Raw genomic sequence first — 93,491 nt, 5'->3', positions numbered from 1 at the left:
GTCGCTCGGCCACCTCCGTAACGGGGTAGCCACGCTCGCTAACCTGCTTAACCGCTTCAGCCTTAAACTCGTCAGTGAAACGCTTGCTGGTCATAGATCCTCCGATCCTCAATAGACACTATCAGGTGTCTACGGAATCGGGGGCGTACCAAGGTAGTCTTTGAGTGTCGGCTTTTGATCCATGGCTGACATCAGTCAGCAGCATGTATTCGGGAGAATGGATCATGATGTTGCATCGTTGTTTGAGGGTATTTGGTGGCCTCCTGGCCGCATGGTTCGCGAGCCCCTTAGTGCTAGCGATCGAAGCGCATACCAAGCCATTGTTCGATGAACAGTTTGCAAGCAACGTTGCGATGATGCTGGCTGGCCGAGCAACGGGTAGTCACAACTTCTCCATTTCCGGCATCCATTTCGAACCCGTGACCCGCGAATGGGTGATCCAGATTGACGCCGAGGTCGATATCCAGACCGCGAAGCATTTCGTGGCTCGAGTAAACGAATCCACGTCTCTCGCGTGTCTTGAGGCCACTCCATCTGTGGGATGCGTTGCCAAAGAAGATATTCACCAACAGGTGACGACAGCCCGACAGAAAGTGGAGGAACTTGAGCTCGCCAAGAAGTATCCCGCGCCCGACTTGCAGCAGTTGACGGAGGTCGTCCTGCGATATCAAGTGAATGCTGATCGGCTCAGCAACAGAGCCGCGCCAAAGGCCCGTTACTTCGTGAGCATGCCGTCGCCGAGCACCGAAGGAGCGGTGGATCTTCCGCCGGAGAATCTTGCCAAACTTCGAAAGGACGATATCGAAGCCTTTCCAGGGAGCACTTGGACACAGGGCGCGTCGAACGGCTCCATGGCCATACGCTTTGCTGTGGGCCTTCCGATTCGTCGACCGGATGGTAACTATGACGTGACTTACAGCTACTACTGCGGGCCCCTCTGCGCAGGCTGGTACACGGCCGTGGTGGCGCACGACGCTTCTGGGTGGCGCGTGGTGTCTTCGGTCATGAATGCCATCTCCTGAAGGAGCTATCACGAGCAGTCGAGGAAGTGCCAATTGGGGCTGTCCGCTTCATTCTTCCAAACACGAAGCCCAAGCTCGGAGGCTGTCATGGACGGAACGGTTTCAGTGAACGAAGCTATTGACCGGCTGTCGTAGAAATCATCGGCGGCAGTAATGCCAAAGTCCGCTCAAACTTAGGGGCGGTTGCAGTGCTTCAATTCCAGAGCTCGCGGCGGCAGTGAAGGACAGGGACTGTGACGCGATGAACGTGTCCGATTTCGTCGAGAGAGTGGTCCCCAAGCAAGGCACCAGGCCGCATACCGGACAAAATCATGGCGTTCCTTGCGATCCGAAGATATTTACAGGGGTGAGTTGAATATGGTTTCAGACGTCGATATGGCCAAATCCATGCCAGGGCAAGCACTTGGTGGCGTGATGGTGGCTCAGGTCAGTCGGGTCGATGACCCTGAAGGGCTTGGCAGAGTGATCGTTCTGCTCCAGGGCGGCGACGGTCCGATGGAGTCCGGCTGGCTGCCAGTGATGAGTTTCTATGGTGGTCCGGATGGCGGGGCGTTCTTCCTGCCGAAAGAGGGCGATTCGGTGTTGGTCGGTTTTGCCGCCGGCGATGCAAGGCAGGCTTTCGTGCTGGGCTTCCTGTGGAACGGCGGTATCAAGCCGCCGATAGAAGATGCCGCGCGGCACCAGGAGGTTCGCGTGATCAAGACCCGTCAGGGCAAGCAACTGATCTTCGACGATAGCAAGGAAGGTCAGCTCACCTTGATCGATGAACATCAGAACAAGGTGCAGATCGACTCCGCAAAAAACCACATCGCGGTTGAGAGCAAGGGCGACGTCACCATCACCGCGGCCAACACGATGACCTTGAGAGCGAACAAGCTGATGCTTCAGAACAGCTCCGGTACCGTCAGGCTGGAATTGGGCGCAAACGGGCTGCAAGCGATCGGTGGGGCCAGCATGAAACTCAGCGCCGCCGTCATTGACCTCAACTAAGGGGCGAATATGGGAAAGCCAGCCGCAAAAATGGGTGACTCCATCGTCAACGCCGGTGACATCCATATTGTTTTGGTCCCGTCCCCGGGTGGCCCTGTACCCACGCCCCAGCCTTTTCCGTTCCATGGAAAGATCACGACTGGCGTGAGCATCAACGTGCGCATCAACGGCCGCCCGGCAGCCATGGTGGGATCGATGGCCCAGAACACGCCCCCGCATGTGCCCCATCCTGGCGCTTTCCAGGTGCCTCCCACGAACCAGGGCCGGGTGGTCGCGGGAAGCGCCACGGTGCGCATCAACGGACGCGGCGCGGCTCGTGCAGACGACTACTGCGAAACCTGCCACGACATTCCCTATGGCGGACCACAGGCGCCTGCGCCCGTGGTTTTGGTGGTGGGATTGGCGAATGTATTGATCGGATAGCTCGGCGCGTTTGAGTCGCATGCCCCGAGACTGCGTGGCCATGGGGTGGTTTCCTCGGAGGCATGGGAAGCAGTCATTGCCCTCTAGAACATTGATGTTGCGGGAGGCAATTCGGAGTGCCTGGTCGGCTCGGCTGGTCCTTGTGGCTGGTGAATGTCCAGGGCGGCCTTTTCACCATGAAGCGCCTTGCGGCCAACGCGGTATCGCTGAGGTGTGGGCGAGAAAGATTTTCAAGATCACGAGGGACGCGATGGTTGAGGTGGCGACAAGGCTTGGCATCAAGGAGTTGCGTGATTACTGGGCTGCCCAGTGCGTGCCGGGATCCGTGGGGTCGCTGCCGCAGGATGTCGTGAAGACGTTGTTGGCGGGCCTGCGTCTCAACGTGCTCGAAACCTTGCGCTATCTGCATCACGCGAAGCCGAGCTATGCGGAGTTCGAGGCGTGGGTGCTGGAGCGCAATGGCGGCGAACTGGAGGAAGCTTCGCTCGATCGTTTGCGTCGTGCGCTGGCGGGCGAGCGTGTCAGTGCCGAGGTGGGCCATCTCGACGATGTCGAAGGCTTGAGTGCGGACGATCTCGCGCATTGGGACGAGCATGGCTACGTCATTCTGCGCAATGCGATCAGCAAGGAAGCCGCGGAAGCCGCCGAGATGGCGATCTACGATTTCCTGGGAGTGGATCGCGACGACCCGTCATCCTGGTATCGCACGTCGCTGGGCCATTCCATCTGGGTGCCACTGTTGCGGCACCCGGCGCTCGCGGCCAATCGTTACGCGCCGCGCATCCACAAGGCCCACGCGCAGCTGTGGGGGCGTGAAGATCTTTGGGTGACCATCGACCAGGGCGGGTTCAACCCTCCGGAACGCGACGGCTGGCATTTTCCCGGGCCGCATTTGCATTGGGACAGCACGCTTGCCGAGCCGCACTGTCTTGAATTGCAGGGGATCGTCTATCTCGCCGATGTTGCCGAAGACCAGGGCGCGTTCAGTTGCGTACCGGGCTTCCATCGCACGCTGAAGCAATGGCTGCAAAGCGTTCCCGCGGGCGTGGGTGTGCACGATCATGCGAGGCGCACCTTGACGATGAAACCGATTGCCGCCAAACGCGGCGACATGATCATCTGGCATCACCTCCTGCCGCACGGAAGCAGCCCGAATCGCGCGAAGCATCCGCGCGTCGTGCAATACATGTCGTTGCGGCCCACGCGTTTTGCCTATACCGAGCAATGGAAGTCCTGAAGCGATAGAGGTCCGGTCAGGCGGGCGAAACCGAGAGCGAACGGGCAGCATAGCCAGCCCGACCAACATTCGTCCACCTCCGCGGGTCCTGCGTTTTCATCCGGATCTCTGGTCGTTGTGAAGGATCGTCAGCTGTCGCCACGGGTCGATCGTTGGGATGGCCTCTTCGTACGAGACCATGACCCTTCACGCGAGTGTCGAGACGTGCTCTTTGGGCGCGCGGCGAACCTGTCGCGTTGCGCCGTGGCACGCAAGGTCATTGCGGGCCGACACGCCTGTCGGCGCTTGGTTGGCGGGTTGCGTGGTAATCGCTGACAGGCGGAGCGAATGCCGTTTGCTACTTTCGGCGGGCTGCTGCAACACGACGGAGATGCGTTGCAGACGGCCTCGACAGCGATGTCGAGAATCGCGATACGCATGAGGCGCAACTCATGCGTACCGCTGACCATCACCAACTACCTCTGAGTTGACCATGGCTACTCGCGATCATACGGGACGCATTCGCCCGTCCATTCCCCTCGATGGCATCCTCACTTCCTGTTCCGGCAGCTCATGTGCCAAGGGCAGGGCGGCTCATGGCCGTGCGTGTCGGCGAACCCCGACAGCTACGGTCGGCGGCACTTAGATCCTGCACCTCGCGCCGAGAGGCTTGCCGGCAAGCCTGAAGTGAACATTTCCCGCATCCGTTGATCGTTTCCGTGGCGCATCGGCCGGTGTGCCGGTGCGCCACACCTAAGCGATCACTTACATCGGTACCCGGCACGCGCCGACACGGAAGCCTGTAGGGCTTGATCCGTCATTGAGCCGTGCCTGACAGGAAAGGAAGCCCTATGTGCCTTATAAAGCTCGATCCGCTGATGGACTTTGATGTCACGACGCTGCTACGCAGCCCAGGCGACGTGCTGTTGAACGATCACCTCAGGCCTCGCACGATGTCGCTCGCATGGCTGGCGCGTCGCACCGGCATTTCGGTGTCCACGCTACGGCAGATCACGCGGGGCGAGCGACGCATCAATGCCGAATTCGCGGTGCGCCTGGCCTGCGTGATGGACCCGACGGCGGCCTACTGGCTGGTGCTGCAGGCGCGCTACGACCTGGCGAAGGTCGGCGTGAATCGGTAGCACACGGGTGCTTGGACATGGGGCGTGGCGCATGGACTGCCGGGGTGCATGCGCGTCCGGCCGTGGTTGACGCACGGCGCAAAACGATTCGCTCGCCAAGTCTCGGGCGTTATACGCAAAAGCCCGTCCGCGGCGCGACTTGGAGTCGTCGCGCCGTGCATCTTCAATTGCCCAGTGATGGCGTGGGCCGATGGGCCAGCGCTTCCGACACCTCGTTGGCCGCGTCCACGAGCAGCCGGGTGGTGTTGGCCATGTTCATGGCGGAGCCGCGACGTTCGATGAAGGGGATGGTCATCGCACAGGTGGCGCGGCCGTGCTGCATGATCGGCGCGGAAATATCGGTGACGCCGTCGACTACCTGGCTGTGGATGGTGGCGAAGCCGGCGGCGCGGATCTCCTTGATCGCCTTGTCGATGGGCTTGCGGCTCAACTGCGGCTCGTGCGCGATCATCATGCTGAACCAGCGCTCGCGCGTCTCGTCGTCCTGCCAGGCCAACAGCACATGGCCCGAGGCGGAATGGGAAATAGGGCGGCGGTGGCCGACGCGAACCACGAGCCCGATCTCGCCCGGCGGATCGACTCGGGCGATCACCACGATCTGCTCCTGCGAAGGCACGACCAGGTGGCAGGATTGGTCGATGTCGTCCGCCAGCCTGTGCATGATGGGCAGGGCGGTTTCCACCATGCTCTTGACCGGCGGCTGCTCCATGCCGAGTCGGAAGAGTCGCGGCGTGAGCGAGTAGCGGCCCTCGCCATCGGGGCGGCTGATGTAGTCGCGCTCTTCCAACACCTGCAGCATGCGGAAGATTTCGCCGCGCGAACGGCCCACGCCTTCGGAGATCTCCGCGATGGTCAACGGGGCGACGGCGCGTGCCAGCAGTTCGAGGATGTCCAACCCTTTGTCCAGGGCGGGGGCACGATATTTGGGAGACTCTGCGGCCATGGGCGTCCGTGATGGTGGTGGCTCGTCGCTTGCAATGCGGCGGGCGAGGGATCAGGTTCCGTGTATCGCGATGCTGCGGTGCAACTTGTTATACCAGTAAATTATAAGTTCATATTTGCACATTCGCCGCGCCCGGTGCAGTAGGGGCCCGCATTCGCCACTCGTCGGAGGATGACATCTATGCACCCACCAGCCGCGTCGACAACGGCCAGTGGTCACTCAAGCGGCGCCACGCCGCTGTTCCCCCTCGCGTTGATCGTAAGTCTTTTCTTTCTGTGGGGTGTGGCCAACAACCTCAACGATGTGCTGGTGGCGCAGTTCAAGAAGGCCTTTACGCTGTCCGACTTCCAGGCGGCGCTGGTGCAAAGCGCCTTCTACCTCGGCTATTTCATCGTCGCGCTTCCTGCCGGGGCGTTTATGCGGCGATACGGCTACAAATCCGCGGTGCTGTTCGGCCTGTGCCTGTATGGCGTGGGCGCCTTGCTGTTCTGGCCGGCGGCGGCCTATGCCACGTATGCCATGTTTCTTGCGGCGCTCTTCGTCATCGCCTGCGGGCTCGCCTTCCTTGAAACATCGGCCAACCCCTATGTGACCTTGCTCGGGCCGGCATCGTCGGCGGCGTCGCGGCTGAACCTTGCGCAGGCCTTCAACCCGCTCGGATCGATCACGGGCGTGCTGATCGGCCAGCAGTTCATCTTCACCGGCGTGGAGCACACACCGCAGGAACTGGCCGCCATGGGCGCCGGCGCTCGGGATGCCTTCATGAAGAGTGAGGCGGCTGCGGTGCAGCTGCCTTACCTGGTTATCGGCCTTGGTGTGCTTGCGTGGGCCCTGGTGATCCTGGTGACGCGCTTTCCGTCGGTTGCGAACCGGGAAGAGGGCGAGCCCGCAGCACACGGTGTGCTGAAGCGCCTGTTGCGTGATGGGCGATTGCTCGGCGCCATTGCGGCGCAGTTCTTCTACGTGGGCGCGCAAGTCGCCGTGTTCAGCCACATGATCCGCTACACCCAGGCGACCGTGCCCGGCACGACGGCCAAGGAAGCGGCAGGTTTCGTGACGGCGGGGCTGGTCTGCTTCATGGCCGGCCGGTTTGCCGGCGCGGGGTTGATGAAGCATCTGAAGGCGTCGCGCGTGCTCGCGCTGTTCGCGCTGGCCAATGTGTTGCTGATGGCGGTGGCGGCATTCATGCCCGGGCGGCCGGGCATCTATGCGCTGGTGGCATCGAGCTTCTTCATGTCGGTGATGTATCCGACCATCTTCGCGCTGGGCGTGGAAGGCAAGGGCGATGACGAACGCAAGTTCGCCGCGGCCCTGCTGGTGATGGCCATCATCGGCGGCGCCGTGCTCACCGCGGCCATGGGCGTGGCGTCGGATCGCGTCGGTATCGCGCACTCGATGCTCGTGCCGGCCGTCTGCTTCATCGCGATCTTCCTGTTTGCGCAGCAGCACTGGCAGCGCGTCACCGCCGGGGTGACGGCATGACCTGGCAATGCCTCGCGTTGGATTTGCGCGACGATCCCATGCTGATCGCCGAATACGAACGCTGGCATCGCCGAGAGAACATCTGGCCGGAGATCGTGGCGTCAATTCGCCAGGCGGGCATTCTCGACATGCAGATTTTCCGCACGGGCACGCGACTGGTCATGCTGATGCGCGTGTCGCCGGATTTCGACGCCGACGCCAAGGCGGCCGCAGATGCGGCCAGCGAGCGCGTGCAGGCGTGGGAGGCGCTGATGTCCACCTACCAGCAGCCGTTGCCGTGGGCGGCGGCAGGGCAGAAGTGGGTGCCGATGCAGCGGATTTTTGATTTGGCGGAGTGTGTGGGCTGACGGGATGCGTGCGGAGCAGTTGTCTTTTGTAGGAGCGCACCCAGTGCGCGAAAAGCCTGCGAAGCGGTGTGATTGGGGTGCTGCGGTCGCGCACTGGGTGCGCTCCTACAGGGAGGGGCGGTAAGGCTTTCTCGAGCACCCGCCCCTCACCCAGCCCTCTCCCCGGATGGGGAGAGGGGGTGCGCGAGGCTGTGCCGCGTCGTTGCGTTGGTGGAAGTCGGGTAGGTGTATTGAATGTCGCGCCGCTGCTTTTGTAGGAGCGCACCCAGTGCGCGATAAGCCTGCGAAGCGGTGCGGTTGGAGTGTTGCGGTCGCGCACTGGGTGCGCTCCTACAGTCGAGGCGGTCAGGTTCTTGTCGCGAGCATCCATCCCTTCGCCCCGACTCTCTCCTGGCAGGTAGAGAGGAAGGAACATGGAGACGCTGACGGCGTGCCACGTGACTGTCCTTGTCTGTGGGAGCGCACCCAGTGCGCGATAAGCCTACGGAGCGGCGCGGTTGGAGTGCTGCGGTCGCGCACTGGGTGCGCTCCTACAGCGGTAGGGTGTTGTGTCGCGAGTATCCATCCATCTCCCCGGAGACGCGTGGCCCATTTGAGATTCTCGGTGCTGGTGCCGAACCGCGTGGCCGCTTTTCTGTAGGAGCGCACCCAGTGCGCGATAAGCCTACGGAGCGGTGCGATTGAAGTTCCGCGGTCGCGCACTGGGTGCGCTCCTACAAAAAAGGTAGGTGGTTCTTTCGCGAGCGGCCGCCCCTCACCCCAACCCTTTCTCCGGAGGGGACAGGGAGAAGGGCGGGCGGGATGTGCGATGGGTTGTTCCGCGGCTCAGGCGCCGCGCCAGATCACGTCGGGTGAGATACGTGTGGCGTCGCGTTGTCCGGTTAGCGCCATGGTGACGCTCAGTTCGCGGCGGACCAGTTCGATGGCTTGCGTCACGCCTTGTTGGCCATTTGCGCCGAGGCCGTAGAGAAAGGCCTTGCCGATCAGGCCTGCGCGGGCGCCCAGTGCCAGCGCCTTGAGCAGGTCCTGGCCGCTGGTGATGCCGCTGTCGAACAGCACTTCGGTGCGGCCTTCAACGGCGTCGACGATCGAGGGCAGGACGTCGATGGTGCCGGGTGCGCCGTCGAGCTGCCGTCCGCCGTGGTTGGAAACCACGATGGCATCGACACCATGCTGGACGGCAAGCCGCGCATCCTCCGGATCCAGGATGCCTTTCACGATCAGCTTGCCCGGCCATTCCTCGCGGATCCATGCGAGGTCGTCCCAGTTCAAGGTGGGGTCGAACTGGCTGGCGATCCATTGCGCCAGCGTGGTGAGACTGTCCGCGCCGCCGATGCGTCCCTCCAGGTTGCCGAACGAACGACTGGGCGCCTTGAGCACGTGCCATATCCAGCGCGGTTTGCTGGCGATGTCGAGCAGGTTGCGCAGCGTGACCTTGGGTGGCACGGACAGGCCGTTCTTGATCTCGCGATGCCGTTGTCCCTGCACGGTGAGGTCCGCGGTCAGCATCAAGGCCGAGCATTGCGCTGCACGCGCACGCCGGATCAGTTCGCGCGTGAAGCCGCGGTCGCGCATCACGTAGACCTGGAACCAGAACGGCGTATCGCAGGCGGCGCGCACCTGCTCGATCGAGCAGATGGACATCGTGCTGAGGCAGAACGGAATGCGCGCCTCGGCGGCGGCGCGTGCGCCATGGATTTCGCCGCTGCCGTGCTGCAGCCCGGTCAGTCCGGTCGGGGCGATGGCCAACGGCATGCTGACCGGTTCGCCCAGGATGGTGGTCGCCAGCGAGCGGTTGTCCACGTCCTGCATGACGCGCTGCCGAAGCTGCAGGCGATCGAGTGCGCGCCGGTTCTCGTGCAGCGTGGTTTCATCGTACGAGCCGCGGTCGGCGTACTCGAAGAACGCCCGAGGTACTCGCCGACGCGCCATGGCGCGCAGGTCGGCGATGTTGGTCACCGGCGTTTTCATGGTTCACCCCATCGCTGTCTTGGGAGCGTTCTTCCATACGATGCCATCGGGGAAGAGATGATCGCGCACCGAGGCCTCGTGCATGCGTGCGGAGAACCCCGGCGCATGGGGTGCCTGGTAGCGTCCGCGGGCGATCGTCACCGGTTCCACGAAATGTTCGTGCAGGTGGTCAACGAATTCGATCGCGCGATCCTCCTTCTTGCCGGTGATGGCCACGAAGTCGGCCATCGCCAGGTGCTGCACCAGTTCGCATAGTCCCACGCCGCCGGCATGCGGAAAAACGCGTACGCCGAAATGGGCGGCCAGCAGCAGGATGGCGAGGTTCTCGTTGACGCCGCCGACGCGCGCCGCATCGATCTGGATCAGGTCGACGGCCTGCGCCTGCAGCAGTTGCTTGAAGAGTACGCGGTTTTGCCCGTGTTCGCCGGTGGAGATGGGAATGGGCGCCACGCCGCGGCGGATGGCGGCGTGGCCGAGCACGTCGTCGGGGTTGGTCGGTTCTTCGACCCACGCAAGGCCGATGTCCTTCAACGGCTTGAGCCAGTCGATGGCCGTCTGGACGTCCCAGCGCTGGTTGGCGTCGACGGCGATGGCGACGTCCGGGCCCACCGCTTCGCGCGCAAGACGGCAACGGCGCAGGTCGTCCTCCATGCGCAGGCCGACCTTGAGCTTGATGGTGCGAAAGCCATCGGCCACGGCCTTGCGCGCGAGTCGTTGCATCTTCTCGTCGGAATAGCCCAGCCAGCCCGGCGAGGTGGTGTAGGCGGGATAGCCTTCGGCTTCCAGCTGCGCGATGCGCGCCTGCTTGTGCGGCTCGGCGTCGCGCAGCATCGCCAGCGCCTGCTCGGGCGTGAGCGCGTCGGTGATGTAGCGAAAGTCGACCTGTTCGACCAGTTGCTCGGGCGTCATGTCGGCAATGAAGCGCCACACGGGCTTGCTCGCCATGCGTGCGGCCAGGTCCCACGCGGCGTTGATGACGGCGCCGATCGCCATGTGCATCACGCCTTTTTCGGGGCCCAGCCAGCGCAGCTGCGAATCGCCGTTGAGCTGCCGCGCGAATGCGCCAAGGTTGCCGGCGATGTCGCTGACGCTGCGGCCGACCACCATAGGGCGCAGCGCGGCGAGTGCGGCGGTCTCGATCTCGTTGCCTCGGCCGATGGTGAACACGAGTCCGTAACCGGCCAGGCCGTCGGGTGCGTCGGTCTTCAGCACGACGTAGGCGGCGGAGTAGTCCGGATCCGGATTCATGGCGTCCGAGCCGTCATGCGCCAGCGACGTGGGAAAGCGCACGTCGTAGGTTTCGAGGGCGGTAATCTTCACCATCGTGACCGGCCTCCCGTGCCGGGAACGGAATAGGGGAAACGGCGCACGGCGCTCATGCGCGCGACGCGGAATGGGCGACCACGTCCTGTCGCTGTCGCCCAAGGCCTTCGATGCCCAGTTCGATCACGTCGCCGGGTTTGAGATAGGTCGGCGGATGCAGCCCCAGGCCGACGCCGGCGGGCGTTCCCGTGCTGATGACGTCGCCCGGCATCAGCGTCATGTAGCGGCTGATGTAGCTCACCAGGTGCGCCACGCCGAACACCATCGTGCGCGTGTTGCCGTTCTGGTAACGATGGCCGTTCACTTCCAGCCACAGGGAGAGGTTCTGCGGATTGGGAACTTCGTCCTTGGTGACCAGCCAGGGGCCGATCGGCCCGAACGTGTCGCAGCTCTTGCCCTTGACCCACTGGCCGCCGTGTTCGAGCTGGAATTCGCGCTCGGACACATCGTTGATGACCGCGTAGCCGGCGACGTAGTCGAGGGCGTCGTCGATGGAAACATCGCGGGTCACCTCGCCGATGATCACGCCCAGTTCCACTTCCCAGTCGGTCTTCACCGAGCCGCGCGGGATCACGATCGCGTCGTTGGCGCCGCCGATGGCCGTGGTGGCCTTCATGAAGAGCACGGGCTGCTCGGGTACCGGTGCATGGGTTTCCGCGGCGTGGTCGGCGTAGTTCATGCCCACGCAGAGCATCTTGCCGACATGGGCCACGGGCGTGCCGAAGCGGGGCGAGCCTTCGACCAGCGGCAGCGTGGAGGCATCGAGTGCCATCAGGCGGCGCAGGCCTTCGCGGCCGAGCACGTCGGCGGAGATGTCGTCGATGACGGCGGAGAGATCGCGGATCAGGCCGTGGCTGTCGATCAGGCCGGGCTTTTCCGCGCCGGGTGCTCCATAACGGCAGAGTTTCATGCGGGTACTTCCATCAGTTCGACCAGCCGCCATCCACGACGTGGATGGTGCCGGTGGTAAAGGACGATTCGTCGGAGGCGAGATAGAGCGCGAGTGCGGCGATTTCCTCGGGTTCACCGAGGCGGCCCATCGGCTGCCGGGAGGTAAAGCCGCGCCAGGCCGCTTCTTCATCGCCACCCAAGGCGCGCACGCGCTCGCCGAGCGACGGTGTTTTCACCGTGCCCGGGCAGATCGCGTTGCAGCGGATGCCTGCCGCCACGTAGTCGGCGGCGATGGCGCGTGTCAGTCCGATCACGGCCGCCTTGGTCGTGCCGTAGGCAAAACGGTTGGGCACGCCCTTGATGCTCGACGCGACCGAGGACATGTTGATGATGCTGCCCGAGCCCTGTTTCAGCATGCCGGGAAGCAGCGCGCGGCACAGGTGGAACATGCTGTCCACGTTGATGGCGAACGAGCGCCGCCAACTCGCATCGTCCGTATCGAGGATCGTGCCGGCGTGCACATAGCCCGCGCAATTGAACAGCACGTCGACGCGCTCGACGGATGCGGCCAGCGACTGGATCGCGCTCGCATCGGTGACATCGAGGAGCTGCGTGCGGATGCCCTGATGGCTGGAGGCGAGGGCGGCGAGACTGTCCTCGCTGATATCCGTCGCCAGTACCTGGGCACCCGCTTCGGCGAAGGCGAGGGCGGTGGCGCGACCGATGCCGGCGCCGGCCGCCGTCACCAGGGCGTGCTTGCCTGCGAGGCGCCCGCTCACGGTTCGCGTCCCATGGTGATTGAAGTCGAGCCCACGGAATGAGCGTTCATGCCGTTCTCCCTGATGCCGTCGTGCAGTCGTTGAGTGAGTAGGTCGCCACGGCGGTGGCGCCGAACACCGCGGCTTCGTGGCGTGGCGCAAAGCGGCGCACCAGTTGCTGCGCGAGCGCCTTCCACTGTTCGTACGATGCGTGCGTGGTGAGCACGGGCCAGTCGCTGCCCCACATCACGCGCCGGCCGCCAAAGCTTTCGAAGACGTGCGCGACGAAAGGCTCGATGGCGGCCGCATCGGCGCCCGTGCCGGTCAGCGTCAGCAGGCCGGACAGCTTGCAGGCGACGTCCGGCACCTGGGCGACGCGTGCGATCGCACTGGCCCATTCGGCGAATTCACGGTCGGCGATGTTTGGCTTGGCAGCGTGATCGACCACTGTGATCAGGCCCGGATGCCGGGTCAGTCGATGGGAGAGCGCACGCAGGTGGCGATTGTCCACCAGCGCATCGAAGACCAGCCCGTGATCGCGCAGGCAATCGAAGGCGCGATCGAGCGAGGGGCGGGCCAGCCATTCGATATCCGGGATGTCCTGCACCATCGGGCGAATGCCGCGCAGCAGGCCTTGTCCTTGTTCGACGAGGGCGGCGATGCGTTGCGTCGCATCGTCCGCCTCCATGTCCACCCAGCCGACGACACCGAGCACGTCATCGGTCTGTCGTGCCAGGTCGAACAGGAACAGCGTCTCGCGCTCATCCGGCGCGGCCTGTACGAGGATGCAGGCGTCGTGCGTCGCCGCCATGTCGGGCGGAAGAAACGCGCGCTGCAGCGTGGCCGGTGCATGCGCCAGCCAGCCGTATTGCAGTCGCGACGGATCCCAGTAGTGGCGGTGCGCGTCGATGATCATGGCGTGGGCGCCTCCGCATCGAGCAGTCCGGCCTCGACCAGCGCCGTCCAGGTGGCGGCGGGAACGGAGGTGCGGACGCGTTCGACGGCGCTGTCCACCTCGGCGGTGGAGCGCAGGCCGCACACGACGTTCGTCACCGCCGGATGCGCCATGGGGAACTGCAGTGCGGCCGCGCCCACGCTGGCGCCGGTGCGCGCGCATACGTCATAGAACCGTTGCGCGCGCGCCTTGATGGCGGGCGATGCCGGTGCGTAGTCGTAGGTGTCGCCGGGGCCCGCATCCGCGCCGAGCAGGCCGGAGTTGTAGGGGCCGGCGACCAGTACCTTCACGCCATCGGCCTGTGCCTTCGCCATCACCGACTTGCTGTGCGACTGTTCGAACAGCGTGTAGCGACCGGCCAGCATGATGGCGTCGAGCGGAAAGCGTCGCATCACTTCCAGGCATACGGCCTCTTCGTTGACGCCAAGGCCGATGCCACCGACGACGCCCTGGTCGCGCAATTCCGCCATGGCTGGCAGCGCCTCATCCAATGCCTGAGCAAGCACCTGGGGGTGGCGCGGGCCATGGGTGAGTTCGCCGATGTCGTGCAACAGCAGCAGGTCGATGCGTTCGGTGCGAAGCCGCCGGATGCTGCTTTCCAGGCTGCGAAGGATGCCGTCGCGCGTGTAATCGAAATACGCACGGCGCCCGTCCACCGCAAAACCGTCGGCGCGATCGTGGCGGCCGTGAGCCGTGTCGATGAGTCGGCCCACCTTCGTCGACAACGTATAGCTGGAGCGCTCGATGCCTTGGAGAGCGTCGCCGATGCGCGTTTCGCTCAGGCCATAGCCGTAATAAGGGGCGGTGTCGAAGTGCCGGATGCCTTCGCCCCACGCGTGCCCGATCGCCGCCAGCGCGGCGGCGTCATCCACGCCCGTGTACAGGTTGCCGGCGGGCGCCCCGCCGAAGGCGAGGGACGCGAGCCGGACATGGCCGGCATCAGGCTTCCCGGACTGCCCGTGGTCTTTGTGCTGAACCGGCATCAACGCTCCCTGACCCGCCTCACGCGAGGCGAATGAAGTGTGCAAGCGGGCCCGGCCGGCTGGGCCGGGGCGCCTCCACGGCATCCTACTACTTGTGCACATATAAAAACTAGGTTTATATATGATCGCATGGCGGGGCGGGAATCCTGACGCGCCGCACGCGATCCCGCGCATGGTTGCGATCCGTGGCCTTCTTGGGATCGCCTTGATTCCTTTATGTATCAGGCGGGCATGTCCAGCGGGGTGGGGTGATGATGCCGTTGTCGGATGGGGGCCATGAGGCCATGCAGACCGATCGAGCCACGGACCTCAGCGAGCCGATCCCGATCAGCCGTCTGGACGGCCGTGACTCGATGGCTTCGTCCTTTCTCGCGGCCGATGTGGGCGGCACGCATGCACGCATCGGGCTGGTAGTGCCCCATGCCGCCACCGGTCGGCCCGACCTCATTGCCTACCGGACCTATCGCTGTGCCGAGTACGGCTCGCTGGCCGGGATTCTTGGCGACTTCTGCCGCCACCATGCCGTCCATCCGGACGCGCTGGTGCTGGCCTGCGCGGGGTTCGTCGATCGCGGCGCCGTCGTCAACGAGAACCTGGCGTGGCCCATCACGCTGGAGCAACTGAAGGCGGATGCCGGGTTTGCCTCCATCGACGTGCTGAACGACTTCGAGGCGTTCGCGCACGCCGTGGGCCACTTTGGTCCGCGCGATGCGGTCTCCATCGTGGACGGCACCGCGGATCCAAAGGGTGCCGTCGTAGTCGTTGGCCCCGGAACCGGGCTGGGCGCGGCGCTGTGGCTGCCCGGTCGACCGGTTCGCGTACTGCATACCGAAGCCGGGCAGATGGAATTGGCCGCCCGTCCGGGCATCGAGCAGGCCATTCGCGCCGAACTGGGGCCGGTCGATGGCTACGTGTCCTACGAGCACGTATTGAGCGGCCCGGGGTTGCGCCGCCTCTATCGCGCCGTGGCCGCGGTGCGGTGCGCGCATGCATCGTTGGCGGATCCCAGCGAAATCACCGCCGCCGCGTTGGCGGGCACCGATGCCGTGGCGATGGAAACCGTCGACTACTTCTGTCGCTGGCTGGGCGCCTTCTGCGGAGACGTGGCCGTTGCCTTCAATGCGAGCGGCGGCGTTTGCCTCGCGGGCGGTTTCCTTGCGCGCCTTGCGAGCGTGCTGCGCGCCGGTCCATTCGCCGAGCGCTTCATGGACAAGGGTGTGATGCGTTCGTTCCTGGACAGCACGCCGGTATTCGTGGTCGAACACGGCCAATGGGGCGTGCTCGGCGCTGCGAATTGGAGGATGAGCCAGTGATGCCGTGCCCGGCGCGAGGACGCGATTCCCATCATGCGGAGTCATGTCGCAGGCCGGGCAAGGGCGGAGAATCAGCTTGACCGCGATGCGCGCCATCGCGGTGCTGTGCCTGCTGCTGTGGTGGCCGATGCCTGGCTGCGCGCAGGCGCGTATCGACCTCGATCACGACTGGCGATTCCGCACTGATGCGGCCGATGCAGGCGTCCGTGCGGGGTGGGCCGATGCGACGCCTCCGGATACGCGCGCGATCGACGTGCCGCACACCTGGAACATCGGCCGCGATGACGATTACGAAGGCGTCGCCTGGTACTTCAAGCGCTTCGTCATCCCCGCATCCTTGCTGTCGTCGCACATCGAGCTGCACTTCGGCGCCACGTTCTATCGCAGCCGCGTATGGGTAAACGGCGTGGAGGTCGGTGGACACGAGGGTGGACACACGGCATACGGCTTCGACGTGGGCCCACGACTCCATGCGGGTGAGAACCGGATTGCCGTGCGGTTGGACAACCGCCCCGGCATGGCGACCATCCCCGGCTATGCCATGCGCCAGGCTGCCAGCGGCAACGTGTGGTACGACTGGTGGCACTATGGCGGCATCGTCCGCGATGTGTGGCTGACCGCCCACGACCAAGCGCTGATCCGACGCCAGCGCATCGCGACCAGGCTCGGCGGCGGCGCGGCGGACATCGATACGCAGGTATTCGTCGAGAACGTCGACCGGAACGATGGCCGCTACCGCGTGACGGCCCGCATCATCGATCCCGATGGCAAGACGGTTGCCCAGGCGCAAGCCGACATCGATGCAAGGGCAGGGCAATCGGCATCGGTGGCGCTGCATGCGAACCTTCCACATCCGCAGCTCTGGAACATCGGTGATGGCCGTCTGTACCAATGGGTGACGGAGCTGCAAGCCGCCGACGGCACCGTGCTCGATTCGCGCAGCGACACGTTCGGCGTGCGTGACATCGCCATCCGTGACCGGCGCCTCTACGTCAACGGCAAGCCCGTGCGCCTGAGCGGGTTGACGCGCCACGAAGACTCGCCCTGGGAAGGGCTGGCCGAATCGGTAGGAACGATCCGCCGCGACTGGCTCGACATTGCCGCGCTGCATACGACGCTTACGCGGCCCGTGCACTATCCGCAGAACGATGCCGTGCTGGATTTCGCCGATCGTCACGGCATCCTGCTGGTGCCGGAAATTCCCGTCTGGCAGTTCAGCGAGGCGCAGTTGAAGAGCCCGAAACTGCTCGCGCTCGCGCAGGACATGATGCGCGAAATGATCGAGCAGGACGGCAACCACGCCAGCATCTTCGCGTGGAGCGTATGCAATGAAAGCGATGCCTCCACGCCTGGCGGTCGTGCCTATGTCGACGCGATGGCGTCGCTGATCCGCAGGATCGATCCGGGGCGTTACGTGACCTTCGCCGATGCCGACATCAGCATCAGGCCGTGGAAGGACGCTCCGGTGATGCATGACGTCGATTTCATCATGGCCAACGCCTACTTCGGCTCCTGGAGCGGCGGTGGTGGTGACGTGGAGGGTTGGCTCGATTTCATGGATCGCGCCTATCCGGACAAGATGGTGATCATCTCCGAGTTCGGCTATCCGGGCGTGTTTTCGCCTGATGCGGCGTCCGCGGACAAGGCGCGCAGCGAGAACCTCGTGCAGCAGATGGATGCCTTCCAGCGCCGCAGCTTCATCGGCGGCGTGATCTTCTGGACCTATCAGGACTACAAGTCGCATCGCAACCTGTGGCCCGGGCAGACCGAAGGTTATGTCGACCATGGCGTGGTGGACGAGAACCGCCAGCGTCGGCCGTCGTACTTCGTCTACGAAGCGCGCAACCGCCCCTTGTCGGTGACCACGCAATGGCGCGTCGACAAGGACGGCCTGCGGGGATTCCAGGCTACGGTATCCGGCTACGCGAGCACGCACCTGCCTTCGTATCCGATGCAGGGTTATGTCGCGCACTGGCGAGCGATGGATGACCGTGGCCACGAACTTGCCCATGGCGAAAAGCCGTTGGTCGACCTGGCGCAGCCTGTCCGTTTTGAAGGCGCCTGGCAGGCTGCAGGCAAGGACGCTGCCGTGCACCTGATGGTGGATGTGATATCGCCGGAAGGTGTACGGGCCGGCGGCGTGACCAGCGACTACCATCCCTTGAACATCGGGAGCGCCCACTTTCTTCCCGACGGGAACAAGCAGCCATGATCAAACCTGTCACCTGCGGTGTCCTGCTCGCCGGCTGGCTCGCCTGCGCTGCCGCACTGGCGCAATCGGCCACGGCACCCACGGCGGATACCTTGTCGCCCGCGGCGCAGAGCCTGGCCTGGCAGCAGGCCGCCGCTAAATTCGCGCCGCAGCGAAAGGCCATCCTTGATCGCGTGACGCAAGCCGCGGACCAGGGGCCGTTCCGCAGTGACTGGACCTCGCTGGAAAAGTATCGGTCCCCGGCGTGGTATGACGATGCCAAGTTCGGCATCTTCATCCATTGGGGCGTCTATTCGGTGCCAGCGTTCGGCAGCGAGTGGTACTCACGCAACATGTACCAGCAGGGCACCAAGGAGTTCGCCCATCACGTGGCGACTTACGGCCCGCAGTCGACGTTCGGCTACAAGGATTTCGTGCCGATGTTCAAGGCCGAGCATTTCGATCCGAAGGCCTGGGCACAGCTTTTCCACGAGGCAGGCGCGCGCTATGTCGTGCCCGTGGCCGAGCATCATGATGGCTTTGCGATGTACGACTCGGCGCTGTCGGACTGGACCGCGGTGAAGAAGGGGCCGAAGCGCGACGTGATCGGTGAGCTGGAGCGCGCCGTGCGAGGGCAGGGCATGCGCTTTGGCGTGTCCTCCCATCGCGCCGAGCACGACTGGTTCTTCGACGGCGGCCGTCGATTCGATTCGGACGTCAACGATCCGCGCAATGCCGAGCTGTATGGACCGGCCGTGGCCCATCTGGGTACGGGCGATGACCAGAACCTGGCGGAGGATTGGACCTATGTCTCGCAGGCGTGGCTGGATGACTGGCTCGCGCGTACCGCCGAGCTGACCGACAAATACCACCCGGATCTGATCTATTTCGACTGGTGGATAGGCCATCCCACCTTCCGCAACACGCTGCCGACCTTTCTCTCGTACTACTACAACGAAGGCGCCAAGCGCGACGGCGTGGTGGTGAACTACAAGCTGGGCGATTTCCCGGAGGGTGCCGGCACGCTGGACATCGAGCGCGGCCAGTTGCGCGGCATCCACGCCTCGCATTGGCAGACCGATACCTCGATCAGCAACGACTCGTGGGGCTACATCGAACACGATACGTACAAGTCGCCGACCTTCATCATTCACCTGCTGGCGGACGTGGTCAGCAAGAACGGCAACCTCATGCTCAACGTCGGACCGCGCGCGGACGGCACCATCCCGCAGGGCGCACAGGACACGCTGCGCAGCATCGGCGGCTGGCTGAAGGCGAACGGCGAGGCGATCTACGGCAGCAAGCCGTGGCGCACCTTCGGCGAAGGCCCGACCGAAGTGGCGGCCGGCACCTTCCAGGACACCAAGACCAAGCCGTATACCGCCGAGGATTTCCGCTTCACCACCCGCGGCGGCAAGCTATACGCCATCGAGCTGGGCTGGCCCGACAAGGGCGAGGCAACCATCCATTCGATCACGCCCGCCGACAAGGTGACGCGCGTCGACGCGGTGGCCGATGGCCGCTCCCTTTCCTTCACCCAGGACGCCGGTGGCTTGCACCTGCGTCTTCCTTCCCGACCCATCGGCAGCGATGCGTACGTGTACCGCATCAGCTTCTCCACGCCGAACTCGCTCAAGGCTGCACCATGAAACGATGGATCTCCCTCGCCCTGTGGCTATCTCTCGCGCTTGCGTCGACAAGCGTCTTCGCCAAGGCGCCCACGGCGCTGTTCTACATGATGGATTCGCAGAAATCGATCAACTCGCTCGAGGCGCATATCGACAAGATCGACCTGCTGGTGCCCACCTGGTTCGGCGTCGATGAGAACGGCCTGGTGTCGGGCGCGCCCAACATGTACGTGCTCAATCTCGCCAAGGCGCATCATCTGCCGGTGATGCCGATCATCTCCGCCGGTGGCGACCGCAAGAAGTTCCACGATCTGCTGGGCGATGAAACGGCCAAGAAGGCCATGATCAACGGCATGATCGAGCAGGCGAAGCTCTATGGGTTCACCGGCTTCCAGTTCGATTTCGAAAACATCGCCTGGACCGATCGCGATGCGTTGACCCTGCTGGCGCGACAGACCGCCGAAGCGTTGCACAAGCACGGCCTCAAGCTGTCGATGGCCGTCGTGCCCAACGCGCCGGGCTATGCGGGCCGCGGGCCGTTCGGCAAGTGGATGTGGGAGTACTGGCGCGGTGCCTATGACCTCAAGGCGCTGGGCCAGGCGCTCGATCTGGTCTGCCTGATGACCTACGACCAGCACACGCGCTGGACCACGCCGGGTCCGGTGGCCGGGATGCCGTGGGTGATGGACAACCTCCAGTACGCACTGAAGGTGGTGCCGAAGGAGAAGCTCTCGTTGGGTATCGCGCTGTACGGCTATCACTGGTTCGCCGGCGATCCGGTGGGTGAGGACGGCAAGGAGAAGTCCAATATCTCGGCGCAGTACATCGATGCCGATGAGTCGTTCCCGCTTGCCAGGCAATTCAACGCGACCATGCAGTGGGACCCGGTGGAGCATGAGTCGTGGTTCTACTTCTATCGCGACCAGATGCGCGAATGGGTCTTCCTGCCGGACGCCCATGCGTTCCGCGATCGCTATGACGTGGTCAAGCAGTACGGCCTGGAAGGGTTCTGCGCGTGGGTGCTGGGTGCGGAAGACCCGAAGGTCTGGGACGAGCTGCCCAATGCGGTCCGCTGACATGCGCCATGACGCCGTGCGTGGCCTGGCGCTGGCCTGCCTGCTCGGTTTTGCTTGCAGCGCGCAGGCGACCACGCCGTCGATCATTCCGTTGCCGGCCAGGATGACAGTGGAGCAGGGCGGCTATGCGATCAGTGCCGCTGCTGTCATTCACGTGAAGCCCGGTGATCGGGCGGCGGCAGACGCGGCGCACTATCTCGCCGACCTGCTGGTGCGTACGCGGGGGCTGTCGTTGCCGGTCGTCGAAGACGCGTCGGCGACGAGCCGGGGTGACATCGTGATCCGCAGCGATCCCTCCGCCAGCGTGTCCCAGGCGGAAGGTTACGTGCTCGACGTCGACGCCCGCGGCCTCGATATCCACGCACGCGATGCCGCGGGTCTGTTCTACGGTGCCGTCAGCGCATGGCAGCTGTTGACACCCGATGCGGCCAAGGGTGCCGTTACCGTGCCCTATGTGCATGTCGCGGATTGGCCGCGTTTCGCCTGGCGCGGCCTGATGCTCGACGTGGCGCGACACTTCGAGCCACCGGCCGAAGTGAAGCGGATGCTGGATGCGATGGCGCAGCACAAGCTCAATGTCTTCCATTGGCATCTCACCGACGACCAGGGTTGGCGTCTGGAGATCCGCCGCTATCCCAGGCTGACGCAGGTTGGCGCATGGCGACAGCCGCCGGGCGCGGATGCCAAGCCGTATGGCGGCTACTACACGCAGGCCGAGGTGAAGGACATCGTGGCGTACGCCGCTGCACGCCACATCACCGTCGTGCCGGAGATCGACATGCCGGGGCATGCGCAGGCGGCCGTGGCGGCCTATCCGGAGATCGGCGTGACGGGCGGGCATCCGGCCGTATCGATCGACTGGGGCGTGAATCCCTACCTGTTCAATGTCGACGAGCACACGATCACCTTCCTGCACAACGTGCTCGACGAGGTGATGGCGTTGTTCCCGTCCACCTTCATCCACGTCGGCGGCGACGAGGCGATCAAGGACCAATGGCAGGCTTCGGCTGCCGTGCAGGCGCGCATGCATGCGCTCGGCATCAAGGATGAGAACATGCTGCAGAGTTGGTTCATCGAGCGCATGGGGCAATATCTGGCGCAGCATGGGCGGCGGCTGATCGGCTGGGACGAAATCCTCGAGGGCGGTGTGCCGCCTTCCGCCTCGGTGATGTCCTGGCGCGGCACGCAGGGCGCGATCGATGCGGCTCGGCTGGGACATGACGTGGTGCTGTCGCCGGCGCCCACGCTCTACTTCGACAACCTGCAGGGTGCGCGCGACGACGAGCCGTCCGGACGTCTTTCGGTGCAGACGCTCGCCACCGTCTACCGCTTCGAGACCGTGCCGGCGAGCCTCTCCGCCGAGCAGGCGAGGCATGTGTTGGGCGCACAGGCCAATATCTGGGCCGAATACCTCAATGCGCCATGGCAGGTCGAGCACGCGGCGTTTCCGCGCATGGACGCTCTCGCCGAGACCGTGTGGACGCCCGCGAACGAGCGCCACTACGACGACTTCCTCGCAAGACTGCCCGCCCAATTCCATCGCTACGACCAGCTGGGCATCGCCTATGCCGACAGCGCATTCGCCGTAGGCATGCAGGCGCAACGATCGGCCGGCTTTCCCAGCAAGGCCGCCGTGACGCTCGACACGCAGGAGCCTTCCACCATCCGCTACACCACCGACGGTAGCTCGCCCGGCCCGGATTCGCCGATCTACAGCCAGCCCGTCGATGTCGCGTTGCCTGTCACCATCAGCGCGGCATCGTTTTCCGCCGACGGACGGCAACTTGCACGCGCACGCACGCAGCGCCTCGATGCACGCACGCTTGGCGTCATCGATAGCACCGGCTTCCAGGGTTGTCCCACGGGCGGCCTAGGCGTGCGCGTGCCGTTGCTGCCGGATGCAACGGTGCCGGCACCGGTCTACGACGTCGACGTCATCAGCAGCTGCTGGAAGCTTCCGCAGGTATCGCTGGACGGCGTTTCCACCATCACGATCGACGGCGCCTGGCTGGCGCGCAACTACGGACTGGCGGGCGACGCGTCGAAGGTCGTGTTCCGCGCGGCGCGCACGCCTGCTGGCGAGTTGGAGGTCCATGTCGACCGTTGCGATGGCCCGCTGGCAGCGAGCCTGCCTCTGCCGATGAAGGCGGAGCCAGGCACGACCTTCCACCTCACCGCGTCGTGGCCGGCGCAGACCGGCAGGCACGACGTCTGCGTTTTCTCCACGGCGCCCATCCATGGTTCCTTGTCGGCCATCGGTCGTGTCTCGTTTGGCAACGCCTCGTCATCCGGTGCAATGCCGTGACGCTTCGGAGTGCATGAGGATGAGGCCCGTGAAACGGCGAGGTGCGATCACCGGTCTGACCAGTGCGTGGCTGTTGGCTGTCTCCGTGTCGGCGTCTGCCATGCCCGATCAGGCCACGGCGCAGGCGAGCCGTCTCGTGGCGCAGATGACGCCTGCTGAAAAGATCAGCCAGCTGCAGAGCGCATCGCCCGCGATTCCACGCCTGAACGTCCCGGCCTACGAATGGTGGAGCGAAGGGCTGCACGGGCTCGCGCGCGATGGCGAGGCCACCGTTTTCCCGCAGGCGATCGGCCTGGCCGCCAGCTGGGATGCCGACCTGTTGCACGCCGTGGGTGGCGCGGTGGCGGCGCAGGCGCGCGACAAGTTCCTTGCCACGGGGCTGCACGAGGATCATGGCCGCTACAACGGCCTGACCCTGTGGTCGCCCAACATCAACATCTTCCGCGATCCACGCTGGGGGCGAGGGCAGGAGACCTACGGTGAGGATCCGCACCTGACGGCGACGCTCGGCGTCGCATTCATCGAAGGCCTGCAGGGTGACGACCCCGCGCATCCCACGGTCATCGCCACGCCCAAGCACTTTGTCGTGCACTCGGGGCCGGAGCCGGGGCGCCACGGTTTCGACGTGGACGTCTCGCCGCATGATCTCGAAGACACCTATCTGCCCGCCTTTCGCGCGGCCATCGTGGATGGGCATGCCGGATCGATCATGTGCGCCTACAACGCCATCCATGGCGTGCCGGCGTGTGCCTTGCCCTGGCTGCTCGGCGAGCGGCTTCGCGGCGACTGGGGCTTCAAGGGATTCGTCGTCACCGATTGCGACGCGGTGGACGACATGACGAAGTTCCATCACTACCGCACCGACAATGCGGGCTCATCCGCGAGTGCACTGCGGGCAGGCACGGATCTCAATTGTGGCGTGGCTTACGACAGTCTTCGCAAGGCGCTCGCCGAGGGGCAAGTCAACGAACATGACCTGGATACGGCAGCGACGCGCCTGTTCGCCGCGCGTTATCGCCTCGGCATGTTCGACACCTCGATGTCCAGGCCGCACGTCGATCCGGATGAGCAAGCTGCGCTCGCACTACGGGCGGCCAGCGAATCGATCGTGTTGCTCAAGAATCGCGCCGATGTCTTGCCGCTCAAGCCAGGCACGCGTATCGCCGTGGTCGGACCCAATGCGGATGCCTTGTCGGTGCTGGAAGCCAACTATCACGGCACGGCACGTCATCCCGTGACGCCGCTCGATGGCCTGCGGCAGCAGTTCGGCGCGCAGCGCGTGAGCTATGCCCAGGGCGCCACGCTGGCCGAAGGCGTACCCGTGCCTATTCCGGTGACGGCGTTGCGCAGCGGGCAAGGCGGTGCCGCCGGGCTGAAAGGCGAGTATTTCGAAGGCAGCGACCTGTTCGGCAAGCTGATCGTGACGCGCACCGATGCCAAGGTCGACATGGACACGGACCATGCGCCGCCGGCAAAAGGGCTGGGCGCATCGGGCTATGCGGTGCGATGGAGCGGGCAACTGCTGCCGCCTGGCCCTGGCGATTACACCTTGTCCGTACGCGTCGACCGTTGCTTCGACTGCCGCGGGCATGATCCGGTGCATCTGTACCTTGACGGCCGCCTGATCTCCGCGACCGACGGCGATCAGGAGCCGACCGCTGCGAAAATCCACGTCGACGACGCGCAGCCACATGATCTTCGACTGGAATGGCAGCACAGCGGCGAAGACCAGGGCATCCATCTGCAGTGGATCGCACCGCCGGAGGCGCAACTGGCCGAAGCGCGACGGGCAGCGAATGATGCCGACGTCGTGGTCGCGTTCGTGTGCCTTTCGCCGGAAGTCGAGGGCGAAGAGCTCAAGGTCGACGTACCGGGTTTTCTCGGCGGGGACCGCACCGATATCGGCCTGCCATCCACGCAGCGCAAGCTGCTGGAAGCCGTGTCCGCCGGCGGCAAGCCGCTGGTAGTGGTCTTGATGAGTGGCAGTGCCGTGGCCATGACCTGGGCCAAGGATCATGCGGACGCGATACTTGCCGCGTGGTATCCGGGCGAGCAGGGCGGCGCGGCGATCGCGCGAACCCTCGCGGGCGTCGTCAACCCTGCCGGTCGCCTGCCGGTGACGTTCTATCGCGATGCCCGCGACCTGCCACCGTTCATCGATTACGACATGAAGGGGCGCACGTATCGCTACTTCGATGGCGAGCCGCTGTATGGCTTCGGCGATGGCCTGAGCTACACCACATTCGCCTATGACGCACCCGTCCTGTCCTCGGCGCGCGTCAAGGCGGGCGACCCCATGGATGTCTCCGTGCGCGTGCGCAACACCGGTGCGCGAAGCGGCGACGAGGTGGTGCAGCTATACCTCGCCTACCCCGGTGTGGCGGGTGCGCCGCGGCGGGCGCTGGTGGGCTTCCAGCGCATCCCTCTGGCGGCGGGTGAGCAGCGCATCGTGCAGTTTCATCTCGATGCACGTGCGTTGAGCCTTGTCGACGCGGCCGGCGTGCGCGCCGTCAGGGCGGGCCGCTACGAACTGTTCGCCGGTGGCCGCCAACCGGCGGCGGGCCAGGTACCGGTGACTTTCACCATCACGGGGCATGCCGACGTGCCGCGCTGAGTGCGCTGGCCCGGGCTGAGCGGCATGCGTCGACTTCGGTACTCGTGGCGGGCACTGGCAGGGTCGTCCGGCCATCCGGCGACTGGCGCGCGGCAAAGCCAGCGCGCCAGCGGCAGCTCAGTGCGAGGGCAACGGGCTTGCGTTGAACACCTGGAACTCGCGTATCGACGCGCCGCCCACGCTGGAGAGGATGTTCAGGCGCACGCGTTGCGCGGTGACCTTGGGGAACACGTCGATCTTCATGTGCCCGATGGCTTCGGCGCTGGCAACGGTGCGCCAGGCCTTGCCGTCGAACACCTCGATGGCGTACTTGCGCACGTGCTGGCCATCGTCCAGCCATTCCATCGCGAGCGTGCGGTCGAACGTCACCGGGTTGCCGAAATCGACCTCCAGCGTGGCGTGCCGCGCTCCGGCGGGCGTGGACCAGAAGGTGTCCTTGTTGCCGTCGAGCGCCGCCTCGGTGTTTTCATCCGCCGCCGCGTGGTGACGGGCGAGATTGCTGGCGTCGCCGTAGCGCTCACGCAGCGCCTTGCCGAATGCTTCAAGCCGCGCGACGTCGGCATCGGGAAGCCGGCCATGGCGATCCGGCGCGATGCCCAGCATCAGCTGGCCGCCGCGACCAACGCTGTTCTCCCAGGTGTCGACGAGCTTCGCCACGCTCTTGAGCGTGCCCTCGTCGTTGGGATGCCAGAACCAGTGCAGGTCGTGCAATGGCGTGTCCACTTCGACCGGACGCCAGCGTTCATAACCATGCCGATCGATGACGTTCCAGTTCTCGCCGCGGATGTAGCCGTCTTCCTGGCCGACCCAGCGGATGTCGCCGTACTCGAACAGGCCCATGTCGGCGAACACCATGGCGTTGGCCTGGTAGGTACGCAGCGTCTCGATGTAGCGCGGGAAGTCGTAGACGTGGCCGGCGCTGCCCGCGCCATCCAGCCACCACTCGACGAGCGGACCGTAGTGTTGCGCCAGTTCCTCGACCTGGGCCTGGTAGTACGCGTCGTACGCCTTGGGATCGCGGTAGCGGGGTTCATGCCGGTCCCACGGCGAGAGATAGACGCCGAACTCGAGGCCCTCGGCCCGCGCCGCATCCGACGCAAGCTTCACCATATCGCCTTTGCCGCCCATCCATGGACTGCTCTTCACCGAGTAGTCGCTCTGCGCCGTCGGAAACAGCGCAAAGCCGTCGTGATGCTTGGCCACCATGACCATGTAGCGGGCGCCGGCGGCGCGGCTGGCACGCGCCCATTGCGCGGCATCCACGTGATCCGGGTTGAAAACCCTGGGGTCGGCGGTGCCGTCGCCCCATTCACGGTCGAGGAACGTGTTCGTTCCGAAATGCACGATGACGCCGAACTCCAGGTCCTGCCAGTGAACCTGCTGGGCAGACGGCTTGATGTCCGCCGCAGCCTGGGCTGTCGATGTCGTCGGCAGAAGCGTGAGCGCAATGGCGGCGCCGAGCAGGGATCGAGCGAAACGTTTCATGGTTTACCTTCTGTCGCATCATTCGGACGTAAAGACGTCCATCGACGATGATGCATTAGATGGCACATGGCGAGATCGTGTCAATGAAGTTCGGCATGATTTCAGGCGGTCGACGGCGGATGTTTCTCCGCCGATCTGTCGTGCCCGGGCGGCCCAGCGCATGCGTGGCGACACGGACGGCCGGGGCCTTGAAAACACATTCCTGGAGGCTGGCTTCGCTTATGTGGAAAAGCACGATTTGGATCGCATGGGGCATGGCTTTGTCCGTGCTTCTATCACGGAGCATGGCTGCCGATGCGGTGAAGGATCCCGCAGGTGCAAATGCGGCGCCACGGGTGATTCCCACACTGCAGCGCTGGCAAGGCGAGGCGGGCAGTTGGACGTTGGATCGTCATGCGCGTCTGCTGCTCGAGCCTTCCCACGCCAGGGAGCTCGGGCCGATGGCCTCAAGACTGGCGGAAGACATCGCGTCGGTAGCGGGTGTGAAAGTGGCCGTGTCGATCGGTGGTCTCGCCGGACCGCGGGACATCGTCATGCGCCTGCCGCCATGCGGAGACGTTTCCCCGCTCATTGGCCGGGAGGGCTACACGCTGGACATCGATGACCACGTCACGTTGTGTGCGAACGCCGACGCCGGCATGTTCTACGCCGGACGCACCCTGCTGCAGATGCTCGTGTTGGATGGCCGCAAGGACGAAACGCACCGCGCGCTACCCCGGGGACGCGCCGTGGATGTTCCGCGCTATCGCGAGCGCTCGGTCATGCTGGATGTCGGACGAAAGTTCGCCGACGTCGCGTTCCTGCAGGACTATATTCGCTTCATGGGCTGGTACAAGCTCAATACGCTGCACCTCCATCTCAATGACCAGGTGCTCAGCGACGACAAGAAATCATGGTTGAGCCGCAATTTTCGCTTGAGGAGCGACAACCCTGCCTTTGCGACGCTGCAATCCACCGATGGCCGCTATTACACGCGCAAGGATTGGGAGGCGCTGGAACGCACCGCGGCCGCCAATGGCGTGACGATCGTTCCGGAGATCGATACGCCTGGCCATGCAGGGGCCTTCGTGCTGGCACGGCCGGACCTCGCCTATGCCGAAGACTCGCCGGCGGGAGGCACGCTCGACCCCGCCAACCCGCACACGCTGGCATACGTGGAGTCGGTTTTTGCCGAGTTCCTGCCCTGGTTCCGTTCCGATGTGGTCCACATCGGCGGCGACGAAGTCAACGTCAATGGCGGCAAGGTCAGCGTCAACGACCAGATCGACTATCTCAACAAGCTAGGGCGCTTCCTGCAACAACGCGGCAAGCGGGTCGAGATATGGGGCAGTGCCGACATGGCGAGTCGGCTGGACAAGTCCTTCGTGATCCAGCGCTGGATCAACTGGGGTGACGAGGCGAAGACCAACTGGAGCGATCGCGGATTCACCTGGGTCGAATCGTTCGGCGACTGGTATGTCGTCCCGTTCGGACCTTCCTATTTCAATCCGGCTGGCTTGCGCGGCGACGCGTTGTACGAGGGGTGGAGCAAGCGCCTGCCAGCCGAACGTCACGCGTCCACTGGGCCGGTCGGTGGGCAGATCGCCGTATGGAACGACAAGGGAACGATGGACTACGACTACGCGACCACCGTGAACGCGCTGCTGAAGGATGCCATCCCGGCAGCCGGCCAGCTGTTCTGGTGCGGCGAAGCGAAAGACGAGACAGGCAAGCGAGTGGAGTACCCCGTGCTGCGCCAAAGCATCGAATCGCTGCAATACGGCCCCGGCGTATCGCTGTTCAAGCATGCGCCGCTCTGATGAGTGGCGTCACCCCTGCTTGAGCACTCTCTTCAGTACGCCCGGCAGATCGCAGGCCGACTCGGCTGTCCAGAAATCCATCGCTGTTGTGGCCCAGGCGAACGCGGTCGCCAACGGCATGACGGTCGAACGGGGCGGCGACCTGGACGCCTTCTAGGTCGTACCTGCCGAGTGACCAGAACGCATCGACGGAAGGCAGTTGGTTCTTGTCGAAAGCGCGGGGCGGCGGAATGTCACCGGTTCCGCCAGAAAACACCTCCCGCGCCGGCAGGCCGAAGATGTTGCATAGCGTCTACCGTGCCTGCCGGTTGGCCCCTACACTCGTTCGAGCAGGGTCCGGCAGGTGGCCGGGGCGGGGAGCACACGTATGGCAACTTCTCTGGATATCGCTCAGCTGGCCGGGGTTTCGCAGTCCACGGTTTCGCGCGCGCTTCGCGGTGACCCGATGGTCAATGAGAAGACCCGTGAGCGCGTTCGGGAGATTGCGCGCCGGCTCGACTACACCGTCGACAAGAACGCCTCCAACCTGCGCTCGCAGCAGACGCGCACGCTGGCCTTGCTGTTCTTCGAGGACCCCACGCCGGACGAGTCGAACATCAACCCCTTCTTCATGTCGATGCAGGGTTGGATCGCCCGCGTCTGCTCCGAGCGTGGCTACGATCTGCTGGTGTCCTTCCAGCAGATGTCGCGGAACTGGCATGCGGAATACACCGGCAGCCACAAGGCGGATGGGCTGATTCTTCTCGGGTACGGCGATTTCGTGGCCTACCGCAGCAAGCTCGACGCCCTGGTGCAATCGGGGACGCGATTCGTGCGCTGGGGATCACTGTTGCTGGACCAGCCCGGAATCACGATCGGCAGCGACAACCAGCTCGGTGGCCGCATGGTGACCGAGCACCTGGTGGCGCAGGGCCGCCGTCGCGTGGCCTTCATTGGCGCGCCGGAGCACTCGCCGGAAGTGATGGAACGCTATCGCGGTTATCAGGCGGCCTTGCGAGCAGCGGGTATCGAGGTCGATCCGGCGCTGCGGATCGATGCGGTGACCAGCCAGCAATCCGGGCATGACGCGGTGCTTGAGTTGCTGGATCGCGGGCTGACATTCGACGCCGTCTTTGGAGCCAGCGATCTGATCGCCATCGGCGCCATGCGCGCGCTGGCCGAGCGTGGCCTGAAGGTGCCCGAGCAGGTGGCGGTCGCCGGTTTCGACGATATCGCCATGGCGGCCAACGTCAGTCCGTCGCTGACCACTGTGGCGCAGGACACCCGGCGCGCCGGGCGCCTGCTGGTGGAGGCATTGATCGCGCTGATCGAAGGCAAGCCGGTGCAGAGTATCTGTCTTCCCGCGCACCTGGTGGTCCGGGAATCCAGCGTCGTCGCCTGAACGTGCTGCGGCCTGCCGCGACGCCACGACGACCATCCTTGCGGCGAATTCTCGCCAACATGCACCGCGCGAGACGACGGTGCAGTTGCTCCGGCATACGACAGCGCTTCCGAAAGATCGGTGCGGCAATGGGGTTGGCGCTCCTCGCGGAGCGCGCAACCGGCGTCATCAGAACTTGAGGCTGACGCCCGCGTAGAGGGTGCGGCCGAAATACTGGATGGTGCTCGTCTGCGTGGCGTTGCCGAAGTAGGTGCGCGTCGGCTGGTCCGTCAGGTTGAGCACCTGGAACAGGCCGCTGAGGTAGTCGTTGAACTTGTACGACGCCTGGTAATCGAGCACCTTCTCGGAGGCGAAGTACACGGTCTGGAAGGTGAACGACACCTGCGCGGCGGAGACGAACGGCGAGCGGTAGTTGGCGGCGAGACGGGTGGAGAACCTGTCGCCGTCGTAGAACAGCGCCGCGCTGGCCACGTTCTTGGACAAGCCCGGAAGACCTTGCTCCTGCGGGAAGCCGCCAAGATTGGATTCGACCTTGGTGCCGCTTTCGGTGTACGCGTAGTTGAGGCTGAAGCCCAGGCCGGACCACGATCCCGGAAGGAAGTGCGTCCTCATCAGCTGCAGCTCGAGACCGCGCACGTAGCCACCCTTGGTGTTGTTGTAGGCGGTCTGGAAGGTGCCGTTCAGATAGGGCTGCCCGGTCTGCGGATTGATCGGCACGAGGTAGCCGTGCGCGGCGAAGTCGTAGTTCGGATCGGTGATGGTCTGCACGAACGAATCGATGTGCTTGTAGAACGCGTCAGCCGCGAACACACCGGTGGAGTCGGGGAAATAGTGCGCGAACACCAGGTCGTACTGCCTGGCGTACATCGGGTCGAGCATGGGATTGGTGCCGCTCGTCAGATTGTAGGTGCCGTTGAAGATGTACGAGGCGACGCCGGATTTCAGCAGGTCGATCGGCGGACGGGCCATCACCTTGGCCGCGGCAAAGCGGATCTGGTTTTCGTCGTCCAGTTCCAGATTGAGGTTCAGCGAGGGCAGGTAGTCGGTATAGGTCTGGCCCGGGTTGACGCGGGTGTAGTCGGTGCTGATCACGCCGTGGCCGTCGGCGATCGGCTCGCCCGCATGATTGCCCACCTGCTGCAGGCCCGGGCTGTACTGCGAGGTGTGCACGACGCGCAGGCCGAGGTTGCCGGACAGCGCGCGATCGAACACGGTGGTTTCGATGTCGGCCTGCACGAAGGCGTCACGAATCTTGACGTTCACGTCGCCGCTCTGCGTTTCGGTCCAGTTCTGCGACCAGTCCTTTTGCGGGTCGGGCGTGATGCCATGGGCGGCGAGGATCGCGTTCGCGTTGAGCCCGAGGAAGCAGGGGAAATTCTTGAACTCGCTGCTCTTCCAGCAGGTCTTCACCGCATTGGAACTATCCAGCGCCAGTGGCGGCTGCTTGGGCGTGGAGAGCCAGTACTGTCCCCAGGCCGAGCCGTAAAGCCACACGGCACGATCGGCGCTGTAGGTCTGGTTGCTCAGGTAGACGCCGCCTTCAAGCCCGGCAAACACCGGGTTGTCGCGGAATTCGTAGCGCACCGAGCTGCGGAAGGCCTTGCGGTCGTCACGATACGTCGTCGGATACATGCCGTAGCTCGACAAGGCCATCTTGCCGAGGTCGGTGTAGGAGCCGGGATTGGCCACCGAGAAATCGCCCACGTTGAGCCCGTGCAGCAGGAACGAGACGGATTGGTCGGCGATGAGAGGTAGCCCCGAGCCCAGGCCGTTGTACACATCGGCCGTGACGTCCGAACCCACCGTGTGGCTGTTCGCTCGCGAGGCGGAGACATCCGCGGTGACCGTCCACGGTCCGGTTCTCCATTGCGCGTTCAGGCCACCGGAAAACACGTCGGCATTGTTCGACTGGTCGTTAGCGGTAGTCGCGACGGAGAACGCCTGCAGTCCGTTGATGCCGAAGAACCCGCCCGGGATGCTGCTCGCCGTGCCGCCGATCAGCGCGCCGTTGGGCGACACGACCGGGTTGGTGATGACCGCGCCGCCGTTGGTGAACAGCTGCGCACGCATGCCGCGCTGGAACGAGGTGTTGTCGTACTTCGAGAAAAAGCCGTTACCCGTCAGCTTGAACGCATCGTTCGGCTGCCAGACCACCGTACCCATGTAGCCGTGCCGGCGCTCGGTGCCGCCGTTCTGGCTGATCTGCACGCCGGTATTGATGTAGGTGGGCCTGCCATTGAGCGTGGCAGGCGTCGTCGAATAGGACTCGTTGATGTACTGCTCGGCGACGTGCGGCTGATACAGCTGCGCATAGCCGAGGCCGACACCGAGCGTGTCGGCCAGAAACTTGCCCTGGTAGGCGGCGCTGATGCGGAACGCACGCGGGTTGGCGCCGTACACGCCGTCGGCGCGGGAGTTGTAGCTGCCGCGCGTATCCAGGTTGAAGGACTGGTCCTTCTTGTTGTCCAGCGGGTTGGCGGTTTCCATCGCGATGGTGCCGCCGACGCCGCCCTCGATGATGTTGGCCTGTGACGACTTGTAGACCGACACCTGGTGGATCAGCTCGGACGGGTAGTCGTCGAACTGGATGTAGTTGCTGCCGCTCGTCGATGGCTGTTCGCGGCCATCGAGCGTGGTCTGGATGAAATTGCCGGGCAGGCCGCGCAGGTTGATCTGCGATGCCTGGCCGCCGATGCGCTGTGCGGCCACGCCGGGCAGTTGCGTCAGGGCGTCGGCGATCGACTGGTCGGGCAGGCCACCGATATCGGCCGCGGTCACCACGTTCTCGATCTTGTCCGAATAGCGCTGGATGTCGGCAGACGTGGCCGCGCTGCGGCTGTAGCCGGTGACGGTGACGGTATTCAGCGTCTGGGCAAGTTTTTCTTCCTTGGTCGGCTTCTTCTCGCCGTCCTTGTCGTGGGTGTCCTTGGTGGCGGGCGGGGCGCTTGCCTGCGACTGCCCATCGTTGCCTGGCGTGTTGCTCTGCGAGGCGATGTTCGTGGGCGATGCATCCAGGGCCAGTGCCTCCCCGCACAGGCCGATACCCGCCGACGCCATGGCCAACACCAAAATCCTGCGTTTGAAACTCATGACAGCACGCCCTCCCGTTTCGTCATGACGAACTTCATTGGTATGTGGAGCGACCCGTCGCACGCTTCGTTCGAAGCGCAGCTCCCCCGGGCCAATGTGTGAAATCGATGCTAGAGCGGTGTCTTCGAGGCGAACAGCTTCCGCATACGTATGCGGCGTATGAATACGTTTGTGGATTCCCGCGCATGATTGCGGCGTGGCGAATTCGCTGGACGAGATCGACGCGCGCATTCATGACGTCGCATTGGGCCATTTGCGCGCCGACTCGCAGGAAATTTTGCGAGGCAGCACCAGTCGCCGGACATACAGGCCAGCGACTTATGAAATCCCCGCGGGGGTTCGTTGCGTGTTGCAGCATGGCGCATCATCCGCTCGCGCACGATGCCGGGCCGCGCGTGCGTCTTCATCAAAACGACTTTCTCGATGAATACGTTTGCGACCTCTGCTCGTGCCTGCGAGCGTCACGTACGCTTGCCCGACCGTTGCACGACACAACCTCGTTGCGCATTCGTCGCCACGCCTATTCCCAATCGGAGACACCCATGAGTGACGCCCCCTGGTGGCGCGGTGCAGTCATCTATCAAATCTATCCGCGCAGCTTCCAGGACAGCGACGACGATGGCGTGGGCGACCTGCCGGGCATCATCGATCGGCTGGACTACGTCGCCAGCCTGGGCGTGGATGCGATCTGGATCTCGCCTTTCTTCAAGTCGCCGATGGCGGACTACGGCTACGACATCGCCGACTTCCGGGATGTCGACCCGGTGTTCGGGACGCTCGAGGATTTCGATCGCCTGCTGGCGAAGGCGCACGCGCTCGGCCTGAAGGTGATGATCGATCAGGTGCCCAGCCACACCTCGAACCAGCATGCATGGTTCGAGGAAAGCCGGCGCAGCCGCGACAACCCGAAAGCCGACTGGTACGTATGGGCCGACCCGCGTGAGGATGGCACGCCGCCCAACAACTGGCTCTCTATCTTTGGCGGCCCTGCCTGGCAATGGGAACCGCGGCGCAGCCAGTACTACCTGCACAACTTCCTCGCCGAGCAGCCCGACCTCAACTTCCATCACCCGGAGGTTCCCGATGCGGCGCTGGATCACCTGCGTTTCTGGCTTGATCGGGGCGTGGACGGTTTCCGCCTCGACTCGATCAATTTCTGCTTCCACGACGCGCTGTTGCGGGACAATCCGGCCAAGCCGGCCGACCAGCGCGTTGGGCGGGGCTTCTCGCCGGACAGTCCGTACGCCTATCAACGGCATCTCTTCAACAACACGCGGCCCGAGAACCTGGCGTTCCTGAAGCGGCTGCGCGCATTGCTGGATGCGTATCCGGATCGCGTGGCGCTGGGTGAGGTCTCATCCGAGGACTCGCTGGCGACCATGGCGGAATACACCGGGGACCAGCATCTGCATACGAGCTACAGCTTCGAACTGCTGAGCGCCGAGCATTCCGCCGACTACATCCGCGGCACGGTGGAAGCGCTGGAGCGGGGCATGCCTTCGGGCTGGCCGTGCTGGGCCATCTCCAATCATGACTCCGTGCGCGTGCGCACGCGCTGGGCGCCTCCGGATGCGCCGGATCACGTGGCCAGCCTGTTCAGTGCGCTCGCATGCAGCTTGCGTGGCTCGGTGTGCGTCTACCAGGGCGAGGAGCTGGGGCTGCCCGAAGCCGACGTTCCGTTCGAGGCGCTGCGCGATCCCTATGGCATGACGTTCTGGCCAGAATCGAAAGGGCGCGACGGTTGCCGGACCCCGATGCCATGGCGCGATGCGCCACAAGGTGGCTTCACCCATGGCATGCCCTGGTTGCCGCTGGATGATCGCCATCGCCGCCTGAGCGTGGAGGCGCAGGAGCGCGACGAGGCGTCGCCCTTGCATCGCTTCCGTCGCTTCCTGCAATGGCGCAAGCAGCGACCCGCCATGAAGTGGGGCAGTATCCGTCTGCTCGACGTGCCGGAGCCGCTGCTGGCGATCGAGCGCAAGCTCGGCGGCGATATCGTGCTCGGCGTGTTCAACCTCGGCAGCGAGGCGGTGGTGTTGCCGCTGCCGATCGACAACGCCTGTGCCTGCCATGACCATGGATTGCCCAGCGGGAAAATGGAGAATGGCAAGCTACGGTTGCCGGGCTACAGCGCATGGTTCGCCGAACTGGATGCGCCGATGGTGGCGCCGCACGTTGGCGGCATTGCCGAAGCCGTGGCAGGAGCCTGATCATGGAAAAGGAGAACGTCATGCGGATGGCGAAGCGAACTTTCCCCGGCATCCTCGTCTCGCTTGTGCTTGGCCTGGTGGCGACGAGCATCCCCGCGCATGCAGCGGATGCGTCGGCAGCACAGGTCGCCACGGTGGGGAAGATCCAGCGACTTGCACGCTTCCCTTCGCAATTCGTGGCGCCGCACGATGTCGACGTGTGGTTGCCGCCAGGCTATCCGGAGCATGCGCCGTACGCCGTGCTGTACATGTTCGACGGCCAGAACCTGTTTGGCGAACGCGAGGCGGGCAAGCTGCCGAGCTGGCAGGCGGACACCACGGCTGCGAAGCTGATGAGCGAAGGCAAGGCGCGTCCGTTCATCATCGTGGGCATCGCCAACGCGGCGACCGAGCGCATGAGCGAGTATTTTCCGCAGAAGCCCTGGGAGTCGTTGACGCCCGATCAGCGCCGGACGCTGTTTGCGCAGCAGCTGGGCAATTTCCAGATCATGCCGGTCGCGCCCTATTCGGATGCGTTCCTGAAATTCGTGACGCAGGAACTCAGGCCCGCCATCGACCAGCGCTTTGCGGTCGATACCAGGCCCGACGCGACGTTCGTGATGGGCTCAAGCATGGGCGGGCTGATGGCCTGGTATGCGATGGCCGAATATCCGGACATTTTTGGTGGTGCGGCCTGCCTCTCGACGCACTGGCCCGGGCCCTATCTCTCCCTGGATGCCAGGACCGATGATCCCGCGCCGGATGCCTTCGTCGATTACATCCAGCACCATTTCCCGTCGGCCGAACGGCACCGCATCTACTTCGATCACGGTACGGCGACCCTCGATGCGAACTACGGCCCGACACAGCAGCGCGTCGATCAGTGGCTGAAAGCGAGCGGATGGAAAGGCGACCGTCTCGAAAGCCGGGTTTTCGAAGGCGCCGAGCACAGCGAGCGGTCATGGGCGGCGCGGCTGGCTATCCCGATGGGCTTCCTGCTGGCGCCGACACCCAAGTGATGGACGCGTCAGCGGCGACGCGAGGCGAGTGCCGCACGGCGGTACTCGCCAGGCGTCAGGCCGAACCGATGCAGGAAGAGTTCGCCGAAGTGCGAAGGGGTAGCAAAACCGAGGCCCGCCGCGATGGCAGCGATGCTCTGCCCGGTTTCGAGCAGGCGCCGACTGGCAAGATGCAGGCGATGCATGCGTACGTAGTCGCTCCAGCTCATGCCTACCTGCTGCTTGAAGCGACGACTGAAGTAGGCAGGTGACATCGCGCAAAGCGCCGCGGCTTGCTCGGCGCCGGGTGCAGCGGCGGGCTGGCGCCGCAGGCGGTCGATCGCAGGACGCAGTCGATGGAGGCTTCGTGCGCGGCTGACGAGCTTCTCGCCTTCGATGGCCGGGGCCTGTGCCGCCGCGCGCAGCAGCAAGTCGGTGACCGGCAGGGTCAGGGGATCGAGGGGATCCAGTTCCAGCAGCCAGTCGGTGAGCTCGCGCAGCCGTACTCTCAACGATCGGCCCGGCCTGGTGCAGAACGGTTCGTGCAGGCGCTCCATGCCGGCGTGCCGTGACAACGACTCGCCGGCCGCCGCTTCTATCTGCAGCAGCACCCAGTCCCGCGGACCGGCCTCCAGCGAAAAGTCGTGTTGATGCAGGGAAGGAATGAAGACGATGCTTCCTGGCGTCAGCGTGTAGCGGCAATCTTCGAGATCGCAGTGGCCGGCGACGCGACCGAACAGCACCAACTCGTGCACGTCGTGAAAATGCACGAAGGGTTCGCTGGCCGTCGCGTGGCGGCCCTGCCGGATGCGCTCGATGCGCACCGGTGCGCCCGGCGGGAGTTCCACCGGTTCGCAGATCGGGCGATCGAGATGGGGCAGGGCCATGGCGGCTTGGCGTGAGTCAGCGCGAGCCCAGGATACGCACCTGCATGGGCTCAAGCATCGCATCGGCGGCGCCGGGCTTGCCGTTGTCGAGCAGATCAACCCACGTCGCGCCGGACGGAAGCGCCGAGCCCAGCGACGGCCGTGCGGCAGCCCTGCCGAGGTTGACCAGCAGCAGCGTACGTCGGTCCCCTTGTTCGCGCAGGACGCACAGCACCGCGCTGCCGTCGTCGCAGAGGACACGCTGCTCACCGCCACCGATTTCCGGCCGCGCATGGCGGAGGGCGAGCAACTTGACGTACCAGTGGTAGAGCGAGTCGGGGCGGCTTTCTTCTTCCTGCAGCGAGACGCCGTCGTTCGAGCGGTTGAAGCGTGCATCCCAGAAATGCTGATTGCGGCGATACCAGGTGGCCGAGCCCGCGGCGTCGAGGTCGGCCTTCCAGCGGAAGGCCTCGCGCACGGGAATGCCGATGGCATCGGTGAGCGGCACACCGCCGGAGGTGCCGGCGTTCTTGGGCTGCATGCCGCGCATGCCCAGCTCCTGGCCGTAGTAGATCAGTGGATCACCCTTGAGCATGAGTGCGATGGCAGCGCCGGCACGCGCCTTTGCCGCGTCGTCGTGGACTTCGGACATGTAGCGGTCGACGTCGTGGTTTTCGAGGAAGATCACCTGCGTCTTGCCTGCCGGCGTCGCCTTGTCGGTGGCACGGATCGTGTCGACGATCTGTCGCTTGTCGAGCGACACCAGCGCGCCGCGCAGGGGGAAAGCGAACACCGCGTCCGCATGACCGTCGGTCAGCCACGCCGTGCCGAAGCCCCAGTCGGCCTGCTCGGCGAGGATACGCAACGCAGGGCGGCGCGCCTTCAACGCCTGGAAAATCGGCGTCCAGAAGTCGGCGAACAGGTTCTTCTGCAGGCCCTTGTGGTCGAGGTCGTCCATCATGTGGTCGATGCGCAGGCCGTCCACGCCATCGCGGCCGCTGCCATCGCCATACGGATCGGTCCAGTACAACAGCAGGTCGCGGAAGTACTGGCGCACCTGGGGATTGGACAGGTTCACCATCGCGATGCCGATGTTGCGGCCGTCGTAGCCTTCCCATTTCGCCTTGTTGAGGAACGGCTCGGCTTCGCAATGCGCGGCGTCTTTCCATAGCAGGTAATCGGCGTATTTCGACTCCGGTTTGCAGACGGCATCGCGCCACCACGGGTGGCCTTCGGCGACGTACTGGAACTCCTGGTCGAGATAGACCTTGAGGCCCTGCGCATGGGCGGCGCGGATGAAGGCGAAGTAATCGTCCATCGTGCCGTAGGCCGGCTCGATGCCCTTGAACTCGGTGGCGAAGTAGTTGTGGTAGTACGGCGAAGGCTGCAGGGGCGTCAGCAGGATGGTCGTGGCGCCCAGTTGCCTGATGTAGTCGAGGCGCGAAGCCAGGCCCTTCAGGTCGCCGATGTGGTCGCCGTTGGCATCCCGGAAGCTGCGGAAGAAGATCTGGTAGTAGACCTGGCTTTCCGGCGGCGGTGGCGTGGCGGCCTGCGCGAACATGCCGACAAGTGCGGCGAGCAGGGCGAATGCGGCAAGCAACGGTCGTGCAGGTTTCATGGCTCGTCCTTCGTGGCGTGCAGCGCCTCGCCAAAGAAGCGCAGGGTGTGTTCCAGCGTGGCCGACCAGTAATTCCAATCGTGGCCGCCGGGGCCTTCCGCGTATTGATGCGCAACGCCGGCGCGTTGCAGATCCCGGTGCAGGGCACGGTTGGCGTCGAGGTAGGCGTCGTCGAGGCCACAATCGATGCGCAGTGGCGGCAGCGGAGTTTGAACGGCCGTGAGTGCTGACAATACGTCGATGTCGGCGGCGGCCTTGCGCCAGCCAACGCGGTTCTCTTCGATCAATGCGTCGAACTGCGAGGCGTGAGTCACCGCCGAAAGGGCGGCTGCAGCCGTGAGGCGGCGCGGGTACTTCGCGGCAAGGCGCAGCGCGCCAAAACCGCCCATACTCAGGCCGGCGATCAACAGCGGTGAGCGCTTGCTGCAATTGGCGATGACCTCCTGCGCCAGCTTCGGCATCTCGTCGATGATCCAGCGTTCGGCGTCGTGATCGGTATGCGCCACATATCCGGAACCGTCGCCCCACAAGCCGTCCGACGGCATCACCAGCGCCACGGGTGGCAATGCGCCCTCCGCCATCAGGCGGGCGGCGGTGAGGTGCGCGTGGCCCTTCAGTGCCCACGCCCAGTGCGAGCCGTATACGCCATGCAGCAGCACGACGATCGGCAGGTCCGTCTCGCCCAGGGCGAGGGGCGGCACAAAGAGGGTGACATCCGCACGCCGCCGCAATGCGCGACTCTTGACGGTCACGAAGGTCAGACCACCTGCCTCGATGGTGGGGTTGGAGACCTCGATGGTGCGAAAGGTTTCGTCGTTCATGCGATGCGCAATACCCCTTTGCTGCTGCGTCCGTCGAGCATGTCGTCGAAGGCGCGATCCAGTGCCTCGATCGGGTAGTGGTGGCTGATCAGCGCGGCGAGTTCCAGTTGTCCCTGCGCGATCCAGTCGAACAGGCGCGGAAAGTCGCGCCTGGGCACGCAGTCGCCATAGAGCGGCGCGAGGTAGCGTTTGTTCCAGAACAGGTCCGTGAGTTCCAGCGAAGCGGGGCCGTGTGCGCCGCTCACCTGCAATGCATTGCCGCCGTTGCGCGCCAGTTTCAGCGGTACGAAGGCCAGTGCCGGGACGCCGGTGGCTTCGAAGGCGTGATCGACGCCGCGACCATGGGTCAGTGCGCGCACGTCGACGACGAGTCGCGCATGGTCCGCGTCGTCTTCGTGCGGTACGAGCGTATGCGTGGCGCCCAATGCACGTGCGTGTTCCAGTCGCGCCGGCACGCGATCGATGGCAATGATCGTGCGTGCACCTGCAATGCGCGCGCCCTGGATCACGTTGAGGCCAACGCCGCCACAGCCGAGCACCGCCACGGTATCGCCGAGGGCGACCGCCGCGACATTGACCACGGAGCCTACGCCGGTCATCACGGCGCAACCGAGAATGCAGGCGGCATCGATCGGCAGTGATGGGGGCAGGGGCGTCACGGCCTCCGCGCGCACCAGCGCATGGCTTGCGAATGTGCCGAGGTGAAAGGCGCGCTCGATCGCCTGGCCGCGCCACCGCATGCCGCCGGCGTGGGTGCGGCTGTTGCCCAGCTTCGGCACATCGAGCTCATGCGTGCGTTCGCACAGCGCCGTGGCGCCATGATCGCACTGGTAGCAGTGGCCACAGGGAATGGCCCAGTTGAGGAGCACCGGCTGGCCGAGTTCGAGGCCCTCGACGCCTTCGCCGATCGCTTCGACATGGCCCGCGCCCTCATGGCCCATCACCAGCGGCCCCGGCCAGCGCAACGAAGCATGGTCGGTATGGCAGACGCCTGCCGCGGCCATCGCGACACGCACTTCGCCCGCGGCAGGCGGATCGATCTCGACGCTTTCCAGGCTGAAGCGACCTTCGCCATCGGCGATGATCGCCTTGCCGGCGATCACCTCCGTCATGCGGTCACCGCGACGTCGAACAACACGGGATTCTTCGGCGTATCGATGATTTGGCCGACGACGGCGCCGGGGCACCAGCGCTCCCAGTCGGCACGTTGCATGTGGTTGTCGGGCGCCTTCAGGCGCACATCGCGATCCATGTAGATCACCGTCATGACGGAGCGCGGCTGCGTGGAACGGTTGGGACCGGCGCGATGGAAGGTCCAGCCGGAATGGAAGCTCACCTCGCCCAGGTCGAACGGTTCATCGACTTCGCGGAAACCATGCGCCTGCATGTTCGCGGTGATCGCATGCTCGCTCTCGTCGGAGATCTCCAGGTCGCGGCCGAACTCGATGTGCTGGCTGCCGGCGAAGAACGCCAGCGGACCCATGTCCTGCGGCACGGCCTGCAGGGGAACCCATGCGGTCACGGTGCGATCGGTGGCCAGCGGCCAGTAGTACTGGTCGGCATGCGCGGGCGTGATGCCGCCGCTGGGTTCCTTGTACAGCGACTGGTCGTGATAGAGCCGGACACCATCCACTTGCATCAGCGAGGCGGCGATGCCCGCGAGGCGACGTCCGAACACGAACTCGCGCGCGATGTCGCTTTCCTCCCACAGGTTCATCACCTGCAGGAAGGCGCGGTCGTAGGTGGTGCGTTCTTCCAGTGGCAGGGTCTGCGTGTTGAGCGCGATGGTGAGGCGGGTGATCTCCGCGCCGTAGTGGGCGAGCTCCTCTGCGTTGAACACCTGCTTGAGCTTGATGAAGCCGTCGCGACGGTAGTCGGCGATCTGCTGGGCGGTGAGCGGGTAGGGGCGGTCGAGGTCGATGGCCATGTCGGGTTCCTGCGTTTGTCCGATGGTCCCGTGCCGGCGTGACGGTGCGGGTTCGAGTGCCTGATGGTAGGAACGGCGGCCAGGGCCGGCATCGGCGGCGCGTGTCCAATGCAGGTCGCGGACTGTCGGATTCATGACCTGTCGCCCGCATCGTCCAGGCGCACCCGCAGCGTGCACAGTCCCGCCACGAAAAGGCTGGCACCGCCCGTGACCAGCGCCCACACCGGTTCGCCGTGGAAGCAGCGCTTCAGCAGTTCGCCCAGCACGCTGGCGGCAACCAGCTGCGGGATCACGATGGAGAAATTGAAGATGCCCATGTACACGCCCATCTTGGCGGCGGGCAGGTTGTCCGAGAGCATGGCGTAGGGCAGCGACAGGATCGACGCCCAGGCGAATCCCACGCCCAGCATCGGCAGCAGCAGCCAGCGCGGGTCGCGGATGAACAGGAACGCCAGCAGTCCCATGCCGCCCAGCCACAAGTTGAGCAAGTGGCTGGTGCGCAGACCCCAGCGACGTACCATCCAGGGGATCACGAATGCGGCCAGGGCGGCGCAGCCGTTGTAGACGCCGAACAGCACGCCCACCCAGTTCGCCGCCTCGTTGTAAGGCAGCGAGTGAGCATCGGTGGCGCCGTACTGCACCTGCGCCACCGCCGCGGTGGCGTAGATCCACATCGCGAAAAACGCGAACCATGAAAACAGCTGCACCCAGGCCAGTTGGCGCATCGCTGCCGGCATCATGTGCAGATCGCCCAGCACATGGCCGAGCAGGCCGCGTTGCCGGTCAAGCGCAGGGCGCAGCTTCAGCGCCAGCTCGTAGCCGATCAACAGCAGGCCGTAGACGGCCACGGTGATGGTCAGCAGGTACATCTCCTGGCGCAGCTGGAAGCGCCCGACCAGCAGCGTGGCCGTGCCGCCCGCGAACAACCACGCGCTGCCGTTGCGCCAGATGCCGCGCAGGTCGGGCAGCGTCTCGTCGGCGTGGCCCGGATCGAAAGCACGCAGCTGTTCCGCCGGGTATTCGCGCGTGCTCGCCACCGTCCACAGCACCGCGCCCAGCAACGTCGCGCCGCCGGCGTAGAACGCATACTTCACCGTATCGGGAATCACGCCCGGTGGCGCCACGTTGCTGACGCCCAGTTGCGTGAGCATCCACGGCAGCATCGAGGCGATCACCGCGCCGGTGCCGATGAAGAAGCTCTGCAGCAAATAGCCTTGCGGCCGCTGGCGTGCCGGCAGCTGGTCGGCGACGAAGGCGCGAAACGGCTCCATCGCCACGTTGAAGGTGGCGTCCATCAGCCACAACAGGACCGCCGCCATCCACAGCGTGCCCGCATTCGGCATCCACAGCAGCGCCAGCGTGGCCAGCAGCGCACCACCCAGGAAGTAAGGGCGACGCCGGCCCAGTCGCGTCCAGGTGCGATCGGAGCAGTGGCCGATGATCGGCTGCACGATCAACCCGGTGATCGGCGCAGCCACCCACAGCGCCGGAATCTGCTCCAGCGACGCGCCCAGCGTCTGGAAAATGCGGCTGACGTCCGCCGTCTGCAGCGCAAAGCCGAACTGGATGCCGAGGAAGCCGAAACACATGTTCCAGATCTGCCGGAACGACAGTTCGGGGCGATCCGCCAAGAGGGCGCGCGATGCGTGGGTGGGTGACCTCAAGGACCTGATCCTGCACGAGAGACGACTCATGCAAGGTTATGCAGCATCGCACTGCAGCAACCAGTGTTCACATACGTATTCAGTCGAATCAGATGACGAAGTGGCGCTGGCAGAGCGCCAGGCCGTCGGCATATGGCGAGGCGCTCCCACGGCATCGTGGACCCGGGCCGCCGTGGCCGCGGATGTCGACAGGCCCTTTGCGCGCGCGTTCGCTCGCTTGACTATCGGGCGGATGACCCAAGGCTGGGAAACCGGTGCGTTGCACCAGCCGACGTGCGCTCTAGTTTCTGGAATCGGGATATCGGCCGCATGCCGATATCGAATATTGGACCAAAAGCATTCCTTGGGTCGGCAGCTTGCAAGGAATAGGCTCCGAATAGCGACTATCTGGGGAAGAGCAGCACGACACCTGCCCGCACGCCCCACCCGTGCGGACCGCTTTCAATGGCGTGATCCCAGTAACGCACTCCGAGTTGGAACTGCACGGGCTGCTTGCCGAAGGTGACCAGCTTGGCAGTCATCAGATTGATGGGCACGGACCACTGCGTATGCTTCCAGTCGTAGCTGGATTCCGATTGCAGGGTGAACGTCCAGGCATTGCTCGTGTTGTATGAAAGAAATGGCTGGAGGAAAGTCGAACTGATGCCGGCCCGGTTGCTCTGGCCACCGACGGACCAGATGTGGTTCGCCAGCATGCCGTAGGTCCAGTGGCCTTCCTGTTTCAGAACGACCGCGGTAGGGCCCAGCCCCCATTTGCCGGACCCGAGCAGGCGATCCGTGGCAGTGGGCATCAGTGCGGCTGGTCCCACGCCCCATATCCATCCTCCGGACGTCGGCGCCTTCGGAGAGAAGAAGAAGCTTTGCGTGGTATCACCCAACCCGGTCTGCGAACCCGCCCCAGGCACGATGTCGCTCTGACTGGCCACCGGAAGAATGGTGCGGACAATCAAGTTCCAGTCTTGACCGATGGATACCGGGATCACCGGCTGGAAGTTCATCAGGTACTTTTCACCGTCGCGTGTCGGCCCGATGTTCTGGTCGTAGTTGAACTGGAACGGCACGCTGATGAGCGAGGCGACGGGATTGGACAGCTTCTTGGCCAGATCCTGCGCACCTGCCTGATCCGATTGCGAATGCGCGCAGGGCGAAAGCGCACAAGCGAGCATCGTGGCGAAGATCCTTGGGGAAAATGTGGACACTCGATGCCTCCGCTATGGACCATGGAACGCCCTTGTCGGCGTAGACCTCGCCGTGGCCTCGCTACATGCCTTGGGGATGGGCGGCCGTCAGATCAGTTCACCTGCTTGATGACTCGACTCACGCGTCCGCCAGAACGCCTCTTTCTCCAACAAGTTCGGCTGCACGGCGACGCCGTACCAGCCAGTGCAGCGAGTCCCGCCTCCTTTCATCACGCACTTAGTTGGCGCGGACGGCGGGCGGTGGGGCCCATTTGCCTTCGTTGATCTCCGGCTTGGGCCAATAGGTGCGGGTATAGAGTGAGAAGTCGCCCTTCGGGGAGGGGAGCCAGTTGGATTCCTTGTCCGCTCCAGGCGAATCGTGCTGGACGTAGATGGTCAACGAGCCATCCGGATTCTTCTTGAGGTTCTTGTTCTTGGTGCCCAGCGAGTAGCGGCCCATGGTGTTGGGTTCGAACAGATGGTGCTCGTTGTACATGGTAAGCGACCAAAATCCGTTGACCGGCGGTGGTGACTTGAAGGTAACGGTGTAGGCATGCGATCCATTCAGTCGCTCACCCTTGCTGTCCAGGTCAAGGTAGAAGTAGCGCGTTTCTTCCGGCCGATTGACATACATGTTCGATTTGGAAACGGCGGCGCGCGTGAGGTAGTCGTAGCCGAAGCGAGCGCCGTTGGGTGCGGTGGTCCAGCCATTGCCAATGGCCACGCCGTAGTTGCGAAACTCAAACAGAGGGCCGATGAGGTTCTTCTCTGCATCGATGGCGGTGTGCTTGAGCTGGTCCCTGATGGCTGGATCCTTGGCCGCTGCACGAAGCACCGCGCGGAACTGTGCGTAGAGAGCTTCCTCGCCCGGCAGCGGTGGCGTCTCGTCCAGCGCGACAGGCAATTCGTCGAAGAACGTTTCCGGGTTGACCCATTGTGTTTCGCCGCTGCCTTGGCCTTCCGGTGCCGGGAAGTGCGGCACCTTCGACCATTCCTTGGTCTGGGGTTTGCCGCTGTATTTGCTCAATGGATAGATCATGATCTGACGGAGCACCGTCTGAATGGCCTTGCGGTCTTCGGCGGTATCGTCCATCAGGATGCGCGGCGCCATGCCGATCGTGTTCGTCGGTGAATGGATCACGCCCGCGATGCCTGCGGGTACTTTGCCCCTCCAGTCGGGCCCAACGATCAGGTACATGCCCGGCTTGGTTCCATACTGCTTGCCCAGCTGGCCAAAACTATCCGACCGCGCGTCGTAGAGGGCGTAAACCCAGAACCGATCGCCAAAATCGGGCACCTGCACCACCACGGCGTCCTTGGACAGGTCGCCGAATCCGAAGCCGTACGTCACGTCCTGATTCGGGCAGGTCACGAAGTGCTCGTCTGCCGCAATGTAGTCGGTGAGCATGGTGATGTTGTTCTCGGGTGCAACAGGCAGTACGCCGCCGAGCAGGCCGGACTCGGGTGCTTTATTGAAGGCCGCGCGACGATGACGCTCGTTGATGATCGGCCAGCCCCACAGGTAGGCCATGCGCCCTACCGTGGCCACGTATTCCTTGGTCATCAGGATATCCGCGGGCGGGGCCAGGGCTGCAGCTGTAGGTGTGATGGCAGGTTGATCGGCCGGCTGAGCGTGGGCAATACCGGCCGACGCGCACAACAGCGCAATGGTCAGCGAGATGTGATGCGGCAGGTGATTTGATTTCGGCGTGTCCATGGTTGCTCTCTCGATGGGGGCAGTGGAGATATTCGAAGTCATCGGTGGCGTCACCGATCGGCTCACTTCACCGGTTCGATATCACCCGGCTTCCAGCTCTTGTCGATGGCCGCCTCGGTGGGTCCGTAAAGCCGGAGAATCGCAAAGTAGCCACGCCCCGGCACTGTTGCCAGCCAATTGCCGTGCTTGCCAGCCGGCGCCGTGGGTCCCAGGTAGAGATCGGTGCTGCCATCCGCGTTCTTGGCGGGGTTGTCACGCGAACCCAGCGAGGGGAAAGGCTGGCCATTGGCCAGTCCGGAGGCGTTCTCGGCTTCGTAAAGCGTCACTGACCAGAAATTGCCGGCAGGAATATTGGCTGGCAGGTGCAACCGGTAGTTGGTCGCGCCCGACAGGGGCGTGCTGGTGCTGTCGGTGAAGGCAATCATGTACTTCGCCCCCTTGCCGGGTACCTGCGAAATCATGCCCGGGCTGAGCGAGTAGTAATCGGTGAAGAACCACGTGCGTACGTCAAGGTCGGTATAGCCTTCCTTGGTGCGCCGCCACGCGAGGTCGAGCGCACCGCCCGGGTTGGCGGGCGTGCCATCGGCTACCGGATTGAGCCAGTGACGATCCGGGTAGACATGGAAATCGCGGTCGCCTTCGCCGTTCTCGAAACCAATGACGCGACTCATCTTGTAGCCGGTTTTCGCGGCGTCCTGCAGCAGGGTCTTCTGCGAAGCATCGGGCCGGAATGGTTTGTCCTTCACGATGCCGATCATCGCCAGCATGCCAAGCCAGTCCGGATCGGCCAGGTGCGTGCCTTCGGAGTCGACCAGGTACTTGAGCTGCTCGAATGCGGCGATGTCGCTCGCAGGCAACATGTTCACCGGCACACCGGACGCATCCGGGAACGTCATCGACCTGGGCGACTTTTCACCCAGCGGATAGATCTTCGCGTCCTCCATCAACTTGACCGCCGGCGCCAGGTTCTTGGGATCCTTGTAGAAGGCGCGCAGGAAGACGAAGACATTGTTGGTGGGCGAGCGATAGACGTAGTAGCCCGAAGGTGGCTCTCCCCGATAGTCGGGAGGCAGAATCAGGAATTTGCCGCCCTTGCCGCCATCCGGACCGGGCAGGCCGACATCACCGAAGAAGCCAGGCGGTCCGGGAATCGGTCGCTGCCACACGTCCATCAGGATGCCCTGCAGGCCCGGCGGTGCTTCGAACACCATGGGACCATCCTTGCCTACGTCCAGATAGCCCATGGCATAGAGCACGTCCGAGTTTGGCGTGGTCACCAGCGTCTTGGCATCGAGTCGCTTCTTCCAGATCGGCAACACGTTGTAACCCGCGCCGAATTGCTTCTCGGAGCCTTCCTTCATGCCCATGGTATTGATGAGCGGCAACGCCCAGAGATAGGTCTGCGTGGCGCGCTGGAAGTACAGCTCGTCGCGAAGCGTCTTCGCCGTCTCGGGCGTTGGCCGGTTTTCATGCAGGCGGCTGTTTGCCAGCGCCTCGAATCGACCTTCCTGTGCAGGCGCTTCCCGGGGCATCGCCAAGCACACCGCAACCGCGCCAACCAATGCGAGCAATCTTCCGAATACCGCCATGGCCGTTCCTCCTATGGACCGGAAACGGAGCATGGGAAAGCTGATTCGTCATCGCCATCGTAAAATTACTTAGGCTCATGAACTTCACGAGGCGTATACGCCGGCGACGCGCACGCCTGGCTTGGCCGCGCGACGCGATCCTTATCAGTCGTGTGGATTTTCGGTAAAAATCCGATCTGAGCCGGCGAGTCGTCGAGGGCAGTCTTATGAAGCACTCATTTGGACTGGAGTTCGATGCGTTCGAGGAAGCCATGCGTGGCGTCGATGGGCGTTACACACCCGTACGGAGGCATCGCCACGACTGGGAAATGCAGTACCTCGTCCTGGGTGACATCGAAGTCATGGTCTGCCAGAACGGTGGCGGAAGCATCTATGAAGGATCTTGTCGCCTCGACAACTTTGGACTTTTCTTCCCACTGACCGACATTCGCTCCCTCGTTGTCGATGGTCGCGATATCGGCAAGAGCACCTTGACCTGGCTTGCCTCCGGGAAGGATTTCACTATCTATAACAGTGACGTGCTCCGCTGGGTCGGCATTAGCGTGGGATCTGCCACGGTCAATCACTGGATGATTCTTGACCCGGAAGCAACGCAGATGATCTCGCCCCATCACCTCATAGGCAATGCAAGTCGCGCATACCTGGCCGCACTCAGAGATCTAGTCGCTCGCCTGCTCGCCGTACATGAGCATTCTCCTGAGGCGCTGTCGCCCTGCACGGCGGTGAAGGCGTCGCACGATCAGCTGGCGCGTTCCATTCAGGAGGCCATGTGCACGGTCATGCCTCCCCGTCAGAAAATGGCCGGTCGTCCACGCCTCTCTCCGGCCGACATCCTTCGGCGCGCCACTACTTTTGTGGACCAGCGAATGTCGGAGACGGTTCAGATTGCGGATCTCTGCAAGGCCACGGGCGTTTCGGCGAGAACGCTGCAGAAGGTTTTCACCGAGCACTTTGGCCTCGGTCCGCATCGCTACCTGATGCTCAGGCGCCTCAAGGCCATTCACGAGACACTTCAGGGCGCCGAGCCGAATGAATCTATCGCCAGTATCTGCAGCCGGTTTGGCGTCTGGGATTTTGGGCGTTTCGCAAGTTGCTATCGCCAAGTCTATGGAGTGTCTCCATCGTCCACGCGATCCGGGGCGATGCACTGACGATGTACACAAGCTCAGGCACAGCCAATACAACAAAGTGCGACTGTTCGCGGTAGATGGCAGAATCCGGCGAAGCACGAGCTAGGGGCTCTTTATGCCTACGCACGGGAAAGACTGCGGTCCTTGACCGTCCCACGGCAGCCAATCTCTTCACTCCGGCTTCCAGCGCGCGGCGTTACCGCCGACGGCATGGTCTGCTTCCGGGCCATGGCGGACGATCCACCAGTTGTGAACGAGGAGGCGGAACACCTCATGGTCCAAGCATTCGCAAATGCCGTTCCCAGGCTTCAGACCGAGCGCCTGCTCCTTCGCGAGCACCGTCCGGTCGATTTCGAAGCGTTTGCCGAACACGCTGCCGACGCCGAAAGCATGGTCCACCTCTCGGCAAAGGATCGCGAGACCGCATGGCGTATCTTCGGGCTGCACGCCGGCCTGTGGTTATTGCATGGAGCAGGTTGGTGGATCGTCGAGCTGCGCGAAACCGGGCAGGTCGTCGGTACCGTTGGAGCATTTTTTCGCGAGCAATCCACGGAAATGGAGATGGGCTGGCACACATACCGCGATTTCTGGGGGCGTGGCATAGCCGTTGAGGCCGTGGCGGCCATGGTCAACCATGCCTTTGAAGTGCGACGGGAGCCTAGCGTTCATGCGCTCATTTCAGAGCGTAACGCCCGATCGATAGGGGTCGCAACGCGGCTGGGATTGACGTACAGGAGAGGCGGCGCTGTATGGGAGGGTGATTGGGAAGTATGTGCTTGAGAGGCGCTGAGTGCTTTCGCTGGCAAGCAAACTTTTCAACACGCTTGGCGTTCACGCTTTTGGGGTTGGCCTGAGCTCCGGGCCAAGGTTCCGCTTCCGAGCCGGAGCGGACGCCCGGAAGACAGACGGCGTTGCAGAACAGCGGCATGGGAAACCGCGGCGTAGAAATCGACATCGGTACGCGTCGGGTGATCGGTCATGTTCTGGACCCTTTGAAAAAGGGCGTTTGCGAGCCGATGCGAGAGCCGTAATCAAGCACCTACTACTCTTTGGTGAAAAGGGCAGCGTGATGAATAGGGCGCGATGGCTGTCCTTCGTCTTCATTGTGTTTCTCCTGGGCTGGTGCGCGCTGTCGATGTGCGGCTTTTCCACGACAAAATTCGCGTTCGTATACGACCAATGCTTCATTGACGCAGCCGTCAAGGACGTATTGGTCAGGTATCCGCCAAATCTCAGGACAGTGCAGGTGCTCGGCGGTGCGCAGAGTATCGAGGCCTACGGGCCACCATCGGATCCCATTCCTTATGTAAGCATGCAAGAGTTTATGGAGATCAACCCTGACTGCTGCCGATTCGTCGGGCGCGGTAGTGAGGGATATCAGCCTTCCACTCTTTCCTATCTGCTCGGTTATGAGTGGCGGATTGTTCGAGTTCGCTATGCGCTTCGCTACAAGACGGAGCGTGCGTTCGTTGAGGAAAGGCCCGTTGAGGAATATGTCGTTCTGAGTAGAGATGGACACGTATTCAGGCCACGCTGACTGGTTCGGCGCTGGATATTGCTATGAACGCTAGAGAATCAGCCTCGGGAGAAGTGCTTGTGAGCTCCGCAGGATATGCCGTCGTCACTACAAGAGGCGCGGGGTGATGCCCGGCGATCGCATGGATACACATCAAGCAACAGCCCATCTTGCCGAGACGAACTGCGGCCAAGCGTGGAGTGGCATCTGAGCGTTGCCGCACATTTCGGGCTGCGGGGTGAGGAGTTCTTTTGGGCCGACTCGCATGAATGTGCCTGCGGACCTCACCAGCGAGAGCTTAGTGCGCGATGCCCAAAATGAGTCACCTTGATCCACTGCTCTCCTTGCGGCCAGAATGCTGTGCTTCGGATATCGACAGCCAACCAGGGGTTGCAGCGCCCATGACGGATGAATCGAAAGTCGCGAAAGAGCAGCAGGGCCACCGTGCCGGTGGGGCTCCAGGGAATACGGAAACAGGCGGAAAGATTTCACGCCGCGAATTCCTCACGGGCACGGCCATCGCAGCGGCCGGGCTGATGATCGTGCCACGCCACGTCCTTGGCGGGCCTGGTCATACGCCGCCCAGCGATCGATTGAACATTGCCGGCATCGGTGTCGGCGGCATGGGCATGCACAACATGCGCGCCTTGGCCGGCGAGAACATCGTCGCCCTGTGCGATGTGGACTGGCGCTATACGGACAAGTCCTTTCGCGGGATGGTCGACGGCCTGGGCAAGACGCAGGCACGCCTCGACAAGGCCCAGACCGCCAAGGAACGCCGGAAGCTACAGGACGAGATCGAGCAGACAAAGCTGCTTTCCAGCAAGTTCAATTCCATCAAGCGCTATACCGATTACCGCCGGATGCTCGAACAGCAGAAGGACATCGACGCGGTGGTCATTGCGACGCCCGATCACCTGCACGCCGTGATCGCCAGCGCGGCGATGAGCCATGGCAAGCACGTGTATCTGCAAAAGCCGCTCACCTGGTCGATTTACGAAGCCCGCGAACTGTCCAGGAAAGCGCAGGACAATCCCAGGCTCGTCACGCAGATGGGAAACCAGGGGCACTCCTCCGACGATGCCCGGCTGATCAACGAGTACATCGCGGCCGGGGCGATCGGCGATGTTCGCGAGGTCCACGCCTGGACGAATCGCCCGCTTGCGTACTGGCCACAGGGCATTCCACGTCCGCAATCCAGGCCGCGACCGGACGACGCGAACTGGAATGAAGATGCGTTGATGGATCGACTTGCCAATGCCATGGTCGGCAATTATCCGAAGCCGGAAGGGCTGGCATGGGATCTCTTTCTCGGCCCCGGTCCCGTCGTCGACTACCACCCCGTGTATCACCCGTTCAACTGGCGCGGCTGGGTGGATTGGGGCGTGGGCGCCATCGGCGACATGGGCGCGCACCTGATCGATTCACCGTTCTGGTCGCTGGACCTGGGCTTTCCGACGTCCGTGGAGACGGTCTCGACGCCATTCAACCATGCGTCGTACCCCATGGCGACGATGACGTATTACGACTTCCCCGCACGCGGCAACAAGCCGCCGGTAAAGCTCACCTGGTATGACGGCGCGCTGCTGCCGCCGGGGCTGCAGGCGCTGGGAGCCGGGCAGCTGAGCAAGGACGGCGGCGTCCTGTACGTTGGTGACAAAGGCAAGCTGATCCATGAAACCTACGGGGCGAACCCGCGGCTGCTGCCGCAGTCGCTGCATGATTCGGTAGGCACGCCGCCCCAGACGTTCGCGCGCATCAAGACCTCGCACGAGATGAACTGGGTCGACGCCTGCAAGGGAAGGGCAGAAGCCTCGTCGCCATTCCCGTACGCCGCGCGGCTCACGGAGGTGATGCTGCTGGGCATCGTGTCCCTTCGCGCAGGCGGCAAGATCGAGTACGACGCAGCGAACATGCGCATCACCAACATGCCGGAGGCCAACGCGTTTCTGCGTCGCGAATATCGCGAGGGGTGGGCGATCTAAAACAATCCAGCAAGTTCGTGTGCCGCGTGGGCGGCGGGCAAGTCATGATCTGCTGTTCGCCATGAGCCGATGGCGGTGCCCACTTTGCTCAAGCCCAAGACGACCAACTCGCTGGTATGCAGCATGTTTTCGATGCGGCTCGACAAGTGCAGCGGATGGCAGCCTTCAGTTGTTGGATGTGCCGCACACGAAGCGATAGCTCGGCATGGGGCGTGCAGATCCAGATGCCGGCGTCGAACTGAGATATGCCGGCGGCAACGCCACGCTTGGCTCGTGTCATCGCGGACCGTTGTGCGGATGTAGTTGGTGACGCCGATCCTCACCCTGGCAAGCCAGGATGAGGATACGGACCAACTATCCGTGCGGGGACAGTTAGAAGGCGACGTTCAAGGTGAGGCGAGCGGCTTGGTCCTTGGCGCCGCTGGCGAACTGGCCGTGGTAGCCGAAGTCTGCCGTGACCATCTGGCCGATCGGAAAGCGCAGGCCAAGATCCACCACGCCGGCGTTGTCCGCCACGGGCAGGCCATAGATGGAGAACGCGTCGGCGCCGGCCACAAAGCGCTGCTGGCGCTGTGGCAGTCGGTCTCCCCAGGCATGCTGCCAGCCCGCGCCGGCGTAGGCATGCAGCCCGCCCGGGCCCAGGTTGAGCGTGCCGCGCACGCCAAGGATACCGGTGCTCACATTGGCCGAACTGCCTTGGATGGCCAGTGCGGCGGATGTGCCCTGTTCGGTGAACGCATCCGTCCGGACATGCACCTCGCTCAGGTTGATATACGGTTCGATGGTCCCTGCGCCGCGTTGGAATGTGTAGCCCGCGTCGATGTATGCCTGTCCGGTATTGGCGTCGTAACTCGACTGAGCCGTACCGGTGTAGGGGCCAAAGGCGATGCGCCGCGTTACGTCGACCGTTTGCCAGGCATAGGCCAGGCCGCCGCGCACGCGCCACGCACCCATATCCCACCCGGCGTAGAGGCCGGCGTAATTGGAATCGGTGTGGCCGGTCGAGGTGACTTCATCCACGCTCAGGCTGCCCTGACCATGGCCGATGACGCCGCCCACGCGGAAAGCGTCGACCGGAAGGTCCGCGCCCAGCAGGATGCCGCTGCCGTTGGCGCTCATCGTGTGCGCGTTGCCGTCACCATCGTGATTGCCCCAATGGCCCCAGCCAGACGTCCACACGCTGGTACCGGCATTCGTGACGCCTTCGGTCTGCTGGCCGGCGGCAGAGGTGCCGAGCAGGTGGTTGTTGATGGCGTCACGCACATAACGGCTGTCATCGGCCAGAACAGTGGTCACGCTGGCGTGCATTTCGCCGGAGAGCTGGTCGAGCGCATGGCGCGCCGTTGCGGCATCCAGCCCCAGCATGCCGACATAGACCGGCGAGGCGATCGACAAGCGATCGAGCGCCGCTGCGGTGGCAGCTTGCGATTGGGTCTGCGCGACGCTCGCGAAGCTGACATCGTTACGTTGCAGGGAGAGCGTCACCGCGTTGCTGCTGTAGCTCAGCGCCGGCGTCAGGAAGAGCAGGTTGGAGGTCACGCCGCCAAACGTGCCTGTGACGCCGTTGCCCGCCGTCAGGATGGTGTACTGGGTGAGTGGGGCATAGGGGCCTGCCTGGGCGAGGGTCAAGACGCTTCCGCCAAGTATCGACACGCTACCGTTGACCGCGAGACGACCGACCTGGCCATCAGGCGTCGCCCAGACTTCCAGGCTCGAGCCCGGATGAAACACCGCGTTGCCCGTCACCGTGAGCGTTCCTGGTGAGTTGCCGGGCTTCACCGCACCGAAAGCATCGAGGCCGCCAACCGAACCGATGCCCGCGAGCATGGCGCCGCTCGACACCGTCACCGAGCCGGCGAGGCTGGCGGTCGGATGGCTGTCATCACCGACGATCAGCGCACCCTGGGAAACCGTGGTGGCCCCGGTGAGAGTGTTCGCGGTGTTGATGATCAGGCTGCCAGCGCCGGTCTTCATGAGCGAACCGCCGCCCGACACGGTGCCGCTGAAGATGCCGTTGGCAGCCTGGTCGAAGACGAGTGCTGCGCCATCGGCGATCGCGCCCTGCAGGTTCGAAGTGTCACCCTGCAGCGTACCCGCGGTGATCGTCGTGCCGCCGCTGTAAGTGCTGATGCCCGAAAGGGTGAGCACACCCGCGCCGGACTTGGTGAGGGAGCCCGTACCCGACAGGTTGCCGGCATAGGTGCCGGCGGCCGCCTGATCGAACACCAGGGAGGCGTTGTCGACGATGTTGCCCTGCAGGCTGGCGGTGGATCCCACGAGCGCGCCGGCAGCAACGGTCGTGCCGCCGGTATAGGTATTCGCACCGGTGAGGGCAACCGTCCCGACACCCTGCTTGGTGACGGAGCCCGAGCCGGAGATCACGCCACTGAATGTGCCAGCCCCGAGTTGGTCGAAGACCAGCTCGGCGTTGTTCGTGATCGCGCCCTGCAGGCTGGCGGTGTCGCCTTGGAGGATGCCGGCACTGATGGTGGTGCCGCCGGCGTAGGTGTTCGCGCCGCTGAGGGTGACCTTGCCCGCACCGGTCTTGGTCAGTGCGCCACTGCCGGAGATGGCGCCCGTGAAGACGCCATCGGTTGACTGGTTGAAGACCAGCGACGCGTTGTCGGTGATGATGCCCTGCAGGCTCGTGGTGGTGCCCTGAAGCGCGCCGGCGGCAACGATGGTTCCTCCGGTGTAGGAGTTCACGCCGGTGAGCGTGACCGTACCGGTACCCAGCTTGCTCACGGAGCCGTTGCCCGAGACGTCGCCGCCGAAGCTGCCATCCGCGGACTGATCGAAGACCAGCGCGGCATCGTTCGTGATGTCGCCCACCAGGCTCGTGGTGTCGCCCTGGAGAGTGCCAGCACGGACGGTGGTGCCGCCTGTGTAGCTATTGGCCCCGGACAATACGAGCGCGCCGGCACCTGCCTTCACAAGCGCGCCGGTGCCGGACATCGAGCCACCGTAGGTGCCGTCGACCGTCTGATCGAACTGCAGCAACGCATTGTTGGTGATGTTGCCCTGCAGGCTTGCCGCGTCACCGCGCAGCGTGCCCGCGCTGATCGTCGTGCCGCCCGTGTAGCTGTTGGCGCCTGACAAAACCAGCGTGCCCGCGCCGAGTTTGACCAGGCTGCCACTGCCGCCCAGCGACTGGCTGACCGTGAAGGTATTGGACGCATCCGCGATATCGAATCCGCCGCCGGTTGCACCGAAGATGATCGCGCGGTTGGTCGAGGTATAGGTGGTGCCGGTGACACGGAGCACGCCGCCTTCGAAATCGATCGCGGTGCCATTGAGGCCGAGCGATGCATCGGAGCCCACGGACAACGTGCCCGCCGTCAGCGTGGTTCCCTGCGTGTAGACATTCACGCCATTGAGCACAAGCGTGCCCGCACCCGTCTTGTTGAGGCCAACACCGGTGAGGGTGTTGTCGATGGTGGTGGTCCAGCCTGCACTGGCGCCGCTGCCATCGCCCACGCGGATCTCACTCAATGCACCGGCCGACGGTGCGACCAACGTGAGCGCGTCGCCGGTGAGGTGGTAGCCGTCGCTGGCGAACTGCATTCCCTGGGTGGAGACGGGTTGCAAGCCACCCACGTCGTTGACCGTCACCGTGCCCGCGGCGCCGCCGAAAATCGAGAACGCATCGAACGGACTGCGCGTCGACGTGATCGAACCCGTGGCATTGGTCCAGTTGGCCTGGGCGACGCCCCAGGTACCGCTGCCACCACCCATCTGCGTGCCGCTGGCCAGGCCATTGGCGTTCCAGAAGGTCAGGGTGAGGCCGTTGGTGTTGATCAGGTTGATCTGTTTGGTGGAGGTAAGGTTCTGGATGGTGAAGCCGGAAGGCGGCACGATGCCGCCATTGGTTTCGGTGAGCGTGCCGCCGTAGGTGAACAGGTTGTACAGGCCGGGGCCGAAGCCACCGGCATCGATCGCATTGAGCGTGGCACCGTTGATGGCGAGGTTTCCATTCACCGCCACGTTGTGGCCCGAGCCGAAGGTGGTGAAGTCCGGGCCCGGCGCGCCGAACGAGGCATCGAGCACGCTGCCCTGGGCGAGTGTGAGGTCGGTGTCGACGGTGAGCGTGCCGGTGGGGTTACCCGGCGCGAGATGGCCGCCGTTCTGCACCGTCACGCTGCCGCCCACCGTGCCGAAGCCACCGAGTGAGGCGCCGCTCGCCACCGTGACATCGCCGGACACCCTGGCGCCCGTATGCGTCGCATCGCCGACGGTGAGGCTGCCGCCTTGCACCGTGGTCAGTCCGATATAGGTGTTCGTACCATTGAGCACGAGTGCGTTGGCGGTGTTGGTCACGCCGCCGGTGCCCCGGATCGCGCCATCGAAACTGCCGCCGCCGGAGCCGCTCACGCTGAGCACATTGGAGCCGAGGCTGACCGTGCCGCCGGCGCCGGCGAGCGTGCCGATGGTCTGGTTGCCGCCGGCGGCGATATCGAAAGTGCCCGCACTGGCCAGCGTCAGCGCGGTGCCTCCGGCAAGCGCGCCACCAAAGCCCAGCGCCAGCGTGCCGGACTGGATGCTGGTGCCGCCGGTGTAGGTGTTGGTACCGCTGAAGGTCTCGGTACCCGTCCCGTTGATCACGACGCCGGCGATTCCACCGATGGTGCCTGCGAAGGTGCTGCTGCTGCCGGAGGGCGCGATGGTCAGCGCACCGGCGCCAAGCAACACCGAACTGCCGGCAGTGCCAAACAGGGGACCCATGCTCTGCGCACCGGCGGCCCGCAGATCGAGCGAGCTACCGGGAGCCGTCAAAAGAACAGCGCCAGTGGGAGCCAACGAACCACCGCTGCCGAGGGCGAGCGTACCGGCATTCACGATGGTGCCTCCGGTATAGGTGTTGGTACCGCTCAAGGTGAACGTGCCGGCGCCCTGCTTGATGATGCCGCCGGTGCCGTCGATGGTGCCGCCAAAGCTGGTGTTGCTGGCATTGCCAAGCGTGAGGTTGTTCGTGCCCAGCGCCACCCGGCTACCGGCAACGCCGGACAGTCCGCCGATGGTCTGGTTGGCGGTGGCGCCGCTGATATCGAAGGTGCTGCCCGCGAAGCTCAGCGTTACCGCGCCGCTGCCTGCGAGGCTGCCGCCCGCACCGATCGCCAGCGTGCCCGTATTGATCGTGGTGCCGCCGGTATAGACGTTTGCGCCACTCAGGGTGATGACTCCGCCCTGCGTGATGATGCCGCCGGTGCCGCTGATCGTTCCGCCGAAGGTGGTGCTGATGCCGTCTCCTAACGTGAGCGTGTGCGCACCCAGTGTGATGGCCGTGCCGAAGTCGCCAGTCACTGCGCCGATGGTCCGGTTGCCGCTGGCGCCGGAGATATCGAATGTGCTGGAACCCTGCAGGCTGACCGATGCATTGCTCAGCAGGGCCCCCGCTCCGGTGAGCGCGAGGGTGCCGCCCTTGATAAGGGTGTCGCCCGTATACAGTTCGAGGGAGCCGAGCGACACGGTACCGGCCCCGCTTTTGGTCAGCGCGCCACTGCCGTACAACTGGCCGAACAGGGTGAAGTCATTGTTGCCGGTGACAGTAAGGCCGCCCGCGTTGAGCAGGATCGATGTGCTCAGCATCACGCCGCTGCTGCTGCCGGCGATCGCGCCTCCATTGGAGATGATGGAGGAAGCGCTGCCGAAGTTGGCGTCGCTGCTGAACTGTGCCACGCCGCCGTTGAGGGTGGTGCTGCCGTCCACCAGCGAACCGCCCAGCGTCCACGTGCCGCTGTTGACGACCAGATTCTGAAAATTGACGTAAGTGCCAGACGACGCAAAACCCGTGCCTGTAGCGCCCGAGCCGGCGCCGGTTGTCGCGTTCTGCAATACCAGTGTGTTGCTTCCACCGGCACCACCATCGATCTGCCCGGTGGGTGCGAAGTTGAGATTGGTGCCGAGCACACCCATCGGGTTCTGACCCAGGCTGCCGGCAGCGTATACGCTGGAGCCGGTCACCGCGGTGAAGGTATTGGTGCTGTTGGTGCCCATCGACACGCTGCCGAAGATCGTGCCTGCGTTGATGAAGGCGTTGCCGGCTGCGGAACCCTCGAATGCGGTGCGGCCGGTGATGGTGCCGGTATTGGTGAAGTTGATCTGGCTGCCGCCGTACACGGCGACCACCGGCGCATCCGATCCCAGCAGCGAGACGCCGAGCAGGGCCGAGGAGCCGATGCTGCCGGCGTTGGAGATGGTGGTCGTACCGCCAGCGCCGTTGCGCACCGCTAGCGCCATGCCGGTCAGATCAGGCAGGTTCAGTCCGAGGAGGCCGACGGTGCCATTCATCGTGCCCTGGTTGGTGACCGTCACCGTGCTGCCAGGAATCGATGCGCCGAGATTGGGGTTGCCGATCACTGTGCCGGAGGACAGCAGGCTGAGCTGGCCGAGCAGGGAGGGGTCGATCGTGCCGGCATTGTTGAGTGTGGTGCCGTTGCCGGTGAGCGACATGGTGGTGCCGCCCAGGCCCAGCAACACACCGAGGGAGCCGCCGGGGTTCACGTTGACGGTGAGGTTATCCGCGCTGGCAGCGTAGGACGGCGCAAGAGGATTCGCAGCGCCCGAGCACGTGACGGTGGCACCGTTGGTCGGATTGATCGGGCTGCACGCCGCCATGGCGGAATCGATTGAACCTGCGCAGGCGGCCACACAAGCCAGCGCAATAAGGCGGCGGCGGGGGGCGGGCGGCGTACCGCAGCTGACGGATTGTCCGGCGGCTTGTGTAGATACAAGTTCGGAAGCCACTTGAAGCACGCGCAAGGCGCGGTTCCAGACGAGCCGGTAAGTGCGATTCATGTTGTCCCCTGTTTGGTTGGGCGGATGCCCGGCGGCGAATCCTTGCCAGGCCACATTCCGTGATTGAGAGAGCAGTGAATGCTTCGAAGTGCCGGAGATGGCGTGGGCGGTAGCCATGCGCCGGCACGTTGATGCGGCGAAGATTTGGGCGGCTAGCGGATGTCGACTCGATCTGAAAGATCGCGTGCCAGCTCAGACGGTATTTGCCTGCACGGCGCCAAGCCGATCCATCAGCTATGAGCGATCATTCGATCGCGACACAAGTCCCCCTGACCCCTGAAGTCCAGCGTGGATTCTACCGCGCCGCCACGGCGGCGCGCCGGCCCATGACTGACGGTGACACACGCGCACCGATATTCCTTTTTGGGGATATACACAGCTGCATCTTTGTGGCTGATGAAACGAGATCGCTCATGCTTTCTTCGCCCGCATGACACTCGCGGAGCACCTCGCAGGGCTTTGGCATATCGGTGGACTTGAACGTCGATAGTCCTCCCTCAGTGGCGCGCAATTCGAAGGCATTGGGCAGGCGCTGACCGCTGGCGGTCCCGGTGCAGGATGACCGCATCTGCGGGTACGACAAAGCCGCGCTCGCCTAGAAGGAATCTCACTCGCTGACAAGGCCAAGAAGTCGTGCGCGGCCTACCGCATGCCTGCGGGTGCCGGCCGACAGTTTTTGGAACAGGTTCTTGAGATGCCATTTGACAGTCTCGCTGCTGATGCCCAGCGCTCGTGCAATCAGTTTGTTCGGCATCCCTTTGTTAAGCAGATGAAGAATTTCGGCTTCTTTTGCCGTCAAGAGTCCCTGTTGCACTGGAGGAGGGGCCGAAGACGAGGCTGGCGAGGGGGAAGTGGCTTCGACCGCCTCCGGGCCGGTGGTCTGTTCGTCAGGGGATAGAAGATGCAGTTCGCATGCCACGCGTGTCGCGTCAGGGTGGGCATCAGCCAACAGACGAACGTTGCCCCCAAGGCGAGCTAGGTCGATCGCCTCCGACATCAGCGCGGCCGCTTCGGTGGTGCCGCGTTGTTTCGCAAGTAACGCGCGAAGGACCTTTAGCACCTGCATGTCATAGCTTCGCCCTAGCTGGTGAGCAAGCGCATCGGCGCATTGCAACTGCCGTTCTGCCTCATCGAGATGATTGCGCGCGAACGCTGCGTATGCCTTGGCGGTCGAGGCCACCAGAAGATAGTGCTCAAGAAACGATAAGTGGGCCTTGCGTCGAAACGCAGGTGCGAGATCGTCCAGGTTTGTCACCAGCGTCGAGACCGTTTCGTTGCGCCGGCTCATCGCGTGGATGCGGACCTGCTCAGACACGCAGTGCAGCTGAAGACGTGGTAGTTGCCTGCGCTTGGCCAAGCTGTCGAGATTGTCGAGCGCGGCTAGGGCACGTCGCTCATCGCCCTTGTCGAGGGCGATACGAACCAGCGTGTCGTAGGCGACCAGAACGATGTCGGGAAACCCCTCCTCGATGACATCCAGTCGATCGGCCAGCAGGGCGTGGGCCGCATCAGGCTGGCCACGGCGCAGCATTGCGGCAGCGAGTACGGCGGCATAGTTGCAGGCTATCGTGCTACGCCGACCTTCCTCTCTTTCCGTCTTGATCAGCGCGGGCTGAAGCACCGCCTCGGCCTGACAGGCGCTGCCCTCCCAAAGGTGACTGAGGCCGGTCATGGTTCGTGCCAAAGCGGAAGCGAGGCGCATGGATCCAGTCTCGCCGTGCTTGAGCACTTGCGCAGCGAGTTCACGGACTTTGCTGCTGTGGCCCGCATGCAACGCAACAATTGCGCTTCCATTCAACGGCGCCGCCACATATAGAGGATCGTCGACCGTAGTCGCCGTAGGCCATCGCGCGACAAGTTCAGCGACGAGCCCCAGCCGGTCCGCATAGATTGCAGCGCCGCCGGCCACGCGTAGTGCGATCATGCGCCGGAGCGGTGTGCTTGCAGGATCAGCCGCTGCCTTCATGGCAATTCGTAACGCTTCGTCGCTGCGCCCGCTAAGCGCAAGCACCCAGGCGGCCACCAGCTTGAGTGACATGTCGCTTGCAAGGAGTCGCGGCGGGATGAACGCCAGCCATTGGCGCGCTTCCGTGAGTTTTCCTTGCGCGCCGAGCAGCCAGAGTGACCGGGCAGCATAAGCTTGCGCCTGTGCTTCGTCGCCAGCAGCCAATGCATGGTGTGCAGCCTCGTGGAAGCGCTCACGCCCGGCAAACCATCGGGAAGCCCGGGCGTGAAGTTCTACTTGCTCGGTGCGTGGGCGATGTTCGAGGCGCTCCAACAGGAAATCCCTGGCCAAGGGATGCAGACGGACCCAGTCCTCAGGGCCCGCCATGATCAGCGGAGTTTCCTTCGCGAAGTGGTTAAGCAGGTTGCCTGCCTCTGCGCGACCCGTCACCGCCTCGCACAGTTCGGCTTGCAGGTAGTCGAGGATGGCGATTTGCACCAAGAAGTCTGCCTCGGCCGTCGTCAGATCGTGGAGCAGGGCATCGACGAAATAGTCCTGAAGATCACCCTCCCTCGCGGAGAAGGTATTTATCGCCGCGGCCAGATCGTCTTCGTACTCGAGCCTGGAAATGGCGAACTGAAGGCCAATGGGCCACCCCTGCACCGCCTCGTGGAGCTTGGCTGATTCATGGACGCTCAGCCGACCCTCCAGGCGCCGGTCGAGCAGGTCGATGGATTCTTCGAGTCGGAAACGAAGCTCTTCCGCCTTCAGTACCGCAAGGCTTTTTTTCGCCACCATCTCTGAGATCGGGAGCGGCAATGCCGCTCTTGAACCGATCACCACATGCAAATTGGCGGGCGCGTTTAGAAGGAGGTAGGACAAAGAGGTGCGCAGCGTAACGTCGGGAAGGCGCTCTGCGTCGTCGAGCATGAGCACAATCTCGGTACGGAGCAACGCAACCTCTCCCAGCAGCGCAGTGAGGATGGCCATGCCTTGCTCGGCCTTGTTCTCGCACTGGGCGGCCAGCGTACTGAAAACCACCGCACCGCTGGCGTTGCCGAGGGCGTGCAGCAAAGCGAGGGCAAAGCGCACCGGCTCGTCCTGGGCATCGACGTTCAACCAGGCCACACGGGCCCCATGCTCCATCCATTGGTACCGCCACTGCAGTAGCACAGTCGTCTTGCCGAAGCCGGCAGGTGCGGCCAGCACGATGGCCGATCGCTCTCGGGCGGAGGTCCAGAAAGAGTGAACCAGGTCACGTTTTACCACTCCGCTCAGCAAGCGAGGTGGCGTGGTCTTGAGGATCAACTCGGGGGATGTCATCGGCTGATGGATGTCACGTGTGCGTATCTCAAATCCGCGTTTCCGCCATGGATGCTCCTGCACGGCCTACGGCCATTGTTCCCCTCGGTCACGGTGCTTGCACCTTGCCAGCAGACCGCCGAATGATAAGCTCCGGCTGTAAGATTTTACGAGGCGGCATTCCGGTGAGGCGGGGGCGAAAGCCACGATAGCGGCATTCGGAACAGGGTTACGACAAAGGCGTTGGGCTTTCCCATGAAGAGTGCCGGCGCAATGGAAGGGCGAGCCAAGGCAAAGCCACCAGCGGAATGATAGGCGGCCAAATACAGCGTTAGCGCTGACGCATGGCGTGCACCAGGCACCGGGTCAGGCACACGCGGCGCAACCGCCGAGCCTGAAGATGCCACCCCCCGAGATGGGTGGGTGAGTAAGCAACATCTTCCATACGGCCAAAGGCAGAATGAAGCGCGACAGTGCGGGTGCAAGACCGTCCAGGCGACGGATGCAGTTACGTTGATAGGGATGAGTGTTCCAGGATCGGCAAGGGAGTGGCGCCGATCCAGGTAGGGATTCCGGAGGAGGGGCAATGAGGTTCCTGATTGCCGATGTTCACCCGATCATTCTTGTCGCGCTCTCTGAAATGCTGCGTGTTGCATTCCGAGACGGGATTTCCAGGATAGATACGGCTCGCGGGGCTCATGGATTATTGCAACGCCTGAGAGGAGCCTGCTACGACTACCTTATCTTTGAGCCGGACATGTCCGGGCCGTCCAAGGAAATCTCGCTCCTCAGGGCAATCAAAGATGCTGATCCGTCATCGAAGCTGATCGTCTACACGGGCAACTCGAGCCCGTACTTGGCATTGACGGCATTGGACCAGGGTGCCAAGGCATATGTGTCCAAATCCAGCAGACCTCAGCTGGCTATCGATGCTATCCGTGCCGTCGTGGCGGGCCAGACGTTCATCGATCCTTCGATTGACGTGGAGGCAGCCCGCAATCACCCATGGAACAGGCTCAGCAGCTCCGAGCGCAGCATCATGCTGGCCTTGGCCCGAGGCGAGAACATGCAGGCGCTCGCGATCGACAGTCACCGCAGCTACAAGACTGTTTCCACGCATAAGTACAACGCGTTCAGGAAACTGGGCTTGCGGTCCAAAGCTGAAATCGGCGCATTCCTCAATAACCACGGATTGAGTTTTCTGGTCGAGTAAGCGCCGTCGAAGTTGTTCCGCCCCACCAACACTCCTGGCCAGGGCTAAGACTTTTCCCAATGGTGAGGTTCCGGGAGCGGCCGTAGGGTCGGCCCGGGGAAACGGCGTGCAACCGCGTCCGCCTTTCCGGCTTATCCCCGTGGCCGGCAACCGAACCAGCGAGCCGTGCGAGATGAATACGAAGAAAAGGTTTGTCGCCGACCCACCCGCAGTAGCGCCGGTCGTGGAATCATCGATCACCGAAGACAGGAAGATGGACCAGGTCCGCGACATCCTGTTCGGCAGTCTCATCCGCGAATACGACCGGCGTTTCCAGGAACTGGAAGCTCGCTTCAAGGCAGAGATCGAGCGAGTGGAAAACGAGCATGGCCGCCGCATGGCCGCCATCGAAGAACGCCTGGAGGCGGGTGCCGAGAAATTTGCCATGCAGCTGCGCCAGGAGGGCGCTGCACGAGCGGCAGCCATCGAGGATCTGGATCACCGAGGCAGCCAGGCGTTGCGCACGCAACGTGGCGAGTGGGTCGCGGCCATCGAACAGGTCGAAGCCAACGTGGGGCGCAACGATGCGCGAAGCCGAGAGGTGGCAACGCAGCTCCAGTCGAATCTCGATGCCGCGGTAAGGACATTGCGCGAGGCACTGTCGGCTGAGCGCGATGCTTTGCGCGGCGACAAGCTCGGGCGGGAAGACCTTGCGGACATGATGGCGGAGCTATCCATGCGCCTGCGTGGAACGCTGGACCTTCCATAAACGTGGGCGCCATGCGCGGCGAGTATGAAAACCTTCGATTGCTGTTGCTGGATGACGAGCAGCAGCGGTTGGATGGCATCGACCGCCGTCTCGACGCGTTGCCCGAGACACTGGCCGAGAGCATCGAATCGGCCAATCGCACCGGGGGCGCGTCACGCCTTGCACGCGCACTGTCCGAATCCACCACCGAATCGCTGGAAGTCGCGGTGCGCCGAAGGCCCGAGGCCGTCGTGCATGCCGTATTTCCCGTGATCGGCCCCGCCATCCGTCGTGCGCTGGTCGAGGCGTTGCGACATATGGCGCATGACCTCGACCAGGCCCTGGCCGATACGTTGAGCCTGAAAGTGCTGCGCTGGCGGTTCGAGGCCTGGCGGACCGGTGTGCCGTACGCCCAGGTCGTATTGCGGCAGCGCTTGCACTACCGCGTCGAACATCTGTTCCTGATCCAGCATCAGAGCGGCCTGTTGCTTGATCACCTGTCTGCTCCGGGCGTGCCGGACATCGATGCCGACGCCGTGGCAGGTATGCTCACCGCGATCGCGCAGTTTGTACACGATTCAGTTCGCGCCGAGGGTGCTGCCCAGCTCGGCTCGGCGAGCGTCGGCGAATATCGGTTGCTCGTGAGTGACGGGCCCGAGGCGCGACTGGCAGCCCTGGTCAGGGGCGTGCCACCTTCGGCGCTCGCCACTCGCATGGACGAGCTGAGCGAGGAGCTGCAGGCACGTCATGGCAAGCGGCTTGCCGCGCCGCCTGATACGGCCGGCGGCCTGCTCGAACCCAACCTGCTTGCGGACCTTCACCAGGCTCAGCCTGTCGAGGGCGAGCGCGCCAAGCCACGCCTGCGCTGGGTAATGCTTGCGTTGCTGGCCGCCGCGCTCGGCGTGATGTCCTATCGGCTATGGCTTGGATGGCAATGGTCGCAACAGGTTCACGCCGTTCGCGCCGACCTGATGCGCTGGCCGGGCTTCGTTCTGCTCGAGGCCTCTTCTTCACGACGCGGCGAATTGCGGATCGATGGCTTGTACGATCCTGCCGGTGGCGACCCTGGTGCGCGCTGGAACCCCGGCACGAAGCCATCCGGCCAGGCAATGCACATCGACTGGTCGCTGCGGCCCTATCTCTCGTTGGAGCCAGCCCTGGTAGCTCGTCGTGCTGCGCGCGTGCTGGCTGTGGATTCGACGCTGATCAACGGGCCCGATGCCGCGGGCGTGTTGCAGCTGACCGGCACCGTTCCCTTCGCGGAATGGTATCGACTGCGCCACGGGAGCCAGATGATCCCGGGAGTGACGCGGGTCGATTTGTCCAAGTTGGACTATCGGGGTTCGCCTGAGATCAGCTCGCTTGTCGCGCGCATCGAAGCGGCGCGTATCGGCTTCGATACCGCAGTTGCGCCTGACGCGACGGCAGAGACGACGTTGCAATCGTTGCTTGGCGATGTCGAGCGATTACAGGCGCAAGCCGCCAATGCGGGCATCAGCGTGCAATTGCATGCATTCGGCCTGACCGACGAGCCGGGTGGGTCACTGGTGAATCGCGACTTGCGCATGCGCAGGGCCGAATGGCTGGCGCAACGCCTGACGCCGGTACTTCGACCACCTGCCCGGATTGCAGTCGACCTGGATACCTTGTCCGCACTGGAATTCCACGGCATTACGCGAGCCGCATTGATTCGCGTCGACCTGCAACCGACAGGGTCCGCCACTCCATGAACGTTCTAGCCCGCAAGATCTGCCTGCTCGGCGACTTCGCCGTCGGCAAGACCAGTACGGTTGCGCGTTTCGTAAGCAATACATTCTCGGACACCTACCTGACCACGGTCGGTGTGAAGGTCGACACCAGATCCGTCCCCGTGGACGACGAACGCACCGCGCGCCTGGTGGTGTGGGATATCGCCGGGTCGAGCATGATCGACCAGACGCGCGCCAACTACGTGCGCGGAGCGCACGGCCTGATGCTGGTGGCCGATGGTACGCGGCACAGCACCTTTGCCAGCGCCCTGGACCTCTGGCTGCAGGCTTGCGAAACCTGTGGCAGCGAACTGCCGGCCGTGCTGATGATCAACAAGTTCGACCTGGCTGATCGATGGGAGCTTTCACCCGAAACGTTGGCCCAGGCGGGGCGCACGCTCCCATTGTTCAAGGTAAGCGCCAAGACGGGCGCATCCGTGGAGGAGGCGTTCAAAGCCTTGGCCGGGAAGATAGTGTCGTGACCGGGCCAGGCTCATCCCGCTTCGCATCGGACCTGCCGCAGGCGCAGGCACCGGTAGTAGTCACGTTCGACGGCGAAACCATGGTCGATACATTCGGCGACCTGGCCTATTTCACCGGTGCGGACGACAGTGAAAGCTTGCTCGGCCTTCTGTGCGACCTGCTGGTGGGGCAGGGCGATGCCGCGCCACTCCTGCGTGCCGTGGAACTCTCGCCGGGCAGGTACGCCGACGTACATGTCGTGCCCGAAGGCCATCTCCGGCATCTCGTGCTGCTCGATGCCACCGCTGGCGTGCTGGAGGCGCGCGAACTCCAGCAGATGAAAAACGAGGCGTCGCTTGCCGGTCAACGGCTCAAGCGAGAGCTCATCGCGAAGGACAAGGAACACCAGGATAAGCTGCGCCAGCAGGAGCAGCGAGAGCAGTCGTTGCGGCGGCGGGTTGGCCTGCTGGAGAGCATCTCGGATGATGCGCGCGCCAGGCTGGATGCACTGGTTGGCCACGCGCGGGTACTTGCCCCTTATTGCGCCGAACATCCGGAGGCGATGAGCGCCCTTGGCTACATCCAGCGCACGGCGGTCTACCTTGAAGCGCAACTGCTCAACTATGGTCACTTGTTGCGAGGGAGCCGGGCACGCGCCGAGGGATCCAGTACGTCCGAGCCCATCGCATTGAAGGCGCTCACTGGTGAGCTGAAGCGACTTTTCAGCATGGACGAAGGCCGTCACCTCGTCATCGAGGTCGCCTCCGACGCCGGAAAGTCCGCCGCAGCGGAGATGGATTATCCGCGCGTGTATCAATTGCTCATCACGCTCATCACGCTTGCGCTGGACGGGGCGCGCAAGCCGGGTGTCGTGGTGCGGCTGGATACGCCAGGCGGCGACCTGCTGATAAGTATCGATGCGCATGTCGATTGGCATGCGGATACCGCAAGCCTTCCCGATCCCGCGCAGGCAGGCGTACCGTGGGGCTTGCGCGCCTGCCATCGACTGGTGCGGGCACTGCGCGGCCAGTTCGACGTCGAGAGGGACAGCAAGGACACCGGGCTTTCGCGGGTACGCGTCCTGTTGCCCCAGCCGCCATCCGCGCCGGCCGTGCTCAAGAGCGCGCGACAGGGCAGGTGTGCGGTGGTTGCCGTTGACGATCCCGTCTTGTCGAGGACCGTCGCGACATTGCTTGCCGATATGGGGCTGGACGCACATGTCGCGGCGAGCCTGTCCGGACTGGAGACAGCGGCCTGCGAAGCGCGCACGGTCCTGGTGGTGCTCTCCGATACTTTCGCCGGCGAGCCTGGTGCCGGACTGGTTTATCGCCTGCATGATCTCGGCGCCGGCGCTCCCGTTGTTCTGCTGTCGCACCGCCACGCGCGTGCCGTGGCGGGCGGCTGGCAGCGCAGGCATCGTCGTGTCGTGGTGGCTGCCGACGCGCAGCGCGATGTGCTCGCAGCAGCACTGCGCGACGCTGTCGAGCAAGGCGTTGCGGGGTGGGTCGTTGATCATGAAGGCGGTGCACCATGATCGAATTCGCCGACATGGCGACCTTTGTCGCAGCTGTCGAGACGTCGAGCATTTCGCAGGCAGCCTTGCGCCTCGGGGTGGTCAAGTCCGTGGCGAGCCGGCGCATTCGCAACCTCGAACAGGTACTGGGCGTTGCCTTGCTCGACCGCGCCGGCAACCGCATCCGCCCGACCGAGGTGGGCGCGGTGTATTACGCCAAATGTGCGCGCATCCTCGAAGCAATCGAAAGTGCGCATGAATTCGTCAACGGCCACAACAACGTGTTGGGTGGCAGACTTCGCCTTTCGGTTTCTTCCGCCTTGTTGAGCGCCGTGCTGGCGCCGTTGCTCGCGGAGTTTGCGCAAATCCATCCTTCATTGACGCTCGACGTGGAGGCGGACGACCTGCGGCCGGATTTCCAGGTCGGAGGCTACGACGTTGCGTTCCGCGAAGGCCGGCAGCCGGACTCGGGCCTGCTGACGAGATCGTTCAACGCCGTGCCCTTTGTCTTATGCGCCAGCTCGGACTATCTGGATGTGCGCGGCCGACCGCAGCATCCGGCGGACCTCGATGGCCACGATGGGCTGTTCTATACCCACGAAGGTTCCGGAAGCTTCTGGACATTGCTCGCCGAAGGCGAGCCGCGGGCCTTTCGCGTGCGCGAGCGCCTGCGGAGCACCTGCAGGATTCAGCTCGCCCACGCTGCCAGGGCCGGGCTTGGCTTGTTGTTGACGCCGCGCTATGTCGTCGAGGCCGCGCTTGCCGATGGCAGCCTGCAGCCAGTACTGGTCGATTTCATGCCATCGGCGGAAAAGATCGTAGTGGTCTACCCGGAAAGCAGGCGGCACTCGAAGAAGGTGCAGGCCTTGATCGAGTTCCTGGGTTCGCGACTGCATGGCGTGCCTGCCGTCTCGCTGCCTGGAATGGCTTCGCCCACATGAAGATCGTGCCGCCTTGAAGTCGTTCGCGTCCGGGCAACCGGATGTTGCCGAACCATGATCTTCCGGGCGCTCCGGCTGGCCACTTAAATTGGGCGTGCACCCGCCGGAGGTAGTCCACCCCCTGCTTTCGGCAGAATCGACTTCGGATCCGTCCCTGGGTCGAAGGTGCACTGGCTACTCCAACCCCTGGGGCTAGCCTGAGCGTCGAGAGACGGTCGCGACGGGGCGAAAGCTGGATGGCTTTCGCCCCGTTTTTTTTCGTGACGATCATCCTGTGCCTTGGCTGCGCCCCTCGCCAACGACAGGTTCAACGCGAGGCACTGAGCGCCTTGACACTGACGGCACTGCAACGGGTAGTCTTCGATGCACGATGCATCATGTGCAATGAAGGCTGTTTCGCGAGCAGCGCACTGGAAGGGGAAGTCATGCGTTCCATTCATTTCATCTCGGGCCTGCCCAGGTCTGGCTCCACGTTGCTGGCTGCATTGCTGCGGCAGAACCCCCGGTTTCACGCGCACATGAGCAGTCCGCTCGCAGGCATGGTCGACGCGATGCTGGGCGAGATGAGTGACCGGAACGAGCTGTCCACCTTCATCACGAACGAACAACGGCGGCGTGTCCTGCGCGGGCTTTTCGACGGGTATTACGGTCAGGAGATGACGGCAAGCGTCATCTTCGATACCAGCCGTACATGGTGCGCGAAGCTGCCGGTGCTGAGCGGACTGTTTCCTGATTACCGCATCATTGCCTGCGTTCGGCATGTCTCATGGATCGTCGACAGCCTTGAGCGTGCGGTCCAGAAGAACACCTTGCGACCCTCCTTCATGGTCAACTTCGACACGCGCGGCACCATCTACAACCGGGTCGAGGGGTTCGCCACGGGCGAGGGCATCCTGGGTTACTCCTACAATGCGCTGAAGGATGCGTTCTTTGGCGAGCATGCGCCCCACCTGATGCTGCTGCAGTACGAAACGCTGGTGCGAGATCCCGCCATGGCCATGGCGGCCGTCTACGATTTCGTCGGTGAGCCGGCATTCAATCACGATTTCGACAACGTGCATTTCGATGTGGGCGCGTTCGATGATCGCACCGGCATGCCGGGCTTGCATGCCGTTGCCGCAAAGGTGCAGGCACGCGGACGCGAGACGGTCCTGCCGCCGGATATCTTTCGGCGTTTCGAGAACGACGCGTTCTGGCGCCACGCGCCATCGAACATTCGGGGCGTACGCGTGGTATAGGGTCCTCAAAAGGGCCAGCAACACGGGCCGCCGGCTCACGTCCGTTCGCGCCCAGGCAACCTGACGTTGCCAATTCCTGAGCTTCCGCCATGCAGCGGGTCCGATAGCTTGGGAGATGGCCCGCCGAAGCGCCGAGCCTTGCCAGGATCGCGCTTTCCGTAACGTCCTGACCGAGCGGCGGCGACCTTCGCCGCTTTGGCGCTCACCTGCATCGTGCGGGCTGGTTGCGCCGGTTCTCTTCCAACGGGTAGCGGTGTGCGTGCCCGACAAGTTGGCATCGCGACTGGCCTCTTTCGGCCAGTTCGTCCTGGAGCAACCGGAGGTTTCAGTTTTCTGGCCTTCCGAGGTGCTCCCTCCGTAGGCAACCTTGCCACCTCGACATGACAAGCCGGCCGCAGTGCGCCCGGAGAACTCACCGGTTTTTCGGAGGGCAGGGCGTTGGACATCGATCACCCTAAGATTTTTCCCACTGGTCGAGCAGGCGTGCCGAACCTAGCCTTTGCGCTGGACCTGCAGCGCTGCCTTCGCCGTGGGCGGCAAGCGAGATTCTCCTGGAAAGGGAACGGGCGATGGAATCCACGCGTCATGAGGAGCGTCCGGTGTATCCGTCACTGGCTGCATTGCTCGGCAATGACGTGTGCCGGGTCGGCGTCGTGCTGTGCGTCTTTCACCACATGGTCAGCAACGATCTCCGGCAGATGGAGCACGCCGTCGTCGCCGGAGAATGGATGCACGTGCGCGAACTCGCACATCGCACGGCATGGGGCTGCCGCTTCATCGGTGAAGACCAGGCAGCCGATGCACTGGATGCGATCGAGCATTCCGGTCACGACGCGTTCGAAGGCGACGCGTTCGTCCAAACATTCTGGAGCGCCCATGGGACGCTCCGCGCAGTGCTTGATCGTGCCGCAACGTATGCGGGCGTCCGCGCCAGAGGGCGAACGGACTGATCAGCGCATCCATTGGAGCCATCAGGGGAGACAGGGCTCATGAATCGCATTTTTCGTGTCATCTGGTCCCGGGCGCTGCATACCTGGGTAGTGGCGTCCGAGTTGGCGACGCGTCGCGGCAAGGGCTGCGGTGGCATCGATCGTCGTGCCCTCGATGGCATCACGTCCGATCACGTGTCCTTCGCAAGCGCCAGCTCTCCCTGGCCACTACGGCTTGGCATCCTGACCGCATTGCTGGCGTTGCATGCACCGGCGTACGCCGTTGATCGCTACTGGGACGTCAACGGCACGACCCTTGGTTACGGCGGCACCGGTACATGGGACACCACCAATGCGTTCTGGAGCCCGAACAGCGACGGCACCAGCGGTCCGTACAGCACCTGGAACAACGCCGCCCTCTACGATGCCTACTTCGGCGGCACCGCCGGTACGGTGACCCTGGGCGGGACGATGACGGCCCACAACCTCACGTTCCAGACCACCGGCTATTCGCTCACGGGCGGCAGCCTGGCGCTCGGTGGCGCGAGCCCGACCATTACGGTGACGACCGGCGCCAGCACCATCGCGTCCCCGATCACCAGCGCCGGCGGGTTGACCACGGCCGGCGGCGGCACGCTGACGCTCAATGGAAGCAATAGCTTTGGCGGCGCCCTCACCGTCAGCGGTGGCGGCCTGGTCTTGAACGCGGCCAACAGCTTTACCGGAAACATCAACGTCACCGGCGGCAACCTCAGCATCGGTACGATCGGTAACGCGGCGCTGGGTGATGCCGCCAACCAGATCTATCTGGCCAACGGGCGATCGTTCTCGTCGTCAGGCACGATCTCGAACCGCACCGTCAATCTCACGGGTGGCATCGGCTATATCGGCGGGGCGGTCGGCAGCCTGTTCTATACCGGCACCGGTGGCTTGCACGTTGCCGATGGTGTGTCGCTGACCAACAACGCGAACAACTATCTGGGGCAAACGCAGTTCACCACCCAAACCGGTTGGTCGGGTAGTTACAACGCCTTCAGCTCGGTAGCGGACCTGGGCGTGGCGAGCGCCTTGGGCGCGCCCACGACCGTGGCCAACGGAACCATCCTGATCGGGCCCGGGGGCGGCCAGTCTCTGGGCGCCAATCAGGTGTACTACACCGGCACCGGCAACAGCTCCAACCGCAACTGGCAGATGAATCCGGGTTCCTATAACGGCTCTGCCTACCTGTATAACGCCGGCAGTGGCACGCTGCGACTGACCGGCAACATTGCCGGTATTGGAGCAGGTGGGCATCCCATCGGCTTCGGTGCCCAATCGGCCGACATGGAACTGCTTGGTGTGATCAGCGCCAACGACACCCGCACCGTCACGTTCAGCAGCAACGCCGGGCGCACGATCCGGCTCGGTACCGCCAACACGTTTACGGGTCAGGCGCAGATAGGCGGCGCCGGCAAGGTCGAGGCATCGGTGCTCGCCAACGCTGGCGTTGCCGGATCCCTGGGGGCGGGCACGATCTACGTCAACGGCGGCAATCTCTCCTATGTCGGCGTCGGCGAGTCGACCAACAAGAACTGGACGCTTTCCAATGGTTCGCTCAACAGCGACGGCACCGGTGCACTGTCCCTGGGCGGCACGGTCGCCCTTGGTGGCACCGCCACGCTCGGCGGCAGCTTTACCGGTGCTGACAACCTCATTTCCGGCGTCATCTCCGGCACCGGCAACCTGCGCAGCGCGGGAGCTGCCACCTGGGTCTTGACCGGCACCAACACCTATACCGGCAGCACCATTGTCGACTCCGGCGTACTGCGCGCGGGCACCACCGATGCGTTTGGCGCGTCCACCAGTGCACAGGTCAACGGTGGCACGCTGGACCTCAACGATTTCGATAGGACCTTCAGTACGCTCGCCGGCACGGGCGGCACCGTGGATTTGGGCACCGCCACACTCACCCTGCAGGCGGCGACAGGCACCACCGCGACCTATGCCGGCAACATCATCGGCAGCGGCGGCCTTACCAAGCTGGGCGCCAGCACGCAGACTTTGACCGGCGCCAATACGTATACCGGCGCCACCACGATTGGCGGCGGCGTGCTCGCCCTGGACTTCAGCCCCGCGGGCGGGCCGACGAGCAACATCATCAGCGGCAGCTCCACGCTCAATATGGCCGGCGGCCGGCTCAACGTCGTCGGCGCCGCCGGCGAGAGCGACACCCAGACCTTCAACGGCCTCAACGTCACCGCCAGCAACAACACCATCGATGCCAAGTCCGGCACCGGTGGCAGCCTTACCGTGAACCTGGGCGCCATCACGCGCACCAGTGGGTTGATCAATTTCAACTTGCCGACGAGCGGCAACATCACCACCACCAATACCACGCTCGGAGGATGGGCGACCGTCAACGGCACCGACTACGCCAAGGTGGTGGGCGGCAACATCCTTGCGTTCACATCGCTGGACTACACCAACAAAGACAATGCGGCCAACTGGCTGGGCGGCGAGTACATCACCGATTCGACCGGCTTCTTCAATACGGTGAGTGGCACCAAGCAGCTGGCGGGCCTGCGCTATACGGCCCCCAAGTCCACCACCGTGACCGTGAGCCCGGGCCAGACCCTGGGCGTGGACGGCACCATCATCGTGGCGCCCACGGTATTGAACACCAACCAGGTGATCACCGGCGGCATGATGACCGGCGCCAACGGTGGCGACCTGGGCATCCAGCAGAACAGCACCGGCAACTTCACCGTCGCCTCGCAGATCGTCGACAACGGCACGGGCACGGGTTTCGTCAAGGCCGGTACCGGCCTGGTGACGTTGAGCAACACCGGCAACAGCTATACGGGCGCCACGCGCGTGGCCCAGGGCACGTTGGCGGTGAGCAGCATCCAGAACGGCGGCGTCGCCAGCGGCATCGGCGCATCGTCCGCCGCTTCGTCCAACCTGTCGCTGGAAGGTGCCACGCTGAGCTATACGGGAACGGGTGACACCAGCGACCGCGGCTTCACCTTCGCCAAGTCCGGCGCCATCATCGAAAGCGGCGTGCAGGTCACCAACGCCAGCGCCAACCTCACCTTGAGCGGACTGGTGAGCAGCCCGGACGGCGCCAACTTCCTCAAGAGCGGCCCCGGCACGCTGACGCTCGCCAACCCGGCCAACGCCTTTACCGGCATCGTCACGGTCAGCGGCGGCCTGCTGAGTGCGACCACCCTGTCCAACGGAGGGCAGGCGAGCAGTATCGGCGCAGGCAGCAGCGCATCGGCCAACCTCGTGCTTAATGGCGGCGGGCTGCAGTACACCGGCGCCACCACCAGTACCGACCGTGGCTTCACCCTCGGGGCAAGCAACGGCACGGTGGACGTGAGCAATGCAGCGACCACCTTGACCGTCAGTGGCATCGTCGCGCAGCAGGCCGGAGGGAACCGCGCGCTGACCAAGAACGGCGCCGGCACCCTGGTGCTTTCCGGCATCAACACTTACACCGGGCCCAACACCGTCAACGCCGGCGTATTGCGCGCCGGCTCGACGCAGGCCTTCGGCGCGCCCAGCACCGCGGCAACCATGACGCTGGCCAATGCCGCCGGCGTACTGCTGGACCTCAACAACTTCAACAACACCATCGGCCCGCTCAATGGCGGCGGCGTGAATGGCGGCAACGTCACGCTCGGCTCGGCAACCCTGACCATCGCCGGCGGCAACGGCAATTATTCTGGCGTGATCAGCGGCACGGGTGGTGTCACGCGCACCAGTGGCGGCACGCAGACCTTCAACGGCTGCAACAACACCTATACCGGCGTCACCAGCCTGCAGGGCGCCAGCATCACGACCGACTGCCTGGCCAATGGCGGGCAGGCCAGCGGTATCGGTGCGTCCAGTGCGGCATCGACCAATCTGGTTTTCAACAATGCGGTCCTGACTTATACGGGGGGCAGCATCGCCATCGATCGGGGCTTCCAACTGCAGGCCAATATCGGTGCCATCGGTGTCAGCAACGCCGCTAGCACGCTGGAGTTCTCAGGCGCGGTCATTGGCACCGGTTGGTTCCGCAAGGATGGACCAGGAACGGTGGTTTTGTCGGGCACCAACACTTCGACAGGCAATACCCAGGTCACGGGTGGCATCTTGCGCGCCGGTACCACCAACGCGTTCGGTCCCAGCGGCAACATGACGCTGGACAACACCGCTGGCGTGTTGCTGGACCTCAACGGCTTCAACACGGCAGTGACCTCGCTGATCGCCGGCGGCGCCAACGGCGGCAACGTTGCCCTGGGCAACGCTACGCTGACCATCCTCGATGGCGCCAATCAGACCTACAGTGGCGTCATCAGCGGTAGTGGCAACGTGGTGAAGAATGGCAGCGGCAACCAGCGGCTCGCTGGCTGCAACAGCAGCTACACCGGCCCCACCACCGTCAACGCCGGCATCCTGTCGGTCGATTGCCTGGCGAACGGCGGCCTCAACAGCTCGATCGGCGCCTCGACCTCCGATCCGTCCAACCTGGTGATCAATGGCACGCTGAACTACGTCGGTGTCGGCAGCAGCACCGACCGTCAGTTCACCCTGGGCACCAGCGGCGGCACGATCACCTCCGCCGGCACCGGCATCGTCCAGTTCACCAACACTGGCGCGGTGGTCCTGGCCGGTTCCAATGTCGCCCGGACCTTGACCTTGACCGGCGCCAACACCGGCGACAACCTGTTCTCGGGCCAGTTGAACGACAACGGCGCCGGCGTCACCTCGCTGACCAAGTCGGGAACCGGCACCTGGCGCCTGAGCAACGCCAATAGCACCTACACCGGCATCACCCGCATCAGCGGTGGCGTGCTCAGCGTGGACCAGATGGCCAACGGCGGCCTGGCCAGCAGCATCGGCGCCTCGTCCAATGCGGCGGCGAACCTGGTGATCGGCAATGGTTCCACGCTGCGCTATACCGGCGCCGGTGACAGCACCGACCGCCAGTTCACGCTGGATACCGGCGTCACCTATATCGAATCTTCCGGCACCGGCGCGCTGCAGTTCACCAACACCGGCACGGTGGCGCTGCTTGGCACGAACGCACCGCGCACCATCGCCCTGGGCGGCACGAATACGGGTGCCAATACGATGGGCGGCGCCATCGCCAACAACGGCACCGGCGCCACCACGCTGGCGAAGAACGACTCGGGCACCTGGATCCTCACCGGCAACAACAGCTACACCGGCAATACCGTCATCAACAACGGCAACCTGATGATCGGCAATGGCGGCACCACCGGCAACGCCGGTGCGGGCAACGTGATCGTCGATTCGCCGACGTCCACGCTATCCCTCAATCGCAGCGATACGTTTACTTTCAGCGGCACGTTGAGCGGCCCTGGCACCCTGGCGCAGGTGGGTACCGGCACCAGCGTGCTGACGTCGGCGAACAACCAGATCGGCGCCACCACCATCGGCGCCGGCACGCTGCAGGTCAATGGCGCCTTGGCTACGCCCACGGTAGGCATGACCGGCACCTCGGCGCTGACCGTCAACGGCACGCTGCAGGCCGCCGGCGGCACGCAGACCACTCTCTCCGGTGATGCCGGAGCGCAGACGGTCACCGTGGGCGCTGGTGCCACGCTGCTCGCCAGCGGCGATCTGGGTGACGGCAGCGACGTCGTCGACGTGCGCGGCACCTTGAATACCGGCACCGGCTCGCTGGGCCTGGGCAACGGCGACGACACGCTTATCCTCCACGATGGCGCGCAGATGCTGGGCGGCGGCGTGAACGCGTCCGGCGGCAACGGCACGGACACCCTGGTGGTCGACACCGCACTGGGCTATACGCTCGACGGTGGCGCCATCGATACCTTCGACGTGCTGACCAAGCAGAACACCGGCACGCTGACGCTGACCGGCAGCCAGGCCTTCGGCGCCGGCACCCACATCGATGGCGGTGCGCTCGACGTCGCGGGCACCATGGCGACGCCCAGCATCTCCATGGCGGACAACACGGCGCTCAACGTCGACGGTTCGATCAACGCCGGTGCGAATCCGGCGCTCATCACCGGCAGTGCCGGCAGCAACACCATTTCCGTCGGCAGCACCGGCATCCTCGCCGCCAATGGCGACCTGGGCGACGGCAACGATGCCGTCACGCTCGCGGGTGAACTGGATACCGGCACCGGTACGCTGGCCCTGGGTGCTGGCGACGACGTGCTGACCTTGCAGAGCGGCGCGCTGATCACCGGGGCGGGCGTCGATGGTGGCGCCGGCGCCAGTGACCGCCTGGTGCTGGACAGCGCGTCAGGCCTGGTGCTCGACGGCACGCAGACGACCGGTTTCGAGTTCCTGCAGAAGGACAATGTGGGACTGGCCATCGTCACCGGCGCGCAGAGCTTCAGCGGCGGCACCACGATCAATCAGGGCGCGCTGACGCTGGCCGGCGATATCACGACGCCAAGCGTGACGATGGCCGACGACACGACGCTCAATGTCAACGGCTCACTCCAGGCCGCAAGCGGTGTTGCAACGACCATCACCGGCAGCGCCGGCAGCAACACCGTCACCGTGGGTGCCGGCGGAACCTTGCTCGCCAATGGCAGCCTGGGTGCCGGCAATGACGTGCTGGACGTGGCTGGCACGCTGGATACCGGCACGCTCTCGCTCGATCTGGGCGATGGCGACGACACCCTCACCATCCACGAGCACACCAACATCATCGGCACGGTGACGGCTGGCGCAGGCAACGACACGCTCGACACGCACATCGACACGGTGGCGGACATGGGTGCGGTGCAGGGTTTCGAAACGCTGGCCAAGACCGGCACCGGCGTGCTGAACATCAACGGTCCGCTCAGCTCGGACTTCAACACGGTGAACGTGTCGGCGGGCACGCTGAACGTGACGGCGGCCGGCAGCGTGGTCGGCGCCCCCGGCATCCCGTTGACCACGACCGTGGCCAACGGCGCCACGCTGAATGTAGACGGCAGCTACGGCTGCAGCGCCGAGAACGATGCGATGACCGTCGCCGGCACGGTTTCGGGCAGCGGCACCATCGATCTGTGCGGTGGCGACGACACGTTGACGCTGCAGGACGGCGCGGTACTCAACAACACCATCAGCGGCGGCACCGGTACCGGCGATACGCTGGTGCTCGACAACAGCGGCTCGCTCACGTTCGACGCCAGCCGCACGACGAACTTCGAACTGTTGCAGAAGGACAACACCGGCACGGCGACGCTGACGGGCACGCAAAGCTTCACCGGCGGCACCGCGATCAATGGCGGGACCCTGGATGTGGCGGGCACGCTGCAGACGCCCACCGTCGACATGGCGGACAACACCATCCTCAACGTTTCGGGCTCGCTCAGCGCAGGCGCGGGCACGCCAGCGCAGATCAACGGCAGCGCGGGCAGCAACACGGTATCGGTGGCTGCCGGCGACACGTTGCTGGCGAATGGCGATCTCGGTGCCGGCGTCGATACGCTGGACGTGGCCGGCACGCTCGACACCGGCGGCGGCGTCTTCTCGCTGGGCGACGGCGACGACAACTTCGTGGTGCACGACGGCACCCAGGTGATCGGCACCATCGACGGCGGGGCAGGGCTGGATACGCGCACCTATGCGATCAATACCACCGCCAATCTCGGCGCCTTGCTGAACTTCGAAGGCGTGACCAAGACGGGTACAGGCGTACTCAACGTCAATGGACCGGGGGCGACCGACCTGCAGGACGTGCAGGTGCTCGAAGGCACCATGAACGTGGCCGCGGGCGCCAGCATCGTCGCGACCAGTGGCAGCTCGCTGGCCACCACGGTCGCGACGGGCGCCACCTTGAACGTGGACGGCAACTATGGATGCGGTGCCGGCGACGACACGATGACCGTATCGGGCAACGTCACCGGCAACGGCATCATCAACCTGTGCGGCGGCGACGACACGCTGACGCTCAACGACGGCGCCAACCTCAGCCTTGCCCATCCGATCGACGGCAACGCGGGTACCGCCGACAAGGTGGTACTGAACAACAACAGCGCGATGACACTGGACGCGGGCCAGGTCACCAACTTTGAACTGCTGCAGAAGGATGGCGCGGGCGAAGCAACGCTCACCGGCGCGCACAGCTTCAGCGGCGGCACCATGCTCAACGATGGCACGCTCACAGTCGCCGGCACGCTCCAGACGCCGACCATCGCGATGAGCGACGACACCGTGCTCAACGTCAACGGCATGGTGGGCGGAGCAGGCGGCACCAACGCGGTCATCACCGGCAGTGCCGGCGCCAACACCATCAACGTGGGCACCGGCGCGGTGCTGGTGGCGAGCGGCGACCTGGGCGGCGGCAGCGACGTGCTGGATGTCGCAGGCACCCTCGTTACGCAAGGCGGCGTGCTTTCCCTCGGCGACGGCAGCGACACCTTCACCATCCATGACGGCACCACCGTGCTGGGAACGGTCGATGGCGGCGCGGGCTTGGATACCTTCAATCCGGACATCAACACCAGCGCCAACCTCGGCGCGCTGACCAACTTCGAGATCCTGACCAAGACCGGCACGGGCGTGCTCAACGTCACGGGGCCCGGGCAATCGAGCTTCGAGTCGGTCAACGTGCGGGACGGCACGCTCAATGTTGGCGCGGCCGGCGGCATCACCGGCGTACAGAACGCGACCGTGGCCAACGGTGCCACGCTCAGGCTGGACGGCAACCTGTCGTTCACGGCGGGCAACGACAGCCTCACTGTCGCTGGTACCGTCGCCGGCAACGGCGTGCTCGACATGGGCGATGGCAACGACACCTTCACCATCCAGGATGGCGCCGACCTTTCCGGCCTGAGCAGCCCCGTCAGCGGCGGCGCGGGCAACGACACCTTCGTGGCCGACCTGGCCGGCAGTGCCGTGCTGGGTGGCGCGGTGAATTTCGAAACGCTGACCAAGACCAACACCGGCACGTTGCACATCAATGGCCCGGCCATGTCCGCGTTCACCACCGTCAACGTCGACGGCGGCATGCTCGATGTCGGCGTGGCCGGCAGCCTCAGCGGCGTGCAGATGGCAACGGTGGCGCATGGCGCCAGCTTGAACGTGGACGGCAGCGTGGTGTTCACGCCCGGTGCCGACACCTTCGTCGTGGCTGGCAACGTCAGCGGGCTGGGTTCCATCAACATGCTCGATGGCGACGACAACCTGATCATCAAGGACGGCGCCGACCTTAGCGGCCTGACGACGGCCATCGATGGTGGCGCCGGCAACGACACGCTCACGGCGGACATCGCCGGCACGGCCGTGCTGGGCGGTGCCACGAACTTCGAAACGCTGACCAAGACGAACACCGGCAAGCTGACCGTGGCCGGCCCTGCGTCGTCGGACTTCACCACCGTCAACGTCGACGGCGGCACGCTGGACGTGGGCATGGCCGGCAGCCTCAACGGCGTGGTCACGACCACCGTGGCCAACGGCGCCACGCTGAATGTCGACGGCAACTACAACGGTTCGGCCGGTAACGACAGCATGACGGTGGCCGGCGCACTTACAGGCAGCGGCACGATTGCTTTCGGCGATGGCGATGACGTGCTGACCTTGCGCGACGGCGCCGACCTGAGCGGCTTCACGGGCGTGCTCGACGGTGGCGCCCCAAGCGCCAGCGACACGGTGGTGCTGGACAATGCGCAGGCACTGACGTTCGGCTCGGGCACGGTCAGGAACTTCGAATACCTGACCAAGACCAACACCGGCGTCGCGACCCTGGTCGGCAACCAGAATTTCATCGGCGGCACGACCATCGATGGTGGCGAGCTGGCGGTCACGGGCAACCTGAGCACGCCAACGGTGACGATGGCCGACGACACCACGCTCACCGTGGCGGGCACGCTGAATGCCGGCGGCACCACGCCGACCGCGATCACGGGAAGCTCCGGCGTCAATACCGTGAACATCACGGGCACCGCGTTGGCCACCGGCGACCTGGGTGCCGGCGCGGACGTGCTCGACGTGCGCGGCACGCTGGACACCGCGGGCGGCGTCTTTGCACTCGGCGATGGCAACGACAGCTTCGTAGTGCACGATGGCACGGTAGTGAACGGCATCGTCGATGGCGGCGCCGGCCTGGATACCCGCGTCTACGACATCAATCTCACTGCCGACCTGGGCGCCCTGGTGAACTTCGAGGGCGTGACCAAGACGGGTACCGGCGTACTCAACATCAACGGCCCGGCCAGCACCGACCTGCAGGAAGTAAGCGTGCTTGGCGGCACCATGAACGTCGCTGCCGGCGCCAGCGTGGTGGCGGCCGCGGGCAGCTCGCTCACCACCGTCGTTGCGGCCGGCGCCACGCTGAATGTCGATGGCAGCTTCGGCTGCGGCAACAGCGCGGACAGCATGACCGTGGCCGGCACGGTCTCCGGCACGGGCACCATCGACATGTGCGGCGGCGACGATACGCTGACGCTGCAGGACGGCGCCGTGCTGGCCACCACCATCAGCGGCGGCGGGCACAACGCTGGCGATACCGTGGTGCTCGACAATGCCGGCGCGTTGACCTTCGATGCCTCCCGCACGACCAACTTCGAGTTCCTGCAGAAGAACAACGCTGGCGAGGCAACGCTGGTCGGCAGCCAGAGCTTCATCGGCGGCACCGCCATCAACGGCGGCACGCTGACCGTCGCCGGACAGCTTGAAACACCGACCATGAGCCTGGCCGACGGCACGGTGCTCAATGTCGAAGGCACCGTGCAGAACACCGGCGCCACGGCCCTGGTGATCACCGGCAGTGCCGGCGCCAATACGGTGAAGGTGGGCGAGGGCGGCACCTTGCACGCCACGGGCAGCCTGGGCGCAGGCAACGATGTGCTCGACGTGGCCGGTACGCTCGACACCGCCGGCAGCATCCTCGACCTGGGTGATGGCGACGACACGTTGACCATCCACGACAACACGCACATCGACGGAACGGTGCAGGGCGGCGCCGGCAACGACACCTTCAACGCCGACATCGCCACGACCGCCAACCTCGGCGCGGTGCAGTCGTTCGAAATCCTGAGCAAGACCGGGCAGGGCGTGTTGAACGTCAATGGTCCGGCAAGTTCGGACTTCACCACGGTGAACGTGCGCGAAGGCATCCTCGACGTGACGGCTGCCGGCAGCATCGCGGCACAGAACACCACCGTGTCGTCCGGTGCGACGCTGCAGGTCGAAGGCCGTTACAGCGGCACCAACGGCGATGACACCTTCACCTCGATGGGCAAGGTGGTCGGCGCCTTCGACTTCGGCGATGGCAACGACGTGGTTTCCTTCGTCGGTGGCGACCCGAGCGGCGTCACCGCACTGGCCGGTGGCGCAGGCAACGATCGACTGAGCTTCGGTGGCCTCTCGCTGGAAAGCAAAACGCTGCCGACGCTCACCGGATGGGAGCGCGTGGAGCTCAACGACGCCAGCCGACTGAATCTCGATTCGGCGCTTGACCTGCAAGGCGGCGTGCTCGCCATCGATGGCAGCTCGCAGTTGACGGCCCAGGCCGGTGCGGCGCTGGGCGCCAGCGTGGAGAACGCAGGCTTGGTCGACGTGGGAACCAATCGGCTGTCGATCAGCGGCGACTACACGGGCAACAACGGCACGCTTCGCGTAGGTGTGTCGGGTCAAAACCTCAGCGCTGGCGGCCTGGACGTCGCCGGGGACGTGCGCGGCACCACCGCCGTGTCGTTCGACAGCGACGGCAGCAAGGTTTCCGGGGCCGGCAAGGTATCGATCCTGGTGATCTCCAGCCCCAACGACAATCCCAATACGGCAGGCACGTTCGTGCCCGCCAAGACGGTGGACGGCGCAGTCCGCCTGGACGGCAGCGCGTTCCCCTGGACCTTCGGCCAGGAATCGGACCACAACTGGTACTTGAATGCGCAGGCGGGCCTGCTGCCGGAATTCCCGGCCTACGCCGTGCTGCCGACGCTGGGCGTATTGATGGCGCGTCAGGACGATGACCTGATCCACCAGCGCCTTGCAGGCATTCGCGATACCGAACACCTGATGTGCGGCAACAAGCCCGAGCAGCAAAGACAGGCCGGCGTGGGGCTGTATGACGATTGCCACGGCTTCTGGGTGGCAGCCACGGGCAGCAACAGGGATCTTGGCGCCAACCCCGGCTTCGCCACTTCGGGTAGTGACGCCGGCATGTACGTAGGCTTCGACTATGCCGGAGAAAACCAGTCGGGCTCGGGACATTTCGGTGCGTTCCTGGGCTACGTGCACGGCAACTACATGACGACCGGCGCCAACTCGACCGGCATGCCTGTCGTCGGCGCCTCCCGCATCCGCCTCGATACCCCCGTCGGCGGCTGGTACACCGGCCTCTTCTGGAACAATGGCCTTTACCTGGACACGGTCGTGAGCGGCCAGCGGACACGTGCACGCGTGCGCACCACGGACGGCTTCGTGCAATCCCTGCACGGAGGGAGCGTGACGGTGAGTGCCAAGGTCGGTCGCCGCGTCGAAATGGACAACGGTTGGTCCGTCGAGCCGAGCCTGCAATTGGTTGCCACGCAGGTGCATTGGAACGACGTCGTTGATAACGGCAACCGACAGCTGACCTTCAACAACCACTGGGTGGGCAACGCCCGCGCCGGCTTGCGCACGGAAAAGATGTTCACCACCGATGGCGGCGCCACCATCAAACCGTGGGTATCGATTGCCATGCAGGATTCGCTCACCCACGAAAGGAACGCACTGCAGGTTCTTGAGCCGGGCGAAGTCGGCAATGGCCTGGCGCTTCCAAACCAGGACCTGGGGCTGGCGCTACGTGTCGATGCCGGCGTCGAAGCCAAGCTCAACAAGAGCGTGAGCCTGTTCGGCGTGCTGTCGGCCACGCATGAGCTGCAGGGAAGCAAATACCGAGAGGAAGCAGCCAACCTAGGCGTGCGCGTGCGTTGGTAAGCAGCTTGCATGAAGACGCCCGAAGCCGGCCGCCATATGCGGCCGGCTTGAACAGCCCGGGGACAACCCGCGGCGAGCCTCAGACCGGGTTGCCCTGGCTCGACCGGCCCCGATGGGTCACGCAATTCGAACCGTGTCTGCAATAGGGATGGTGGTGGAGGGAATGCTGGGATCTATTCGCTCACTCATCGCGTTGTTCCGCGTCCACCGATGGAGGCATGCACGCGACTTCTCGAATGTGCGCACCTGGGGTCGCGCTGAAGAGCTGTTCGCATGTGGACGCCTGGACCGGATCTTCCTATGGCCTCCGGAGCTCGGAGGAAAGGATCTCCCATCGAATATCTGCTTCGTTCCCAGGAAGGCCGCTCGGCTCAAGACGCTTGTGGACGGCACGGTCATGGCACACATGCGAGAAGGCCGCATCTGTCGCTACACCGCACTGCCCGAATACAAGGGCGGCAGCTTCATACCGGCCAGAATAGTCATCAAGGCGTGGAAGTCCGATAAGCAGGCTTCCACGAGCATCATTGAGATTTGGTGAGGGAAAGCACTGGCCATTGGGCGACCGCTGGTCCGCGTGATGAACGGCCGTGCGTCCCGTCACGCCTCCAGTGCCAGCGTGGCGAACGTCGCGAGCCAGTGTTCGCCCAGGTAGTCGCCCGCGACATGGGCGAGTGCACTGTCGAGATGCTGCTCGGCCGCATCGAAAAGCCGCTTGCGGCGCATGTCGCCTTCCGGCAAAGCGCGAGCGATGGCTCGCATGCACCATGCACGGCTGAGGTTCAACCCGTCGAGATGCGCGATCTTGCCGTCGCTGCGGTCGCTGACCGTTGCCGGCGTGAACAGCGTCGCGGGTTCACCTTGCGCGAGGTCCGGCAGGAACCGCGTGAGCCAGCCGCCGAACGTTTCCGGCGGCAGCACGCGCCGCATCAGTTCCGCTTCCATCAGCGACGGCGACAGGAACTCGTCACCTGAAGGCTCCCATGCCTGGCACGCCACGTCGTTCATGTGCCAGCGCTTCGCCGTCTCCACGATCAGCGCACCAAGCGACTCGCGCTGTGTCCCTCGCGCGAAATCGTAGGCCAGCGAAAGTGCGAAGGCGGTGTTGTAATGTGTGCCGACGCGCAGCGGATAAGTCGCCTTCGGCAGGAAGGCCTCGAAGCGATCCACGATCGCGTCGGTCAGCGGCGAAAACGTCGCTTTCCAGCGCGATGCCTGCGGTATCACGTTGCCCGCAGCAAGCCCATCGAGCTTCGCGGACAGCGCGAGAATCCATGCCCAACCATAGGGCCGCTCGAATCCACGGTGGTGCGGTTGGTCGAGATAGGCGCGCTCGCCTTCGACATTCGCATCGGTGAAATGTGCATCGACGACGGCCGTCACGTGCGCCGCTTCCGGCAGCCCAGGAAAACGTTCGAGCAGATGCAGTACGAGCCAGTAGCCGTGCACGCACGAATGCCAGTCGTAGCTGCCGTAGAAGATCGGATGCAGTGCGCGCGGTCCCGCGACGTCCTGCGGCCCGGCGAGCGCATGCGTGAGCTTGTTCGGATACTCGCGCGTGAGGTGCGCAAGTGCGAGCGATGCGAATTTCGACGCGATCGTAGGTGTGAGTACGGAAGTCACTGGCATCTCGCTCATGGAAATAATGCGTCAGAACCGGAACACGAGCACGGCCATCAGCACCGTGTTGACGACCAGCAGCAGCACGGCCGTCGGCCATTGCGCCTTGATCACGCCGTTCTTGTCCTTCAGTTCGAGCAGCGCGGCGGGCACGATGTTGAAGTTCGCGGCCATCGGCGTCATCAGCGTACCGCAGAAGCCGCTCAGCATCCCGATCGCGCCGAGGATCGCCGGATTGCCGTGGAACTGTGGACGATCAGCGGCAGCCCGATGCCGGCCGTCATCACCGGGAACGCGGCGAACGCGTTGCCCATGATCATCGTGAACAACGCCATGCCGACCGTATACGCCACAACGATGGCGATCGGCGAATCGATCGGTATCCAGGACGTCACCAGCCCGGATACGACGCCGCCGACGCCTGCGACCGCAAACACCGCACCGAGCGCCGCAAGCATCTGCGGCAGGATCGCGGCCCAGCCGACCGCGTCCATCGTGTAGCGCGCTTCCCGAAGCCCGTGTGCCGGCGAGTCGCGCAGCATCACGAGCGCGACGCCGAACGCGACAAGGGTGCCTAGAACGAGTGAAATCAGCGTCACGTTCTTCGTATCGATGAACGACGCGTGCTTCAACGCGAACGTTCCCGCCAGCGTCACCGCGGGAATCAACAGTGCGGGCAGAAACAGCCGGTTGCCCAGGCGAGGTGCCCCGGCGTCACGTCGCGCGGCCGCGGTCGCGCTGCGCGCCTTGGTCTTGCCGCGCCCAAGCTTGCCAGAGCCGGCGATCACCGCCAGCGTAATCGCGAGGCAGCCCGTCACGAAATGCGGCAGCAGGGCGCCGAACAGGAAAGTCGCGGCATAGATCATCCAGAACGCAAAGTTCACGACGCGCCGCGGATTCGTCCGGTCGGTCAGGTTGAAAATCGCGAACGCCGCGAACATCAAACCCGCGATCGTGTAAAGCGCCTCGAGCCCGATCATCGCGGATCCTTCTTCACGGGTGCCGCGAAGGTCCGCGCGAGCCGGCTATCGAACAGGGAGAGCCGCGTGCAGTGGATAAGGAGTGCCGCGATCGCGGTGGGAATGGCCCACACCGATACCTGCAGCGGCTCCACGATGATGCCGTTCTGTTCGAGAAAGCCCTTGATCAGCAGGATCGACTGGATGGCGATGAAGATGTCCTCGCCGAAGAACACCGCGATGTTATCCACGGCGGATGCGTTCGCACGAATCTGTTGGCGCACGGCTTCCGATAACTCACCGTGCCGGTTTGCGGCCGCGGCCTCCGCCATCGGTGCGATCAGCGGCCGCACCATCTGCGCGTGGCCGCCGAGCGACGTGAGGCCGAGTGCGGCGGTGACCTGGCGAATCACGAAGTACAGCATCAGCACGCGGCCCGCCGTGGCCGCGCGTACTCGTCCGATCATCCGCCGCGCCTGTTCCTTGAGTCCATTGCGTTCGAGCAGCGCAATCACCGGAAGCGTCAGCCAGATCAGCCCCATGTAGCGGTTTTCGGTGAACGCCTTGCCGAATGCGCTGACGATGTCGACGAGACCCAGGCCACCGGCGAGCCCGGTCGCGAGGCCGGCGACCGTCACCACCAGCAGCGCATTGAAGCGAAGCGCGAAGCCGATCACGACGATCGCCACACCAATCAGAACCAGCATCGCTCCTCCACGTCTTGTAGCGCGCGATGCGCGCAGATGGCGGGCCGACGTTTCCCCCGCTGCACCCGTCTGCCCTTGGCGGACAGTCTAATGTCTGCGTTGGGCCTGAGGGCGAGGTCCCGCCTTGATCGAGGGGCGTATCCGACCGCCGCGCAGGCTAAAAGCGCCTGCCAGGCCTGCAATTTCGCCGGGTTCTGCATGAGTAGCGCGCCGACGTTTTGCCGCCTGATCGCCGTCATGCCCACCCTGAGCCCGGCGGACACTCATCTCGCTTATCCGTGACAGACGATGCCGACCCTGCTTGTTAGGGTCAGGCCGTCATTCGCGCCGTCTCGCTGAAGGGTCTCGCGAATGACCATGACGACCAAGTCATGAGGCGCGGGCCGTGAGTGCCACTAACACCCACGACCCGCTAACCATCACCAACTACCGGACGTTGATCATGGCTATCTGCGATCATACGGCACGCATTCGCGCGTCCGTTCCCTCTGACGGCACCCTCACTCCTTCCCCTGGCGACACGCCACCCACGCGCGTGGCATGGCCCGAAACTCTGCATTCCTGCAGCCGCAGCGACATCGCCTTGGCGGTGCTCGCCCTTGCGCGCCTGCGCTACGACAGCGAACAGTGCAGCAAGGCGCGAGCGCGCGGATTCCCCGGCAGGCCACTGGAATGGCCGCTTCCCGCGGTCATCACGGCCAGCCTTGGCACCGCCATCGAGTGCCTCCAGCAATACGCCAGTCTGCTCGGTCACGAGCCCCAAGTGAACGCACCACGCCACCGATGATCGCCGTCGAGGCGCATCGGCCGACATGGCGATGCGCTGCACTCGGGCGATCACCGACAAAGCCACTAGGCATTCACCGACACGGAGCGCTGTAAGCGCCTATCCGCCGTGCGGCTGTGCCCGACAGGGACGACAAGCCATGGAACTGATCCAACTCTCGCCACGCATGGACGTGGATCCTTCACTGCAACTGCGCTCCCCCGGCGAGGTGCTGCTGCTCGACTACATGCTTCCGGCCACGATGAATCACCAGCAACTCGCTCGACGTACAGGTATCCGTGCGCCACATCTCAGGGAGTTCCTCACCGATACCCGCCCCATGACTCCCCGGCAAGCCATACGGCTTGCACTCGTGCTGGATACGTCACCGTTCTATTGGCTGGTGCTGCAGGCGCGCTACGGGCTGGCTCGCGAGGCGCAACGCGCCAACTCATTCATTCGTTAGTAGGTGGCGCCCCATGGCCCGGGGAGACGGAGGAGGGTGGTGGGCGGCGTCAGAAATCCGATGCTTGAAAACGAAGCGCCCTGATCAAGGGATCAGGCGCCGCGCCTGATCAGCATGTTGATGACCAGAAAGCGTCTCCGAGAGCAGGGAGGCGGTCCGGAGGACTGTCGCCGCACATCTCCTCCTGCTTCCTTGACACGTTCGCCGCCCTGTTCATCCTATGGCCGTATAGGCGTCCTTGGGCTTCTTGCCGGACCGTGTCCCAAAGTGGGTGCCGGTTCGTCGAATCATTTCGGCATGAGGTGATACAGGCCGCCGGGCTGGGCGTCCTCCAGCATCCAGAGTGAGCCATCCGGTGCCTCTTCGATATCACGGATGCGTTTGCCGACACTCCAGCGCTGGATCTCAGTGGCGCCACCTTTGCCATCAAACGTGACGCGAACAATGCCCAGGCTGACCAGTCCGCTGAGCAAGGCGCTACCCTTCCACTGCGGGAACAGGTTGCCCTTGTAGAACATGAGGTTGCCCGGCGCGATCACCGGCGTCCAATAGATCACTGGCTTGGCGAGATCGGGCCGCGTATCCGGGCTTGGAATGGGTACGCCGTTATAGTTCTTGCCATACGAGACCAGTGGCCAGCCGTAATTCTTGCCGGGCTGGATCAGGTTCAGCTCGTCGCCGCCGGACGGGCCATGCTCAAGTTCCCACAGTCGACCATCGGGACCAAAGGCCAGGCCATAAGGTGTGCGGTGGCCGGTGGTCCAGGTTTCGGCCGGCGTCAGGTTGGGACCCGGGAACGTATAGGTGCTGACCACCGGCGCCGTCTTGGCTTTCTCGGTATCGGCCGCCAGGTCGATCAGCGAAATGGTGCGAGCGCCGACCTTGCCCGCCCATGGATTGCCCGGCGCGGGTTTGCCATCCAGCGTCAGCCGCAGGATCTTGCCTGCCGGTTGGTCGGGATCCTGCGCCGGGGTGAAGCGCTGCCGGTCGCCCAGCGTGAGGAAGAGGTACTTGCCGTCCGGTGAGAAGGCGATCTGACCGCCGGGCTGGCCGCCCATGCCCGTGGGCATCTGGCGCCACAACACCTGAAAGTCGTCCAGCCGGGGCTGCTTGCCATCCAGCACGAGCCGACCCCGGCCCAGCACCACGCCGCCGCCATAGTCACCCGGCGCGACATAAGTGAGATACACCGCGTGGTCGGTGGCGTAATGAGGCGAGAGGAAGACGCCCAGCATGCCGTCCTGACCTTTGACATAGCTGGGCGGAACACCTTCGATCTCGGTCTTGGCGCCCTGCGGCGTAACCAGGTCGACGCGCCCGACCTTCTCGGTCACCAGCATGCGGCCATCGGGCAGGAACGCGATGCGCCAAGGCAGATCGAAGCTCGCCACCTTGGTGATGGTGAAGGGAAGGTTGGGATCGGATTTCTGTTCGCCTGCATTGGTCTGCGCATGGGCAGCGCTTGCCAGCAGTGCTGCAAGAAGGATCCCGCCAGTCAGCTTCATCATTTGCATGTTCCCAGCGTGCGAAAGAATTGAAACATCCTAGCGACCTGAATGCCGTGTCGGTGTGATGGCTGCTTTCAATTCGGGAAGAAGCGCTTTTCCGAAGAACAGATCATCGGCCGCCGCTTGAGGTCGCATGGTTCCTGACTTCAGTCAGCCTGAACATCCTGAAGCGTGCGCCCGGAACCGGCTGCGCCGTCACCGGGCACGATGATTTCGGCGAGACCCGCCTCGTGCAGTTGCTTGTTGAGCTTCGCCAGATCGGTGGTGCGCATGGCATTCCATTGAGCGAGTGCCTGATCGACGCTGGCCTGGTAGTGGGCGAGCGCCTCGTGTTGACCGTCGGTCGGCGCGTGGTCGGCGCCTTCGACGTCGGTCGCGATCGCGGCGAGTGCATCGCTGATCGCGTGCAGGTTGAGGGATGTCTCGCCCGCACCCTCGACCAGTGGCGTGGTTTTCGACTGCAGCGAATCCACGCTGGCGAGCAGCGCTTTGTTCGCGGCACTCTTGCCGAGCTTGTGATCCAGCGCCTCCAGTTGATCGCGCACGGCTTCCACTTCGCCGTAGCCTTGCCATACGCGTTGAAGCACAACCGCCATGTGGCGTGAGTAGGTGAGCCCGGCGGCCAGTTCGTCCTGGCTGGTCTGTTCGCGGGGGTCCAAGGCAACGATCAGCGGCGCGCGATACGACTTGCCGTCCACGTGAAGCACCATTTGATAGTTGCCCGGCAAGACCAGCGGCCCTTCCGGTGTCACCGGCGTGTCCGAATCCCAGGTCGCGGCGATGCTGTAGCCGTACTCGATCGCCTGCGGGCGCGGATAGCGCAGATCCCATACAAAGCGATGGGCACCGGCCTTCGCGGACAGCGCGGGCTGCGGCTTCACCCAGCCGTCAGCGAAGTACCGTTCGGCGTCGAGCGTCGGTGGCTTGTCGGCGCTGGAGAACTGGCGCACGAGTTTGCCGTCGCGGTCGAGGATGTCGAGTGTGACGGGTCCCTTGGCGTTGGCGGCGAGCCGGTAGTCGATCACCGCGCCGCTAGGTGGATTCTTGCCAACCGGTGTTTCGGGCGGCAGTGGCGTGTCCTTGTTCTGGTTTGCCCGCACGCGCAGTGCGGTTGCCGGTGTATAGAGGTGCGCCGCGGCGCGCTCGGTGTCGGCGGTCGCCTGGCGCAAGGGCGTCACGTCGTCGAGAATCCAGATCGCGCGGCCTTGAGTGGCGGCGATCAAATCATTGCCGTGCACGAGCAGGTCGCGAACCCAGGCGGTCGGCAGGTTGCGTTGCAGCGATTGCCAGTGCGTGCCGTTATCGAACGAAACAAAGGCGCCGCGATCGGTGCCCGCATAGAGCAGTCCGGCGCGCGTGGGGTCCGCGCGCACGACGCTGACGAAGCTGCCTGCCGGTAGTCCCGCGGCGATGTCGGTCCAGCTGGCGCCGTAGTCCCGCGTGCGCCAGGCGTGCGGATTGAAATCGTCCTGGCGGTGATTGTCCACGGCGGCATAGGCGGTGCCCGCTTGCAGCGACGAGACATCCAGTGAGCTGACCTGGGCCCACTCGGGCAGGCCTTTCGGAGTGATGTTGTGCCAGCTCTTGCCGCCGTCCCGGGTGAGCTGGATGAGGCCGTCGTCGGTACCGATCCAGATTTCGTCATTGTTCCGAGGCGACGGCGCGATGCTATAGATCACGCCATAACCGCAGTCCCGCGCTTGTGCCGTGGTGGGAGATCCGTCGCAATGCGTTGCGCCATTCTTCCTGGCATTCAACTCGGGACTGATCACATCCCAGTGCCGGCCCTGGTCGGTACTGCGGAACAGCACCTGCGCACCCAGGTATAGGGCGTAGGGAGCCTGTGCCGAGAACGCGATCGGGGTGATCCACGTGTAGTGGTATTTGAAGTCGGTCGGGCGCTCGCCATAGCTGTTGACCGGCCATGGCGTGACGTTTTGCACCGCGCCCGTGCGTCGATCCCAGCGCGATACGCGCCCACCGAGGCCGGAGCCGAACACGATGTTGGGGTCGCCCGGATAGGGCAGGTCGTAGTCGCGCTCGTCGCCGCCGACCGGACGCCAGTCGCGGTAGGTGATCGAGCCATAGTCGCTGCGACTGGCGATGCCGACGGTGCCCGAGTCCTGCTGGCCGGAATAAATCCAGTACGGAAACTGCTGATCGGCGCTGAGGTGGTAGAACTGGCCGGTGGGTTGGTTGTACCAGCTGCTCCAGCTCTTGCCGCCATTGAGGCTGATCACCGCACCCTGGTCGCTGGCGGTAATCATCCGCTGCGTATTTTTCGGGTCGATCCACACGTAGTGGTAATCGTCGCCACCGGGCGCGCCCTTGAAGACCGTCCAGTGCTGACCGCCGTCATCGGAACGGCGGATCGATTGTCCGGCGGAGTAGATGCGGTCGCGGTTGTCGGGATCGACGGTGATGCGGCTGAAGTAGTCGTTGGCGAGCCAGCTTTCGTGACTGGTCGCGTGCCACGTCGCGCCGTCGTCATCCGATCGGAACAGCCCGCTCTCGCTTTTCGTCGTCGCATCGTTGACCACGGCATAGACGCGACCATGACCCGCCGTCGCGATGCCAATGCGTGCGAGCGTGTCGCTGGGCCAGCCATGTCCACTGATGCGCTTCCAGCTGATACCGCCGTCGCTGGAGCGGTAGAGCCCGCTGCCCGGCCCGGCGTTGGGCTGGAAATACGACAGCCACGGATAGTTGCGTACTTGCCAGGCCGCGGCATAAATGATGTTGGGATGATCGGGATCGGCGGCCAGATCGACCACGCCCGTATCGGCATCGATGAAGAGTGTCTGTTTCCAGGTCTTGCCCCCGTCGGTGGAGCGGAACACGCCGCGTTCCTGGTTCGGCCCGTAGTAGTGGCCGAGGGCTCCTACCAGCACGGTATCGGGATGCTGGGGATCGACCAGGATGGCGCCGATGTGGCGAGTCTCATCCAGGCCCATGTGCTGCCAGCGTTTGCCGCCATCCACCGAGCGATACACGCCGTTGCCTGCACCGACGTCGTAGCGGGCAGCCACTTCGCCGGTACCCACGTAGATGACGTTTGGATCGGACGGCGCTACGGCCAGCGCGCCGACGGGTGAGGCCGGTTGTTCGTCGAATAGCGATTGCCAGGTGCGCCCGGCATCGCCGGTCTTCCACACGCCGCCTCCGGCCGTGCCCATGTAAAACGTGTTGAGCTGCGTTGACACACCGACCGCCTGGGTCGCCCAGCCGCCTCGAAACGGTCCTACCTGCC

The 93,491-nt window shown here is 64.3% G+C and carries 56 protein-coding genes and 2 pseudogenes (1 of these 58 running past the window's edge); 31 read left to right on the top strand and 27 right to left on the bottom strand.

From position 1 onward, the window contains the following. Positions 1-94 (bottom strand): transposase (locus CA260_RS10730; RefSeq protein WP_146745325.1); only part of this gene is annotated, 94 nt, incomplete at its 3' end. A 130-nt stretch (positions 95-224) separates the two neighbouring features. Here CA260_RS10730 and CA260_RS10725 point away from each other — a divergent pair. The 5 genes from CA260_RS10725 (at position 225) to CA260_RS10705 (ending at position 4,793) form a co-directional block, all read left to right on the top strand. Next, positions 225-1,022, top strand: coding sequence for a hypothetical protein (locus CA260_RS10725; RefSeq protein WP_111982917.1), 798 nt, complete (start codon positions 225-227; stop codon positions 1,020-1,022). Between the two features lie 357 nt (positions 1,023-1,379). Further along, entirely contained in the window at positions 1,380-2,012 is a 633-nt protein-coding gene (locus CA260_RS10720) for a phage baseplate assembly protein V (protein WP_111982916.1), read from the top strand. A 9-nt stretch (positions 2,013-2,021) separates the two neighbouring features. After that, the gene (locus tag CA260_RS10715; protein ID WP_111982915.1) at positions 2,022-2,435 is read left to right on the top strand and encodes a PAAR domain-containing protein; all 414 of its coding nucleotides are present in this window, start codon (positions 2,022-2,024) and stop codon (positions 2,433-2,435) included. 94 nt (positions 2,436-2,529) lie between these two features. Beyond that, positions 2,530-3,672, top strand: a complete 1,143-nt coding sequence (locus CA260_RS10710; protein ID WP_172461789.1) for a phytanoyl-CoA dioxygenase family protein — start codon at positions 2,530-2,532, stop codon at positions 3,670-3,672. Positions 3,673-4,502: 830 nt separating this feature from the next. Next, complete coding sequence (locus tag CA260_RS10705; protein ID WP_111982913.1) at positions 4,503-4,793, top strand: HigA family addiction module antitoxin; 291 nt, start codon at positions 4,503-4,505, stop codon at positions 4,791-4,793. 163 nt (positions 4,794-4,956) lie between these two features. On the opposite strand, the gene CA260_RS10700 is transcribed toward CA260_RS10705, so the two are convergent. After that, positions 4,957-5,736, bottom strand: coding sequence for an IclR family transcriptional regulator (locus CA260_RS10700; protein WP_111982912.1), 780 nt, complete (start codon positions 5,734-5,736; stop codon positions 4,957-4,959). A 180-nt stretch (positions 5,737-5,916) separates the two neighbouring features. Here CA260_RS10700 and fucP point away from each other — a divergent pair, with 180 nt between their 5' ends. After that, positions 5,917-7,218 (top strand): L-fucose:H+ symporter permease, encoded by a 1,302-nt coding sequence (gene fucP / locus CA260_RS10695; RefSeq protein ID WP_111982911.1) that lies wholly within the window; start codon positions 5,917-5,919, stop codon positions 7,216-7,218. Further along, complete coding sequence (locus CA260_RS10690; protein ID WP_111982909.1) at positions 7,215-7,565, top strand: L-rhamnose mutarotase; 351 nt, start codon at positions 7,215-7,217, stop codon at positions 7,563-7,565. Before fucP ends, CA260_RS10690 begins: the two co-directional genes overlap by 4 nt. 825 nt (positions 7,566-8,390) lie before the next feature. Here the strand turns inward: CA260_RS10690 and CA260_RS10685 are convergent. The 6 genes from CA260_RS10685 to CA260_RS10660 are packed head-to-tail and all read right to left on the bottom strand — an operon-like array spanning position 8,391 to position 14,446. Next, a complete protein-coding gene (locus tag CA260_RS10685) occupies positions 8,391-9,536 on the bottom strand; it encodes an alpha-hydroxy acid oxidase (RefSeq protein ID WP_111982907.1) in 1,146 nt (381 codons plus the stop codon). A 3-nt stretch (positions 9,537-9,539) separates the two neighbouring features. Beyond that, on the bottom strand, positions 9,540-10,859 hold the full coding sequence (locus tag CA260_RS10680) for an enolase C-terminal domain-like protein (protein ID WP_111982905.1): 1,320 nt from the start codon (positions 10,857-10,859) through the stop codon (positions 9,540-9,542). 52 nt (positions 10,860-10,911) lie between these two features. Further along, positions 10,912-11,769, bottom strand: a complete 858-nt coding sequence (locus tag CA260_RS10675) for a fumarylacetoacetate hydrolase family protein (protein ID WP_111982903.1) — start codon at positions 11,767-11,769, stop codon at positions 10,912-10,914. Between the two features lie 13 nt (positions 11,770-11,782). Then, a complete protein-coding gene (locus CA260_RS10670; protein ID WP_111982901.1) occupies positions 11,783-12,529 on the bottom strand; it encodes an SDR family oxidoreductase in 747 nt (248 codons plus the stop codon). 46 nt (positions 12,530-12,575) lie between these two features. Further along, positions 12,576-13,424 carry an amidohydrolase family protein gene (locus tag CA260_RS10665; protein ID WP_111982899.1) on the bottom strand — a complete coding sequence of 283 codons (849 nt, stop codon included), beginning with the start codon at positions 13,422-13,424 and terminating at the stop codon, positions 12,576-12,578. Beyond that, the gene (locus CA260_RS10660) at positions 13,421-14,446 is read right to left on the bottom strand and encodes an aldo/keto reductase (protein ID WP_111982897.1); all 1,026 of its coding nucleotides are present in this window, start codon (positions 14,444-14,446) and stop codon (positions 13,421-13,423) included. Before CA260_RS10660 ends, CA260_RS10665 begins: the two co-directional genes overlap by 4 nt. 284 nt (positions 14,447-14,730) lie before the next feature. Between CA260_RS10660 and CA260_RS10655 the strand changes: the two genes are divergently transcribed. The 6 genes from CA260_RS10655 to CA260_RS10630 all read left to right on the top strand — a co-directional run bounded on the left by CA260_RS10655 (position 14,731) and on the right by CA260_RS10630 (position 25,573). After that, entirely contained in the window at positions 14,731-15,759 is a 1,029-nt protein-coding gene (locus tag CA260_RS10655; RefSeq protein ID WP_172461788.1) for a glucokinase, read from the top strand. 85 nt (positions 15,760-15,844) lie between these two features. Further along, a complete protein-coding gene (locus tag CA260_RS10650; protein WP_238149714.1) occupies positions 15,845-17,971 on the top strand; it encodes a glycoside hydrolase family 2 protein in 2,127 nt (708 codons plus the stop codon). Next, positions 17,968-19,599: an alpha-L-fucosidase gene (locus tag CA260_RS10645; RefSeq protein ID WP_111982891.1), complete on the top strand. Its 1,632-nt coding sequence runs from the start codon at positions 17,968-17,970 to the stop codon at positions 19,597-19,599. Before CA260_RS10650 ends, CA260_RS10645 begins: the two co-directional genes overlap by 4 nt. Then, positions 19,596-20,654 (top strand): glycosyl hydrolase family 18 protein, encoded by a 1,059-nt coding sequence (locus CA260_RS10640; protein ID WP_111982889.1) that lies wholly within the window; start codon positions 19,596-19,598, stop codon positions 20,652-20,654. The genes CA260_RS10645 and CA260_RS10640 overlap by 4 nt, the downstream gene beginning before the upstream one ends. Further along, positions 20,641-22,959, top strand: a complete 2,319-nt coding sequence (locus CA260_RS10635; RefSeq protein ID WP_238149681.1) for a family 20 glycosylhydrolase — start codon at positions 20,641-20,643, stop codon at positions 22,957-22,959. The genes CA260_RS10640 and CA260_RS10635 overlap by 14 nt, the downstream gene beginning before the upstream one ends. Before the next feature lie 19 nt (positions 22,960-22,978). Further along, positions 22,979-25,573, top strand: coding sequence for a glycoside hydrolase family 3 C-terminal domain-containing protein (locus tag CA260_RS10630; RefSeq protein WP_425479718.1), 2,595 nt, complete (start codon positions 22,979-22,981; stop codon positions 25,571-25,573). Between the two features lie 117 nt (positions 25,574-25,690). On the opposite strand, the gene CA260_RS10625 is transcribed toward CA260_RS10630, so the two are convergent. Beyond that, positions 25,691-27,058 carry an alpha-L-fucosidase gene (locus tag CA260_RS10625; RefSeq protein ID WP_111982883.1) on the bottom strand — a complete coding sequence of 456 codons (1,368 nt, stop codon included), beginning with the start codon at positions 27,056-27,058 and terminating at the stop codon, positions 25,691-25,693. A gap of 284 nt (positions 27,059-27,342) precedes the next feature. Between CA260_RS10625 and CA260_RS10620 the strand changes: the two genes are divergently transcribed. Continuing rightward, entirely contained in the window at positions 27,343-28,857 is a 1,515-nt protein-coding gene (locus CA260_RS10620; protein WP_238149680.1) for a family 20 glycosylhydrolase, read from the top strand. Positions 28,858-29,224: 367 nt separating this feature from the next. Then, positions 29,225-30,238: a LacI family DNA-binding transcriptional regulator gene (locus CA260_RS10610; RefSeq protein WP_111982877.1), complete on the top strand. Its 1,014-nt coding sequence runs from the start codon at positions 29,225-29,227 to the stop codon at positions 30,236-30,238. 168 nt (positions 30,239-30,406) lie between these two features. Here the strand turns inward: CA260_RS10610 and CA260_RS10605 are convergent, their stop codons facing one another. Next, positions 30,407-33,328, bottom strand: a complete 2,922-nt coding sequence (locus tag CA260_RS10605; RefSeq protein ID WP_172461784.1) for a TonB-dependent receptor — start codon at positions 33,326-33,328, stop codon at positions 30,407-30,409. Between the two features lie 542 nt (positions 33,329-33,870). Here CA260_RS10605 and CA260_RS10600 point away from each other — a divergent pair. Continuing rightward, positions 33,871-35,538 (top strand): alpha-glucosidase, encoded by a 1,668-nt coding sequence (locus tag CA260_RS10600; protein WP_111982873.1) that lies wholly within the window; start codon positions 33,871-33,873, stop codon positions 35,536-35,538. Between the two features lie 2 nt (positions 35,539-35,540). Then, positions 35,541-36,536, top strand: a complete 996-nt coding sequence (locus CA260_RS10595; RefSeq protein WP_238149679.1) for an alpha/beta hydrolase — start codon at positions 35,541-35,543, stop codon at positions 36,534-36,536. Between the two features lie 8 nt (positions 36,537-36,544). Here CA260_RS10595 and CA260_RS10590 read toward each other — a convergent pair whose 3' ends face one another. The 9 genes from CA260_RS10590 to CA260_RS10550 form a co-directional block, all read right to left on the bottom strand. Continuing rightward, complete coding sequence (locus CA260_RS10590) at positions 36,545-37,402, bottom strand: AraC family transcriptional regulator (protein WP_111982871.1); 858 nt, start codon at positions 37,400-37,402, stop codon at positions 36,545-36,547. Positions 37,403-37,418: 16 nt separating this feature from the next. Continuing rightward, positions 37,419-38,999, bottom strand: coding sequence for an alpha-amylase family glycosyl hydrolase (locus tag CA260_RS10585; protein ID WP_111982869.1), 1,581 nt, complete (start codon positions 38,997-38,999; stop codon positions 37,419-37,421). Beyond that, entirely contained in the window at positions 38,996-39,820 is an 825-nt protein-coding gene (locus CA260_RS10580) for an alpha/beta hydrolase (RefSeq protein ID WP_111982867.1), read from the bottom strand. Before CA260_RS10580 ends, CA260_RS10585 begins: the two co-directional genes overlap by 4 nt. Then, positions 39,817-40,932 carry a zinc-binding dehydrogenase gene (locus CA260_RS10575; protein WP_111982865.1) on the bottom strand — a complete coding sequence of 372 codons (1,116 nt, stop codon included), beginning with the start codon at positions 40,930-40,932 and terminating at the stop codon, positions 39,817-39,819. Before CA260_RS10575 ends, CA260_RS10580 begins: the two co-directional genes overlap by 4 nt. Next, positions 40,929-41,747 (bottom strand): phytanoyl-CoA dioxygenase family protein, encoded by an 819-nt coding sequence (locus tag CA260_RS10570; protein ID WP_111982863.1) that lies wholly within the window; start codon positions 41,745-41,747, stop codon positions 40,929-40,931. The genes CA260_RS10575 and CA260_RS10570 overlap by 4 nt, the downstream gene beginning before the upstream one ends. A 131-nt stretch (positions 41,748-41,878) precedes the next feature. Then, on the bottom strand, positions 41,879-43,336 hold the full coding sequence (locus CA260_RS10565) for an MFS transporter (protein WP_238149713.1): 1,458 nt from the start codon (positions 43,334-43,336) through the stop codon (positions 41,879-41,881). A gap of 458 nt (positions 43,337-43,794) precedes the next feature. Beyond that, positions 43,795-44,610 carry a transporter gene (locus tag CA260_RS10560; RefSeq protein ID WP_238149678.1) on the bottom strand — a complete coding sequence of 272 codons (816 nt, stop codon included), beginning with the start codon at positions 44,608-44,610 and terminating at the stop codon, positions 43,795-43,797. Positions 44,611-44,827: 217 nt separating this feature from the next. Beyond that, positions 44,828-46,306, bottom strand: coding sequence for a DUF1254 domain-containing protein (locus tag CA260_RS10555; RefSeq protein ID WP_111982857.1), 1,479 nt, complete (start codon positions 46,304-46,306; stop codon positions 44,828-44,830). A gap of 62 nt (positions 46,307-46,368) precedes the next feature. Further along, positions 46,369-47,838, bottom strand: a complete 1,470-nt coding sequence (locus tag CA260_RS10550; RefSeq protein ID WP_202864057.1) for a DUF1254 domain-containing protein — start codon at positions 47,836-47,838, stop codon at positions 46,369-46,371. A 263-nt stretch (positions 47,839-48,101) separates the two neighbouring features. Here CA260_RS10550 and CA260_RS10545 point away from each other — a divergent pair, with 263 nt between their 5' ends. From CA260_RS10545 to CA260_RS10530, 3 genes are all read left to right on the top strand, one after another. Next, positions 48,102-49,046, top strand: a complete 945-nt coding sequence (locus CA260_RS10545; RefSeq protein ID WP_111982853.1) for a helix-turn-helix domain-containing protein — start codon at positions 48,102-48,104, stop codon at positions 49,044-49,046. Between the two features lie 252 nt (positions 49,047-49,298). Then, positions 49,299-49,805 carry a GNAT family N-acetyltransferase gene (locus CA260_RS10540; RefSeq protein ID WP_172461783.1) on the top strand — a complete coding sequence of 169 codons (507 nt, stop codon included), beginning with the start codon at positions 49,299-49,301 and terminating at the stop codon, positions 49,803-49,805. Between the two features lie 1,278 nt (positions 49,806-51,083). Continuing rightward, the gene (locus CA260_RS10530) at positions 51,084-52,526 is read left to right on the top strand and encodes a Gfo/Idh/MocA family protein (RefSeq protein WP_202864056.1); all 1,443 of its coding nucleotides are present in this window, start codon (positions 51,084-51,086) and stop codon (positions 52,524-52,526) included. 372 nt (positions 52,527-52,898) lie between these two features. On the opposite strand, the gene CA260_RS10525 is transcribed toward CA260_RS10530, so the two are convergent. From CA260_RS10525 to CA260_RS10520, 3 genes and pseudogenes are all read right to left on the bottom strand, one after another. After that, positions 52,899-59,141: an autotransporter-associated beta strand repeat-containing protein gene (locus CA260_RS10525; protein ID WP_238149677.1), complete on the bottom strand. Its 6,243-nt coding sequence runs from the start codon at positions 59,139-59,141 to the stop codon at positions 52,899-52,901. Positions 59,142-59,213: 72 nt separating this feature from the next. Then, positions 59,214-59,321 (bottom strand): annotated as a pseudogene (locus tag CA260_RS21495) (ESPR-type extended signal peptide-containing protein); the annotation flags it as partial. 607 nt (positions 59,322-59,928) lie between these two features. Continuing rightward, positions 59,929-62,574, bottom strand: coding sequence for a LuxR C-terminal-related transcriptional regulator (locus CA260_RS10520; protein WP_172461781.1), 2,646 nt, complete (start codon positions 62,572-62,574; stop codon positions 59,929-59,931). Positions 62,575-63,154: 580 nt separating this feature from the next. On the opposite strand from CA260_RS10520, the gene CA260_RS10515 reads away from it, so the two are divergent. The 9 genes from CA260_RS10515 to CA260_RS10475 all read left to right on the top strand — a co-directional run bounded on the left by CA260_RS10515 (position 63,155) and on the right by CA260_RS10475 (position 84,215). Further along, the gene (locus CA260_RS10515) at positions 63,155-63,781 is read left to right on the top strand and encodes a response regulator transcription factor (protein WP_111982845.1); all 627 of its coding nucleotides are present in this window, start codon (positions 63,155-63,157) and stop codon (positions 63,779-63,781) included. Positions 63,782-63,953: 172 nt separating this feature from the next. Next, on the top strand, positions 63,954-64,529 hold the full coding sequence (locus tag CA260_RS10510; protein ID WP_146745323.1) for a hypothetical protein: 576 nt from the start codon (positions 63,954-63,956) through the stop codon (positions 64,527-64,529). 11 nt (positions 64,530-64,540) lie between these two features. Continuing rightward, positions 64,541-66,238, top strand: a complete 1,698-nt coding sequence (locus tag CA260_RS10505) for a hypothetical protein (RefSeq protein ID WP_146745322.1) — start codon at positions 64,541-64,543, stop codon at positions 66,236-66,238. Then, positions 66,235-66,738, top strand: coding sequence for a Rab family GTPase (locus tag CA260_RS10500; RefSeq protein WP_111982839.1), 504 nt, complete (start codon positions 66,235-66,237; stop codon positions 66,736-66,738). The genes CA260_RS10505 and CA260_RS10500 overlap by 4 nt, the downstream gene beginning before the upstream one ends. Continuing rightward, positions 66,735-68,252, top strand: a complete 1,518-nt coding sequence (locus tag CA260_RS10495) for a hypothetical protein (RefSeq protein WP_111982837.1) — start codon at positions 66,735-66,737, stop codon at positions 68,250-68,252. The genes CA260_RS10500 and CA260_RS10495 overlap by 4 nt, the downstream gene beginning before the upstream one ends. Continuing rightward, the gene (locus CA260_RS10490; RefSeq protein ID WP_111982835.1) at positions 68,249-69,172 is read left to right on the top strand and encodes a LysR family transcriptional regulator; all 924 of its coding nucleotides are present in this window, start codon (positions 68,249-68,251) and stop codon (positions 69,170-69,172) included. The genes CA260_RS10495 and CA260_RS10490 overlap by 4 nt, the downstream gene beginning before the upstream one ends. Before the next feature lie 236 nt (positions 69,173-69,408). Continuing rightward, complete coding sequence (locus CA260_RS10485) at positions 69,409-70,410, top strand: sulfotransferase family protein (protein WP_238149676.1); 1,002 nt, start codon at positions 69,409-69,411, stop codon at positions 70,408-70,410. Positions 70,411-70,979: 569 nt separating this feature from the next. Next, positions 70,980-71,360, top strand: coding sequence for a hypothetical protein (locus CA260_RS20900; RefSeq protein ID WP_146745321.1), 381 nt, complete (start codon positions 70,980-70,982; stop codon positions 71,358-71,360). Between the two features lie 39 nt (positions 71,361-71,399). After that, complete coding sequence (locus CA260_RS10475) at positions 71,400-84,215, top strand: autotransporter-associated beta strand repeat-containing protein (RefSeq protein WP_111982831.1); 12,816 nt, start codon at positions 71,400-71,402, stop codon at positions 84,213-84,215. A 600-nt stretch (positions 84,216-84,815) separates the two neighbouring features. On the opposite strand, the gene CA260_RS10465 is transcribed toward CA260_RS10475, so the two are convergent. The 3 genes and pseudogenes from CA260_RS10465 to CA260_RS10455 form a co-directional block, all read right to left on the bottom strand. Next, a complete protein-coding gene (locus tag CA260_RS10465; RefSeq protein WP_202864055.1) occupies positions 84,816-85,853 on the bottom strand; it encodes a DUF2891 domain-containing protein in 1,038 nt (345 codons plus the stop codon). Between the two features lie 12 nt (positions 85,854-85,865). Continuing rightward, positions 85,866-86,776: pseudogene (locus CA260_RS10460) on the bottom strand (DUF979 domain-containing protein). Positions 86,777-86,811: 35 nt separating this feature from the next. Beyond that, complete coding sequence (locus CA260_RS10455; RefSeq protein ID WP_111982827.1) at positions 86,812-87,501, bottom strand: DUF969 domain-containing protein; 690 nt, start codon at positions 87,499-87,501, stop codon at positions 86,812-86,814. A 385-nt stretch (positions 87,502-87,886) separates the two neighbouring features. Here CA260_RS10455 and CA260_RS20895 point away from each other — a divergent pair, with 385 nt between their 5' ends. Then, positions 87,887-88,288 (top strand): hypothetical protein, encoded by a 402-nt coding sequence (locus tag CA260_RS20895; RefSeq protein WP_146745320.1) that lies wholly within the window; start codon positions 87,887-87,889, stop codon positions 88,286-88,288. 139 nt (positions 88,289-88,427) lie between these two features. Next, positions 88,428-88,733, top strand: a complete 306-nt coding sequence (locus CA260_RS10440) for a HigA family addiction module antitoxin (RefSeq protein WP_172461780.1) — start codon at positions 88,428-88,430, stop codon at positions 88,731-88,733. 287 nt (positions 88,734-89,020) lie between these two features. Here CA260_RS10440 and CA260_RS10435 read toward each other — a convergent pair whose 3' ends face one another. Beyond that, positions 89,021-90,241 carry a PQQ-dependent sugar dehydrogenase gene (locus CA260_RS10435; protein WP_111982819.1) on the bottom strand — a complete coding sequence of 407 codons (1,221 nt, stop codon included), beginning with the start codon at positions 90,239-90,241 and terminating at the stop codon, positions 89,021-89,023. A gap of 146 nt (positions 90,242-90,387) precedes the next feature. After that, positions 90,388-93,491, bottom strand: the 3' portion of a protein-coding gene (locus tag CA260_RS10430) for a WD40/YVTN/BNR-like repeat-containing protein (protein WP_172461779.1). Its footprint extends 130 nt past the window's final position; only the last 3,104 of its 3,234 coding nucleotides appear in the window; the start codon falls outside the window, past its right edge; it ends in the stop codon at positions 90,388-90,390.

It is taken from the genome of Dyella jiangningensis (assembly GCF_003264855.1).
In the GTDB taxonomy this organism is placed as follows: Bacteria; Pseudomonadota; Gammaproteobacteria; order Xanthomonadales; family Rhodanobacteraceae; genus Dyella; species Dyella jiangningensis_C.
The sequence above is the reverse complement of the archived record's forward strand: the minus strand, read 5'-3'. Positions and strand labels throughout refer to the sequence as shown.

What these genes read in the sequence shown, in the direction of transcription:
- CA260_RS10515 (WP_111982845.1), top strand. Translation starts at nt 63,155, where the DNA reads ATGAGGTTCCTGATTGCCGATGTTCACCCGATCATTCTTGTCGCGCTC.
- CA260_RS10590 (WP_111982871.1), bottom strand. Translation starts at nt 37,402, where the DNA reads ATGGCCCTGCCCCATCTCGATCGCCCGATCTGCGAACCGGTGGAACTC.
- CA260_RS10490 (WP_111982835.1), top strand. Translation starts at nt 68,249, where the DNA reads ATGATCGAATTCGCCGACATGGCGACCTTTGTCGCAGCTGTCGAGACG.
- CA260_RS10650 (WP_238149714.1), top strand. Translation starts at nt 15,845, where the DNA reads ATGCGCGCCATCGCGGTGCTGTGCCTGCTGCTGTGGTGGCCGATGCCT.
- CA260_RS10595 (WP_238149679.1), top strand. Translation starts at nt 35,541, where the DNA reads ATGGAAAAGGAGAACGTCATGCGGATGGCGAAGCGAACTTTCCCCGGC.
- CA260_RS10705 (WP_111982913.1), top strand. Translation starts at nt 4,503, where the DNA reads ATGTGCCTTATAAAGCTCGATCCGCTGATGGACTTTGATGTCACGACG.
- CA260_RS10645 (WP_111982891.1), top strand. Translation starts at nt 17,968, where the DNA reads ATGATCAAACCTGTCACCTGCGGTGTCCTGCTCGCCGGCTGGCTCGCC.
- CA260_RS10605 (WP_172461784.1), bottom strand. Translation starts at nt 33,328, where the DNA reads ATGAGTTTCAAACGCAGGATTTTGGTGTTGGCCATGGCGTCGGCGGGT.
- CA260_RS10580 (WP_111982867.1), bottom strand. Translation starts at nt 39,820, where the DNA reads ATGAACGACGAAACCTTTCGCACCATCGAGGTCTCCAACCCCACCATC.
- CA260_RS10625 (WP_111982883.1), bottom strand. Translation starts at nt 27,058, where the DNA reads ATGAAACGTTTCGCTCGATCCCTGCTCGGCGCCGCCATTGCGCTCACG.
- CA260_RS10505 (WP_146745322.1), top strand. Translation starts at nt 64,541, where the DNA reads ATGCGCGGCGAGTATGAAAACCTTCGATTGCTGTTGCTGGATGACGAG.
- CA260_RS10575 (WP_111982865.1), bottom strand. Translation starts at nt 40,932, where the DNA reads ATGACGGAGGTGATCGCCGGCAAGGCGATCATCGCCGATGGCGAAGGT.
- CA260_RS10600 (WP_111982873.1), top strand. Translation starts at nt 33,871, where the DNA reads ATGAGTGACGCCCCCTGGTGGCGCGGTGCAGTCATCTATCAAATCTAT.
- CA260_RS10630 (WP_425479718.1), top strand. Translation starts at nt 22,979, where the DNA reads ATGAGGCCCGTGAAACGGCGAGGTGCGATCACCGGTCTGACCAGTGCG.
- CA260_RS10570 (WP_111982863.1), bottom strand. Translation starts at nt 41,747, where the DNA reads ATGGCCATCGACCTCGACCGCCCCTACCCGCTCACCGCCCAGCAGATC.
- CA260_RS20900 (WP_146745321.1), top strand. Translation starts at nt 70,980, where the DNA reads ATGGAATCCACGCGTCATGAGGAGCGTCCGGTGTATCCGTCACTGGCT.
- CA260_RS10565 (WP_238149713.1), bottom strand. Translation starts at nt 43,336, where the DNA reads ATGTGTTTCGGCTTCCTCGGCATCCAGTTCGGCTTTGCGCTGCAGACG.
- CA260_RS10700 (WP_111982912.1), bottom strand. Translation starts at nt 5,736, where the DNA reads ATGGCCGCAGAGTCTCCCAAATATCGTGCCCCCGCCCTGGACAAAGGG.
- CA260_RS10485 (WP_238149676.1), top strand. Translation starts at nt 69,409, where the DNA reads ATGGCTTTCGCCCCGTTTTTTTTCGTGACGATCATCCTGTGCCTTGGC.
- CA260_RS10555 (WP_111982857.1), bottom strand. Translation starts at nt 46,306, where the DNA reads ATGGACACGCCGAAATCAAATCACCTGCCGCATCACATCTCGCTGACC.
- CA260_RS10540 (WP_172461783.1), top strand. Translation starts at nt 49,299, where the DNA reads ATGGTCCAAGCATTCGCAAATGCCGTTCCCAGGCTTCAGACCGAGCGC.
- CA260_RS10585 (WP_111982869.1), bottom strand. Translation starts at nt 38,999, where the DNA reads ATGAAACCTGCACGACCGTTGCTTGCCGCATTCGCCCTGCTCGCCGCA.
- CA260_RS10725 (WP_111982917.1), top strand. Translation starts at nt 225, where the DNA reads ATGATGTTGCATCGTTGTTTGAGGGTATTTGGTGGCCTCCTGGCCGCA.
- CA260_RS10660 (WP_111982897.1), bottom strand. Translation starts at nt 14,446, where the DNA reads ATGCCGGTTCAGCACAAAGACCACGGGCAGTCCGGGAAGCCTGATGCC.
- CA260_RS10455 (WP_111982827.1), bottom strand. Translation starts at nt 87,501, where the DNA reads ATGCTGGTTCTGATTGGTGTGGCGATCGTCGTGATCGGCTTCGCGCTT.
- CA260_RS10720 (WP_111982916.1), top strand. Translation starts at nt 1,380, where the DNA reads ATGGTTTCAGACGTCGATATGGCCAAATCCATGCCAGGGCAAGCACTT.
- CA260_RS10620 (WP_238149680.1), top strand. Translation starts at nt 27,343, where the DNA reads ATGGCTGCCGATGCGGTGAAGGATCCCGCAGGTGCAAATGCGGCGCCA.
- CA260_RS10440 (WP_172461780.1), top strand. Translation starts at nt 88,428, where the DNA reads ATGGAACTGATCCAACTCTCGCCACGCATGGACGTGGATCCTTCACTG.
- CA260_RS10545 (WP_111982853.1), top strand. Translation starts at nt 48,102, where the DNA reads ATGAAGCACTCATTTGGACTGGAGTTCGATGCGTTCGAGGAAGCCATG.
- CA260_RS10500 (WP_111982839.1), top strand. Translation starts at nt 66,235, where the DNA reads ATGAACGTTCTAGCCCGCAAGATCTGCCTGCTCGGCGACTTCGCCGTC.
- CA260_RS10710 (WP_172461789.1), top strand. Translation starts at nt 2,530, where the DNA reads ATGTTGCGGGAGGCAATTCGGAGTGCCTGGTCGGCTCGGCTGGTCCTT.
- fucP (WP_111982911.1), top strand. Translation starts at nt 5,917, where the DNA reads ATGCACCCACCAGCCGCGTCGACAACGGCCAGTGGTCACTCAAGCGGC.
- CA260_RS10640 (WP_111982889.1), top strand. Translation starts at nt 19,596, where the DNA reads ATGAAACGATGGATCTCCCTCGCCCTGTGGCTATCTCTCGCGCTTGCG.
- CA260_RS10610 (WP_111982877.1), top strand. Translation starts at nt 29,225, where the DNA reads ATGGCAACTTCTCTGGATATCGCTCAGCTGGCCGGGGTTTCGCAGTCC.
- CA260_RS10525 (WP_238149677.1), bottom strand. Translation starts at nt 59,141, where the DNA reads ATGGCGGCGTGCAGCCCGATCAATCCGACCAACGGTGCCACCGTCACG.
- CA260_RS10465 (WP_202864055.1), bottom strand. Translation starts at nt 85,853, where the DNA reads ATGAGCGAGATGCCAGTGACTTCCGTACTCACACCTACGATCGCGTCG.
- CA260_RS10665 (WP_111982899.1), bottom strand. Translation starts at nt 13,424, where the DNA reads ATGATCATCGACGCGCACCGCCACTACTGGGATCCGTCGCGACTGCAA.
- CA260_RS10675 (WP_111982903.1), bottom strand. Translation starts at nt 11,769, where the DNA reads ATGAAACTCTGCCGTTATGGAGCACCCGGCGCGGAAAAGCCCGGCCTG.
- CA260_RS10680 (WP_111982905.1), bottom strand. Translation starts at nt 10,859, where the DNA reads ATGGTGAAGATTACCGCCCTCGAAACCTACGACGTGCGCTTTCCCACG.
- CA260_RS10475 (WP_111982831.1), top strand. Translation starts at nt 71,400, where the DNA reads ATGAATCGCATTTTTCGTGTCATCTGGTCCCGGGCGCTGCATACCTGG.
- CA260_RS10550 (WP_202864057.1), bottom strand. Translation starts at nt 47,838, where the DNA reads ATGCCCCGGGAAGCGCCTGCACAGGAAGGTCGATTCGAGGCGCTGGCA.
- CA260_RS10510 (WP_146745323.1), top strand. Translation starts at nt 63,954, where the DNA reads ATGAATACGAAGAAAAGGTTTGTCGCCGACCCACCCGCAGTAGCGCCG.
- CA260_RS10435 (WP_111982819.1), bottom strand. Translation starts at nt 90,241, where the DNA reads ATGATGAAGCTGACTGGCGGGATCCTTCTTGCAGCACTGCTGGCAAGC.
- CA260_RS10690 (WP_111982909.1), top strand. Translation starts at nt 7,215, where the DNA reads ATGACCTGGCAATGCCTCGCGTTGGATTTGCGCGACGATCCCATGCTG.
- CA260_RS10655 (WP_172461788.1), top strand. Translation starts at nt 14,731, where the DNA reads ATGCAGACCGATCGAGCCACGGACCTCAGCGAGCCGATCCCGATCAGC.
- CA260_RS10715 (WP_111982915.1), top strand. Translation starts at nt 2,022, where the DNA reads ATGGGAAAGCCAGCCGCAAAAATGGGTGACTCCATCGTCAACGCCGGT.
- CA260_RS10685 (WP_111982907.1), bottom strand. Translation starts at nt 9,536, where the DNA reads ATGAAAACGCCGGTGACCAACATCGCCGACCTGCGCGCCATGGCGCGT.
- CA260_RS10635 (WP_238149681.1), top strand. Translation starts at nt 20,641, where the DNA reads ATGCGGTCCGCTGACATGCGCCATGACGCCGTGCGTGGCCTGGCGCTG.